This is a genomic window from Streptomyces sp. GL_148, assembly GCF_057834205.1.
The window spans coordinates 1701361-1814324 of the sequence record NZ_CM174396.1 but is presented as its reverse complement, the minus strand read 5'-3'; the positions used below and the strand labels follow the sequence as shown (position 1 = coordinate 1814324).

Below are 112964 nucleotides of genomic sequence, written 5' to 3'. Positions count from 1 at the left end.
CGCCCTCCTCGGAGAGGCCCGCGATCCGCGCCAGGTGCGCGGTGGAGGTCTTGGAGTTCTGCGGGGTGAAGGCGGGCGCCGCGAGGGTGCCGCGCGGCCCGACGGCGGCGAGCAGGGCGTCGCGCAGCTCCTCGGCGCGCAGGCCCGTGCCGCCGAGCGAGGCGTGCACCAGCAGGCGCATGCCGGGGCGGACGCCGAGCGCGTGGAGGGGGCCGGCGGGACCGGCCGGGCCGCCGGCGGCGGGGCGGGGGAGCCGGCCGGCTTCCCCGGGGCCCGGCGGGCCGGTCATGCGTCGACCGCCTTCAGTTCCCAGCGGAGCTGCTCCACGAGCCGCTTTCCGGTGATCGTCAGCTCCGCCGCCCCCGACAGCCGGTCCAGGGCCCGGTTGATGCGGTCCAGCCCGCCCGGCTCCGCGGCGTCGGTCGCCCGCCGGTAGGCCTCCACGGCCACCCGCTCGTGGACGTCGGCCAGCAGCCGGGACACCGGGACCGGGCGCTCCCGCCAGGGCGAGGGGTGCTGCCACTCCCCGTCCAGCGCGTACAGGTCGGCCACCTCGGTCAGCGCTTGGAGCCCGGCCCGCCGCCGCCCGGTCAGCAGCGCGAGCGCGGTCTGTGCCACCCCGGCCGCGTACGGCACTCCGAGCGCGCCCGGACCGTGCCGCCCGGCCTCGCCCCAGCCGCCGGCCCGGGGACCGCCCGCGAGCGGGGTCAGCGTGGTCAGCCCGGTGGCGGCCGCCCGCGCGAACTCGGGCACCGAGGCGTGCAGCAGCGCCCACGCCGCGTCGAGGCGCTCCCGCCACTCCTCGGCCTCCCCGGCGCCGAGCCGCAGCCGGGGCGGGCGGGCGAAGCAGTTGCGGTGCGGATCCAGGTCCTCCAGCGCCACCGGGGCCTCGCCCGGCCCCGGCGACCAGGTGCGTACGGGCTGCCAGCGCGCGTCACCCGCCGCGGGGCCGAAGCGGTGCTCGGGGCGGCCCTCCTCGCGGACGGCGTACCCCCCGTCGGTGGCGTGCAGCGTGGCCCGGCCGTCCGTGCCGGGATCGCCCAGGCGCAGCAGGCCGAGCGTCGGCAGGTACACCTCGCCGTCCCGGTAGACGACCTCGGCGGGCAGGTCGAGCCCGCCGCGCAGGACGGCGGCCGCGGCCAGCGCGGTCAGCCGGCGGGCCGCCTGCGGGGCATCGGGGCGCTCCTGCGCCGTGGGGTCGAGGCAGGCCATGACCCAGGTCCGGGTGAAGGGGTGGGCCAGTACGGCGTCCAGCGCGTCCGCGCCGGCCTGCCCGGCCCGCTCCACGGCGCCCAGCACCCGCCAGGCCCGCTCCCAGTCGGAATCACCCGTCCGGCGGTCGTTCAAGAGGGCGAGCAGGTCCCGGGTGAGCTGCTCCTGGGAGCCGGCCAGCTCGGTGGGGTCGGACAGTTCCGGCGCGCTCGCGCGGGTGCTCGTACGCCCCTCCACGCCGTCGACCAGCTCGCGCAGGTCGGTGCAGTAGACCGAGGGGTTGTCGAAATCGCCGATGGCTTCCGAGCCGGAGAGGTCCTCGGGACCGGCCTTGTAGCGGTGCGTGTAGAGCCCGCCTCCGCACGAACGTACGACGGGGCAGCGACGGCACGTGTCGCTGACGCCGGCCAGGCCCAATTGCCGGGCGCGGACCCCGGGATGGGACGCGACCAGGTCGAAGGCGTGGTCGAAGACGTTGAACCCGGTGGCGGCGGCCCCCTCGAAGGCGCTCTTCAGGGAGTCGACCTGCTCCAGGTTCCCGTCGGTTTCCACCACGACGAGATCGGTGGGCGCGAGGCCGAGGGACTCGGTGAGGCTTGGGCCGCCGGCCAGGGTGGAGAACAGCGAGTCGAAGAGCCGTACGGGGACCGGACGGCCGAGGCGCTCCCAGTGGTCGAAGACCCGCAGCAGCCAGCGCGCGTAGGTGTCGGGGGCCTCGTCGGGGCGGACCGGGGGGGTCTGCCAGGTGGCGTGCGGGAGGAGGAAGTCCACGCGCGGCGGGGCCAGTTCGACGAGGGCGTCGAGGACGGCCACGGGATCGTTGGCCACGTCGATGGTGCAGAGCAGGCCCTGGTAGAGGTGGCGGTAGGGCTCGGTGCGCAGGAGGTCCACGGCGGCCAGGACCAGGGGGTGGCTGGTGCGTCCGTCGGCGAAGCGGCGGTGGCGGTCGTTGGCCGCGCGGTCCCCGTCGAGGGAGACGCTGACGCTGACGCAGAACTCCGCGAAGAGGTCCAGGTAACGGCGGCTGAGCTGAAGGCCGTTGGTGTGCATGCGCAGGTCGAGGGCGGCGACGCCGTCGAGGGCGCGGGTGAATTCCTCGCACACGAGCCGGAGGCGGGCGGTGCCCGCGAGAAGCGGTTCCCCTCCGTGAAGGATGACCGTGACGGAGGGGAGTGCGTGTGCTCTTGCGTGTTCAGCGAGCCGCGACGCGGTCTGGGAGATCACCTCGGGGGAGATCACCTTCGGCCGCGCGCGCCAGCTCTGATCTGCGTGTTCGTACACATAGCAATGATCACAAGCAAGATCGCATCTGCTGTGAACTTTCAGGACGATCTCGCGAAAAGCGATCAGACCGGTCATTCCACCAGTCTAAGACTTGATCCGTTATTCCTGTGGGGGATGACGGATTGCAGCCGGGGCGGTTCCTGGGCTGTCCGGCGTGGTCGCCCGGGGGCGGCTCATCCGGGGTCGCTCAGGGCGCTGGTCCGGCGTTCGGGGAGCAGAGGCACAGTTCAGCTGTTGTGCTGCCGCGTGATCCGTACCGGCAAGCCGGGGACGGACACGATGCGGTTGACTCCCACAGGGCGTCTTCTCGCCCTATCCCTTGCGGGACTTGCCGATCGTACCGGAAATGCGGGACGCCTCTTAGCGCATAGAGCGCGGACTTCGGGGTCAGAGTGCGGAGTTGAAGATCGGCGCCTGAACCTTCCGGCCGGATTCCGTCGGGAGGACGCGACCCAGGGTCGCGGCCGCGCGCGCACCGCGGACATCGATCCGGTCGAGCGGGACGCGGGTGGCCGTGACGGTGCTGGCCGGGTGGGTTGCGGAGGTGTTCATGACGCCGTCCTCGGGGAGGTCATGGGGAATGGGAGGGGTTGACATTGACGAGAAGCCAGTGTCTGGCGCGGACTTTACCTCCCCGGCCACTGATCGGCGTGCCGAACTGCCCAGGTCGTTGCTACAGAGTGATGTCCTGTGCAGGGCCGATCGGGCGGCTCTGGTAAACATGATCGAATTCCCTCGGACCCGGTATTCGCCCGTTTGCCTTACGGCAAGATCCTTTCCATTTACGGGCCCGCCGCGGCCGTCGAACCCCACCCCGGACCGGGCAGTGATCGCCGGCCAGCGCGCATCGGACTCGCCGCACGCCTGGACGGCGTACGTCGTTTCAGGTGAGCGGAGTTGGGAATCGCAGGGTCAGGCCCCGCACCGGCCGCCTACGCCGGCTGCTGCTCGTTGACGGGAGGTGCGGGCACCTCCCTGAGCAGCCATGTCAGTACGTCGGGCAGGGCGCGCAGCGCCGCGAAGTGCGCGGCGGCCGGGTCGATGTTCGTGGTGGCGCCCGGGATGCGGCCGGCCAGCCAGCGGGAGTGGCCCACGGGGGAGAACACGTCGAGCTCGCCGTGCCAGATCAGCACCGGGCAGCGGATGTCGGCCGGGTCGAAGCCCCAGGGGCTGCTGAAGGAGATGGCGTCGTCGATCCAGCCGTAGGCGGAGGTGCGGACCCCCTCGCGGTAATTGCGCAGCAGCATGGCCCGCAGCCCCGCGTCCGCGACGATCATGCGGTCGCTCTCGGTGAGCTCGCGGCGCAGCTCGTCCAGGAGCCGGCCGGGGTCCTCGGCGATCCCGGCGGCGCGCGGGATCAGCCGGGCGGCGAGCTCCTCTGGGTCCCGGCCCGCGGTGGAATGCTCCCGGACGTTCGAGGGGGACATGCCCTCGAACCAGTCCAGGTTCTCCGCGTCCCGGGGGGCCAGGGAGACCAGCGCGGCGGTCCGGGTGACCCGGTCGGGGAGCAGGGCGGCGCAGGCCAGCGCGCCGGGGGCGCCGCCGGAGCGGCCGGCCACGGCGAAGTTGTCCAGGCCCAGGGAGTCGGCGATCGCGGCCACCTCCGTGGCGACGTCGGCGACGGTGCGGCCCGGATGGCGGTCGGAGCCCCCGTAGCCGGGGCGGTCGTAGGCGATGAGCTGCATCCGGCGCTGGTAGAGGACCATGCCCCGGGGGGCGGGGCCCAGCCGGCTGCCGGGCATTCCGTGAAGCAGGAAAACGGGTTTGCCGTCCGGGTCGCCCCAGCGCTCCACCGTCAGATTCCGTCCGTCCGCGACGCGCACCTGACTGCGCACGCGCTCCCTCCCTCACGGTCGACGCGACTCGTCACGGTGATTGTGCTCGCTGGGGGAGGAGCGCGGTAGGGCGCACTTCGCGCGAAATTCTTGTGAAAGTTTTCACAAGCGCACAGGGGTCTTAGGTCCTTGGATATGTGTGCAGGTCAGATGGGTGATGGAGAGGCTGTGAACGAGTGTGAACGGCCCTTCGGCCCGGTGGATAAGGGCTTTTTCGGCGGCACGGCTTCCGCTTTTGGGTGTCGAATTGAGTCATCAGGAAAGCGGTTCGGGTTGAGTCGAAATGAAGGAGTTCCTGCCATGCAGGCGAACGAGATGGTGGATGGACTGGTCCAGGGGGCGCTCACGGCGCTCGACCAGTTCTCGTCGTTCAACCAGGAGCAGGTCGACCACATCGTCAAGAAGGCCTCGCTGGCCGCGCTGAGCCAGCACGGCGAGCTCGCCCGGCTCGCGGTCGAGGAGACCGGCCGCGGCCTCTTCGAGGACAAGGCCGTCAAGAACCTCTTCGCCTGCGAGCACGTCGTGAACTCGATGCGCGGGCTCAAGACCGCCGGCGTCATCCGCCGCGACGAGCTGAACGGCATCACGGAGATCGCCGAGCCGGTCGGCGTCGTCTGCGCGATGACCCCGGTCACCAACCCGACCTCCACCACGATCTTCAAGGCCCTGATCGCCCTGAAGACCCGCAACCCGATCATCTTCGCCTTCCACCCCTCCGCGCAGAACTGCTCGGCCGAGGCCGCCCGCATCGTCCGCGACGCCGCCGTCGCCGCCGGTGCTCCCGCCGACTGTGTCCAGTGGGTCACCGCCCCCTCGATGGAGGCCACCGGCGCCCTCATGAACCACCCGGGCGTCTCCACGATCCTCGCGACCGGCGGAAACGCCATGGTCAAGGCCGCCTACTCGTGCGGCAAGCCGGCCCTGGGCGTCGGCGCGGGCAACGTCCCGGCGTACGTCCACAAGAGCGCCAAGCTCGGCCGCGCGATCCACGACATCGTGCTGTCCAAGGCCTTCGACAACGGCATGATCTGCGCCTCCGAGCAGGCCGTCATCCTCGACGCCGAGATCTACGAGAAGGGCCTCGCCGAGTTCAAGCGGCTCGGTGCCCACGTCGTCTCCGCCGCCGAGAAGACCAAGCTCGAGCAGTTCGTCTTCGGCACCACCGCCTACGCGGCCGACGTCAACGGCGCCAAGCTGAACCCGGCGGTCGTCGGCAAGTCCCCGCAGTGGATCGCCGAGCAGGCCGGCTTCACCGTCCCCGCCGACGCCTCCATCCTCCTCGCGGAGTGCAACGAGGTCGGCGAGAACGAGCCGCTGACCCGCGAGAAGCTGTCCCCGGTCCTGGCCGCCCTGAAGGCCTCCGACACCGAGCACGGCCTCGAACTGGCCGCCGCGATGGTCGAGTTCCACGGTCTGGGCCACAGCGCCGCCATCCACGCCGAGGACGAGGAGCTCGTCGAGGAGTTCGGCAGGAAGGTCAAGGCGATCCGCGTCATCGCCAACTCGCCCTCCACCTTCGGCGGCATCGGCGACGTCTACAACGCCTTCCTCCCCTCGCTCACCCTCGGCTGCGGCTCGTACGGACACAACTCGGTGTCGAACAACGTCACCGCGGTCAACCTGATCAACGTCAAGCGGATCGGACGGCGCAACACCAACATGCAGTGGTTCAAGGTACCGCCGAAGATCTACTTCGAGCGCAACTCCATCCGCTACCTCGGTGAGATGGACGGCATCAGCCGCGTCTCGATCGTCACCGACAAGACGATGGTCGCCATCGGCTTCGTGCAGAAGGTCGTCGACATCCTGCAGGCCCGCGAGGGCGCCGTGTCGATCCAGATCATCGACGACGTCGAGCCCAACCCGGAGCTCGCCACCGTCCAGGCCGGCGCCGCGATGATGCGCGACTTCAAGCCCGACACGATCATCGGCCTCGGCGGCGGCTCGCCGATGGACGCCGCGAAGATCATGTGGCTGATGTACGAGCGCCCGGAGGTGGAGTTCGCCGACACGAAGGAGAAGTTCTTCGACGTCCGCAAGCGCGCCTACACGTTCCCCTCGCTGGGCGAGAAGGCCAAGATGGTCGCCATCCCGACCACCTCCGGCACGGGCTCCGAGGTCACCCCGTTCGCCGTCATCTCCGACCCGGCCGCGGCCCAGAAGTACCCGCTCGCCGACTACGCGCTGACCCCGAACGTCGCCATCGTCGACCCGATGCTGCCGATGGGCCTCCCGCCCAAGGTGACCGCCGACTCCGGCTTCGACGCCCTGACGCACGCCACCGAGGCCTACGTCTCGGCGTACTCGAACGACTACACCGACGGTCTGTGCCTCCAGGCCATCAAGCTCATCTTCGAAAACCTGCAGCGCTGCGTGGTCGACGGTCCGAACGACCCCGAGGCCCGCGAGAAGATGCACAACGCCTCCACGGTGGCGGGCATGGCCTTCGCCAACGCCTTCCTGGGCATGGTCCACGCCATGGCGCACACCCTGGGCAACACCTTCCACGTCGCCCACGGCCGCACCAACGCCCTGCTCCTGCCGCACGTGATCCGCCACAACGGCACGGTCACCCACAAGGCCACCCCGTGGCCCAAGGCCGAGGTCTACCGGGCGCCGGAGCGCTTCCAGGAGATCGCCAAGATGCTGGGCCTGCCGGCCGCCACGGCCGCCGAGGGCGTCGAGTCCTACGCCAAGGCCGTCGAGGAGCTCCGCAGCAAGTGCGGGATCACCTCCTCCTTCGCCGAGGAGGGCGTGGACGAGCAGGCCTTCATCGAGGCCCTGCCGACCCAGGCCATGAACGCCTACGCCGACCAGTGCGCCCCCGCCAACCCGCGGATGCCGATGATCGACGACCTGAAGCAGCTCATGCGCCAGGCGTACTACGGCAACGCCGAGGGCGCCCCGGCCAAGAAGGCCGCCGCCAAGAAGAAGTAACCGCCAAGGAGAAGTGACCCTTCTTCCTCCGAAGAACCTCCGCTAAGAGCGTCCGCCAGTAGGCGGGTGAAGTGGTGCAGGCACGGTCCCCGATCATGGAGTTCTCACGCTTCATGATCACTCGGGGTGTCCGTGCCTGCTGTCCCATCATGCCTGCTCAAACCGGTTCGCGACCAGTTCCTGGCGCTGCTGCCTGACCGTGAGGAGCGTCATCCGCTGGGCTGTCACAACCCGCGGATAGCCGACGGGATTGTCTTCGACCGCCTGGTCCAGGTCCTCGTCTTCGGCTGCGGATACGAACGCGCGGCCGACGAGTACTGCTCCGCCACGACGCTGCGGCGCCGTCGGGACGAGTGGATCAAGCTGGGAGTCATGGAGGAGCTGCGGCTGCTGGTCCTGAACGCCTACGACCGTGTGATCGGCCTGGATCTGGACCACCTCGTCGCGGACGGCTGCATCACGAAGGCCCCCTCTGGTGGTGAGTGCGCCGGCAGGAGCCCCGTCGACCGCGGTAAACAAGGCCTCAAACGCTCGCAGTTGACCGAAGCCCGCGGCATACCCCTGATCACCGAGCCTGCACCCGCGAACATCCGCGACCACACTCTCCTGCCCGCCACCCTGGACGCGTACAGCCATCTTGAGAAGGCCCTGGGGCCGTTGCCGGAGCGCCCGCGGCTGGGCCTGGACGCCGGCTACGACTACCGCCCCGTCCACGACGATCTGGCCGAACGCGGCATCGACGCACAGATCACCCCACGCGGAGAGAAAGTCCCGATCCAGGCGGGAGGCCGGTGGGTCGTCGAGCGCACGAACTCCTGGATGAACAACTTCGGGAAACTCCGACGCTGCACCGAGCGACGAAAGAGTGCCATCAAGTTCTACATCGCCCTGGCCTGCGTATTCGTCACCGTCCGCCACCTGATCCGCCAGGCATGGACCCGCTACCGCTGGAACACACGACCCCGCACACCCCGCATCCGATGACCTACTGGCGGACGCTCTAAGGAGCGGAAAGCCCTCCCGGGACGCTAAGGCCCGGGCGGGCTTTCCACGTGTCCGGGTGCGGCCGGGCTCAGGTGTGCGGGATCAGCAGGGCCGCGGCCGAGCGGGCGCGCTCCAGGGAGGTGGCCCGGTCCGCGCCCCGCTCGCCCAGCACCACCCGGGTGCTCAGGCCGTCCAGCAGGGCGAGCAGCTCCGAGGCGCGGGCGGGGACGTCCAGGCCGGCGGCGAAGCGGCCCTGTTCCACGCCCTTGGCGAGGAGCGCCTCCAGGTCCCGCTGCCAGTCGTCGTCGATCTCCTGCTGGGCGGCGCGCAGCGGCTCGTTCGAGGGGATGCGGGCCCACAGCTCGATCCAGAGCGTCCAGCGCGGATCGCGGGGGCCGCGGGGCAGGTAGAGCTCCAGGAAGAGCGCGAGCTTGCGGTGTGCGGTGAGCCGGCGGCCCAGCAACGCGGAGCGTTCCCCGGTCAGTTGCTGCTCGCTCCAGCGCAGGGCGGCCAGCAGCAGCCGGTCCTTGCTGCCGAAGTAGTACAGGATGTGGCCGCCGCTGGTGCCGAGCCGTTCGGCGAGCGCGGACATGGTGAGCGTCGCCAGCCCGTCCTCGGCGATCGCCGCCATGGCCTCTTCCAGCATCCGCTCCTGGGCGATCTGCCCGTCGCGCCGCCGTGCCGCTCCCGCCGCTCCTGCCACCCGTACCGCCTTCCCGATCTTCGTGGGCCGACCTTATCCCGGACAGGGTCTTGACGGGGTCCGGGTCGGCAGCGCATCTTGAATGCCATTCAAGAACTTAGAACGCCGTTCAAGGTCTGTTCACGGTTCACGGTTCACCGCCGAAGGTCAGGGGCAGACGCATGGCACACCAGGAGACGACGGCCGCCGTCGACGAGGTCTTCAGAGTCGAGACGCACGGCATCGACCCCATCCCGGACGCCGAGCGCCACGGCGGGGCCAAGGACCTCTTCTGGCTCTGGTTCGGCTCCAACCTGACCTTCACCTACGTGATCAACGGGGCCCTCGCCGTCGCCTTCGGCCTCAGCTTCTGGCAGGCCACCGCGGTGGTCGTGGTCAGCGGGCTGTCCTTCTTCGCGATCAGCGCCGCCGGACTCAGCGGCATCCGCACCGGCACCGCCACCCTGGTCATCTCCCGGGCCGCCTTCGGCGTACGGGGCAACTGGCCGGCGGGCGTACTGAACTGGGTGGTGAGCATCGGCTACACCATCGTCAACACCGTCGTCGGCACCCTGGCGCTGGAGGTCTTCTTCGCCGAGATCGGCCTGGGCGAAGGCACCCTGGTCCGGGCCGCCGCGCTCGGCATCACCCTCGCGCTCACCTTCGCCGTCGCCATGTGGGGCCACGCCACCGTGCAGTTCGCCGAGCGCTGGATGGCCTACGTCCTGGCCGTCGGCTTCGGCGCCCTGCTGGTCTTCGTCCTGCCCGGCGCCGAGACCACCGCCCCGGCCGACGCCCTGGCCCCGGGCCTGTCCGGCTGGAGCCTGGCCTTCGTCGTGATGCTCGCCGGGCCGTTCTCGTACCTGCCGATGCCCGCCGACTACACCCGCTACCTGCCCCGCACGACCTCGCTGAAGTCGATCACCTGGATGGGCGCGCTCGGCGGGTTCCTCTCCTCCGTCGCCCTCGGGATCGCCGGCGTGGCCGCCGCCACCCAGACCGACATGACCGACGCCGTCGCCGGGGCCGAGAGCCTGCTGCCCGGCTGGTTCCAGCCGCTGTTCCTGGCCCTGGTCCTGGGCGGCTCCGTCACCAACTCGATCATCACGCTCTACTCCTCCAGCCTGAACCTCCAGGTCCTCGGCATCCCGTGGAGCCGGGCCCGGGCCATCGTGGTCAGCGCCGCCGTGACCGCCGCCGGATCGCTGGCCGCGCTCTTCCTCACCGACTTCACCACCTCGCTGCTGTCCTTCCTCTCCCTCCTGATCATCGTGTTCGCCCCCTGGGGCGGCGTCTTCCTCGCCGACATGCTGCTGCGCCGCTGCCGCTACGACTCCGACGCGCTGCACGCCGGGAGCGCGGGCGCCTACTGGTACCGCTCCGGCTACCACCCGGCCGGCATGACCGCCCTGCTCGCCGGCATGGCCTTCGCCGCCCTGACCTGCGACTCCGAGCTGTGGACCGGGCCGCTCGTGGCCCCGCTCGGCGGCGCCGACCTCACCCTGCTCGGCTCGGTGGTCTCCGGGCTCACGTACTGGGCCCTCGCCCGCCGGGTGCCCGCGTACGCCCCGGCCGCCTGAGGGGCCCCTCCGGCCCTCCCGGCTCTCCCAGCTCTCCCAGCTCTCCCAGCCCTCCCGGCTCTCCAGCCCACCGGCCGTCTGGGGGGCCTGGGGCCCGGGGGGCCTTCCCGGCCCTCCCGGCCGCCTGGGACCCCCTCCCCGCCGCTCGCCTCCCCGACACCCACTTCCCCGTACGGCCTCTGCACAGGAGCACCACCCCATGTCACACCGCGCCCCCGCCGACCTGCTCCTCACCGGAGCCCGCATCCACACCGTCGACCCCGAGCTGCCCGAGGCCGAAGCCCTGGCCGTGCGCGACGGGCGGATCGTGTGGGTGGGCCCGGACGCGGAGGCCGCCGACTGGGCGGGCCCGGACACCGAGCGGATCGACGCGGGCGGCCGGCTCGTGCTGCCGGGGTTCATCGACGCCCACAACCACGTCCGGCTCGGCTCCGACGACGCGTGCGTGCAGCTCGCCGGGGTGCGCACGCTCGAAGCCATCCTCGACCGGATCGGCGAGTGGCGGGAGGCCAACCCCGACGCCGAGTGGATCGAAGCCGAGGCCTTCGACTACTCCGCGATCCCGGGCGGCCGCATGCCCACCGCCGCCGACCTGGACCCGGTCACCGGGGACACCCCCGCGATCGTGCTCTCGTACGACGTCCACACGGCCTGGCTGAACACGGCGGCCATGCGCCGCCTCGGCGTCGCGAAGGACCGTACCGACCTGCCCTTCGGCACGGCCGCCGTGGACCCGGAGACCGGTGAACCCACCGGATTTGTCAAGGACTTCGCCATCAAGGGACTCTCCCGCGACGGCCATCGCGCCCTGCGCGACCTGGGCGTGCCGTGGGCCTCCCCGGACCGCCAGTACGGACGCCTCGCCAAGAGCCTCGACGACGCGATCGGCTTCGGCATCACCACCGTCGTGGAGCCGCAGAACTCCCTCGACGACCTGGAGCTGTACGACCGGGCGCGCGCCGAGGGCCGGCTGCGCTCGCGGATCGTCGCCGCGCTGTTCCACCCGCGCGGTACGACCGAGGAGGACCTCGACCTCTTCGAGGCGGCGGCCAGGGTGCACGCGGGGGACCGCTTCCGGGTGGGTCCCCTCAAGCTCTACATCGACGACGTGGTGGAGCCGCGCACGGCCGCGCTGCTGGAGCCGTACACCGGCTGCGGGGCGCACCGGGGCGAGACCTTCTACCCGGCGGAGGAGTTCGCCGGTCTCCTCGCCCGGCTGGACGCGCGCGGGTTCCAGTGCTTCGTCCACGCCACGGGCGACCGGGGCATCCGCACCGTCCTGGACGCCGTCGAGCACGCACGGGCGGTGAACGGCCCGCGCGACGCCCGCCACCAGGTGGTGCACGTGGAATGCCTGGATCCGCAGGACGTACCGCGCTTCGAGCAGCTCGGCGTGGTGGCCTGCATGCAGCCCCGGCACTGCGCGCCGGAGATCGCCGGTCCGGGTCAGGACTGGGCGGAGAACGTGGGGGAGGACCGCTGGCACAAGGCGTGGCCGATGCGGAGCCTCTCCGAGGCGGGCGCCGTCCTGGCCTTCTCCAGCGACTGGAACGTCGCCGAGATGGACCCGATGGTCGGCATCTACACGGCGCTGACCCGGCGCCCGCTCGGCGGCGGCGACCCGTGGCAGGAGCAGGAGACGGTGGACGCCCGGACGGCGGTGTACGGCTACACGATGGGTTCCGCGTACGCCAACTTCCTCGAGCACGACCGGGGTTCACTGACGGTCGGCAAGGCGGCCGACTTCGTGGTCCTGTCCCGGGACATCCTCGCCGTGGCCCCGGAACAGATCCCCGGGACGGTGGCCGAAACGGTGGTGGTCGCGGGCGAGGTGGTCCACCGGGCCGGGTAGCTCGACCCGCCCCGGCCCCGCCGCCGCCGCACGTAACGCGATCATGGCGGGCGTACGACAGGTTCGTGGCCGAACGGGCCTGGAGGAAAAGGGCTGTTGTGCGGCCGAGTGATCGATGGCTAGCGTCGGTGCATGGCTACGAAGGCTCCCGTTCTGATCAAGCGGCGCGCGATCGATTTCCTGCGCGTCACCGGTGCAATGTGCCGGTGAGCGGCCCATCGGGCCGCCCGACCCGTCCGTCCCGAAGCCTTTCGCCTGTCAGGAGTGTTCGTGAAGCCGTCCCGCTCTGCCCTGCTCTCCCTCGGGTCCGCCCTGGTGCTGTCCGTCACGGTCGCGCTCCCGTCCGCGGCCCAGGCCGCGCCCGCGCCCGCCGACGGCGGGGCCGTCGTCCGTGAGTGGTACGACCTCACCGCGCAGACCGTCGCCACCGCCGGTGCGGCCACCCAGGTGACCAACAGTCGCACCTGGGCCATCAGTTGGCTCGCGGCCGCCCGGGCCGGCCGGGAAGCCCCCGGCGGCCGCGACCGGGCGGCCTTCCAGGACGCCGCCGTCGCCTCGGCCGTGCACGACGCCCTGGTGGACCTCGCCCCGGGCCGCGCGGCCGTACTGGACGCCGCGCTCGCCGAGAGCCTGCGCCGGATCCCCGACGGCCGCGCCGAGGACCGTGGCGTCGCCGCCGGAGCCCGGCAGGCCAAGCTCGCCCTCGCGGACCGCCGCGGCGACGGCCTCGACCCGGCCTCCGTGAACGCGTCCTTCACCGTCCCCGCCGCCGCCCCCGGCGTCTGGCAGCCCACGCCCGACGGCTACGCCCCCGCCGCGCAGTACGGCAACCGCGTGGCCAGGCCCTTCCTGCTCGACTCCCCGGACCAGTACCGGATCGGCCCGCCGCCCGCGCTGGACTCCCGCCGCTACCGGGCCGACCTGGCCGAGGTGCGCGCGTACGGCGCGGCCGGCTCCACCGCCCGCACCGCACGCCAGACGGAGACCGCCACCTTCTGGTACGGCTCCTCGCTGACCCTGTACACCGAGCCGCTGCGCGTCGCCGTCACCCGCTCGCACGGGTCCGCCGCCGAACGGGCCGCGCTGGTCGGCCTGTTCCACGCGGCGCTGGTCGACACGCAGATCGCCACCTCCGACAGCAAGTACGCGTACACGCGCTGGCGCCCGGTCACCGCGATCCGCACCGGCGCCATCGCCCCCGACCAGACCTGGACCCCGCTCCACCAGACCCCGGCCCACCCGGACTACCCCAGCGGCCACACCACCTACTCCGGCGCCGCCGAGGTGATCCTGGACGCCCTCGCGGGCCCCCGTACCGCTCCCTTCGCCCTCACCAGCCCGACCGCCCCCGGCGTCCGGCGGACGTACACCGGCTGGGGGCAGCTGACCCGCGACAACGTCGACGCGCGGATCTTCTCGGGCATCCACACCCGCTCCGCCGACGAGGCGGGAGTGACCCTCGGCAAGGCGGTCGGCCGCCACGCCCTGCACGACGCGGGCGCCCTGCTCGCCCCGCTGGGCTGAGCCCCGGCGCGGGGGCGGGCCGGCGGGCCGCGCTACCGCTTCGGCCAGTACCAGAGGGGTTCGTCCAGGGGGCGGGCGGGCGCGGGGTCAGCAGGGCGGCCGTCCACAGCAGGTAGCGCAGCGTCCCGTCCGAGAGCTCCGCCGCGCCCAGCGGGCGCAGCAGCCCGTGCTGGTGCAGCTCCAGCTCGAAGCGGCCGTCCCGTTCCGCGACCGCCACGGTGCTGCCCGGGAAAGCCACCTCGACGGCCGTGTCGAGCGCCGCGTGGTCGCCGGTCTCCCGGATCATCTGGAGCGCGGCCGGCAGGTCGGAGCCGTCCGCCGCGAGTACTGGCGTACGGGTTCCGACGCGCGGCGTGCGGGCCGGGGCGTCGGCGTCCGTGCGGACGTGGTCGTAGAACCGCCAGGAGCGGATCAGATCGCGCAGGGCCAGCAGGTCGGGGGCCAGCCTGGGTTTCGTGGGCGGTCCGTTGATCTGTTGATCGCAGCTTCGGCCGTGTCCTGGTGGCTGGGCTCTCGTTGTACGGGCAGAACGGCCTGCGGTATGGAATGCGGGCCCATGAGAATCCGCCCCGTGCCCAGGAAGCGACGCGGGGTCCCCGCCCCGCCCGGGTCCATACCGGGCGGAAAGCGTCCGGCGGGGCGGTTGCTGTAGCCACCGAATCGCCACACCCAGTGGCGGCACAGGCGGCAGGCACCGCACACGATGAGGACCGAGCCGCACCCAGCGGCACCGGCACGCGGCACACCACAGGCGTCCACACCCTGCCCTGCACCACACGCCGCCTTCCACCCGGACCTGAATTCGCAAGGCCCGGCCAGGAAACCTAAGCTCATCAGAGACGCTCACCGGTTCGGAGCGGACCCCGTCCCTCCCGCACGGCCCGCCCGGTCTTCTCCGGTCCGGCCCACAGCGTGGAGGGCAGTCCGGCCTCCCGGGCCAGCGCCGCGAGGGCGCCGCCCCGCGCGGAGTCGGCCAGCAGCCGCAGTCATGGGCCCGTCACGTCTCCGGGTGCTCCTCGGGCGCGAGGAAGCGGCCCATCGGAAGCACCTGGCGGCCCCAGGTGCTCGCCATGATCTGCCCGGCGAGCAGGTACGTGGCTCCGAGCGCGGCCAGCAGCCCGCTCCAGCCGGTGATCTGGTTCCAGATCACCGAGCCCGTGAACCCGCTGATCGTCATGGCCACGAAGACCACCAGCACGCAGGTGAAGGTGGACAGCAGCACCAGGTGGATCCGCCAGCTGCCGATCCACAGCACGAACACCACGAACACCCACGGCAGCGTGAACAGCCCGCTCACGTCCCCGCGCAGCGCCGGATCGGTGGCGGGCAGCACCCACTGGATCAGGAGGGCCTTGGACATCCAGAACAGTCCGAAGCCGCCGAAGACCGTGGCGTGCCAGGTGTCGCCGCGCTGCGCCTGGAAGAGCCCGGCCAGCAGTTGGGCGAGCCCGCCGATGAAGAAGCCGACCAGCGGCAGCACGGAGTGGCCGAGCTTCTCGGGGAAGACGCCCGCGTCGATGCCGGTGGCGATGGTGGTGACGACGATGAACCCGGTGAGGCCGAGGGGGCCCAGCTGCGCCTGCGCGCTGGGCTCCATCCGCTTGACGGAGACGGCCTGTTCGGCCGGTCCCATGCGGTTGCGGAGCTGGACGGGGTTGTTCATCGCACGGCTTCCCGCTCCGGCAGGGCGTCCGGTCCCTCGGGGAGCCCGCTGCCCACCGCAGCTCCGGCCTTGCCCCTGCGGCCCGCCGCGCAGGCCAGCGTGATCGCCGAGCCGAGCACCGCCCAGCCGCTCAGGACCAGCAGCGGCCCGGTGATGTCATTGCCCTTGAAGTACGCGATCGAGCGCGCGGCGTACGTGCCCGCGCCCGGCGGCAGCCACGGGCCGATGGCCTTCCAGAACGGCGGCAGCAGCGGGTAGGGATAGGCGCCGCCGGCGCTCGGGTTGCCGAGCACCACCACCAGCAGGATCGCGAGGCCGATGCCGACCACGCCGGCGAGTCCCTGGAAGGCCAGGGTGATCGCGCCGACGGCGAAGACGACGAGGGTGCCGAGCCCCCACAGGGCCCAGATGCTGCCGGGCAGCGCGCCCAGGACCGGGTCGGCGATCACCGCGCCGAGCAGCCCGGCCGCGATGGAGTACACCAGCAGGGCGCCGAGCCGGATGATCGCACGGTGGACGTTCGCGGGCCGGGCGCCCGCACTGATCGCGAGGATCGCGGCGCACAGGTATCCGCCCACGCACCAGCCCACGACCAGGTAGAAGGAGCTCAGGCCGCGCGCGTCGCCGGCGGCCGCCGGGGCCACGTCCACGACGCGGACGCTGCGTCCCTGGGTCTTCTCGACGACGCCGACGATCTCCTCGACGGCCTGGGACAGGGAGGCCCCGGCGCCGCTCGCGACCAGCAGCTTGTCGGTCGTGCCGGCCGGGTCGATGATCAGCGCGCCGTCCACGTCCCGGTTCTGGATCTGCCGCAGCGCCGTCGCCTCGTCCTGTACGGCGCGGGGATCGAGCGGCTTGCCCGGCAGCGCGGCGAGTTGTTTCGCCGTCTGCTCGGCGATCGGTGCGGCGGGCGCGGCCACCGCGATCGGGATCTCGCTGGGCGCGGGGTGATGGAAGGCCCCGACGTACGAGGTGATGAAGGCGAGCTGGAGCGCCAGTACGCCCAGGACCAGGAGAGCGGCCCGGGTGGTGACGGCGTCCTTGATCTCGGCGAGGAAGCCGCCGGACTGCCCTGGGTCTGTGTGGGTGGGCTGGGTCATGTCTCACACGCTCGGCGTACCGGGCGCGGGGCGCAGCAGGGGAGGGCCGAATGGATGACGGCCGGCGGGGTGGACCGGCGGGGTGGAGCGGTGGGGCGGACCGGCGGGACGACCGCGGATTTTTTACCGCCGCGTAACTTCCCAGTTTTACTACTCGCCCGTAATTTAGCGGCTGCAGCACCCCCTTGTGATCCGGATCACGGGATGCACCCCCACGCACTTCCCGCGCCGTCCCTCGTTACTCCCCTGAACCGCGAGGAGATCACACGATGCTGCCCTGGAGACGCCTGCTCCGCCCGCTGGCCGTCCTCACCCTGACCGCTGCCGCGCTCGTCGCCCCCACCGGAGCGGCCCAGGCCGCCTCGGCGCCGAGCAGCGGCTGGAACAACTGGTCCTGCAAACCGTCCGCCGCCCACCCCCGGCCCGTCGTCCTGGTCCACGGAACCTTCGGGAACTCCGTCGACAACTGGCTCGGCTTCGCGCCGTACCTCGTCCACCGGGGCTACTGCGTCTACTCCCTCGACTACGGGCAGCTGCCCGGCGTCCCCTTCTTCAACGGGCTCGGCCCCATCGACGCGTCCGCCGGACAGCTCGACGTCTTCGTGGACAAGGTGCTCGCCTCCACGGGAGCGGCCGAAACGGACATCGTCGGCCACTCCCAGGGCGGCATGATGCCGCGCTACTACCTGAAGTTCCTCGGCGGCGCCGCCAAGGTCAACGCCCTGGTCGGGCTCGCCCCCGACAACCACGGGACGACCCTGCTCGGCCTCACCAAGCTCCTCCCGTACTTCCCCGGAGCCGGGGACCTGATCAGCGCGGCCACCCCGGGCCTCGCCGACCAGATCGCCGGATCGGCCTTCCAGAACAAGCTGAACGAGGGCGGGGACACCGTCCCCGGAGTCGCGTACACGGTGATCGCCACCCGCTACGACGAGGTGGTCACCCCGTACCGGAGCCAGTTCCTCACCGGGCCGAACGTCCGCAACGTGCTGCTCCAGGACCTGTGCGCGGTGGACCTCTCGGAGCACGTGGCCATCGGGCTCACCGACCGGATCGCCTGGCACGAGGCGGAGAACGCCCTCGACCCGGCGCACGCCGACCGGACCACCTGCGCGTCGGTCTTCTCCTGACGGCGGCGGGCGGCCCGCCCGGCGGGCCGCCCGCACTCGGCCGGCGGTAACCGGCCACCGGTCGGCAGTCGGCCGGTGGCCGTCAGCCGTCACCGGTGGTCCGTAGCAGGTCAGCGGCCGTGGCGGCCCGGGGTCGCCCGGCGGCGGGCCAGCGCGAACAGCACGGCCGCGCCGACGGCCAGGACACCGGCCCCGCCGATCGCGATGGCCGGGGTGGCGCTGCTGCCGCCCGTCTCGGCGAGGTCGCTCCCGCCCTTCGAGGGGACCGGGGACGGGGTGCCGCCGCCGTTCGTCTTCGGGTCGTTGTCCCCGTGCCCGTTGTGCTCCACCGTGGACTTGCCGGCGCCCTCGGAGATCTGCTGGTCGGTGGGGGCCGAAGGCCGCTGCGACGGCTGCTCCGCGGGCGGCTCCGAGGGCGTGGAACTCGGCTTCGCGCTGGGCTTCGAGCTCGGCTTGGCGCTGGGCTTGCCCCCGTTGCCCCCGTTGCCGCCCGTACCGGTCCCGCCGTTGTCCTTCCCGAAGACCACGTCCGAGCAGGTGTAGAAGGCCTCCGGGCTGTCCGAGCGCTGCCAGACGCTGTAGATCAGGTGACGGCCGGTCTTGTTCGGGACGGTGCCCGAGAAGACGTAGTCGCCGTTCTGCATTCCCGGGTCCGTGACCTTCGCGAAGGGCGCCGCCTCCAGGTCGGACCACTTCAGCGGCTTCGACGGGTCGTAGCCGTCCTTGGTCACGTACAGCTCGAAGGAGCCCTTGTGCGGGGCGGTCCCCTTGTAGCGGAAGGTGTGCGCGCCCGCGGCCATCGGGCTCGCCGGCCAGTCGGCGCGCGCCAGGTCCAGCCCCCGGTACTTGTCGTTGCCCGCCGAGCACAGCTGCCCGTCCGGGATCAGCGCCTTGCTCTGACCGGCCGCGTTGGCGATGTTCACCGCGTTCCAGTCGTAGAACGCCTGCGCCCCGCTCGCCGCGACCGCCGCCTTGCAGGCCGCCGACTCGGGGGACTCCGGCCCCTCCGCGTAGCACGCCGCCACCCGGCTGACCGGGTCCGTCATCGAACCGTGGGCCGCCGCGGGAACGGCGGCGTACGCGGCCACCGCGAGCGGGGCGAGGCCGGCGGCGGCGATACGGGCGGCGGTACGGCGTGCGGGCATGGTGGATCTCCTCTGGGCACGGCACAGGGCTGCGCGAGTCGTGGGTGCGCCGGAAGGCCGAGGCTGGGCGGCGCCGCCCCTCACGGGTTCGCGGCGCCGCCTCCGGCCCTCCCTGGCCCAGCCAAACTAACCGCCCGCAGCCGCCGTTCCACCGGCTCGGGGGCCCAGGAGCCGATCCTTAGGCTCTGCTTAAGGCAGGGGTAAGAAGGGCCTCAGGAAGCGGCGTTGCGGACCCCTGGCCCCGCGCCTCACGCGTCCGCCCACTCCCGCAGGAGGGCTTCGCGCTCGGGTGGTGCCGGTGAGGCGCCGAGGTGGTCCCGGCTCCACGTCGTGAGGGTCCGGGGGTCGGACGTGCCCTCCCGGTAGCGCGCCAGCAGGCGCTGGGACAGGGCGATCTCCCGAGCGGTGTAACCCGAGGTCGCCGCCGGCACCCACAGCTCCTCCGTGCCGTCCTCCGTCGCGAGGGCCAGGAGCATCTGCGGTGGGTCCTCGTGTCCGTAGCTCGGTTCCATGGTCAGCACCGCTTCCAGCACCGCGGCCAGGACGCGGCCCGCGCGCTTCGCCGTGGTCCGCACGGGCACGGCCTCCACGACCGCCGATCGCAGGCCCGGCCACGGCCACGACCGGACGCCGTCCGGGCCGTGCGCCCGCACGCCTTCGGAAGTGAGGCAGACGCAGTGGCCCTCCGCGTTCGGCGGAGAACCCACGTACACCGCGTCCTCGGTGATCCAGAACAGCCCTACCATCGCCATGGCCGACCCCTGTCGTACGTGCCCGTCCCCACCGGGCTGCTTCCCTCGGTCCCGGGCGCCCACGGCACCCGGTTCCAGTAGGCCGCGCCCGTGCCGGGCGGCGCACGCCCCTGCATTTCGGGGCTTGACAGTCCGCGGATCAGGCCAGCAGCGCGGCCAGTCCGGCCACCGAGCGGGCTTGGGCGTCCAGGGCGTCGAGGGCCCGTACCGCCTCGGCGGCCGCTTCGGGATCGGTGTCGGCGAGCCCGCTCTCGGCGAACTCGTCCTCGTCGAGCCGCAGGACCGAGCTCCCGTCGGCCGACACCCACAGGTCGAGGTCCAGGTCCTCGATCAGGATCACCCCGTCCTCCACCGATGCCGGGCGGGTGACGTCGCAGTACCAGCCCTTGAGGACGCCCTCGCCCGTCCGCACCTCCTTGACCGCGTACCAGCGGTCGCGCCAGAAGTGCTCGGTGAACACGTCGCCCGGCTCGAAGCGGACGAAGCCGAAGTCCCGGACTCCGGGGGCCGCCCAGGGGGCCCGTACGGTGATCCGGGTGCCCGTGTCGGCCACCAGCTCGGCCGGGTAACGGATCTTCGTACGGCCCGCCTTGGTGAGGGTGACGGTCAACTGCTCGGTCGTCCGGTCGGTCATCAGGGATGTCTCCGCTTCTCTCGGCCTGTCTCGGCCGGTCTCGGTTTCGTTCAATGGTCCGATGTGGGAAGCCGCTTGGCGAAGCGGGTCTCGGTCGCGCACACCTCGTACCCGAACCGGGTGTTGATCGCGAGCATCGGGGCGTTGGCGGTGTCGTTGCCGGTGAACGCCTCCGTGTAGCCCGCCGCGCGGGCCCGCAGCAGCGAATCGGTCTTGGCGGCCCCGGCCAGCCCCAGCCCGCGGAACGGACGCAGGGTGCCGGTCATCGCGGAGGAGTAGCGGGTGGCGCCGTCCGTGTGGACGGCGGTGAAGGCGGCTACCGCGCCGTCGACCAGGACCACGGTGGTGAGGTCCAGGTCGAGGTAGGGGTGGTTCCAGGTGTGCCGCAGCCAGTCCTCGTAGTCGTCGAAGTCCTGCGGTACGTCTCCCGGTTCGTCGGAGCTCGCCGCCGCGTCGGCCTCGAAGAGGGGCCGCGGGTCGGCGGCGAAGTCCGAGCCGGCGCGCAGTTCGGCCCCGGCCGGCAGGTTCCCGGGGAGGGCGGGCAGGGCGGCCGTGGTGAGGTCCAGGCGCAGGAAGTGCGCGGAGCGGGAGGCGTGGTAGCCGTGCCGCTCGGCGAAGGCGCGGTGCGGCGGCTCGTCGAGGACCCAGGCGTACGCGTCCTTCGCGCGCTCGGCCCCCAGGTGCTCCTCGGCCGCGCCCAGCAGGGCGGATCCGGCGCCGAGTCCGCGGTGGGCGGGGTCGACGTAGGCGTTGACGAACCCCTGGCCCGGTTCGGGGCTGTCGTACACGATCCCGACCTGGGCCGTGCCGACGACGAGGCCGTCGGCGTTCTCGGCGACCAGGAGGCGGTAGCGCTTGTCGGGGTGGGCGGAGGCCAGTTCGAAGGCCACCCCGCGAGCGGTGCTGATCATGAAGGGGAGCGCGGCGCGGCGCACCCGCACGACGGACTCGGCGTCGTCGAGGTCGTTCGGGCGCAGGTCCCGGATGGTGGTGATCACCTGTCCGACCGTAGGGGCGGCAGGGGCCGAGCGCCTGCGAATTTCCCGGCGGATGGGGGACAATCGGCCGCGTGACCTCGACTTCTCCGCACCTGAAGATCCGCATCGACGGCGCGGCGGGCGCCGCCGCCCCGTACGAGCAACTGCGCGCCCAGATCGCCTCCGGAGCGCGGGCCGGCCGGCTGCCCGCCGGATTCAAACTGCCGACGGTCCGCGCGCTCGCGGAGGAACTCGGGCTGGCGCCGAACACGGTCGCGAAGGCGTACCGGGCGCTGGAGTCGGACGGCGTGATCGAGACGCGCGGCCGGGCGGGAAGCTTCGTGGCGGCGGCCGGCGACGGGCCCGCCCGCGAGGCGGCCACCGCCGCGCAGGCCTACGCGGAGCGGGCGCGGCGGCTGGGCCTGACCTTCGACGAGGCGACCGCGGCGGCCCTGGACGCGCTGCGCGCGCGGTACGCGGGCTGACAGCCGGGAGGCGCGGCCCGGCCCGCGCCGCGCGTGGGGCCTTGCTCTGCGTGGACAGCCCTGCCCTGCGTGGACGGCCCCGAGCCCTGGACGGCCCTGCCCTGGGTGGCAGCCCCCACCCGGCGGGACCCCGCCGGGCGGCGCCCCCGCCGGTCAGTCCTTGCGCGGGCTCAGCCGGGCCTGGAGGTGGTGCGTCATGGGCTGGCCCACCGCGGCCATCTCCTGCACGATCGTCAGCTCGCCGTCCTGGAGCGCGTACCGGCGCGTCATGCCGGTGACCTCCTTGGCCCGCGGGGTCAGCCCCACCGTGTCGGTGGCCATCTCGATCTCCGTACCGGAGACCTGGCCGACGTACGTCTCGACGATGCCCGTCGGGTGGGCGAGCGTGACCTCGACCGAGGCGTCCGGGAGGATGCGCCACCACCCGGTCTCCCGCCCCGCGGGGCGCAGGGCGGTGCCGGCGTCGTCGATGAGCCACGCGCGGGACTCGTAGCAGAGGAAGGGCCGGCCGTCGTGGCTGAAGGTGATCTCCTGCTCGTACCGGAACCCGTGCTCCAGCGTCGGGTACTCGCCGCTGCCCCGGCCGTGCCAGCGTCCGATGAGGCCGAGCACCGGCTGGAGCTGCGGGTGCGGCTCGGGGCCCTCGCCGAGGACGTGGCTGTCGGGGAAGGGGTTCTCCTGCGCCGGTTCGAGCACGGTGCGTTCTCCTGTTCGTGGGTCCCCCGAGGGTGCGCGCGGCCGGTGGGGGCCTTCGGCCGCGCCCTCATTGTCCCCGCCGTGCGCGCCGGACCCGTGCGCGCCCCGCGCGGTGGGACCCGCAGGCCGGGCCGCCACACGGGCGCGCCCCGCACCTACAAGTACATTCCGGCCTCGGTGTCGTGGCCCTGCGGCGGCAGCAGGGCGGCGGGGCCCGACGCGCCGCGGCGCAGGGCGTAGAGCTCCGCCAGCGTCGCGCCCTCGCGGGAGATGCCCTCGTCGGTGCCGAGCCAGTCCACCGCCTCCCGGTGCGTCAGCCGGCCGATCTCGATGCGGGCGAGGCAGCGCCCCGGGCGGACCACCGCCGGGTGGAGCCGCTCCAGGTCCTCGTTGGTCGTGACGCCCACCAGGACGTTGCGGCCCTGGCCGAGGAGGCCGTCGGTGAGGTTCAGCAGCCGTGACAGCGCCTGCCCGGCGGTGTGCCGGGCCTCGCCGCGGATCAACTCGTCGCAGTCCTCCAGCAGCAGCAGCCGCCAGCGGCTCTTCGCGGTGCCCTCGTCCTCGCCGATCGCGATGTCCATCAGGTAGCCGATGTCGTTGAACAGCCGCTCCGGGTCCAGTACGCAGTCCACCTGGCACCAGTCCCGCCAGGACCGGGCCAGCGTGCGCAGGGCGGAGGTCTTCCCGGTGCCCGGAGGGCCGTGCAGCAGGAGCAGCCGGCCGGCGATGTCGTCCGGGGTGACCTTCATCAGCCGGTCCATCGCCCCGGCCACCGGAGCCGTGTAGTTGGGCCGCACCTCTTCCCAGGTGCCGGCCGCGATCTGCCGGGTCGTGCGGTACGGGCCGCGGCGCGGGGAGACGTACCAGAACCCCATCGCGACGTTTTCCGGCTGCGGTTCGGGCTCGTCCTGCGCGCCTTCCGTGGCCTCGCCGAGCACCCCGGCGGCGAGTTCCTCGCTGACCGCCGTCACCGTGACGTCCGCGCCCCGGCTCCAGCGCGAGACGAGCATGGTCCAGCCCTCGCCCTCGGCGAGCGTGGCGCTGCGGTCGCTGTCGCGGGCGGAGCGCAACACCGTTGCTCCGGACGGCAGCAGGGTCACTCCCGGCTTGACCCGGTCGATCGACACGCTGTGTGAGTGGGGCTGCTCGCCGGACGCGAAGCGGCCGAGGAACAGCGCGTCGACGACGTCCGACGGGGAGTCGCTGTCGTCGACGTTGAGCCGGATCGGCAGTGCGTCTTGAGGGTTGGCTGGCATGGCGCCCATGATCCGGCACGAACTGACCTCCTGCACCCGTGTTTCGCCGGATCGGGTGGCGGGATTCCCTCTTCAAACGCCGTGCGGGTGAAGATTCGCGCCGCGTGTCTGCCCCGAACATTCTTGGCATGGACACTTCCAGCGGACCTCGGTTCCTTGTACCACGGACTCAGGAGTAACTCCGGAGTAACCCCCCACGAGGAGCCGCACACATGAGCATGAGAATGCCTCGTTTCGCCGCCTTGGCCTCGGCCCTGTTACTCGCCGCGGGCGCAGCCCTGTTCGGAGCCGGTCAGGCAACCGCCGCCGCCGACTTCGGCTACGTCGCCCTCGGTGACTCCTATTCCTCCGGCGTCGGCGCCGGCAACTACGACAGCGCCAGCGGGAACTGCAAGCGCACCACCCGCGCCTACCCGGCCCTCTGGGCCGCCGCACACGCCCCCCAGACCTTCTCCTTCGTCGCCTGCTCGGGCGCCCGTACGGGTGATGTGATGAGCGGTCAGCTCACCCCGCTGAACGCCGGCACCGACCTCGTCAGCATCACCATCGGCGGCAACGACGCCGGGTTCGCCGACGTCATGACCACCTGTGTCCTCCAGTCCGAATCCACCTGCGTGAGCCGCGTCAACCAGGCCAAGGCCTACGTCGACTCCACCCTCCCCGGCCAGCTCGACCAGGTCTACAACGCCATCCACAGCCGGTCCCCGGGCGCCCGCGTGGTCGTCATCGGCTACCCCCGCTTCTACCAGCTGAACGGCACCTGCGTGGCCGGGCTGTCGGAGGGCGAGCGCACGGCCATCAACGGCGCCTCCGACTACCTCAACGCCGCCATCGCCAAACGCGCCGCCAACCACGGCTTCGCCTTCGCCCCGGTCGCCGGCGCCTTCACCGGGCACGAGATCTGCTCCGGCAGCGCGTGGCTGCACAGCCTCAACTGGCTGAACATCGGCGAGTCCTACCACCCGACCGCCGCCGGACAGTCCGGCGGCTACCTGCCCGTCTTCACCAGCGCGGCCTGACGCGTCACGGACTGGCCGTCGGACCCGGGTTCGGCGACGGGGAGCCGGTCGGTCCGGACGTGCTCGGGGAGGAGGCCCCGCCCGTCGGGGTCTCCTCCTCGCACGTCACCGAGAACTCCAGCCACGCCGAAGCCGCTTCCGACGGCGCCCGGATCTCCAGCCGCACCGCGTCCTCGAAGGCCGCGTCCGGGTCGTGCGTCAGCTCCGTGTGGTCCAGCCGTACGCTCCCCGGTCCGCCCGCCGGGTACGCGAGGGTCCGCCAGCCGGGGCCCGTGGTCCGCCCGCTGCGCGTGGCCCAGCGGTACTCCACCACCGCCGGCGTGCGGTCCACCGCGACGGTGGCGGTGAAGGCGGGCGCCTCGGCGGAGGGCGCCGGGCAGTCGCCGAGATAGGTGTCCCGGACGGCCCGGACGGCGGACAGGGTGATGCCGGGCGGCGGCGTGGCCGAAGGGGAGGCAGGGGGGCTGGGGGAAGGTGAGGGCGAGGCGCTCGGCGAGGGGGTCGGGGAGGGCGAAGGGCTCTGAGTGACGGTCGGGGTGGGCGTCGCCCCGTCCGCGCCGTCGCCGCCCGTACCGCGGTCCTTCAGCAGCAGCCACCCCAGCAGGACCACCACCGCGAGCAGCGCCACGATCCCGACGGTCAGCACCAGCCCGGCCCCGTTGCGCTCGGGCTCCGGGGGATACGTCCGCACCGGCCCGGTCCCGGGTGCGGGCGCGGGCAGCGGCGGGGTGGGGTGGCCGTAGCGGTGCTGCGCCACGGAGGTCGGGCTGTCCGCCCCCGGCGGCGGGCCCGGCACCGGACCCGCGGCGGGACCCGGCACCGGGCCGCGGGAGGCCCGTACGGTGGTCCCGCCCGCGCCGACGATGCGCAGCATCCGGGCCGCCTCCGCCGCGGACAGCCGCTCCTCGGGATCCTTGACCAGCAGCCCCTCCAGGACGGGCGTCAGCGGCCCCGCCCGCAGCGGCGGCGGGAACTCCTCCTCCACCACGGCCCGCAGCGTGGCCACCGGGGACTCCCGGTGGAAGGGTGAGACGCCCTCCACGGCCAGGTACAGCGTCACGCCGAGCGCCCACAGGTCCGACCCGGGGCCCGGCTCGTGCCCCAACGCCCGCTCGGGCGGAAGGAATTCGGGTGAGCCGACCACCTCGCCCGTCATGGTGATGGCGGTGGAGCCCTCCAGGCTCGCGATCCCGAAGTCGCCGAGCACCACCCGGCCGTCGTTGGCGATCAGCACGTTGCCCGGCTTGACGTCGCGGTGCAGTACCCCAGCCTCGTGCGCGGAGCTCAGTGCGGCCAGCACCTGTTCGCCGATGTGTGCGGTCCGCTGCGGGCTGAGCGGCCCGTCGCCCTCCAGGACCTCCGCGAGCGAGAGTCCTCGTACGATCTCCATCACGATCCAGGGCCGGCCGTCCTCGGTGGCCACGTCGTAGACCGTGACCACGCCCCGGTGCGAGACGCGGGCCGCGGCCCAGGCCTCCCGCTCCAGCCGCCGGTACATGCGGGCCACCTCGGCCTCGTCCATCCCGGCCGGTGCGCGCACTTCCTTGATGGCGACCTCGCGCCCCAGGACCTCGTCCCGGGCTCGCCACACCATGCCCATCCCGCCGCGGCCGAGCAGGCCCAGCAGGCGGTAGCGTCCGGCGATGACGCGGTCGCCCCCGCCTCCGTTCGCCGCGGACTCAGTCACCGAAAGCCTCATTCACGCGCGCCCCCAAGAGCGTTACCGGACGATCACTCCAAGTTAGCGCAGAGCGTGCGCCGTGGCTCCGGTCGCGACAGGAGTCACGCACGCGGCGCCGATCCGGTTCCATGTCCCGCACACCCCGCCGGATTTCGCGGAGAGTGACGATCGACTCCGCTGAGTAATCGTCAACTCCCGCTCGCCACACGGGCAATTCACACCACCGGGATACCCGTGCACGACGTGGGGACGATAGGGTTACCCTGCCCGGTGGGCCGGGTGCCCTCGTACGGGTGGGGAGAGACATGGAACAGATAGCAATGCGCAGCAGGCCGCCTCGCGTGCCTGCCATCACTTGCGGGAGCGGTGCGACCAGTTCGCGCCTCGACCGCCACCTCGCCGTGCTGGGCGGTCCCGCCGTCCCGCACCGCGAGACCGCCGAGGCGACGCTGCTCATGCGTGAGCTGACCTCGCGCGACCACACGCACCGGCTGCGGAGCCGGAGCGCGCGCGTATCGCTCTTCGCGCCGCTGCGGAGGCTGCGGCGCACCCTCTTCGGCAGCCGCCGCTCGTAACCGTCCGCTTTCGGGGCGTACCCGCCCCCGCAGCGCCGCCGCTCCGTCCCCGGCCTGATCAACCCTGCCCAGTCAGCGAACCACACCGTCCCGGCGCAGCGCCGTGATCTGTTCGCCCGTCATCCCCAGGGCGTGCAGCAGGGATTCGGTGTGTTCGCCGAGCGCGGGCACCGCACCCATGTGCGGTGCCGCGCCGCCGGGCAGCCCGATCGGCGGCAGCAGGGCCCGCAGCGGGCCCGCAGGCGAGCCCACCTCCCGCCAGCGGGCCCGGGCCTCCAGCTGCGGGTGCACGGCGAGCTGCGCCACCGAGTTCAGTCGTGCGCATGCGATGCCCGCGGCTTCCAGCCGCTCGATCGCCGCGCCCGCGCCGAGCCGGCCCAGTGCTTCGGCGACCACCGCGTCGGTCTTCTCCCGGTTCACGGTGCGCGCGGCGTTCGTGGCGAACCCCGGGTCGTCGGCCAACTCCGGGCGCTCCAAGAGCTGTTCGGCCAGCCGCCGCCACTCCCGGTCGTTCTGCACCGACAGCAGCACCCGGTCCCCGTCCGCCGTCGCGTAGGCGTCGTAGGGCGCGATCACGGCGTGCGCGAGGCCCGTCCGCACCGGCTGCTCGCCGCCGTGCATGGTGTGGTGCAGCGGATGCCCCATCCACTCGGCGAGCGCGTCCAGCATCGACACCTCCACCCTGCCGCCGCGCCCGGTGGTGCCGCGCCGCAGCAGGGCCGCGAGCACGCCCGAGAAGGCGTACATGGCGGCCGCGATGTCCGCCGCCGGGATCCCCGCCTTGACCGGCTGCTCCGGGGTGCCGGTCACCGAGACCAGGCCGGCCTCGCACTGGACGAGCATGTCGTAGGCGCGCTTGTGGGCGTACGGGCCTTCGGGCCCGTAGCCGGAGACGTCCACGGCGACCAGCCGGGGGTAACGGGCGCACAGCGCGGCGGAGTCGAGCCCGAGCCGGGCCGCGGCCCCCTGGGCCAGGTTCTGCACGAACACGTCGGCCCCGTCGAGCAACCCGTGCAGGACCTCCCGGCCGCGCGGGTCCTTGAGGTCGAGCGCGATCGACTCCTTCCCCCGGTTGGCCCACACGAAATGCGAGGCGAGACCGTGCGCGGCCGTGTCGTAGCCGCGCGCGAAGTCACCCCCGTCGGGCCGCTCGACCTTGATCACCCGGGCGCCGAGGTCGGCGAGCTGACGGGTGGCGAAGGGCGCGGAGACGGCCTGCTCGACGGAGACGACGGTGATGCCGTCGAGGGGGAGGGGCTCGGTAGCGTGCGTGTCGCTGTCGTGACTGTCGGGTGTCATGACGGTCTGCCTACCGGCCTGGAGGGGGATCTGTCACCACGCAGGGTGCCGACATCCCACATTCATGCTGGTTTGTCTGCGTATGGTATGGCGCGTCGTTCACCGACTCGCACCGAAGGGTTGCCCATGAGACGCCCGACCGCACTCGATCCGCGCTCCCCGATCAGGCGGTTGGCGGTCGTGGTGATAGCTCTGATTGCCGGGCTCGCGCTGGCGGCCGGTCCTGCGCCCGCCGCGGGCCTAGCCCCGACGCCGCTGAACATGTCCGTCTCCCACACCAACGGGATGGTGACGAGCCTGGCTCCGGACTGCACGAGCGGACCGCTCACCGAGACCCGGCGCATCACCGGCAGCCAGTCGGTGCCCGCCGGGCTGTTGTCCTCGCTGCCCAGCCAGCTCGCCTTCGACCTCCCGGTCAACGTGGGCGGTACCCAGGCGGCGCTGCGGGGCGACGACGGGCGCGTCACGCTGACCAACGCGCGCGGCACCCTGACCCTGGCCCTGAACAGCGGAAACTGTGCCGCGCCGACCCTCGCCTACAACGGGAGCGTGATCTCCGGGTCCGGCACCTGGAGGGTCGTCGGTGACACTGCAGCGGGCAACTCCTATCGCCAGGCCCTCGGTTCGGGCACCTTCAGCATCGTCAACACGGGGATCACCGTCGGCGGCGGCCGGCCGTGGACGCTGAACCTGACGGGCTCGGTGGATCCCCTCCAGCCCACGATCGCTGTGACCCACCGCGCCTTCTGGGGCGGCCCGTTCGCCTACCTCTCCCGGACCCTGAGCGTGGAGTACCGGATCCGGAACACCGGGCCCGGGGACGCCTTCGGCGTGGTCCTGAACGACGCGGCCACGACCTCCCCCGGGGTCACCCGGATCGGCCCGGTGCCGCAGGCGGTCGGCTCGGTGCCCGCCGGTTCCGAGCGGAGCGTCGTGGTCCGCTACCGGGTGTGCGGCATCGCCTCGATCGGCTGTCGCTTCACCGCCAACGTCCAGCTGACCGTGGTGGACGCCCTCGACGCTGGTGGCCCCGCGTCCTTCCAGCGGACCGTCCAGGTGCCGATCTCCCCGGTGCCGTAGAGGCGGGCTCGTGCTTCAGCTGCGGCCACGCGCGAACCGGCGCGTGGCCAGCGGTACGAAGAGGGCCAACAGGAGCAGGGACCACAGCAACGCCCCGGCGACCGGGTGCGCGACCGGCCAGGCGGCGCCGGCGGCTGCCTCACCGCCCGCGTTCCCGCAGAGCGAGCGCACAGCCGTGGCGACCGCGCTGATCGGGTTCCACTCGGCGGCCGTGCGCAGCCAGCCGGGCAGCCCGGCCGTCGGCAGGTACGCGCTGGAGAGCAGCGGCAGGATGAAGGTGGCGCCCCCGAGCTGACCCGCCGCCTCCTCGCTCCTGCTCAGCAGGCCTAGGTACGTCCCCACCCACGCGGTGGCGAAGCGGAACAGCAGCAGGACGCCGAAGGCTCCGAGCACCCCCGGGAGCCCGTTCTCCGCCCGCCAGCCCATGGCCAGCCCCACCAGGATCAGCGGCACCATCGAGACGCCGGTCGTCAACAGATCCGCGGCCGTCTGCCCGAGCGGCACCGCGCTCCGGCTCATCGGCAGGGTCCGGAAGCGGTCCGTCACCCCGCGGTGCGCGTCCTGCGCGGCCGTGAACATGCCGGCCATCAGGCCGTTCGCGGCGGTGGCGGCGAGCAGCCCCGGGACCAGGAACTGCCGGTACTCGGAAGCGGGCATGGCGAGCGCGCTGCCGAAGACGTAGCCGAAGAACAGCAGCATGGTGACCGGCATGGTCTGCGTGAGGATCAGCAGGCCCGGGGCGTGCCGGGCCTTCTGCAGCTGGCGGGTGAGGACGGCGCCGCCGTCGGACAGCAGGGTGCTCATGCGGCGTTCTCCTTGGGTGCGGGTGCGGGTGCGGGTGCGGGTGCGGGTGCGGGTCCGGGTCCGGGTTCGGGTGTGCGTGCGGGTGCAGTGGCGGGTGCGCGTGTGGGTGCGGTGGCGGGACGGGCTCCGGTGAGGCGCAGGAACACCTCGTCGAGGGTGGGCGGGCGCAGGCTCGCGTCGGTAACGGCGATGCCGGCCGCGTCGAGCGCCCGGACGATCTGCGGCAGCGTGAGGGTGGGGTCGAGGACGGTCGCGCCGACGGTGAGGCGCTCCCGGTCCAGGGCGGGCAGGCCCCCCGTCAGGTGGTCGAGTACGGCGGCCGCACCCTCGAGGGCCCCGGCCCCGCCGACGCATACCTCGGCGTAGGCGCCGATCCGGGCCTTGAGCTCGGCCGGGGTTCCGGTGGCGGCTGCCCGGCCGTGGTCCACGACCACGATGTCGTCGGCGATCCGGTCGGCCTCCTCCAGGTACTGGGTGGTGAGCAGCACGGCGGTCCCCTCGCGTGCGAGGTCTCGAACGGCCCTCCAGATCTGCTCGCGGGCCGCTGGGTCGAGGCCGGTGGTGGGCTCGTCGAGGAACAGCACGCGGGGCCGGGTGACCAGCCCGGCGGCCAGGTCGAGACGCCGGCGCATCCCGCCGGACCAGGTACCCGCCACCCGGTCGGCGGCCTCGGCGAGGCCGAAGCCGTCCAGCAGTTCGTCGGCGCGGGCGCGGACGGCCCGGCCGCGCAGTCCGGCGAGCCGGGCGAAGAGCCGGAGGTTCTCGGCTCCGGTCAAATCCCCGTCGACCGAGGCGAATTGGCCGGTGGCCCCGATGGCGCGACGGACGGCGGCCGGGTCCCGGGTGACGTCGTGGCCCGCGACGAGGGCGCGGCCGGCCGTGGGCGTGGTGAGGGTGCTGAGGATCCGGACGGCGGTGGTCTTGCCCGCGCCGTTGGGGCCGAGGAGGCCGCACACCGTGCCCGGCGGGACGGCGAGGTCGAGGCCGCGCAGGGCGTGGACCTTGCCGTAGTTCTTCTCCAGACCCTCACTAAGTACAGCGTACGTAGTCGTCATGCGGTGCACCTTATCTGACTACGTACGCCGTACGTAACTAAGATGGCGAGGATGGACGAGGTGATGAGCGATGACACCCAGCGGCCGCTCCGCTGAACCCGAAGTGATCTGGGCCCGCCCGCCGCGGGCGGGCCGCGGCCCCCGGCCCGCCCACAGCCGCGACTCGATCGCCGCCGAGGCGGTGCGGATCGCCGACGAGGAGGGGATCGACGCCGTCTCGATGCGGCGCGTGGCGGCCGGGATCGGCGCCGGGACCATGTCCCTCTACAACTACGTGCCGCGCAAGGAGGACCTGTACGAGCTGATGGTCGACGCGGTCAGCGGGGAGTACGCCCTCGCGCCGCCGGCCGGCGACTGGCGGGCCGACCAGCTCGCGCTGGCCCGCCAGACCCGGGCCATCATGCACCGGCACCCCTGGCTGCCCCGGCTGCTGAGTCCGGTCCACGGATTCGGCCCGAACGCCCTGCGGTACCTGGAGCACAGCCTGGCCTGCCTGGCGCCGCTCGACGCTCCGGGCGGGGAGAAGCTGGAACTGATCGCGGCGGTCAACGGCACGGTCGCAGCCTTCGTGGCGGGCGAGCTGGCCCTGGCGGAGCGGGCCCGCCAGCTCCCCTGGAGCGAGGCCGAAGAACAGGCCGTACGGGCGGCCTGGCTCGGCTCCCGGCTGGCGACGGGGGAGTACCCGCTGCTGGCGGGCGTGCTCGCGGCTGCGCCGGGGGTGCCGGGTGAACTGGCTGACCCCGCCGAGGTGTTCGACCGCTCGGTGTCACGGCTGCTGGGGGCGTGGGTGCCACGGGGGGCCTGACGGGCCGCGGCACCGTTGCCGGGGACCAGCCCCCGGACCCCCGCGCCTCAAACGCCGGCGGGGCTGGTTTTTGGCTGGCGTCGGCTTGTACGTGGCCGTGGCTGGGTGGGGGCTGCGGGTGGGCCGGTGCCGGGGACGGGGTGGGGTGTCGGCCTGGACTGCATGATTTAGGCGCCCTCTGCTTTGCTGCGACAGGGGGCGGGGTGTACCTGCGCCACAAATCACGCTTTACGTCCCGGCCAACACCCCACCCCGCCCCCGTCCCCGGCCCGGCGGCCCCCCCCGTCCCCGGCCGGGTGAGCTTGTCCCCGGCCCGGTGGGTCTGTCCCCGGCCCGGCGGCCCCCGTCCCCGGCCCGGGGGGCCTGCCCCCGGCGGGCAGATTTCAGTCCCACCGGGGTTTGATCTTTCAGCCGTCCGGCGTTTGAGGACCGGGGTCTGGGGCGGAGCCCCAGGGGTCCGGGCGCAGCCCGGGACCCTTCCAGCCGGTCCGGCGTTTGAGGACCGGGTCTGGGGTGCGGACCCCAGCCCCGCCGGTGTTTGAGGTGGTCCGGGCGGAGCCTGGGGTGCGGACCCCAGCTCCGTCGGTGTTTGAGGTGGTCCGGGCGGAGCCTGGGGTGCGGACCCCAGCTCCGTCGGTGTTTGAGGTGGTCCGGGCGGAGCCTGGGGTGCGGACCCCAGCTCCGTCGGTGTTTGAGGCGGTCCGGGCGGAGCCTGGGGTGCGGACCCCAGGCTCCGCCGGCGTTTGAGGTGCGGGTCCGGGCGGGGCCCGGGGAACGGTGGAAGGGTGGGTAGGGGACTTCGCCCCGCAGGGCCGAACAGGCCGCACCGCCGCGCCCGCGTCCGCCAGGGTGCGGCACGCCGCAGGACGGGCCCCGCCCAGGTGGGCTCTGTTCCGTGGCGGCCCCCGCCCGGGCAGGCACCGCGGAGCAGGCCCCGCCCGGGCAGGCTCCGGGGGGCAGCCCCCGCCCAGGCGGGCCCCGCAACACACAGGGCCCCGCCCACGCAGGCCGCCCCCGCGAGGCCCCGTCGCTCAGAGCAGGGCGAACTGTCCGCCCGGTCCCTCCTCCTGGTGGTCCAGGACCGAGGCCGGCCGCCGGGCCCAGCCGGGGGGCGGCAGGACCCCCGCCGCGCGCAGCTCGGCGGCGTCCAGCACCGGTCCCGGCTCGAAAGCGGTCCGCTCCGGCTCCAGTTCGGCCAGCAGGGCCAGGGTCGTCACCAGGGCGAGCAGTTCCGAGGTCCAGCCCTGCGGCCACTCGGCCGGGCCCACCGCGTCCAGCCCCTCGGCCTGCGGGTCCCGGTGGGCGAGCCGTGCGGCGAACCAGGACTCCAGGACGCGGACGCCCTGGACCTCGTACTCCCACGCCCCGGCCGGTACGGGCGACACGGTGCCCATGCCGGTGTCCCCGCCGTCCCCGACGGTCAGGGTCTCGCTCCCCGGGTCGTACGAGAGCTCGCGCGGCCACGCCGGCAGCGCCGAGCGGACGTACGGCCGGCGCCCGCCGGGCAGCCGGGGCGCCTCGCCGCCGCGGGCCCCGCGCAGCCGGACGGAGAGCAGCCGGTGGCCCAGCTCCAGCCCGGCCCGCCAGCGCGTGGCGTCGGAGGTGAGGGGGACCTCGTACCCCCGGGGGCCGGGGCGGCCGGCGGCGAGGATCCAGCAGAGCACGTCCTCGGGGGTGACCCAGGTGCCGTAGCGCTCGCCGAGCAGGTGCTGCAGCCCGGGGGCGAGATTGGGCTCGGCGCCGCCCGGGCGGCGGTGCAGCGGGCGGATCCGGCCGAGCCGCCCGGCCGGCAGGTGCGCGGTGACCAGGAGCGCCGCCGGCTGCGCGGGCTCCACGACGAACAGCTGGTGCTCGTCCAGCACCCGCCACAGCTCCGGGCGGGCCAGGTCGATGAGCCGCTGGTCGGGCAGCAGCCACTGCTCGTCGAAGGGCTCGCGCAGGATCCGTACGGGGTCGGGTCGGGGCCCGGGCACGTCCGCGAAGCGGGCCGTGGAACCCGCGCGCTGGCCCGGCAGCGCCGCCGCCCCGGCGCCCGTGGTCCGCGCCCGGGTCGGGCGGAACAACCGTTCCCGCTCGGGGCCCTCGGCGGCGGCCAGGGCGGCCCACCGGGCGCGCAGGGTGGCCGGATCGGGGGCCGCGACCCAGGCCCGGCCCAGGCGCAGGGAGCTCACGGCCCAGGGCATCAGATCGTCCAGCAGCGGGTCCCGCGGGGATGCGTCAGCGCTCACCCGGCCGATGGTAGCGACGCCACCCGGTGACCGGGCCGCGTCCAGGCCGGAGAGTTAGGCTCGCTATGTAGGGATCTGCCCGGATCCGGACGGAGCCGGGCCGAACCAGGCGACCCGACCAGGGAGGCGGACATGAGTCAGTACGACGAGTACTCGACCCCGTCGCAGGCCGAGGGGGAACGGCTCGACGAGGACCTGGACGAGAAGCAGAAGAAGCTCCGCCACGCCCAGACGCAGCGGACCACGCCGTCCCAGGCCGAAGGCGAGCGCGGAACGGAGGACGACGACCAGAAGTAGTCGCACCAGTGTGCGTCGACGTCAGTGTGCGTCGACGGTCACGGTGAAGGAGAACCGGTCCCCGCGGTACCGGATCCGCGCCACGTCGACCACCCGGCCGGAGCTGTCGTACGTGACGCCCGTGTAGTGCAGGATCGGGCTCAGCAAGGGCACTTGGAGCAGACCGGCCGTGAGCGGGTCGGCGAGCCGCGCCTCCACGGTGTCGGTGATTCGGCTGATGTCCACCTTCACGATGTCCCGCAGGACCTTCGTCATCGGCCAACGCTCCAGATCCGCCAGGTCGATGGAGTCGGCGAGCTCCGGACGCACCGCGTTCTCCGCCCAGTTGGTCGGCTCGCCGCTCTCGCTGTCGTGGCGGAGCCTGCGGTACGTGACCACCTCGGCGGTGTCCGGGAAGTGCTCCAGCAGCTCCCCGGACACCGCCGTCCGCTCGTGCCCGAGGATCGTCGTACGGTCGCCCGACTGCTGCGCCACGATCGCGTCGACCGAGCCGAGCAGCCGGACCGGGGCCCCGCGCAGCGCCGCCGGCTCGATGAAGGTCCCGCGCCGCCGGTGGCGGCTGATGAGGCCCTCGGTCTCCAGTTCCTTGAGCGCCTGCCGCATGGTCAGCACGCTGACCCCGTAGTGCTCGGCGAGCTGCTCCTCGGTGGGCAGGCGCAGCGAGGCGTCCGCGGTGCGCCCGAGTATGGAGGCGCGCAGCGACTGGGAGACCTGGTACCAGAGCGGCAGCTTCCGGTTCAGTACCAGCGAGTCGGGGGCGAAGGCGGTCACGGGTGGTTCTCCGTAGGACGGGGTGGGCGCGGCGGCGGCGCCGCGCGGCGTGCTCGTGATGTTAGGCGCGGAAGTGGCGCTGGAGCCCCTGCCAGACGTCGTCGTATCCGCCCTGGAGGTGGTCCGCGCCGGCCGCCTGGGCGGTGGCGGTGATCGGCCAGCGGGTCTCGAACATGAAGGCCAGGCCGTCGTCGATCTTCTGCGGCTTCAGTTCGGCGGCGCTCGCCCGGTCGAAGGTCTCCCGGTCGGGACCGTGCGCGGACATCATGTTGTGCAGGGAGCCGCCGCCGGGCACGAAACCCTCCGCCTTGGCGTCGTAGGCGCCGTCGATGAGCCCCATGTACTCGCTCATCACGTTCCGGTGGAAGTACGGCGGGCGGAAGGTGTCCTCGCCGACCAGCCAGCGCGGCGCGAAGACCACGAAGTCCACGCCCGCCAGGCCAGCCGTGTCGGAGGGCGAGGTCAGCACCGTGAAGATGGACGGGTCGGGGTGGTCGTAGCTGATGGAGCCCAGGACGTTGAAACTGCGCAGGTCGTAGACGTACGGGACGTGCGTGCCGTGCCAGGCGACCACGTCGAGCGGGGAGTGGTCGTAGGTGGCCGTCCAGAGGTTGCCGCAGAACTTGTTGACGACTTCGGTCGGACGCTCGGCGTCCTCGTACGAGGCCACCGGCGCCCGGAAATCGCGGGCGGCGGCGAGCCCGTTGGCGCCGATGGGGCCCAGGTCGGGGAGCTCGAAGGGCCGGCCGTAGTTCTCGCAGACGTACCCGCGGGCGGTCTCGTCCTGGAGCTCCACGCGGAAGCGGACCCCGCGCGGGATCAGCGCCATCTCGCCCGGGCGGGCGCTCAGCAGGCCGAACTCGGTGCGCAGGAGCAGGCCGCCGCGCTCGGGGACGATCAGCAGCTCGCCGTCGGAGTCGCTGAACACCCGGTCCGTCATGGAGGCGTTCGCGGAGTAGAGGTGGATGGCCATGCCGGAGCGCTGGGTGGCGTCGCCGTTGCCGCCGAGGGTCCACAGGCCCGCCAGGAAGTCGGTACCCGGGGCCGGGTCGGGCAGCGGGTTCCAGCGGAGCCGGTTGGGGTCGGCCGGGGCCTCCGTGAAGGGCGCGCTGCGCAGGGCGCCGTTGCCGGTCCGGGTGAAGGGAGGGTGCGCGGCCGAGGGGCGGATCCGGTAGAGCCAGGAGCGGCGGTTGTGGGAGCGCGGCTCGGTGAACGCGCTGCCGCTGAGCTGCTCCGGGTAGAGGCCGAGGGGGGAGCGCTGGGGCGAGTTCCGCCCGATCGGCAGCGCACCGGGGACCGCCTCCGAGCTGTGCTCATTGCCGAAGCCGGTGAGGTACTCGAGCGCCTCCGCCGTCTTCCTGGCCTGCTCGCTGCCGCCGCTCATTGCACGCTCCCGGTCTGCCGAAGGAATCCTATGCCTGACAGTAGGATTCCTGGGCCCGTGCGTCAACGGGAGATTCCTGTCAGTCGACCGACAGGTGAGGGCGTGGCGCGGGTGGGGCGAGGGGGTGGCGCGCGCGGGGCGGCGCGCGGGGCGGGTGCCCGGTTACGAATTGGCCTGTCAGAGGTCTATTCCTGCGCGAGGGGATCCCAAAAGATGAACATTCCTCTACTCTCACGCGCATGTCGTGGACCCGCAGGTTTCCTGCCGTGCCGGCGGCGCTCCTCGCCGCCCTCCTAGCGCTTCTGTCACTCCTCGTCGCCGCGCCCGCCGCGAGCGCGCACGAGGAGCGCCCCGTCGAGCTCCCCGACGGCACCGGCTCCGTACCCGCCTACCGCGCGGGCGAGCCGGACCTGATCGTCTGCAAGACCGACCGGCCCGCCTTCGAACGCCGGATATCCGCCTTCCCCGACACCCTCGAGCAGCGCAACCTCGTCCTCTACGAACGCTGCGAGAAGAACGGCTTCCGCGACCTCCAGGCGGCCGTCGACGCCGTGGACCGCCCGGGCATGAACATCGCGATCCTCCCCGGCCTCTACGAGGAGGAGCCCTCGCTCACCAAGCCCACCGGGGAGTGCGCCTCGCTCAAAGCGCCCAACTCCTCGCTCGGCTACCAGATCCTGACCTACGAACAGCAGATGGCCTGCCGCCACAACCAGAACCTGGTCGCCATCCTCGGCAAGACCGACCTTCAGATCGAAGGCACCGGAGCCTCCCGCCAGGACGTCGTCATCGACGCCAAGTACCAGAAGCTGAACGCGATCCGCGCGGACAAGTCCAACGGCATCTACTTCCGCAACTTCACCGCCCAGCGCACCACCTTCAACTCGCTGTACGTCCTGGCGGGTGACGGATTCGTCATCGACGACGTGCTGACCCGCTGGAACGACGAGTACGGCTTCCTGACCTTCGCCAGCGACCACGGGCTGTACAAGAACTGCGAGTCGTACGGCAACGGCGACTCCGGCATCTACCCCGGCAGCGCCTCCGACATCAACGAGGGCCGCGGCTACGACGTCCGCCGCTACTCCATCGAGATCACCGGCTGCCGCAGCCACCACAACATGGTCGGCTACTCCGGCACCGCGGGCGACTCCGTGTACGTGCACGACAACGAGTTCGACCAGAACATGGGCGGCGCCTCGATGGACAGCGCCTTCCCCGGCCACCCCGGCCTCCCGCAGAACCACGCCCGCTTCGAACGCAACCTGATCCACGACAACAACGCCGACTACTACCACTACGTGGCGGACGGCACCTGCGCCAAACCGCCCGTCGAGCGCGGCTACGAGCAGGGCGTGGTCTGCCCGCAGATCTCCATGCCCCCCGGCACCGGCATCATCACCGCCGGCGGCAACTGGAACCTCTACGAGAACAACTGGGTGTACGGGCACCAGCGCGCGGGCTTCTTCCTCTCGGCCGTGCCCGCCTTCATCCGCGGCGAGGAGGCGCTCTCCAAGCAGACCGACACCTCCCACCACAACCGCTACGCCGGCAACATCCTGGGCAAGGACAAGTCCGGCGCCTCCCGCCCCAACGGCATGGACGTGTGGTGGGACGGCCAGGGCCGGGGCAACTGCTGGCAGCAGGGCCCGGACGGCTCCACCCCGGGAACGCTCCCGCAGTGCGGCGAGCGGCGCGGCGCGGTCTCCGGCGCCTCGGCCCGGCTGGCCGGCGAACCGGTGAAGCTGGCCCAGCTCCTCGTCTGCGCCGACTACAGCGTCCAGGCGCGCAAACTTCCGGCCGGCTGCGACTGGTACGGCTCCCGGGGCCTCCAGCGGGTGGAGACCCAGCTCGCCCTCGCCGTCGCGGCGGTCCTCCTCCTGGTCGGCGGCCTCCTGTGGTGGCGCCGCCTGCGCGACTCACGCCTGGCCGGCGTGGCCGCCGTGCTCGGCCTCGCGGGCCTGGCCCTGGACGTGGCCGGCTCCACGATGGGCCTGATCGGCACCTTCGTCCCGGCACTGGCCCTGCTCTGCCTCGGCCTGTGGTGGACCGGCACCGGCCTCGCCCTGCGCCCCGGCCGGCCCTGGCTGGCCCGCCTGACCCTGCTGCTGGGTGCGCTCACCCTCCTCGACGCCTTCGACAAGGCCGTCCTGATGATCCCCTGGGTCCCGCTCAGCCCCGCCTGGATCCGGTCCCTCGTCGCGGTGGTCTGGATCCTCTGGGCCGTCATCGCCGCCGCCCGCCCGGGCGGTGCCCCGGCCCGCCCGGCAGGCCCGGGCGGCGACCCGGCAGGCGACCGGGTCCGCGTCCCCGCAGGCCCGGCCCTGATCCGCAGCGCCGAAGCCGAAGCCGTTGCCGAGGGCGGTCCTGGCCACGGCTCCGGCGCCCGTCCCGGCGCCGGAACGGAGCGGGGCGCTGCCGGGGGAGACCGGCCGTGACGGGGCACCCTGGCGGCGACCGCACCGCACGGCGGACCTGGTGCGACGTCTGCGGCACGCCGCCCCGCAGGTCCCGCCGGACGGGCCGCGCGGCGGCGCTGCTCGCCCTGGCCCTGCTCCTGGCCGGCGGCGCGGCGACGGGCTGCGGGGGGCGGGCCACCACCCACCACAAGCCCGGCACCACCCACGAGCAGGCCTCCGGCAAGGCCGGCACCCTGCTCACCGCCGACGACGGCGCGGGCCACCGGCTCCGCGAGGTCCCGGCCGAGGGCGCGCCGGAGGTCCGGCTCGCCTCCCGGCCGGACTCCGAGGACGGCTGGAACCTCCAGCTGACGGTGACGAACTTCCACTTCACCCCCGACAGCACCGGCGGCGCCGCCCTCCCGGGTGCCGGGCACGCGCACCTGGAGCTGGACGGCCGCAAACTGGCCCGCCTGTACGGCCCTTGGTTCCACCTGCCCGCCACGCAGGTGCCCGAGGGCGGCACGCACACCCTGACCGTCCGCCTCTACGCGGACGACCACACGGCCTGGGCGGTGGCGGGAAAGCCGGTCGAAGCAACCCTCCAACTCGCCGCGGAATCCGGCCAGTCCACCCACTCCCATTCCCCGGCCGCACCGTCTCCCACGCCCCCGGAGGCGGCGCAGGCCGACCGTACGGTGACCATCACCGTGCGGGACGGCAAGGTCAGCCCGGCCCCGGGCCGGGTGGAGGTGACGCGCGGCGAACGCGTGGCTCTACGGGTCACCAGCGACCGCGCGGACACCCTGCACGTGCACGGCATCGACAAGGAACTCGCCCTGCCGGCAGGTCAGGAGGCCACCCTGATCCTGAATGCCGACCGCACGGGCCTCTTCGAGGTCGAGACCCACGAGTCCAACCTCGTCCTGACCCAACTCGTCGTCCGATGACCCCAGCACCCCGGCTCACGGAATCGACCCGGATCCCGGCCGGAGCCCCGGCTCCGACCGGCGCGCCGGCCCTGACACCGACCTGTGCCCCGGCCTGCGCCCCGGCCCTGACCCACATCCTGCCCCTGCCCCTGGCTCTGCCCCTGCCCCTGGCCACGGCCCCGGCGGTCCGGCGGTGACCGGGTCCGGGCCGGAGATGGTCCCGTACGGGGTGTCCGGTGGCGGGTCCGGCCAGGGCGTGGTCCTTCACCCGGCCGATCCGCTCACCGTGTTCGCGCACGGCATCGGCTCGCAGCACGATCTGCCGATCTCTCCCTTCTATGCCTTCGCCGGTGCCTTCACCGCACTCTTCGTCTCCTTCCTCGCACTGGGTCTCCTCTGGTCCGCCTCCCGCTTCCGCGGCGACCGCTCCGGCCTCGCGCTGCCCGCCGGGTTCCAGCGGGTGGCCGACGCGCCGGCCACCCGCACCGCCCTGCGTGGGCTCGGCCTCGCGGCCGCGCTCGCCGTTCTCCTGTACCTCCTCCTCGGTCCCGACGACCCCGCCCGCAACCCCGCTCCCGGCGCCGTCTACGTCCTGCTCTGGGTCGGCCTCGTCCCCGCCTCCCTCCTCTTCGGTCCCGTCTGGCGCCTCCTCAGCCCGCTCCGTGCCCTGCACCGCCTGCTCGCCCGGCTGTCGGGGAAGCTCCGTACGGCCGGCCCCTCAGCCCCAGTTGCCGCCGGAGCCGCCGCCGCGCGCTCCTCCCGGAGCCCACGCCTCCCGGCACCACACCTCGCCGTGGTGCCAAAGGCCCCTGACCCGGGGCCCCCGGGCCCGTCGTCCCCGCGTCCGGAGCCCCGGACGTACCGCCGGCTCCCCGCCCGGCTGGGGCAGTGGCCGGCCGCCGCAGGGCTCTTCGCCTTCACCTGGCTCGAACTCGTCTCTCCCGATCCCGCCTCCACCACCACCCTCCTGATCGCCCTGACCGGCTACGCCGCCGTCCAGCTCCTGCTCGCCGCCCGCTACGGCGAGCGCTGGTTCGCCGACGGAGACGCCTTCGAGGTGTACTCCGCCCTCCTGGCCCGGCTCTCCCCCCTCGGCCGTCGCAGCGACGGCCGCCTCGTTCTCCGTAACCCCTTCCACGGACTCGACGCGACACCCGAGCAGCCCGGACTCGTCGCCACCGTCTGCGTCCTGCTCGGATCCACCGCCTACGACGGCTTCTCCGACAACCCCTCGTGGATCAATGCGATCCAGACCTCCCCCCTCGGCCGCACGGCTGCGGCCACCCTCGGACTCATCGGAGCCGTCGCCCTCGTCGCCGCCCTCTACTGCCTCTGCGCGGCGGTCACCCGCCTCGTCTGCGGCCCGCACCCCGGCCCGCTGACCGCCTTCGCGCACTCACTCGTACCGATCGCCCTCGGCTATCTCGTCGCCCACTACTTCTCCCTCCTGGTAGTCGAAGGACCACGCACAGTCATCATGGCATTGGGCACTGACAACGTCCCCGAACCCTTGTCTCCCTTGGGTCCCGGCGGCCTCGCCGCACTCCAGGTGATCGCCGTCGTCACCGGCCACGTCCTCGGCGTGATCGCCGCGCACGACCGCTCCGTACGCCTCTTTCCGCCCGCCAAAGCCGTCGCCGGGCAACTGCCGCTGCTCGCGCTGATGATCACGTACACGGTGGGCGGCCTCAGCCTGCTGCTGAACTGAGGCGGCCGAACCGGTACCGCCGCCGACCCGTGAACCCAGGAGCGGCATGATGGACCCCGTGCCCCCAGCCCACCCCCTGCGCCGGACGCCGATCCAGCAGCGCAGCGCCGACCGCCTCGCCCGGATCCTCGACGCCTGCGCGGAGCTCCTCGACGAGACCGGGTACGAGAACCTCAGCACCCGCGCCGTGGCCCTGCGGGCCGGCGTGCCGATCGGTTCGGTCTACCGGTTCTTCGGCAACAAACGGGCCATGGCCATCGCCCTGGCCCACCGCAACCTCGACCGCTACGCCGACGGCATCGAGCAGCGGCTCGCGGACCTCCCGGACACCGACTGGCGCCCGGTCGTCGACGCGGTGCTGGACGAGTACCTCGTCATGAAGCGCAGCGTGCCCGGCTTCGCCCTCGTCGACTTCGGGGTGCCGGCGCCGCCGTCCGAGGGGCCCGCCTCCGACCCCAACCACCTGGTCGCCGTCCGCCTCACCGAACTCCTCGGCGCCCACCTCACCCTCACTCCGGACGCCGCCTTGGAGCGGGCCGTCCTGGTCGCGGTCGAGGCCACCGACGCCCTGATCCAGCTGGCCTTCCGCAACGACCCGGCAGGCGACCCCGACATCGTCGCCGAAACCCGCGCGATGATGCACGCCTACCTCGCGCGCGTCCTGGACTGACCGGGCGGAGCACGCGCGTCGGATGGTGATGGCGGCCCCCGCGCCGGGAGACCGCCACCGCCTTACGCGCCGCCGGGCCGGCGCCACACCTCCCCGCCCGTCACCGACCGGACGGGTCAGCCGCCCGGTCCGGCGGTCTGGCCCAGCGGCCGCGCGACGCCTTGGAGGCGGCCGGTCACCACCAGGTTGCCGTCCGGCGTGCGTCGCGCCAGGGCACCGGTGCGCACGTAGCCGTCGGGGGTGAAGGAGCGTGCGTTGAGGCCGGGCGAACGGTAGTAGCCGCGGGCGGTGTAGGGGCCGCGGGCCAGGAGTTCGCCCGGCTCCCCGTCGGGGACTTCCGTGCCGTCGGCGTCGACGACGCGGATCTGGTCGTCGGGGGAGAGCGGACGGCCCTGCGTCGTGAGCACCGTCTCGTCGGGATCGTCGGTCCGCGTGAGGGTGAGCAGCCCTTCGTCCGTACCGAAGACCTGCTGGAGGCGGCAGCCCCCTTCGGAGCTCACCCGTTCGGCGGTCGCGCGGTCCAAGGGCGGGGTGCGGCCACCGATCTGCACGAGGCGCAGGCTGCTCACATCGGCCCGGACGGCGGGACGCGCGTCGAGCCAGAGCCGGGCGGTGTCCGGCGTCAGCGAGGCGACGGTGACCCGCTCGCGCTCGATGGCAGCCAGGAACGCGGCGGGTTCCGGGTCCTCGACCAGGACGACGGTGCCGCCGACGGTGAGCGTGCCGATGATGCCGGGGCCGCCGAAGGCGATATTGAGGTCGGCGGGCAGCGCGGCGAGGTACACGTCGTCCTGGGTGAGCGACACCAGCTCGGCAGCGGCCCGCGCCTGGTACGCGTAGTCGTTGTGGGTGCGCGGAACCAGGCGGCGGTCGGCGCGGCTTGGTGGTCCTGGCGGCAGGGATGCTTTTCGGCATCATCTGACCCCGTACGCCCCTGGCGCACACAAAACTACCGGCGCTAGTTTGTAGGGTGTTGGCGACGTCGGGTCAGATACGGCGACCGCACGTCACGCGTCATCGTTCACAGGTCCAGACGTCCAGACGTCCACAGGTCCACGCGCCCGCGCGCGCTCGGGAGGATTGCCATGAAGGCCCACGACGGGATGTACATCGGCGGCGAGTGGCGGGCCGCCCTCGGCCACGGCCGCATCGAGGTCCTCAACCCGGCCGACGAGCGGCCCATCGCCTCGGTCCCGGCCGGAACGCCCGAGGACGTGGACGAGGCCGTACGCGCGGCCCGCGCGGCCTTCCCGGCCTGGGCGGCCACTGCTCCGGCCGAGCGGGCCGCCCTCATCGGGTCCCTGCGTGACGTGCTGGTCGCCCGCAAGGGGGAGATAGCCGAGACGATCACCGCCGAGCTGGGCTCGCCGCTGGGGTTCTCGGAGATGGTCCACGTCGGGGCGCCGATCGCCGTGGCCTCCTCCTACGCCGAGCTCGGGGCCTCGTACGCCTTCGAGGAGCGGATCGGGAACTCGACCGTACTGCTGGAGCCGGTCGGCGTCGTCGGGGCGATCACCCCCTGGAACTACCCGCTGCACCAGATCGTTGCCAAGGTGGCACCCGCTCTCGCCGCAGGCTGCACCCTCGTCCTCAAGCCCGCCGAGGACACCCCGCTGACCGCACAGCTCTTCGCCGAAGCCGTGCACGAGGCGGGGATCCCCGCCGGGGTCTTCAACCTGGTGACCGGCACCGGCCCGGTCGCCGGCCAGGCCCTGGCCGCGCACGAGGGAGTCGACCTCGTCTCCTTCACCGGATCCACCGCCGTCGGCAAGCAGATCGGCGCCACGGCCGGCGCCGCTGTCAAGCGGGTCGCCCTGGAACTGGGCGGAAAATCGGCCAATGTCATCCTGCCCGGCGCCGACCTCGCCAAGGCCGTCGCCGCGGGCGTCGGCCACGTCATGAACAACTCCGGCCAGAGCTGCAACGCGCTCACCCGCATGCTCGTCCACCGGGACGACTACGAGGAGGCGGTCTCCCTCGCGGCCGCCGCCGCGGGCAAGTACACCTCCGGCGACCCCCTCGACCCGGGCACCCGCCTCGGCCCGGTCGTCAGCGCCAAGCAGCGCGACCGCGTCCGCGGCTTCATCACCAAGGGCGTGGAGGAGGGCGCGCGCCTCGTCGCGGGCGGGCCCGAGGCGCCGCACGCGCAGGGGTACTTCATCGCCCCGACCGTGTTCGCCGACGTCACGCCCGACATGACCATCGCCCAGGAGGAGATCTTCGGCCCGGTGCTGTCGATCCTTCCCTACGGAGACCAGGACGAGGCCCTGGCCATCGCGAACGGCACCGACTACGGGCTGGGCGGGGCGGTCTGGGCGGCGGACGAGGCGACGGCCGTGGCCTTCGCACGCCTGATGGACACCGGCCAGGTGGACATCAACGGCGGTCGCTTCAACCCGCTCGCGCCCTTCGGCGGGTACAAGAAGTCGGGCGTGGGCCGCGAGCTGGGCCCGCACGGCCTCGCCGAGTACCTGCAGACCAAGTCCCTGCAGTTCTAGCCTCGCGGCCTCGCGGCCTCGCGGCCTCGCGGCCTCGCGGCCTCGCGGCCTCGCAGGCCGGCAGCCCCGCGGGCCGGCAGCCCAGAGGCCCGCCGGCCCGCCCGTAGCGCCACGGCCCACAGCCTCGCGCCCTCACAGCCCCACGACCCCGCACACACGGAGACGACGATCATGGTCCGCGCCGCCATCCTGCCCGCCGTCGGAGCCCCCCTTGAGATACGGGACATCGTGCTGCCCGAACCCGGGCCCGGCCAGGTCCGGGTGCGGCTCGCCGCCGCCGGGGTCTGCCACTCCGACCTCTCCCTCACCAACGGCACCATGCGGGTCCCCGTACCCGCCGTCCTCGGCCACGAGGGCGCGGGCACGGTCCTGGCCGTCGGCGAAGGGGTCACCCACGTCGCGCCCGGCGACGGGGTGGTGCTCAACTGGGCCCCGTCCTGCGGGCAGTGCCACCACTGCGCGATCGGCGAGGTCTGGCTCTGCGCCAAGGCGCTCACCGGGGTCGGAGCGGTGTACGCCCACGATGCCCGGGGCGTCGAGCTGCACCCCGGGCTGAACGTGGCCGCCTTCGCCGAGGAGACGGTCGTCGCGGCCAACTGCGTCCTGCCCGCCCCCGCCGGGATCCCGCTCCCCGAGGCCGCACTGCTCGGCTGCGCGGTCCTCACCGGCTACGGAGCCGTCCACCACAGCGCCCAGGTCCGCCCCGGCGAGTCGGTGGCCGTCTTCGGAGTCGGCGGCGTGGGTCTGGCCGCCCTCCAGGCGGCCCGGATCGCGACGGCCGGCCCGATCGTGGCCGTGGACGTCTCCCCGGACAAGGAGGAACTGGCCCGGGCGGCCGGCGCCACGGAGTTCCTGCTCGCCTCCGAGACCACCGCCAAGGACATCCGCGCCCTCACCGGCGGTCACGGCGCGGACGTGGCCGTCGAGTGCGCCGGCCGGGCCGCGAGCATCCGCGGCGCCTGGGAGTCCACCCGGCGCGGCGGCCGTACGACGGTCGTCGGCATCGGGGGCAAGGAGCAGCAGGTCACCTTCAACGCCCTGGAGATCTTCCACTTCGCCCGCACCCTCACCGGCTGCGTCTACGGCAACAGCGACCCCGCCCGCGACCTCCCGGTGATCGCCGCCCACGTCCGCGCGGGCCGGCTCGACCTCGGAGCCCTGGTCACCGACCGGATTACGCTCGACGGCATCCCGGCGGCCTTCGACGCGATGCTGGCGGGCAAGGGCGGCCGCTCACTGGTGATCTTCTAGCGGCCCGCCCCTCCACCTGCCTGCCCGCCTGTCCGCCCGCTCGTCCGTCCGTCCGGGAGGCCCGCTCTCTGCGGGCCTCCCCTCAGGCCGAGTCAGGCCGAGTCAGGCCGAGTCCGGCAGAATCCGGCGGCGCCGGACGGCGTCAGGCCGTCTCCCGCAGGGCCGCGTACTGGAGGGCCAGGCCGTCCAGCAGCGCCGCCAGGCCCGTCTCGAAGGCGCCCTCGTCGACCTCGTGCTGGCGCTCCGCCAGCAGGTGGGCCTGGCCCAGGTGCGGGTAGTCCGACGGGTCGTATGCCGTCTCGTCGTCCACGAAACCCCGGGCGAAGGAACCCACCGCCGAGCCGAGGATGAAGTACCGCATCAGCGCCCCGATCCGGGTCGCCTGCGCGGGCGGCCAGCCGGCCGCGGTCATCGCGCCGAAGACGGCGTCGGCCACCCGCAGCCCGGCGGGCCTGCGGCCCGGTCCGCGCGCCAGCACCGGCACGATGTTCGGATGGTCGGACAGCGCGGCCCGGTAGGAGTGTGCCCAGTCGCGCAGCGCGACCTGCCACTCCCGGCCGTCCCCCGCCTCGAACATCGACAAGTCGACCCGCGCGCTCACCGCGTCCGCAACCGCGTCCAGGATCTCGTCCTTCGTGCGGAAGTGGTTGTACAGCGAGGGCCCACTGACCCCCAGCGCCGCCGCCAGCCGCCGCGTCGAGACGGCCTCCAGCCCCTCGCCGTCCACCAGCGCGCCCGCCGCCTCGACGATGAGCGATCTGCTGAGGAGGGGCTTGCGCGGTCTGGCCATGCGTCACATAGTAAGGCCTGCCGCATTTAAACTAGCGGTGGTAATTAACGCGCCGTCGTGCCTGCTCACGCCCCGTCCGCTCGTGCCCCGACCGATCCCCGCCCCGTCCGATCCCGTCCGATCCCGCCCCGCCCGGAGGTGCCCGGTGAATCTGGAACTCAGCGAGGAACAGTCCGCCGTCCGTGATCTCGCCCGCGCGTTCACCGAGCGCGAGATCGCTCCGTACGCCGCCGAGTGGGACCGCGCCGAGAGCGTGGACCGGGCCGTCGTGAAGAAGCTCGGCTCCGTCGGCTTCCTCGGCCTGACCGTCCCCGAGGAGTACGGCGGTTCCGGCGGAGACCACCTCTCCTACGTCCTGGTCACCGAGGAACTCGGCCGCGGGGACTCCGCCGTGCGCGGCATCGTCTCCGTCTCCCTGGGCCTGGTCGCCAAGACCGTCGCCGCCTGGGGGAGCGAGGAGCAGAAGCGCGCCTGGCTGCCCCGCCTGTGCTCCGGCGAAGCCCTCGGCTGCTTCGGGCTCACCGAGCCGGGCACCGGCTCCGACGCCGCCGCCCTCACCACCCGCGCCCGGCGCGAGGGCGACTCGTACGTGATCAGCGGCAGCAAGATGTTCATCACCAACGGCACCTGGGCCGACGTGGTCCTGCTCTTCGCCCGCACGAACGAGGAGCCCGGCCACCGCGGAATCTCCGCGTTCCTCGTGCCCGCCGACGCCCCGGGCCTGACCCGCCGCGAGATCCACGGCAAGCTGGGCCTGCGCGGCCAGGCCACCGCCGAACTCGCCCTCGACGGCGTGCGCGTGCCCGCCTCCGCGATGCTCGGCCCCGAGGGGAAGGGCTTCTCCGTCGCCATGTCGGCCCTCGCCAAGGGCCGGATGTCCGTCGCCGCGGGCTGTGTCGGCATCGCCCAGGCCGCGCTGGACGCGGCCGTCTCCTACGCGGCCGAGCGCGAGCAGTTCGGCAAGCCGATCGCCCACCACCAGCTGGTCCAGGAGCTGATCGCCGACATCTCCGTCGACGTGGACGCGGCGCGGCTGCTGACCTGGCGGGTCGCCGATCTGATCGACCGCGGACTGCCCTTCGCCACCGAGTCCTCCACCGCCAAGCTCTTCGCCTCCGAGGCCGCAGTCCGCGCCGCGAGCAACGCCCTGCAGGTGCACGGCGGTTACGGCTACATCGACGAGTACCCGGCCGGCAAGCTGCTGCGCGACGCCCGCGTGATGACCCTGTACGAGGGCACCAGCCAGATCCAGAAGCTCCTCATCGGCCGTGCCCGTACAGGGGTTTCGGCATTCTGAGGCCCCGAAGTTTCTAAGTACGTACGTGAGTACGCGCACGGATGTGCCGGTGCCCGGCCCGCCCGAAGCTGGACCCATGAACGAGACACAGGTCAAGCAGCAGAACACGGGGGCCTACTACGGCCAGGCCGTCGCCTCCTTCGGCGTCGCCATCGGTGCGGTCTCCCTGGGGATCTACAACATGGAGGCCGACGGCTGGGTCCGCGCCTTCCTCGGCATCGCGGTCCTCTACCTCACCACCTCGGCCTTCACCCTCGCCAAGGTGATCCGTGACCGCCAGGAGGTCACCCAGATAGTCAGCCGGGTCGACCAGGCCCGGATGGAGAAGATCATGACGAGCTACGACCCCTTCGCCACCCCGAATCAGCCCGCTCCCCAGGATCGCTAAGCGCTTGCTCACCCTCCGGTAGGCTGTTCATTCCGAGGTGTTCATTCCTACGGGCCGAAGAGGGGAGCGAGCGATGGACAGCGCGGAGGAGATCGGCGGCTACCGGCCGTGGTCGGAGGTCACTCCCGACGCCGCGCGGCGGCTGCTCGTCGCCGCCGTGGAGGCCTTCGCGGAGCGCGGGTACCACGCCACCACCACGCGGGACATCGCGGGGCGGGCCGGCATGAGCCCGGCCGCGCTCTACATCCACTACAAGACCAAGGAAGAGCTGCTCCACCGGATCAGCAGGATCGGCCACGACAAGGCCCTGGAGATCCTGGACACCGCCGCCTCCGGCCCCGGCAGCGCCGCCGAGCGGCTCGACGCGGCCGTACGGTCCTTCGTGCGGTGGCACGCGGCGCATCACACCACCGCGCGCGTGGTCCAGTACGAGCTCGATGCTCTCGCTCCGGAGCACCGCTCCGACATCGTGGCCCTGCGCCGGCAGAGTGACGCGGCCATCCGCCGCATCCTCGCCGACGGCGTCGCGGCCGGGGAGTTCTTCGTCCCGGACGTCCCCGGTACCACGCTCGCCGTGCTGTCGCTCTGCATCGACGTGGCCCGCTGGTTCAGCGCGGACGGCCGCCGCACCCCCGACGAGGTCGGCGCGCTCTACGCCGGCCTCGTGCTCCGCATGGTGGGCGCGGGCCCCGACGAGGCCGCCGCCGCGCGTGCGTCGGGCGGCGGCACGCCTCGGACGTAGGTCAGAAGTAGTAGCGGGACACCGACTCCGCCACGCACACGGGCTTCTCGCCGCCCTCGCGCTCGACGGTCACGGTGGCGGACACCTGGACGCCGCCGCCCGCCTCCACGACCTCGGTGATCAGTGCGGTCGCGCGCAGCCGCGACCCGACCGGCACCGGCGCCGGGAAACGCACCTTGTCGACCCCGTAGTTGATGCCCATCCGCATGCCCTCGACCCGCATGATCTGCGGCACCAAACTCGGCAGCAGCGACAGCGTGAGGTATCCGTGCGCGATCGTGGAACCGAAGGGCCCGGACGCCGCCCGCTCCGGGTCCACGTGGATCCACTGGTGGTCCCCGGTGGCGTCCGCGAAGAGGTCGATCCGCTTCTGGTCCACCTCCAGCCAGTCGCTCGGGCCGAGCGGTGCGCCGATTCCGGCGGTGAGCTCCTCGGCGGACGTGAAGATCCTCGGCTCGGACATACCCGTACCTCTCCCTGGCGAATAAGCGCTTGCTCAGCATGCTGGGGCCGTCATGGATCTGTCAACGACTGTCAATGGCTGCCAGCGACTGCCGGCGGCTGCCGATGACTGCCAACGACCGTCGACGACGTGCCCGGCTCCGAATCCCGGCCCCGCCGATTACCCTCGGCGGTGTGCCGCAGATTCCCGAGAAGGTCCATGAGCTCACCGTCGGCCAGCTGTCCGCCCGCAGTGGCGCGGCCGTCTCCGCACTCCACTTCTACGAGGCCAAGGGCCTGATCAGCAGCCGCCGCACCTCCGGCAACCAGCGCCGCTACACCCGCGACGCACTGCGCCGCGTGGCGTTCGTACGGGCCGCCCAGCGCGTCGGCATCCCCCTCGCCAGCATCCGCGACGCACTCGCCCAGTTGCCCGAGGGCCGCACCCCCAACCGCGAGGACTGGGCCCGGCTTTCCGAGAGCTGGCGCGCCGAGCTCGATCACCGCATAGCCCAACTCGGCCGCCTGCGCGATCATTTGACCGACTGCATCGGCTGCGGATGCCTCTCCCTGGAGAACTGCGCGCTCTCCAACCCGGACGACGTCTTCGGCGAACGCCTCACCGGTTCCCGTTTGTGACCTCCCGCGCGCGGGCCGCCGCCGCGACCAGTTCGGCGTTCGACCGCGCGGCCCGCCCGTCCGGCAGGTGCAGCACGTCCCCTACGCCGATCCGCGCCCCGGCGCCGTACCGCGCGGCCAGCCGCAGCGCCGGCCAGGCCGCCGCCTCCCGCCCGAACAGCAGCACCGGCACCGGCGGCAGCCGGCGCAGCAGCTCGGCGACCGGCCCCGGGTCGGCGGAGCCCAGCTCGGCCACGAGCCGGACCCGCGAGGGGTCCCGCACCGGCCAGGCGAGGAACCGCGCGAGCGGGCCCGCCGCCCCGCCGACCGGGACCGCCCCGCCGACCGGGACCTCCGCGTCCACCGGGACAGCCCCGTCCACCGGGACAGCCCCGCCCACCGGGACAGCCCCGCCCACCGGGACAGCCCCGCCCACCGGGACCTCCGCGTCCACCGCCGGCCCGCGCTCCAGCAGCGCCTCGGCGAGCTCCCGCGCGCCCGGCTCCGCGAACCGCACCAACGCCCGGTCGGGCAGCACCGTCCAGCTCCGCACCCGCGCCAGCCGACCCGCGTGATCCGGCTCGGCCCCCACGCCCACGGCCACGGCCACGGAGGCCGCCACCCCGCCGCCGGGTCCGGGACCGCCCCGGACCCCGCCACCGCCCCCGAGGCCCGCGTCGCGCAGAGCCTCCAGCAGCGGCCCGACCACCCGGGGCGAGAGGCTCTCGCGCCCGCACGGGGTGCGTGGATGGACCAGCACCTCCCGGGCCCCGGCGGCCACCGCCGCCAGCGCGGCGTCCACCAGGTCCTCGGGGCTCATCGGGACGGCCGCGCCGTCGGCGGCGCCCCGGGAACCGTTCAGCGACACCACCAGAGTGGGCTCCCCTCCCGCCCCCACCCGGCTCGCGCCGCCCGCCACCCCGCTCACGCCGCCCCCGCCAAATCGGCCCCCTGCAATGCCGTGTCCGCGAGCGCCGGTCTCGGCACCACGATTCCGCAGCCCGCGCACACCGGCCCGTCCCACGCCCACCCGGCGCCGGCCGAGGCCCCGGCGGTCCCGCCGCCGATCCCACCGGTCCCACCGGTCCCACCGATCCCACTGGTCCCGCCAGTCCCACCGGTCCCGGCGCCGGTCCCACCGATCCCGCCAGTCCCACCGGCCCCAGCCGCCCGGCCGCCCGGCCCCACGGTCGAATCCCGGGCCGCCGCCGCCGCAGCAGCAGCAGCCGCAGCCGCAGCGGCAGCCCCAGCATCCGCCCGCACCGGCCAGTGCAGCTCCCGGGCCCCGCACACCGGACACCCCGTCCCCGGCTCCGACTCCAGCGCCTCCACCAGCCGTCTGAGCACCTCGCCCAGTGCTCCCTGCGGCCGCACGCCCGGATCGGCGCACCGCACGACCGCGTCCCCGCTGCCGCTCCACGCCCACTCGGGCCGGCGCAGCCCGTCGTGCTTCTCGCGCCGCCGGCGCTCCGCGAACTGCCGCTCGTACTCCAGCCAGACCGCCCGCGCCTCCTCCAGCTCCTCCAGCGCGGCCACCAGCCGCGACGGGTCCGCCGCCCGGTCCTCGGGGCCGATGCCGTGCCGGTCGCACAGGTGCCACCAGGTCGCGCGGTGCCCGTACGGGGCGAACCGCTCCAGGCAGCGGCGCAGAGAATGGCGCCGCAGGGCCCCGTCGTTGCGTGCGTCGCGCACCTGATGGGCCAGACTCCGGAATCCCGCCATCACACCTTCACCTCCGCCGAGCGCCCAGCACCGGGCGCCGTGCCCGCCGCGCTGTGTTCCCCACAGGACCGGCGCCGTGTGCCCAACATGCCCGGCCCGGTGCGGGCGCATGCGGGGGCGGTCGAGGCGTGCGGGTGGCACATGGCCGGAACTCAGCGCCCCATGCGCCCCGCGACCACCACCAGCCGGGCCAGCTCCTCGTGGCAGATGTCGCTGTGCGCCCCCGAGGGGGCCCCGCCGCGCCGGACCACGGAGCCCGCGTCCACGCTCACGCAGCCCGCGGCGGGCAGGCCGCCCCGCAGCGCCGCGTCCAGGGTCAGCCGCGGGGTTCCCGGTACGCCCCGCACCCCGTCGTGCCCGATCGCGCCCCACCGCTCGTCGAAACCCAGCAGACCGGCCGAATCACCGGCCATCCGGGAGGCCAGCGGATAGAACACCTTGAGGGAGGAGTCGTAGGGGGAGTGGCAGGCCGTCAGCGGCCCGTCGATCCTGCCCTGCAGTCCGCGCAGGGCGCCCCCGCGCCCTCGGTCGTGCGGCAGGCTGTCGGCGAACGCGTAGTGGGAGAAGGCCCCTTGGAGGATGGTCAGGGACTTCACGTTCCGCGCCCCGGACGGCAGCCCGCGCAGTGCGAAGGAGACCACCCGGCCGCCGAAGCTGTGCCCGACCAGGTGCACCCGCAGGGCCGGGCGGCGGCCGGCCAGCTCCGCCAGCAGCGGCCCGAGGCCGTGCTCGCCGACCACCCCGGCCCGCGCCTTCATCTGGTAGTACGTGGCCTGGCGCAGCACCTCCTTGGCGCCGTTCCACAGCGTCCGCATCCCCCCGCCGGCCGAGAAGCCGGGGGAGCCCCCGGCGCCCGGAGGTTCCCCGGGGAACGTGGCGCCCGCCTCGGCCAGGGCGTCGGTGAACTCCCGGCACACCCGCAGCACGTCCCCGCTGAGGAAGTCCGGCACCTCGCGCGGGGCGAAGGCCGCCGCCAGGTCGTCGCCGGTGCCCACCCCGTCCACCCCGGCCAGCTCCCGTACGAGCGCGCCGAACTCGGTGAAGTCCCCCTCCCGCGTGGGCCGTTCCTCCAGCAGCTCGGCGATCCGGTCCAGCTCCGCCGCCCGGCCCGGCCAGAAGGCGCCGAGGGCCTGCCGGGTGGCCGGGTCCAGGGCCGTTCCGTGGCCCGGCTCCGCGGCACCGCCTCCGGCACCCTCCACAGCGCCCCGGGGCTCGAAGTCGGGTATCGGCTCGTCCGCGAACCGGATCGAGGGCCACACCACCCCCACGTACCCCAGCCGTACCCCGGTCCCCACCAGATCCGCGAAGGGGGCGTAGAACCGGTCGAAGAGCCGGATCGCAGTGGACCGGTCGGAGTTCCATCCGTGGGCGAAGACCAGCAGGTCCGTGGCCTCGATCCCGAAGACCGTCTCCCGCACCCCCGGGCCCGCGTCGCCCTGCGCGTCGTAGGTCAGCTCCACGTACGGCCGGGCCCCGATCCCCACCGCCGTCCCCGTCGCTCCCGCAGGCACCGCCCCGCCGATGTGCACCATGACGCCCCCCTCCACGCCGTGTCCCTGTTCCGCAGCATCCTGCGGAACAGGCCGCCCGGCCAGCCCCTGCGCACCGGCCGGTTCACGGGTACAGCAGGTACTCCTCCCGAACCGCCGCGAACTCCGCCAGCCCCGCCGCCCAGTCGCCCGCGATCTCCTCCACACCCGCCCCCGCGTCGACCATCCGCCGGACCCGGTCCGAGCCCGTCAGCCGGTCGATCCACTGGTCGGAGCGCCAGGCGAAGCCGCTCCACACCCGCCGCGCGGTGACCAGCAGCCCGATCCCGGCCCGTACCGGATCGAAGGCCTCCCGGTCGTGGACGAGCAGCCGGACCCCGCCGCAGGTCTTCCCGGCGTGCTTGGAGAAGGACGGCGTGAAATAGGCCTCCCGGAACCACACCCCGGGCAGCTCCAGCGCGTTCGCGGCCTGTGCCCACCGCCGGTCCACGCCCTCCGCGCCGACCAGCTCGAAGGGGGTGGTGGTGCCGCGCCCCTCCGACAGGTTCGTCCCCTCGAACAGGCAGGTCCCGGCGTACGCCAGGGCCGTGCCCGGCGTCGGCATGTTCGGGCTCGGCGGCACCCAGGGCAGCCCGGTCTCCTCGAAGAAGGACTCCCGCCGCCACCCGGCCATCCGCACCACCTCCAGCCGCGGGGCGGCGCGGCTTCCCCGCAAGAACTCGCCCGCGAAGAGCCCGGCCAGCTCGCCCGCCGTCATCCCGTGCGCCAGCGCGATCGGCTCCCGGCCCACGAAGCTCGCGTACGGGCGCTGCAGGACGGGCCCGGCCGCCCGCCGGGCACCGACCGGGTTGGGGCGGTCCAGCACCACCACCGCCTTGCCGGCGAGCGCGGCCGCGCGCATGCAGTCGTAGAGGGTCCAGATGTAGGTGTAGAAGCGGGCGCCGACGTCCTGGATGTCGAAGACGACGGTGTCGACGCCGGCCGCCGTGAAGACGTCCGCGAGCCGCTGCCCGCTCTTGTCGTACGTGTCGTACACGGGCAGCCCGGTCGCCGGATCCCGCCCGGCCCCCTCCGAACCGCCCGCCTGGGCCGTACCCCGGAAGCCGTGCTCGGGGCCGAACACCGCGACCAGGTCCACGCGCGGGTCCGCGTGCAGTACGTCGACCAGGTGGCGGGCGTCAGCGGTGATCCCCGTCGGGTTGGTGACCACCCCGACCCGCTGCCCGGCCACTACGGCGTACCCGTCCGCGGCGAGCCGCTCGAACCCGGTCCGCACCCGGCCGACGGGCGCGACCGTCGCCTGCGCCCCCGCGGCTCCCGCCTCTGGGGCTCCCACTCCCGGGGCCCCCGCCCCCAGGGCGCCCGCGGCGCCCGCCGCCCCGGCCAGACCCAGCAACCCGCGTCGCGACAGCGTCATCGCGCCAAAGTAGGGCTCCGCACCCTTCCACCCGGACATACCGACTGGTTAGTCTGCCCGTGATCCGGCAGGCGGCTCAGGCACCCGGGACGCCAGGCACCCAGGGCGCCAGGGCGCCAGGGCAACCAAGGCACCACCACACGAAGGGCGGACCCGTGAACGTGTTCCAGGACCAGCGAGTCGTCGTCACCGGCGCGGGCGGCGGCATCGGAGCCGCCCTCGCCCACCGCTTCGCCGCCGAGGGGGCGACCGTCGCGGTCAACGACCTCGACCCCGCCAAGGCCGCCTCCGTCGCGGACGCGATCGGCGCCCGCGCCGTCGCGGTGCCCGGCGACGCCTCGGCCGTGGTCGCGGAGGCCCGCGAGGCGCTCGGCGGCACCGTGGACGTCTACTGCGCCAACGCGGGCCTCGCCTCCGGCGGCGACGCCTTCGCCGACGAGGCCGTCTGGGAGGCGGCCTGGGACACCAACGTCATGGCCCACGTCCGCGCCGCCCGGCTGCTGCTGCCCGACTGGCTGGAGCGCGGGAGCGGCCGCTTCGTGTCCACCGTCTCGGCCGCAGGGCTGCTGACCATGATCGGAGCGGCCCCGTACAGTGTCACCAAGCACGGCGCGCTCGCCTTCGCGGAATGGCTCTCGCTGACCTACCGCCACCGCGGGCTCCAGGTCCACGCCATCTGCCCGCAGGGGGTCCGGACCGACATGCTCACCGCCGCCGGATCGGCGGGCGAGCTGGTCCTCGCACCGACCGCGATCACACCGGAAGCGGTCGCGGACGCACTGTTCGACGGCATGGAGAAGGGCCGGTTCTTGATCCTCCCGCACCCCGAGGTCGCGGACTTCTACGCGTCCCGCGCCACCGACCCGGACCGCTGGCTGAGCGGCATGAACCACCTCCAGCGCAAGTGGGAGACCCGGTGACCGCAGACACGACGCCCCCGGCCCCGCCGCAGTCCCCGGCCCCGCAGCAGCCCGCGCCCCCGCCCTCCCGCTACGCCGCCAAGCCCTGGCTCGGCCTGCTCAGCCCGGTCCAGCGGGCCCCGATCGCGCCCCCGCCCAGCGTGCTGCACGCCTTCCGCGCCGCCGTCGCCCGCGCCCCCGGACGCACCGCGCTCGCCTACTTCGACGGCCGCCTCACCTACGCCGAGGCCGACGCGCTCTCCGACTCCCTCGCCGGCCACCTCGCCGCCCACGGCACCCGCCGCGGGGACCGGGTCGCGGTCATGCTCCAGAACACGCCGCACTTCGTGCTCGCCGTCCTGGCCGCCTGGAAGGCCGGGGCGGTCGTGGTCCCGCTCAACCCCATGTACAAGTCCGGCGAGGTCGGCCACATCCTGCGCGACTCCGGGGCCACCGCCCTGGTCTGCGAGGCCCGCGCCTGGTCCGCGTACCTGCGCGGGGCCGCGCAGGGGACCGCCGTACGCACCGTCCTGACCGCCTGCGACCTGGACTTCCAGACCCGCGACGACATACGGGTCCTCGCGCCGGGCCGCCCGGAGCAGGCGGCCGACGCCGCCGATCTCCACGCCGTGGCCCGCCGGGGCCACCCCGCCCCGCCCGACCCGGAGCTCACGGCCGCCGACACCGCCCTCATCAGCTACACCTCGGGCACCAGCGGCACCCCCAAGGGCGCCATGAACCCGCACGGCGCGCTCACCCACAACGCCGTGCGCCAGGTGACCGGCCACCCCCTCCCCGAAGGCGCCGGCTACTTCGCGCTCGCCCCGCTCTTCCACATCACCGGCATGGTGTGCGAGCTCGCCGCCTGCGTCACCAACGCCGGCACCCTGGTCCTCGCCCACCGCTTCGAGGCCGGAGCCGTCCTCGACGCCTTCCTCGAACACCGCCCCGCCTACACCGTGGGCCCGGCCACCGCCTTCATGGCGCTCGCCGCCCACCCCGGGGCCACCCCGGACCACTTCGCCTCCTTCCAGGTGGTCTCCTCCGGCGGCGCCCCGCTGCCGCCCGCCCTGGTCGAACGCCTGCGCGCCGCCTACGGCTTCTACCTGCGCAACGGCTACGGCCTCACCGAATGCACCGCCCCCTGCGCCTCCGTGCCCGTGCACCGCGAAGCCCCCGTCGACCCGGCCTCGGGCACCCTCTCCGTGGGCGTGCCCGGCGCCGACACCCTCGTACGGATCCTCGACGAGAGCGGCGCCGAGGTCCCCTTCGGGGAGACCGGGGAGATAGCCGTACGCGGACCCCAGGTCGTACCCGGCTACTGGGGCCTGCCCGCCGACACGGCCAAGGCCTTCCCGGACGGCGAACTGCGCACCGGAGACGTCGGGTTCATGGATCCCGAGGGCTGGCTCTACGTGGTCGACCGCAAGAAGGACATGATCAACGCCTCCGGCTTCAAGGTCTGGCCGCGCGAGGTGGAGGACGTGCTCTACACCCACCCCGCCGTGCGCGAGGCGGCCGTCGTCGGCATCCCCGACCCCTACCGCGGGGAGAGCGTGAAGGCCTACGTCAGCCTGCGCCCCGGGGCCGAGGCCGACCCGGCGGAACTGTCCGCGTACTGCGCCGAGCGCCTCGCCGCGTACAAATACCCGCGCCGGGTGGAGATCCTGCCTGTCCTTCCGAAGACGACCAGTGGCAAGATCCTGCGACGGGAACTGCGGACACGCGACCACGGCTGAAAACGGCCGGACCGCGTCCGCACGGAGCCGCACACGCCAGGAACACGAAAGGGAGGCGACAGCCATGGCCGCCAGGACCACGACGGAGACCGTCGGGGCGCACGAGGCCCCGGTACCGCGCCGGCTGCTCGCCGTCGCGACCAGGCTGTTCGCCGAGCGGGGCTTCGAGCGGACCTCGGTCCAGGAGATCGTCGAGGCGGCCGGGGTCACCAAGGGCGCGCTCTACCACTACTTCGGTTCCAAGGACGATCTGCTGCACGAGGTGTACGCGCGCATGCTGCGGCTCCAGCAGCAGCGGCTCGACGCGGTGGCCGATTCCGACGCCCCGGTGGAGGAGCGGCTGCGCGCCGCGGCCGCCGACGTGGTGGTCACCACGATCGAGAACTTGGACGACGCGGCGATCTTCTTCCGCTCCATGCACCAGCTGAGCCCGGAGAAGTACAAGCAGGTCAGGGCGGAGCGCCGGCGCTACCACGAGCGCTTCCGCGCCCTGGTCGAGGAGGGGCAGGCCGCCGGGGTCTTCTCCGACGCCACCCCGGCCGACCTGGTGGTGGACTACCACTTCGGCTCCGTCCACCACCTGTCGACCTGGTACCGCGAGGACGGCCCGCTCACGCCGCAGCAGGTAGCCGACCACCTCGCGGACCTGCTGATGCGGGCGCTGCGTCCCTAGGGGCCGGGAGCGCGGGGTAGTCGGTGTAGCCCTCCGGCCCGGACACGTACATCAGGAACTCCGGCCGGAGCGCGTTGAGCGGGGCGCCGGTGCGCAGCCGCTCCACGAAGTCGGGGTTGGCGAGGAAGCCCCGCCCGAGCGCGACCAGGTCGGCGCCGCCGGCCAGGAGCGCCTCGCCCCGCGGCCTGCCGCCGTCGGAGGCGACCTCCTCGTGGGACAGCCGGGGGTTGGCGATCAGGGTGCCGGGCCAGGCCGCGCGGATCTTCCGGAAGAGGGGCTGGTCCGGGTCGGCGTGGACCAGGTGCAGATAGACCGGCCCGATCTGCGCCAGGGCCTCGACCAGCGCCGGGTAGATCTCCTCGGTGTCGCCCTCCTCGACGCCGTTGACGTTGACTCCGGGGGAGATCCGTACGCCGACCCGCTCGGGGCCGATCGCCTCGGCGACGGCCCGTACCACCTCGGTGGTGAACCGGATCCGGCCCGCCACCGGCCCGCCCCACCCATCCGTGCGCCGGTTGGTGTTCCGCGCCAGGAACTGGTGGAGCAGGTGGCCGTTCGCGGAGTGCACCTCCACCCCGGCGAAGCCCGCCTCGACGGCATTGCGGGCGGCGTTCGCGAAGTCCGCGACGGTCGCCTCGATGTCCTCGGGCGTCATCTCCCGCGGGTCGACGGCCTCCTGGAGCCCGCCGGGGGTCTGCAGCGGTTCAAGGAAGCGCACCGCCGAGGGGGCGAGCGGGACGTGCCCGCTGGTGTCGGGGTGACCGACCCGGCCGCCGTGCTGAAGCTGGAGGAACATCCGCCCGCCGGCGGCGTGCACGGCGTCGGTGACGCGGCGCCAGCCGGCGATCTGCGCCGGACTGTGGATGCCGGGGATGTTCGGGTAGGTCTGCCCGACGGCGCTCGGGGTGGTGCCCTCGGCGATGATCAGACCGGCCGAGGCGCGCTGGGCGTAGTAGGTGGCCATGAGGGACCCGGGGACCCCGTCGGCCCCGGCCCGGTTGCGGGTCAGGGGCGCCATGACCAGGCGGCTGGGGAGCTCCAGGCCGCCGAGGCGGGCGGATTCGAAGAGCGGGGATGCGGTGGGGACCTGCTGTGTCTGCGTCATGCCGGTACCGTAAAACCTGACGTTGATGTCAGATTCAAGTCGGGACGCGGGGCGGAGTGCACATGCGGATCGGGGAGTTGGCGGCGCGCACCGGGGTCAGCGAGCGTTCGCTGCGGTACTACGAGACGCAGGGACTGCTGGTCTCCGACCGGACGCCGGGCGGCCACCGCGACTACACGGAGCGGGCGGTGGACCGGGTCATCCGGATCCAGGAGCTCTACGCGGCCGGACTGCACAGCGCGAAGATCGGGCAGATCCTGCCCTGCATGCGCGATACGGACGGCGGGCCGAACGTACGGGCCACGCCCGCGCTCGTCGCCGAGCTGACAGCGGAACGGGACCGGATCGACCGGCTGATCGCCGATCTGCTCCGGTCCCGTGAGGTGCTGGACGAGGTCATCGAGACGGCGGCGGGCCACCCCGCCACCACCACCGTCGTCACCGCCACCGTCGCCGCTGCCAGCATCGCTGCCGCGCCGACGGCCGTGGAGACGTCCTAACCCAGCGGTGCGACCTCGCGGCCCCAGGTCTCCTTGGCGACGACCGCGAAGGAGATGTACCAGGCGACGCCCGCGGTGAAGAGGCCGAGGAAGCCGCCGGTGTGGCCCAGTGCCGTGCTCTGCGCCAGGTCGCCGAGGGCGAGGAACAGGAAGGTCAGCGCCAGCGAGACGAACAGCACCCGGTGTGCGAGGTCCAGCTTCATGGCGGCGATCGACATGTACGCGGTGAAGAGGAACCAGGCCACGAGGAACCAGCCGGTCGCCACGTGCGCCTGGTCGGCCGGCAGCGTCGGGACGACGAACTTCACGTAGCCCGCGAAGGACATCCAGAACGCGCCGTACGAGACGAACGCCGTGGTCCCGAAGGTGTTGCCGCGGCGGAACTCCATCACGCCCGCGACGAACTGCGCGAGGCCGCCGTAGAACAGCGCCAGCGGCAGGACGACGGCGCTGAGCGTGGCGTTCGAGATCAGCCCCGAGTTGAAGAGGCTGAGCACGAAGGTGGTGAGGGCGAACGCCGCCAGGCCGAGCGGGCCGGGGTTGGCCATGGCCTGCGGCGCGGTGACGGGGGAGGCCGTGGCGTGCGGCGCGGAGGCGGGGGCCAGGGTGGAGCTGGGCATGGCGAAGGGCACTTTCAGTGGGGGACATCCCGAATATATCGGACTTCCCCCGGTGGTCTGGACCATTAAAGGTCCACTCCCGCGGGACCGAAGTCCCCCGCCACGCCCGCCGGAGGCTACCGGTACCGCTTCAGCTCCCGGTGCGCCAGCGAGCGCTGGTGCACCTCGTCCGGCCCGTCCGCCAGCCGCAGCGTCCGCGCCGCCGCCCACAGCTCGGCCAGCGGGAAGTCCTGGCTCACCCCGCCCGCGCCGTGCAACTGCACCGCGTCGTCCAGGATCCGCACCACCGCCCGCGGGGTCGCGATCTTGATGGCCTGGATCTCGGTGTGCGCCCCCCGGTTGCCGGCCGTGTCCATCAGCCAGGCCGTCTTGAGCACCAGCAGCCGCAGCTGCTCCACGCTCACCCGGGCGTCCGCGATCCAGTTCTGTACGACGCCCTGCGCGGCCAGCTCCTTGCCGAAGGCGGTACGTCCCACCGCGCGCCGGCACATCAGCTCGATGGCCCGCTCCGCCATGCCGATGAGCCGCATGCAGTGGTGGATCCGCCCCGGCCCGAGGCGGGCCTGGGCGATGGCGAAGCCGCCGCCCTCCTCGCCGATCAGGTTCCCCGCCGGGACCCGGGCTCCGTCGAAGACGACCTCGGCGTGACCGCCGTGGTCGTGGTCCTCGTACCCGTACACCGTCATCGCACGCCGGATCTCGACCCCCGGAGTGTCCCGGGGGACCAGGACCATCGACTGCTGGCGGCGCGGGTCGGCGCTCCCGGGGTCGGTCTTGCCCATGACGATGAAGACCTTGCAGTCCGGGTTCATGGCCCCGGAGATGAACCACTTGCGGCCGGTGATCACATACTCGTCGCCGCTCGCGGACCGCTCGATCCGGGTCTCGATGTTCGTGGCGTCCGAGGAGGCCACCTCCGGCTCGGTCATCGCGAACGCGGACCGGATCTCCCCGGCCAGCAGCGGCTCCAGCCACTGCTTCTTCTGCTCCTCGTTCCCGAACTGCGCGAGCAGCTCCATGTTCCCGGTGTCCGGAGCCGCGCAGTTCGTCGCCGTCGGCGCCAGGTGCGGGCTGCGGCCGGTGATCTCGGCGAGCGGGGCGTACTGGAGGTTGGTCAGCCCGGCGCCGTGCTCCGCGTTCGGAAGGAAGAGGTTCCAGAGTCCCTGACGGCGCGCCTCGGCCTTCAGTTCACCGAACACGGCCGGGGTGTCCCAGGGCGAGGCCAGCCGCGCGCGCTGCTCGGCGGCGACGGGTTCCGCCGGGTAGACGTACTCCTCCATGAACGTGAGGAGCCGTCCGCGGAGTTCCTCGGTGCGGGCGTCGAATGCGAAATCCATGGGGGTTCCTCAGCCTTCCTGGAGGGTGGTCAGACCGTGCTCGATGAACACCGGGACGAGCTCGCCGATCCGGTCGAAGCCCGAGCCGACGGTCTGCCCGAGCGTGAAGCGGTAGTGGATGCCCTCGAGGATCACCGCGAGCTTGAACCAGGCGAAGGCCGTGTACCAGGCCACCTGCGAGGTGTCCCGGCCCGAGCGGGCCGCGTACCGCTCGATCAGCTCGGCGGGCGCCGGATGACCGGGAGCGCCGCTGGTCGTGCTGACCGGGGAATCGGTCAGGCCCAGGTCGGAGCTGTACATCACCAGCAGCCCGAGGTCCGTCAGCGGATCGCCGAGCGTGGACATCTCCCAGTCCAGCACCGCCCGGATCCGGTCCGTGCCGTCGTCGCCGTCCCCGGAGCCGCCGATCAGCACGTTGTCCAGCCGGAAGTCACCGTGCACCACCGTGGGCGCGGGGGAGTCGGGCAGGGCGCGCCCGAGGGAGCCGTGCAGCTCGTCGATCCCGGCGAGCTCCCGCCCCCGGGAGGCCGCGAGCTGCTTGCCCCAGCGGCGCAGCTGCCGGTCCAGGAAGCCCTCGGGCCGGCCGAAATCGCCCAGGCCCACGGCCTCCGGGTCCACCGCGTGCAGGTCGACCAGGGTGTCCACCAGGCCCAGCACCGCCCGCCGGGTCCGCTCGGGGCCGAGCGCCGCGAGCTGGCCGGCCGTCCGGTACGGCACCCCGTCCACGTACTCCATCACGTAGAACGGCGCCCCCAGCACGGCCTCGTCCTCGCACAGCAGCAGCGGCTCGGGCACCGGTACCGCGGTGCCGTGCAGCGCCGCGATGACCCGGTGCTCGCGCCGCATGTCGTGCGCGGTGGCCAGTACGTGTCCCAGCGGCGGCCGGCGCACCACCCACCGGGAGGTCCCGTCGCCCACCTCGTACGTGAGGTTCGAGCGGCCGCCTTCGATCAGCCGGCCGGTCAGCGGCCCGGCCACGAGGCCCGGCCGCGCCCGGTCGAGATGACTCCGCAGCCGCTCCAGATCGAGGCCCCGCGGGCCGGAGGGGGCCGCGGAGGGGCCGGGGGAGGGATCCGGGGAGGGGGCCGGGCCCGGGGCTGAGGTCATGGTGCGCGCCTCCGTACGGAGTTGACGACGACGGAACGATCGCGACCCATGATGCCGACCAGTCGGTATGTCGTCCAGTGCCCGAGCCGAAGAGACCTCCGCCCTGCCTCGCCCCGCCGCCCCGTCCCGCCCCGCCGCCCCGCCGCCCCGTCCGGTCAGGCGTGGCAGAGGATCGGCGTCCCGCCGTTCATCACCGTCATGTCCCGCAGCACCGCGAGGATGTCCAGCGGGACCCCCTCGGGCTCCCCGGCCAGTTCCGCGTAGGCCCGGTGCAGGTTGGCCACCAGCCGCTCGCTCTCCCGCCAGGCCGCGAACTCCCCGAGGTCGGCCTGCCGGGCCGCCTCCAGCGGGGTCAGCCCCTTCGTGCGGCCCTCCCGGGCCAGCTCGGCCACGTACCGCAGATAGCGCTCGGTGGCCTCGTACGCGCCGGGATCCGTCAGCGGCCCGTGTCCCGGGACCACCTTCTCCGCGCCGAGCGAGCGCAGCAGCTCCAGGGCCCGCAGCGAACCGGCCAGCGAGCCCATCGCCAGGAAGGGCGTGCCCTCCGCGAAGACCAGGTCGCCGGTGAAGACGATCCGCTGCTCGGGCAGCCACACGAGGGAATCGCCCGTCGTGTGCGCGACGCCCGGGTGGAGGACCCGCACCTCGGTCTCCCCGACGTACAGCGTCATCCGGTCGCCGTACGTCAGATCGGGCGCGGTGATCTCCAGCGCCCCGAAGTCGTTCACCGGCCAGATCAGCTCCAGCTGGTGCCCGGCGGCGAGCTGCTCGGAGCGCGCGTTCTCGTGCCCCAGGATCAGCGCCTCCGGGGCGAACACGCCGTTGCCGTAGGTGTGGTCGCCGTGGTGGTGGGTGTTGACCACCGTGCGGGGGAGCGGCGCCCCGGCGGCCAGTACCGCCGCGCGCAGGGCCAGGGCCCGCCGCTCGGTGGCCGCCGTATCGACGAGGAGCGTCCGGCCGCCGCCGGTCACGAAGCCGGCGTTGTTGAGGCACCAGCCGCCGTCCGGCTGCACGTAGGCGTACACCCCTGGCGCGGGCTGGACGAGGTACGGGTCTTCGGCGGGCATCCGTGCTCTCCCCGGGTCGCTGTGACGGGCCTTCGGCATCCTGCCAGTCGCGGCGGCCCGGGGGAGAGAGAACTCCGTCAACGGCCGTCAGCGGCCGTCAGCAACCTCGGCGGCCCTCAGTGGCCCCGAGGGGCCGTCAGTGGTCGTCGTAGTGGCCGTCGTGCGCCGCGTGCCGGTGCCCGTCGTGCAGGTAGTCGACGTGGTCCCCGTGCGGGACCGAGTCGTGACCGCAGTCCGTGCCGTGGGCGTGCTCGTGGGCGGTGTGCGGGGCGTGCCCGGCGGGCTCGCATTCGTCCCAGTGGCCGGCGTGCTCGCGGTGCAGATGGCCGTCGTGGGCGTAGTCGACGTGGTCGCCGTGTTCGACCACCCGGTGGCCGCAGTCGGGACCGTGGGCGTGGGCGTGCTCCTGCGCGGGGTGTTCCTGGTGCAGAGTCGTCATGAGGCCGACGCTAGTGCGGATCGTCCCGGATCGCCCTTTGTGCCGCTTGCGCGCCGGAGTGGCACCACAAGGCGGACCATCGGTTCGTAGCCTCACACGATGAGCGCCATCGCGAACACGGCCAGGCCCACCGTGCACGCCGTCACGGCCAGCGCCGCACCCGCCGAGAGCCCGGCCGGCCGCGCCGCCTCCATCTCCTTCACCCGCCGGTGCGCCGCCCACAGGAACGCCAGCCAGAACAGCACGATCACCGCCGCCCCGGCGACGCCCGCCGGGGTGCCGCCGTTTCCGTGCAGCGCCTGGCGCACCGCCAGTACCGCCACCACCGCGCACGACAGCGTCGTACGCCGCCACGCGAGCCGGGTCCGCTCGGGCTGCAGCCCCGGGTCGCGGCCGCCGGGGTCCTCGCGGTCGGCGGCGCCGGCCGGGGTGCTCACCGCCCCTTCGTCCAGCCCAGCAGGACCACCACCATCATCGCCACCGCGACCAGCCCCACCCCCAGACTCAGCACCACCGGGAACCGGGACACCGGCAGGTCCTCGCCGCGCCGCATGGCCCGGTCGCACTGCACCCAGTGGTTCACCGCGCGCAGCGCACAGGCCGCGCCCACCGCGAGCAGCGCGATGGCCATCCCCACGCGCACCGCCCACCGCAGGTCGGGCAGGAACTGGTCCACGGCGAACCCGCCGCCGATCAGGGCCAGGGCGGTCCTGATCCAGGCCAGGAAGGTCCGCTCGTTGGCCAGCGAGAAGCGGTAGTCGGGGGTCACGCCCTCGTCTCTCACCCGAGCCGGCGCGAACCACAGCCGCACGTCCTTGACGAAGTCGATCACCCGCCCAATCTACTGGCGACCCGTCCTAGGGAGTGTCTTCAAAGGGGTTTTAGCCAGAGGAACAGGGACGCGATGGTGACGGCTGCCTGGTAGGACTCGCGGGTTTTGTCATAGCGAGTGGCGATCGCGCGGAACTGCTTAAGGCGATTGAAGCAGCGCTCGACCACGTTGCGCTTCTTGTAAAGCAGCCTGTCGAAGGCACACGGTCTGCCTCCGGCACGGCCTCGACGGGATCGGTTGGCGCGCTGGTCACGGCGTTCCGGGATCGTGTGGCCGATGCCGCGTTTACGCAGGTAGGCGCGTATTTTGCGGGAGCTGTAGCCCTTGTCGCCCAGAACATGGTCAGGGCGGGTTCGAGGTCGGCCGGGCCCGGCCCGGCCGACCTTGATGGTGCGCATGACTTCCTCGAAGCGCGTGCAGTCGGCGGCGTTGCCGCCGGTGAGGACGAAGCCGAGCGGACGGCCGCGACCGTCGCAGGCGAGGTGGATCTTCGTGGTCAGTCCGCCTCGGGATCGACCGAGGGCGTGATCACACACTTCGTCCCCCCGCCCTGCCCCTTTTTGCGGGCACCGGCGGCATGCTGATGGGCCCGCGCGACCGTGGAGTCGACCGATACCAGCCAGTCGATGTCACCGGCCGCATCTCTCTCTGCCTGGACCGCGGCCAGCATCCGCGTGAACGTTCCGTCCAGCGCCCACCTGCGGAAACGTGTGTACAGAGTCTGCCAAGACCCATACCGTGCCGGCACATCACGCCACGCCGTACCCGTCCGAAGCTTCCACACGATCCCGTTCAGCACCCGCCGGTCATCCAGCCGCGGCCGCCCCGACGACGACCGCGGCAACAGCGCGGACAACGCTTCCCACTCCAGATCCGACAGCTCATGACGACGCACCATGCAACACATGATCCCCCATCAGAACCCTTTGAAGACAGTCCCTAGTGCTGTGACCGGAAAGGTTCACCGTGTCGCGGCGCCCGGCACGGCACCTCGCCGCGTTGTCGGACCGTGCAAGTACGTCCAGTACGAGGCACGGCCCTCCGCCTTGCGAGGCACCGCACCGAACACCGCGACCCGGCAAACCTTTCCGGCCACAGCACTAGGGCCTGTCGTCAAACTCCCGTCTGCCGCGCGACGCCTGGCACGCGCTCTCGCCGCACCGGGCGAAAGCCCGAGTACGTCCAGTACGCGGACTTTCGCCCGGCGCGCCGAGAGCACGCACCAGACGCCGCGCGGCCGCCCTTCGGGCGACGACGGGAGTTTGACGACAGGCCCTAGCGGCTCCCCGAGCGGAACTCCAGCAGCCTGCGGTACGCCTCCAGCCCGTCCGGCACCCACGGCCAGGATCCGTCCCCGACCCGCCGCTCCACCTCCTCCCCGGGCAGCCACGCGTACCAGGCAACCTCCGAGGCCTGCGGCCGGACGGGCAGCTCGCAGCGGACCTCGTGCACGTAGCTCCACCAGGCACCGCCCGGGCCCTCGTACAGGAACTTGAACAGCGGCTCGGGCTGCCCCAGCCCCGCCACCCCCAGCTCCTCCTCGGCCTCCCGCAGGGCGGCCTCCGCGTAGCTCTCGCCGGCGCCGACCACCCCGCCCACGAACATGTCGTAGAACGAGGGGAAGACCAGCTTCGAATCCGTCCGCCGGTGCGTGAAGATCCGCCCCTGCCCGTCCGTGGCCAGCACGAACACGCAGCGGTGGATCAGCCCGGCCGCGTACACCTCGCCCCGCGGGGCGCGCCCCGTCACCCGGTCCTCCCGGTCCACCACGTCCAGTACCTCGTCGGCCGCGCTCATGCCGTGATCCCTCCGCTCCTGTTGACTGGTTACCGCTCCGTAGCAAAGGATCGCCCCACCACCGACGGAGGACGGGTTCCACATGACGTACGACGCAGACGTGATCGTGATCGGGGCCGGGCTCGCGGGCCTCGTGGCCACCGCCGAGCTCGTCGACGCCGGCCGCAAGGTCATCCTGCTCGACCAGGAGCCCGAACAGTCCATGGGAGGCCAGGCCCACTGGTCCTTCGGCGGCCTGTTCTTCGTCGACTCGCCCGAGCAGCGCCGCATGCGGATCAAGGACACCCGCGAGCTGGCCCTCCAGGACTGGTCCGGCACCGCCGGCTTCGACCGCGAGGAGGACGCCTGGCCGCGCCGCTGGGCCGAGGCCTACGTGGACTTCGCCGCCGGCGAGAAGCGCCCCTGGCTGCACGCCCAGGGCGTCCGCTTCTTCCCCGTCGTCGGCTGGGCGGAACGCGGCGGCTACGACGCCAACGGCCACGGCAACTCCGTCCCCCGCTTCCACATCACCTGGGGCACCGGCCCCGGCCTCGTGGAACCCTTCGAGCGCCGCGTACGGGCCGGGGTGGCCCGCGGACTGGTCCAGCTGAAGTTCCGCCACCGGGTCACCGGGCTCTCCCGTACGGCGGGCACCCTCGACACCGTGACCGGCGAGGTCCTGGCCCCCTCCGGCGCCGTACGCGGCACCGCGAGCAGCCGCGAGGCCACCGGCGAGTTCTCCCTGCGCGCCCAGGCCGTGATCGTGACCAGCGGCGGCATCGGCGGCAACCACGACCTCGTACGGGCCCAGTGGCCGGCCCGCCTGGGCACGCCGCCCGCACGGATGCTCTCCGGGGTCCCGGCCCACGTGGACGGCCTGATGCTGGGCATCGCGGAAGGGGCCGGCGCCAGCCACATCAACAAGGACCGGATGTGGCACTACACCGAGGGCATAGAGAACTGGAACCCGATCTGGTCCCGGCACGGCATCCGCATCCTGCCCGGCCCGTCCTCGCTCTGGCTGGACGCCACCGGCAAGCGACTGCCCGTACCGCTCTTCCCGGGCTTCGACACCCTCGGCACGCTCGACCACATCATGAAGACCGGCCACGACCACACGTGGTTCGTCCTCAACCAGCGCATCATCGGCAAGGAGTTCGGGCTCTCCGGGTCCGAGCAGAACCCGGACCTCACGGGCAAGTCCGTCCGCGGGGTCATCGACCGGGCCCGCCAGGCGGTCCCCGGACCGGTGCAGGCCTTCATGGACAACGGCGCCGACTTCGTGGTCGAGAAGGACCTCTCCGCGCTGGTGCGCGGCATGAACGCGATCACCAAGGACGGACTCCTCGACGAGGAGACCGTCCGGCGCGAGGTCGTCTCCCGCGACCGCGAGATCGCCAACCCCTTCACCAAGGACCTCCAGGTCACGGCGATCCACGGCGCCCGCAAGTACCTCGGTGACAAGCTGATCCGCACCGCCGCCCCGCACCGGATCCTGGATCCCGCGGCGGGCCCGCTGATCGCCGTCCGGCTCTCGATCCTGACCCGCAAGTCCCTGGGCGGCCTGGAGACCGACCTCTCCTCCCGCGTCCTGACCGCCACGGGAGAACCCCTCCCGGGTCTCTACGCGGCGGGCGAGGCGGCCGGCTTCGGCGGCGGCGGCGTCCACGGCTACCGGGCCCTGGAGGGCACCTTCCTCGGCGGCTGCATCTTCTCGGGCCGGGCGGCGGGCCGCGCGGCGTCCGCGGCCGTCTCCTGAACCCGTCTCCTGCAATCCGTCTCCTGGACGCGTCTCCTGACCGCGTCTCCTGACCCCGGCTGCTTAGGGCAGCCGGGTTACCAGGCGGAACCGCTCCGCCACGACCGGGGTGTCGTCGTCGACCGTGAAGTCCGGGTCGCCGACGGCCTCCCGCATCTGCGGCCCGTGCCAGAACTCCTCGTGCCCGGCGCGCCATTCGGCCACGGACGTGAACCCCTCGCCCTCGTCCAGCGCGTGCCGCAGGTCCACGTCCGCCAGCCGCAGCACCCGTACGTCCGTCACCTCCAGGACACCCACCGGACGCTCGGCGGAGTCCACGATCACCATCATCTCGCCCGCCACGGGCAGCGGGTCCCCCGCTGCCTCGTAGTCCGCCAGGACGCCCGTGGTCGTGGTCTTGGCGCCGCTCAGGACGGCCGCCACCAGCTTGTCGCGCAGCGGCCCCGGGAAGGCGAACTCGACAGGCGGGAGATCTTCGTAGGCAGTCATGGACCCACCCTACGATCCTGCGGGCGACCCCGCCCGGGTAGGTGTGCGCCCTGTCGGCAACGTGCCGACAACCTGCCGACAACCTGCCACGAACCGGAACAACCGCATCAACTCGTCGTTTCGAACGACCAGTTGAAACGAGCCAGGCGGTGGACTGGACCTTGACGCGGAGCTGTGCGTACCGCTTTGCTGTGCGTGATCTTCCAGCCACACCGTCCAACCGCCCGCGTCCTGGAGGGAATCCCGCGGATGTCGCCGCCTCCGCCGCCCCTCGGCCGCGCCCGCAAGCGGGACGCCCAGCTCTTCGACCCCGCGCTCTGCGACAGCGAACTCGTCGACGTCCGCGCGCAGTTCACCCAGGGCCGCTGGGTCAAGGCCCGCACCCTCCTCGTCGCCACCGGCGACGACTGGGACCGCCGCGGGCACCGCCTCGTCGTCCTCGCCGAAACCCCGGCCGCCACCGCCTGGGCTCGCGAGTGGCTCCTCGCCGAACCGGAGAGCGCCGACGCCGTCACCCTCCTCGCCTGCGCGGCCGTCTTCGGCGCCCTGCGCCGCAAGGGCACCCCCGAGGCCGCCGAGGAGGCCTGCCGCCGCGCCGCGGCCCTGCTCCCGGCCGACCCCACCCCCTGGCTCGGCCTGCTGCTCCTCACCCGCGCCTTCGGCACCGAAGAGGAGTTCAGCCGCCACTTCGACCAGGTCCGGGCCCGCCACCGCGAACACCACCACGCCCACCACCTGATGGTCTCCCGACTGGCCGAACGGGCCCCCGCCGCCGGCCGCGACCCGCTCCACGAGGTCTACGACTTCGCCGCCTGGGCCGCCGAGGAATCCCCTGCCGACTCCCCGCTCGCCGTCCTCCCCGTCATCGCCCACGCAGAGCGCTACCGCGTCCTCGCCGCCGCGCAGGGCCATGGCCCGGACGCCGGAGTCGAGCACTGGTCCGGCCGCCGCGCCCGCCAGGTGCTGCGCTCCGCCTTCGACTGGTGGCTGGAGTGGGAGCGCGAGGACCACCCCCGCAACCGGGTGGACCTCAACTTCCTCGCCCACGCCAAGCTCTGCGAGGGCCGCCCCGCCGAGGCCGCCGCCCTCTTCCAGCGCATCGGCAGCCACGCCACCCAGGCCCCGTGGTCCTACCCGGACCTCGACCCGCACAAGGCCTTCCTCGCCGCACGCAGCGCCGCGCTCGGCACCGCCTGACCCAGACCGGCCGGCACCACCCGGCCGGCACCGCTCAGCAAGTACCGCCCAGCAAGTACCCGCTCAGCCGCTCAGCCAGAAACGCCAGCCAGTACCGCTCAGCCAGACCGCTCAGTCCCCACGCCGAAAGGACACCCCGCCATGCCGACGGGCAGATCCACCACGCTCACCGACCCGGCCGGCCAGGCCGAGATCCGTACGTACAAGGGCCAGGACCGCGCCCTGCGCGCCGACCGCCTCGGCACCGCCGGTCTGCTGCTCTCCGTGCTCGCCGCGAGCGCGCCCCTGATGGTCGTCGCGGGTGTCATGCCCACCACCTTCGGGGTCATGGGCATCGTCGGACAGCCCCTGCTGTTCGTGATCCTCGGCGCCGTCCTCGCCCTCTTCAGCGTCGGCTACGCCGAGATGAGCCGGCACGTCCACAACGCCGGCGCCTTCTACGCCTACATCGCGCGCGGACTCGGCCCCACCGCCGGCGCCGGCGCCTCGCTCGTCGCCCTCGTCGCCTACAGCGCCATGCAGGTCGGCGTCTACGGCATCCTCGGCTTCGAGATCTCCGGCCTCTTCGCGACCTACCTCGACACCGAACTCGCCTGGTGGATACCGGCCCTGGCCGCCGTCGCCCTCACCGGCGCCCTCGGCTGGCTCAAGATCGACCTCAACGCCAAGGTCCTCGGCGTCCTCCTGCTCATCGAGGTCCTCCTCGTCGTCGTCTTCGACGTCGCCGCCCTCGGCGAGCCCGGCCCTGAAGGCCTCTCCCTGCACGCCTTCAACCCTGAGACCCTCACCGGCGCGGGCCTCGGCACCGCCCTGTGCTTCTGCATCGCCGCCTTCGTCGGCTTCGAGCAGTCCCCGGTGTACGCCGAGGAGACCAGCAAGCCGCACATCGTCGTCTCCCGGGTGATGTTCCTCGCCGTCGGGTTCGTCGCCCTCTTCTTCGCCCTCAGCGCCTGGGCCCTCAGCGTCGCCACCGGCCCCGGCGAGGTGGTCAAGGCCTCCGCCGAGGCCGGCCCCGGCCTGCTCTTCCAGCTCACCGAGAGCCGCCTGGGCGCCACCTTCACCGACGTCCTGCACATCCTGTTCGTGACCGGCATGTTCGCGGCGATGCTCAGCTTCCACAACGTCGTCTCCCGCTACGCCTTCGCCATGGGCCGCGAGGGCCTGCTCCCGGTCGCCTTCGGCCGCACCAACGCCGGCACCGGCGCGCCCGCCACCGGCTCGCTCCTGCAGACCGTGATCTCCGTCGTGGTCGTCCTGGCCTTCGCCTTCACCGACGACACGCCGACCGGCGACCCCACCGTGCCCGTCCTGCACCTGTTCACCTGGATGGGCAGCGTCGGCGCCCTCGGCGTGACCCTCCTCATGGCCACCGCCTCCTTCGCGGTCATCGCCTTCTTCGTCCGCCGCGGCACCGCCGGCGCCCAGCTCTGGCGGCTCGGCGCGGCGGGCCTCGCAGGCCTCGCGCTGCTCGCCATCGCCGTCTACACGGTCAAGGACTTCGGCGTCCTGGTCGGCGCCGAGGAGGGCTCCGCGCTGAGCTGGGCCCTGCCCGGCATCATCGCCGCCGCCGCCCTCGTGGGCCTGGCGTACGGGCTCTTCCTGCGCTCCGCCCGCCCCGTGGTGCACGCCCGCATCGGCCTGGGCAACGAGGCCTTCCGTCTCGACCAGGCGGCGGAGTCGGAGTCGGCCGGGACCGCGATCCCGGGCCCGCGCGCCTGATCCGCACCGGACACACGAAGAGGGGCCCCGCCGTGGCGGGGCCCCTCTTCGTACGCGGAGCGGAGCTCAGGCCTTCTTGACCACGCTGGACTTCAGCTGCATGGCCCCGAAGCCGTCGATCTTGCAGTCGATGTCGTGCCCGTCGACCCCGTCGATGAGGCGGATGTTGCGCACCTTGGTACCGGCCTTGATCCCCGAGGGGCTGCCCTTGACCTTGAGCGCCTTGACGACGGTCACGGTGTCGCCGTCGCTCAGCACGTTCCCGACGGCGTCCTTCACGACCTGCTCCCCGGCGTTCGCGCCGGTCTCGGCGTCGTTCTCGGCGGGCACCCACTCGTGCCCGCACTCGGGGCACACCACGAGGGCGTTCATCTCGTAGGTGTACTCGCAGGAGCATTTCGGACAGGGGGGAAGGTTCTCGTTCACCGGCCCAGAATATCCCGAACCCGCCCTGCACGGCTCGCCGCGCGATGCCCGCCCCAAACGCAGAAAACCCCACGTGAAGTGGGGTTTTCGCTTGGTGTCCGAGGGGGGACTTGAACCCCCACGCCCGATAAAGGGCACTAGCACCTCAAGCTAGCGCGTCTGCCATTCCGCCACCCGGACAAGGTGTCTGTCTCGCGTCCCTCGCGGGCCGTTCCGACGTGGAAAACATTACCAAACATTCCGGGGTCCTCGATCACACCCCCCGACGGCCGGGGATCGCCCTTGGGGGAAGCGGCCCGGGGCGCGAGGATGGAGTCAGTTCGGTACTGATCAGTGGGAGGAAGCAGCGTGAGCGAATCGGGCGCGGGCAGGACCGTCTCCGGCGAGGACGAGGTCGTCGACCTCTGCCGGGACCTCATCCGGATCGACACCAGCAACTACGGGGACCACTCCGGGCCCGGCGAGCGCAAGGCGGCCGAGTGGGTCGCCGAGCAGCTCGCCGAGGTCGGGCTGGAGCCGAAGATCTTCGAATCGCACAAGGGGCGGGCCTCGACCGTGGCGCGGATCGAGGGCGAGGACCCCTCGCGGCCGGCGCTGCTCATCCACGGGCACACCGACGTGGTCCCGGCCAACGCCGCCGACTGGACCTACGACCCCTTCGCCGGCGAGATCGCCGACGGCTGCGTGTGGGGCCGCGGAGCGGTCGACATGAAGGACATGGACGCGATGACGCTGGCCGTCGTACGCGACCGCATGCGCAGCGGCCGCAAGCCCCCGCGCGACATCGTGCTGGCCTTCCTCGCCGACGAGGAGGCGGGCGGCACCTACGGCGCCCGGTACCTCGTCGACAAGCACCCCGACCTCTTCGAGGGGGTCACGGAGGCGATCGGCGAGGTCGGCGGCTTCTCCTTCACCGTGAACGAGAACCTGCGGCTGTACCTGGTGGAGACCGCCCAGAAGGGCATGCACTGGATGCGCCTGACGGTGGAGGGCACCGCCGGCCACGGGTCCATGACCAACAACGACAACGCCATCACGGAGCTCTGCGAGGCCGTAGGCCGCCTGGGCCGCCACACGTGGCCCGTACGCGTCACCAAGACCGTCCGGCACTTCCTGGACGAGCTCTCGGACGCGCTGGGCACCCCGCTCGACCCGGACGACATGGACGCCACGCTCGCCAAGCTCGGCGGCATCGCCAAGATGGTCGGCGCGACCCTGCGCAACTCCGCCGCCCCGACCATGCTCGGCGCCGGCTACAAGGTCAACGTCATCCCCGGCCAGGCCACCGCCCACGTGGACGGCCGCTTCCTGCCGGGCTACGAGGACGAGTTCTTCGCCGACCTCGACCGGATCCTCGGGCCGCGCGTGAAGCGCGAGGACGTCCACGCGGACAAGGCGCTGGAGACGGGCTTCGACGGCAAGCTCGTGGACGCCATGCAGACCGCCCTGAAGGCGCACGACCCGATCGCCCGCGCGGTCCCGTACATGCTCTCCGGCGGTACGGACGCCAAGTCCTTCGACGACCTCGGCATCCGCTGCTTCGGCTTCGCCCCGCTCCAGCTTCCGCCGGAGCTGGACTTCGCCGGGATGTTCCACGGCGTGGACGAGCGGGTGCCGGTGGAGGGCCTGAAGTTCGGCGTACGGGTGCTCGACCGGTTCATCGACGAGTCCTGAGACGGGCGTTGGACGGTTGCGGGACGGGCGGAGACCGAACGGGGCGTAGCTAACGCCCGGGAATCGGGAAGGTGTGCGAAATCCACTGAGAAGAGTGAATGCGCTCATACGCTCGTAGCCCCGGTGATCCCTCCTCGTTACAGGTGGTGCGGTCCGCGGCTGGGACCGCGCTTGCCTACTAGGAGGAACAATGCTCAAGAAGGTTGCCGCCGCTGCGGCTGTCACCGGTGGTCTGGTTCTCGCGGGTGCGGGTCTGGCTGTCGCCGACGCGGGTGCCCAGGGTGCGGCCATCGGTTCGCCCGGTGTCCTGTCCGGCAACGTCGTCCAGGTTCCGGTCCACGTTCCCGTGAACGTCTGCGGTAACACGGTCTCCGTGATCGGCCTGCTGAACCCGGCTTTCGGCAACACCTGCGTCAACGCCTGACGTATCTGAAGTTCTCGGCCCCGGAGCGCATTCCAGCGCTCCGGGGCTGCCGGGCTTTACGGGCCCGATGACGATCTTTTCGGCGCACCAGGCGGGGGAGCCTGTGCGGCCTGTGCGCCGACCGGGCGTGCACGTGTGTGAGCGTGCACGACGCACACACCAGGGGACGAAGTACAGATGCGACGACAGGTACAGGTCACCGGCAGGAAGACCTTGATCACCATGGCGGCCGCGGGGGGTCTGCTCGCGCTCGGAGGGGGTTACGCACACGCGGACTCCGGCGCTTCCGGCCGCGCCGCGCACTCACCGGGACTGCTGTCCGGGAACGCCCTCGAGGCACCCGTGGACGCGCCGCTGAACGCCTGCGGGAACACGGTGACGGTGGTGGGGGCCCTGAACCCGGCCTTCGGAAACCACTGCGCGAACCTCCCGGGCCGGACCGGACACCCGCAGCACCCGAGCCACCCCGAACACCCGGGCGAGCCGCACCAACCGCACGAACCGTGCGACGAGGACACGGGCCCGGGGCACCCGGAACACCCGGGCGGTCCCGGGGGCGACGGCAACCCGGGCGGCCCCGGGGGCCCTGAGAACCCCGGCGGTCCGGGCGGCCACGGGAACCCGGGCGGTCCCGGCGGTGATGGCAACCCCGGTGGTCCCGGCGGCCACGGCGCTCCCGGCGGTCCGGGTGCCGGGCAGCAGCAGCCCGGGACTCCCGCCGGACCCGGCGCGGGTACCGGTACGGGGCCCGGCACCGGATCGGTGACGCCGGTGACGCACCCCGCCCAGGGGAGCGGCGCCGGTGGCAGTGCCGGGTCGACCCCGGCCGGGGTACTCGCCGCCACGGGCTCCGGTGACGTCCTCACCGCCGGAGTGCCCCTGGCCGCGGGCATGCTGCTGGCGGGCGCCGTGCTCTACCGCCGGGCGCGCAGCGCGGCCTGACGGTCCCTCAGGACGCGGGTCCCGCCCCGGGGGCCCGCGTCACCAGGTCGCGCGGACCTGGCGGATGATCCGGCGGCGCAGTCGCACGCGGCGACTGCCGTCCCGAAGCAGGGTCAGCCGGTCGAGCTCCCAGTGCCCGTACTCGGCGTGTTCTGTCAGCAGGCGGGTCGTTTCCTGACGTGGAACCCCGCGGGGCACGTACAAGTCGACAAATTCGTATTCCGGCATCGCATCTATTGTGCCGTGAGAGCCCCTCTACGGATAGCGTCTGCACTATGTCTGATGCCGCTCTGCCCACTGTTGCCGAGGTACGCGCCGCCGCCGAGGCGGTCAAGGCCGCGCTCGACCGTCACCTCGCCGCGGTCGAGAGCAGGATCGGGGACGATGATCCGGACGTATACGCCGCGTTCAACGAACTCGCCGCCGCCGCCGAGGAGTACGACGAGCTCCTCTACGACCGCTACGACGAGGTCACCCCGTTCGAGATCCCCACTCCCGAGGACGGGCTCCCGTACACCGGCCCCGCCGAACCCGCCGCCTTCAGCGTGCTCATCCGCCGCGACTACGCCGTCGTCGAGCCGGCGCGCCTGCTCGCCCAGGCCGAACGCGTCGTCGCACACGACCGCGAGGCCGAACTCGACCACGACGGCGGCACCGCCGACGCGCTCGGCGTGCTCTTCGGCGAGTACGAGCCGGACGAAATCGCCTCCCGCGCCAAGGACTTCGGGCTCGAGGAGGGCGATTCCACGCTGTGGATCGCCGCTGCGGAGGAGATCGCGGAACCGGGGGAGTGGCTCGGCTCGCCCTTCGCGCACATCGATCCGCAGGACGTGATGCACCGGTTCGACGTCAGCTCGGTCTTCGACGAGGAAGACGACGACGGTGAGGACGCCGAGGGCGGCGAAGCGGCCGAAGACGGCGAGCCGGCCGAGCGGGGTCTGACCCCGGCCTGACCCCGGCCCGGCCCCGCCCCGCGCGACACCTCGTACGGAACGCACCGCGGCCCCCGTCCCACCCGGGACGGGGGCCGCGGTGCGTTCCATCAGCGGGGCTCCGCCGCCGCCGACGCCACGAGCGCCCGCAGCAGACCCGTCAGCCGGGTCGTGCGGGGCTTCGCCGGTACTTCCGCGACCGCGCGCGGCAGCGCCTGGTCGACCCCGTGCACCACCGACAGGTGCCGCTCGGCCCGGCCGAACGCCGTGTACACCCAGTCCCGCGACAGGGCCTGAGCCGCGTCCCCGGGCAGGACGACGACCGCCGCGGGCCAGCGCGAGCCGACGGCCTGGTGCGCCGTCACGGCCCAGCCGTGCCGCACCTGCGACTCCACCCGCTCCTTCGGTACGACGATCCGCGCGCCCGCGGCTCCGGCCAGGTGCAGCCCCTGTGCGTCGGCCGACACCACGCGGGCCGGCAGCGCCCGCCCGGCGGAGGGCACGTGGACCACCCGGTCGCCGGGGTCGAAGCCGCCGAACCGGCCGGGGCCCGGGTTCAGCCGCTCCTTGAGGGCCGCGTTGAGCGCGCGGGTGCCCGCCGGGCCGCCGTGGCCCGGGGTGATCACCTGGACGGCGTCCGCCGGGATCCCGAAGGCGCGGGGCACCGACTCGGCGACCAGCTGCACGGTGCGGTGCACCGCCTCCCCGGCGTCGCGGACCGGGACGATGACGACCTCCTTGCCGGGGGCCTCGACCTGGTTGAGCTCCCCGACGCCGACCCCCGAGACCAGCTCGCCGATCGGGCCCGGGTCCGGGATCCGGGAGACGAGCTGCGGGCAGGCGCGGGCCGCGAGCACATCGGCGAAGACCCGGCCGGGACCGGCCGAGCCGAGCACCGCGGGGTCGCCGGACAGCACCAGGCGGGCCCCGTCGGGGACCGACTCCACCAGCGCGGCGGCCGTCTCCACGTCCAGCTGCGGGGCGTCCAGGACGATGAGCAGGTCCAGCGCGAACTGCCCGTCCGCGTCCCGCCCCGGGCCCTCGGCGCCGGCCAGCAGGCCCGCCACGGTGACTGCCTCCCCGGCCGGGGCGTGCGCGGCCAGGCAGACCCGCAGACCGAACTCCCGGGCGGCCGCGAGCAGGGCGCGGGGTTCGGCGCGGGCGGCCTCGCCGCCGGTGTGGGTGACCAGGCCGTGCCCGGCGGCGGCGCGGATCAGCTCGGCGCCGGTGCCGGTGGCGGCCTTGTCCCAGTCGGCGGGGTCCGTGAAGGTGTTGGCGAGCCGGGCCAGGCCCTCGGCGAGGCTCTCCTCGGCCATGGCGGAGCCCTCCAGGCCCACCAGGATGCGTACGGGCTGCTCCTCGTCCTCGGCTACGGGAGGCCCGACCGGCTCCTCGAAAGCCAGCGCGGTGCCCTCGCCGACGGCCGCCTCCAGGGCCTCCGCCGGGTCCGGTACGCCGTACTGGGCGAGGGCCGACTCCAGGGTGGGGGCCTCCAGCACGGTGTGGCCCTTGGCGGCGGCCTGCGCCAGCAGCCAGCCCACCAGGGCGGCGGCCCGCCGCTCGTCCCCGGGACCGGTCGCCTCGGCGCCGAGCAGGGCGCGGGCGAAGCCGTCGGCCTGCGTCGGGCGGACCCCGGCGACGGCCAGCAGCCGCCAGGGGGATTCGGCGAGCTGCTCGGCGGCGTCCTCGCCGAGCGCGGCGGCGGTCTGCGGGGCGAGGGCCTCGGGGGCTCCGCCCCTGGCCAGGACGGCACGGATCGCCTGGACGGCGTCGGGGGAGGGGGCGTCCGCCTGCGGCGCGGGGGCGGGTGCGGGAGTGCGCGCCGGGGCGGGCGCTGGAGCGGGCTCCGGCCGGCGGGGCGCCGGGGGCGCCTCGAACCGGGCCGGGGGCTTGCCGCCGCCCTCGACGGCCCGTACGGCGGCCAGCAGGTCGGCGGCGGTGCCGCTGAGCTTGGCGCCGGCTTCGATGGGGGCTTCGCGCTCCGCCTTGCGGCGGGCGATGCGCTCCCGCTCGATCTTCTGCGCGGCCAGCTCCGCCGCGGCTTCGCTGAGCTGGGGCTTGGCCTCGGCGGTTCCGTCCGCGGCGGCGTCTCCGTCCGGGTCGGCGGCTTCGCCGGACCCGTCCGTGACGGCCGCGTCTCCGTCCAGGTCCGCGGCCTCGCCCTCGTCGGAGGCGTCCGCGGCTGCGCCCTCGCCGGGGGCGTCGTCTGCGGTCTCCGGGTCGGTCGGGTCCGGTTCCGCGGCGGGGGTGGCCGGGGCTTCCGGGGCGGTGGCTGCGGCGGGCGCCGGGGCCTCCGCGGCAGCGGCGTCGGCGTCGGCGGTGTCGCTCACAAGGTGCTCCAGTCGTGATCGGGGTAGCGGTGGACGGGCGCCGAGACGTCGTCCAGTGCTTGGCGGATCTCCTCCGGAAGACTAAGGGCCTCCACCGACAGGGCCGCCCCGAGCTGCGCCGACGTGCGCGCGCCGACGATCGGCGCGGCCACCCCGGGGCGGTCCCGGACCCAGGCCAGGGCCACTTGGAGCGGGGTCACCGCCAGGCCGTGCGCGGCCGTCGCCACCGCGTCCACGATCCGGCTCGCCGGCTCGTCCAGGTACGGGTCCACGAAGGCCGCCAGGGTTTCCGACGCGCCCCGGGAGTCCGCCGGGGTGCCGGACCGGTACTTGCCCGTCAGGACGCCCCGGCCCAGCGGGGAGGAGGGGAGGAGGGAGACCCCCAGATCCAGCGCGGCCGGGACCACCTCCCGTTCCACGCCGCGCTGGAGCAGTGAGTACTCCATCTGTGTCGACGCCAGCCGGGTCCGTACCCCCGGCGCCGCGACCTGCCAGGTCGCCGCCTTCGCGAGCTGCCAGCCGCTGAAGTTCGACACGCCCGCATACCGCGCCCGGCCGCTGCTCACCGCGATGTCCAGCGCCTGGAGGGTCTCCTCCAGCGGGGTCCAGGGGTCGAAGGCGTGCACCTGCCAGAGGTCGACGTAGTCCGTGTCCAGGCGGGACAGGGAGTCGTCCAGTGCGGCGAGGAGGTGGCCGCGCGAGGCGTCGAAGCGGCGGTCCGGGTCCGCGACCCCGCCCGCCTTCGTCGCGATCACCAGATCGCGCCGCGGGACGACGGAACCGATCAACTGCCCGAGGAGGTACTCCGCTTCCCCGCCCCCGTACACGTCGGCCGTGTCCACGAGCGTGCCGCCCGCGTTCCAGAACGTCTTCAACTGCGCGGCTGCTTCCGCCTCGTCCGGTCCGTCCGCCGACCGGCCCCAGGTCAGTGTGCCGAGACCGATCCGGGAGACGCGCAGTCCGGTGCGGCCGAGATGCCTCTGCTCCATGAGGGCTGAGACTACTGCGGCGCTGACGCGGGGCACCCGGGCGCGCTACAGTCCCCGCAGACCCACGTTACTGATCGGTAAACAGGCAAGGGGACCACACATGCGGCTCGGCATCAATCTCGGCTACTGGGGCGCTGGCATGGACGCCGACAACCTGGCCGTCGCGCAGGAGGCCGACCGCCTCGGCTACGACGTCTGCTGGGCCGCGGAGGCCTACGGCTCCGACGCGCCGACCGTGCTCGCCTGGGTCGCCGCCCAGACCGAGCGCATCGACGTCGGGTCCGCGATCCTCCAGATCCCGGCCCGCCAGCCCGCCATGACGGCCATGACCGCCGCCACCCTCGACTCCCTCACCAAGGGCCGCTTCCGGCTCGGGCTCGGCGTCTCCGGCCCCCAGGTCTCCGAGGGCTGGTACGGGGTGAAGTTCGACAAGCCGCTCGCGCGGACCCGCGAGTACGTGGAGATCGTCCGCAAGGCGATGACCCGCGAGCGGCTGTCCTACGAGGGCGAGCACTGGACGCTGCCGCTGCCCGGGGGGCCGGGCAAGCCGCTCAAGCTGACCGTGCACCCCGAGCGCGAGCACATCCCGCTCTACATCGCCGCGATCGGGCCGAAGAACCTGGAGCAGACCGGCGAGATCGCCGACGGCGCCCTGCTGATCTTCCCGGCCGCCGAGCACCTGGAGGCCACCGCCCTCACCCACATCCGGGCGGGCCGCGAGAAGGCCGGGCTGACGATGGACGGCTTCGACGTCTGCCCGACCGTGCCGCTGGCCCTCGGCGAGGACGTGGCCGGGCTCGCGGACATGTTCCGCCCGTACACCGCCCTGTACGTGGGCGGCATGGGCAGCCGCAAGCAGAACTTCTACAACCAGCTGGCCCAGCGCATGGGCTACGAGAAGGAAGCCGCCGAGATCCAGGACAAGTACCTGGCGGGCGACAAGCAGGGCGCGGCCGCCGCGGTCCCGCACTCGCTGATCGACTCCACCACCCTGCTCGGCTCCGTCGAGCGCATCGCCGACGGGATGCGGGCCTACGCGGAGGCCGGGGTCACCACCCTCACGCTCGCCCCCGCCGGCTTCACCCTCGACGAGCGGATCGCCGCCCTGCGGGCCGGCACCGAGGCCATGGAGCTGGCCGGCCTGGCCTGAGCCGCCGCCGGACGGAGTCCGGCGCAGCCGCCCGAAGCCTGCGGAGCAGTGCGAGGGCGGCGTGGAAAAGGCGTGGTCTGCGGCCGTGGTGGGGGCTCGGGGGGTCTTCCCCGCCACGGCCGACACAGCCAACAACGCGCCGGGCGGCCCGCGGGTTACGCGGCGCGGGCCATCTCGGGACTTCGTTCATTCGGACGAGTAGCGCGCCCCGCGGGTTGCCCGCCCGGGCGCGCGGAGTTTGACTCGGTGCATGCTCTCTGCCCGCAGCCTGTTCCAGGAGATCGTCGAGAATGACGACTCCTTCCAGCTGTTCTGCTCCATCGCCGCCAGCGGGGAGTCCCAGGGCGGCTGGGAGAACGCCCGGATCGCGGCCCTGGTCCCCGACGGCATGCGCGACCTCGCGCCCAAGATCACCCGGCACGGCGCCGACGAGGACAAACACGGCCGGATCTTCAACGCCCTGCTGCGCAAGCGCGGCCTGCCGCCGGTCCCGGTCCCGCCCGAGACCGACTACACGATGCTGCTGGAGCGGCGCGGCATCGGCCTCGCGCACGACAAGCTCCGCCGCGACGAACCCCTGACCGAGCGCGACATCGTCGTCTACCTGGCGCACAGCCGGGTCACCGAACAGCGCGCCGCCGACCAGATGGTCATGCTGGTCACGTACTTCGGCGACCACCCCGAGGTCGGCAGGGCCATCCGCATGATCAGCCACGACGAGGACAACCACCTCTCCTACTGCCACGAGGAGTTGCTGCGCCTCGCCCGCGAGGGCTACGGGCCGGTCATCCACCGGGTCCTGCGCGAGAGCGCCCTCGCCGAGATCGCCGTCTACCGCGACGTCAGCCTCGCCGTCATGGACCACATGGGCCGGCTGCTGCGCTGGCCCGCCCCGAAGGCGGCCGCGCTCGCCGCCGGGATCCGCGGGATGTACGCGTACGAGCGGTTCAGCGGCTGGCACCGGATGATCGACCTGCGCATGCCGGAGCGGCGCGATGCCCTCGGCGGCGCCCCGACGCCCGAATTCGCCTGAGCCCGGGGCCGGGCGAGCCATCCGCCGGCCGGCCCGCCCGACCGGCCCCCCGGTCACGGCCTAGAGCCAGCCGCGGCGCTTGAACATCCGGTGCAGGCCCACGCAGATGACCGCCATCACCAGCAGCACCATCGGATAGCCCCAGCGGTGCTTGAGCTCCGGCATGTGCTCGAAGTTCATCCCGTAGATCCCCGCCACCATCGTCGGGACCGCCGCCATGGCCGCCCAGGCGGAGATCTTGCGCATGTCGTCGTTCTGCCGGACGCCCATCTGCGCCAGGTGCGCGGCCAGCGCGTCCGACAGCAGCCGGTCCAGGCCCTCGATGTACTCGTTCGCCTTCGTCAGGTGGTCGGCGACGTCGCGGAAGAACGGCTGGGCGCGCTCGTGCACGAAGGGCACGTTCCCGAAGGCGAGCCGGTCCATCGGCTGCAGCAGCGGACTCGTGGCCCGGCGGAACTCCAGGACCTGCCGCTTGAACCCGTAGATCCGGGCGGCGGTGTTCTTGCTGTCCGCGGGATTCGGCGAGAACACCTCCGCCTCCAGCTCCTCCAGATCCGCCTGGAGCTCGGCGGCCACCTCGATGTAGTGGTCCACCACCGCGTCCGAGACCGCGTACAGCACCGCCGTCGGGCCGTGCCCCAGCACCTCGGGATCCTGCTCCAGACGGTGGCGCACGGCGGCCAGCGCGGCCCCTTCGCCGTGCCGGACCGTGACGACGAAGGAGTCGCCGATGAACACCATCAGCTCGCCCGTGCTCACCGTGTCCGAGGCATCGTCGTACATCACCGGCTTGAGGACCACGAACAGCGAATCGTCGTAGACCTCCATCTTCGGCCGCTGGTGCGCGGTCAGCGCGTCCTCCACCGCCAGCGGGTGCAGCCCGAACTCCTGGCTGACGTGCTCGAACTCCTTCTCCGTCGGCTCGTACATGCCCACCCAGAGGAAGGCGTCGCCGGTGGCCCGCGCCTCGTCGAGGGCATCGGAGAAGTCGTCGGGCGCCTCGGAGCGGCGGCCTTCGCGGTACATGGCGCAGTCCACAATCACTCGCGCATTGTTCCCTGCCCGGGCCCCGACCGCACGCCGGCGTCACCGCTTACCCTTCTGCCATGGCCACGCTGATCCTCGTACGACACGGGCGGTCCACCGCCAACACCGCAGGGCTGCTCGCCGGATGGACCCCGGGGGTGACCCTCGACGAGCACGGAGCCGCACAGGCCGCCGCGCTGCCCGGGCGGCTCGCCGCCGTGCCCCTCGCCGCCGCCGTCACCAGCCCGCTGGAGCGGTGCGCCGAGACCCTGGCCCCGCTCCTGGCGGCCCGGCCCGGTCTCGCGCTCCACACCGACGAGCGGATCGGCGAGTGCCACTACGGCGACTGGTCGGGCCGCAAACTCTCCGAATTGTCCGAAGAACCGCTGATGCGCATCGTCCAGCAGCACCCCTCGGCCGCCGCCTTCCCCGGCGGCGAGTCCATGCGGGCCATGCAGGCCCGCGCCGTGGACGCCGTCCGCGACTGGAACGCGCGGATCGAGGAGGAACACGGCACGGACGCCGTGTTCCTGATGTGCTCGCACGGCGACATCATCAAGTCCCTTGTCGCGGACGCCCTCGGCATGCACCTGGACCTCTTCCAGCGGATCCACGTCGACCCCTGCTCCGTCACCGCCATCCGCTACACGCCGACCCGGCCCTTCCTCCTCCGGCTCGGCGACACCGGCGACTTCGCCTCCTTCGCGCCCCGCGAAAGCGCCTCCCCGGACGCGGCGACGGCCCAGGACGCCGCGGAAGCGGGCGGCGAGGCCGTCGTAGGAGGTGGTGCGGGCGCGGTGTGATCGAACGGCGCAGTAGGGTGGACGGGCCAACCCATGGGCGCAGCCCTGCCCCTGCCTCCCCCAGACTCCGTCTGGGGGCACCCCCGGACGCTTGGAGACTGGACGTGCCCCGTCAGGTGTTCCTCTACGACCCACCGGACCGTTTCGTGGCCGGCACGGTCGGCCTGCCTGGACGCCGTACGTTCTTCCTGCAGGCCTCCACCGGCCCCCGCGTCACCTCCGTCTCCCTGGAGAAGACCCAGGTGGCGGCGCTGGCGGAGCGGATGGAAGAACTGCTGGACGAGGTCGTACGGCGCACCGGGGGCAATGCCCCCGTCCCGGCCGTGGCCCCCGCCGAAGCGACCGACACCGCACCCCTGGACGTCCCCGTCGAGGAGGAGTTCCGCGTCGGCACCATGGCCCTGGCCTGGGACGGCGAGGACCAGCGCATGATCGTCGAGGCGCAGGCCCTGGTGGAGCTCGACGCCGACTCGGAGGAGGACCTCGCCGAGGCGGAGGAGCGGCTGCTCCAGGACGAGGAGAACGGGCCGCCGATGCTGCGCGTCCGCCTCACAGGCGCCCAGGCCCGGGCCTTCACCAAGCGGGCCCTGGACGTGGTCAACGCGGGCCGGCCGCCCTGCCCGCTGTGCAGCCTCCCGCTGGACCCCGAAGGGCACGTCTGCCCGCGCCAGAACGGCTACCGGCGCCAGGCGTGAACGCCACGGGGGAGCTGGAGGAGCTGCTGGCCCACGGGGAACTCACCGTCGTCGGCCGGATCCGGGAGGCGTCCAACGCCGTCCTGCTGTGCCGTGTCACGCACGGGGGCGCGAGCACCGACTGCGTGTACAAACCGGTCAAGGGCGAGCGCCCGCTGTGGGACTTCCCCGACGGGAACCTCGCCCAGCGGGAGGTCGCCGCGTACCTGGTCTCCGAGGCCACCGGCTGGGGGCTGGTGCCCCCGACCGTGCTGCGCGACGGACCGTACGGCGAGGGCATGGTCCAGCAGTGGATCGAGACGGGGGAGTCCCCGGAAGCGGAACTGCTCGCGCTCGTGGACGGCGAGGAGGCGGGGGAGGGCTGGAAACCCGTCGCCTTCGCCGAGGTCGGCGAGGGCCGCACCGCGCTCCTCGTGCACGCCGACGACGAACGGCTGCGCCGGATGTCCGTCCTCGACGCGGTGATCAACAACGGCGACCGCAAGGGCGGCCACCTGCTGCCCGCCCCCGACGGACGGCTCTACGGCATCGACCACGGAGTGACCTTCCACACCGAGGACAAACTGCGCACCCTGCTGTGGGGCTGGGCGGGGGAGCCGCTGACGGAGGAAGCCGGGTCCGTGCTGACCGCCCTGGAGGCCGGCCTGGCCACCGGACAGCCCCTGGCCACCCGACTGGCCGAACTGCTCACCACCGCCGAGCTGGCCGCCGTACGGGCCCGCGTGGCCCTGCTGCTGCGCACCGGGAGGCATCCCCAGCCCTCGGGCCAGTGGCCGGCGATCCCGTGGCCGCCGGTCTGACCTCGCCGAGGGCCGCAGCGGAACGCAACGCATAGATCCGGCCATGGCGCAAGAGTGCCGATCCGGACAACAGTGCAGGTCCGGTTCGTTTGAGGAACACCCGTCCGGTTAGTCTCGAGTCATGCATGCCTGGCCCGCTTCTGAGGTCCCCGCCCTGCCTGGCAAGGGCCGCGACCTCCAGATCCACGACACCGCGACCCAAGGGACGATCACCCTCGCCCCCGGTCCCGTCGCCCGTATCTACGTCTGCGGGATCACCCCGTACGACGCGACGCACATCGGTCACGCGGCGACCTACAACGCGTTCGACCTCGTGCAGCGCGTGTGGCTCGACACCAAGCGGCAGGTCATCTACGTCCAGAACGTCACGGACGTCGACGATCCACTGCTGGAGCGTGCCCTGCGTGACAACAAGGACTGGACCGAGCTCGCCGAAAGCGAGACCGCTCTCTTCCGCGAGGACATGACCGCCCTGCGGATGCTGCCGCCGCAGCACTACATCGGCGCCGTCGAGGCCATACCCGGCATCGTGCCGCTGGTCGAGCGGCTGCGGGACGCGGGCGCCGCCTACGAGCTGGACGGCGACGTCTACTTCTCGGTGGAGTCCGACCCGAACTTCGGCAAGGTGTCCAACCTGGACGCCGAGGCGATGCGGCTGCTGTCGGCCGAGCGGGGCGGCGACCCGGACCGGGCGGGCAAGAAGAACCCGCTCGACCCGATGCTGTGGATGGCGGCCCGCCCGGGCGAGCCGAGCTGGGACGGCGGCTCGCTGGGCCGCGGCCGGCCCGGCTGGCACATCGAATGCGTGGCCATCGCCCTGGACCACCTGGGGATGACCTTCGACATCCAGGGCGGCGGCTCCGACCTGGCCTTCCCGCACCACGAGATGGGCGCCTCGCACGCCCAGGTGCTGACGGGCGAGTTCCCGATGGCCAAGGCGTACGTACACGCCGGGATGGTCGCGCTGCACGGCGAGAAGATGTCGAAGTCCAAGGGCAACCTGGTCTTCGTATCGGCCCTGCGGCGGGCCGGAGTGGACCCGGCGGCGATCCGCCTGGCCCTGCTCTCGCACCACTACCGCGCGGACTGGGAGTGGACCGACGCGGTCCTCGCGGAGGCGGTGGCCCGCCTGGAGCGCTGGCGCGCGGCCGTCTCCCGCCCGGACGGCATCGCGGCGGATGCCCTGGTCGAGGAGGTCCGCGAGGCCCTCTCCAACGACCTCAACGCCCCTGCGGCACTGGCGGCCGTGGACCGCTGGGTCGATCGTCAGCTCGTCTCCGACGGCGACGACGAGTCGGCGCCGGGTCTCGTGTCCCGCACGGTCGACGCGCTCCTGGGCGTAGCCCTGTAAGCAACCTGCGGCGCCGTTTCCGGGGGCGCTGCCCCCGGACCCCCGCGCCTAAAACGCCGGCGAGGCTGGATTTTGCCCGGCGGGGCTGGATTGCCGTCAGGCAATTCCAGCCCCGCCGGCGTTTGAGGAGCGGGGTCCGGGGCGGAGCCCCGGGAAACGGCGAAAGGGCGGGGCGGGGAGAAATCTCCCCGCCCCAGCACCGGGCTACGCCTCCGGAGGCGTCTCGTCCTCGTCCGGCGAGGCCGCCGGAGAGGCCGGGGGCTCCTCGGAACCGGACGGATCCGGCTTCCGCTTAGGGGGCCGCGTCAGCCCACTGGACGTGTCCCGCAAATAGGACCCGTCACCCGGCTCCGCACCCGCGGAAGGATCCCGCCGCCGCAGGTACCGCTCGAACTCCCGGGCAATGGCATCGCCCGAAGCCTCCGGCAGATCCGCGGTGTCCCGCGCCTCCTCCAGCGTCTGGACGTACTCCGCCACCTCGCTGTCCTCGGCGGCCAGTTGGTCCACGCCCAGCTGCCACGCCCGCGCGTCCTCGGGGAGTTCGCCCAGCGGGATCCGGATGTCGATCAGATCCTCCAGCCGGTTGAGCAGCGCGAGGGTCGCCTTCGGGTTCGGCGGCTGGGACACGTAGTGCGGCACCGCCGCCCACAGGGACACTGCCGGCACCCCGGCATGGGTGCAGGCCTCCTGGAGGATGCCCACGATCCCGGTCGGGCCCTCGTACTTGGTCTCCTCCAGGTCCATCGTCCGCGCCAGATCCGCGTCCGAGGTCACCCCGCTGACCGGCACCGGGCGGGTGTGCGGGGTGTCGCCCAGCAGCGCCCCCAGGATGACGACCATCTCCACGCCGAGCTCGTGGGCGAAGCCCAGGATCTCGTTGCAGAACGAACGCCACCGCATGGACGGTTCGATGCCCCGCACCAGCACCAGGTCGCGCGGTTTGGTCCCGCCGATCCGGACCACCGACAACCGGGTCGTCGGCCACGTGATCTTCCGTACCCCGTTGTCCAGCCACACCGTCGGCCGGTTGACCTGGAAGTCGTAGTAGTCCTCGGCGTCCAGAGCCGCGAAGACCTCGCCCTTCCACTCCCGGTCCAGGTGTGCGACCGCACCGGAGGCCGCGTCACCCGCGTCGTTCCAGCCCTCGAACGCGGCCACCATGACCGGGTCGATCAGCTCGGGCACGCCCTCAAGCTCGATCACCCAGGTCTCCTTCCGAAGTTCCCTTGTGTACGTGGGTCAGCCTAAGCCTTGATGAGGCACCGGCCACAGCCCACGACAGAGGGGCGGTTCCCCCTGGAACCGCCCCTCTGCCCGTTCACGCCACCGCTTATGCCTTGTCGGCCAGCATCTCCTCGACCCGGCCGCGCACTTCGGCGGTGTCCAGACCGCGGACCGTCACCGTCGTACGGCGGCGCAGCACGTCGTCGGCCGTCTCGGCCCACTCGTTGTCGCGGGCGTAGGCGACCTGCGCCCAGATCTCCGGACCGTCCGGGTGGATGCGCTCGGCCAGCGCCGGGTCCTCGTTGGCGAGCCGCGCGATGTCGAAGGCCAGCGAGCCGTAGTGCGAGGCCAGGTGCCGCGCGGTCAGCGGGTCCATCCGGGAGCCCGGCTCGCGGTCCACGAGCAGCCGGTGCGCCACCGCGTTCGGGTTGGCGACACCGGGCAGCGCGATCCGTCGTACGAGGGACTTCACCGGCTCCATGTCCTCGGTCAGCGGGCTGCCAGGAAGCTTGGCCAGCTTGTTCATGACCACGCGGCCGATGTGCCGGTACGTGGTCCACTTGCCGCCGGCCACCGACAGCATGCCGCCCGCGCCCTCGGAGACGACCGTCTCGCGCTTGGCCTTCTCCACCCCGCCCGGGCCGCCGGGCAGCACGCGCAGGCCCGCGAAGGCGTACGTCATCAGCGAGCGGTCCAGATCGGCGTCCTTCACCGAGAAGGCCGCCTCGTCCAGGATCTGCTGGATGTCGCCCTCGGTGGCCCGCACGTCCGCCGGGTCGCCCTCGTACACCTCGTCGGTGGTGCCCAGCAGGAGCTGGTCCTCCCACGGCAGGGCGAAGGTGATGCGGTACTTGTCGATCGGGGTGGCCATGGCGGCCTTCCACGGCGACTTGCGCTTCATCACGATGTGCGCGCCCTTGGAAAGGCGGATCGACGGCATGGAGTGCTTGTCCTCCATGCGCCGCAGGTGGTCCACCCACGGGCCGGTGGCGTTCAGCACGACGCGGGCGTCCACACCGAACTCGGTGCCGTCCAGGCGGTCCTTGAGCTCGGCGCCCGAGACCCGGCCGCGCGTCATGCGCAGACCGGTGACCTCGGCGTGGTTCAGGACGACCGCACCCGACTCGACGGCCGCGCGGACCGTCATGACGGCGACGCGCGAATCGTTCATCTGGTGGTCGTAGTAGACCGCGACGGCCTTGAGGTTGTCCGTCTTCAGACCCGGGTTGTCGGCGGCGGCACGGGCCGGAGAAATGATCTTGCCCATGCCGTCGCCGAAACCGGAGAGCGCCGAGTACGCGAACACGCCCGCGCCCAGCTTCGCCGCGCCCACCGGACCGCCCTTGTACACCGGGAGGTAGAAGGTGAGCGGGTTGACCAGGTGCGGGGCCACGTCCTTGGCCAGCACCCGGCGCTCGTGGTGGTTCTCGGCGACCAGCTTGACCGAACCGGTCTGCAGGTAGCGCAGGCCGCCGTGGACGAGCTTGGAGGAGGCCGAGGAGGTGGCGCCGGCGAAGTCGCCGGCGTCCACCATGGCGACCCGCAGACCCGACTGCGCGGCGTGCCAGGCCACCGAGGTGCCCAGGATCCCACCGCCGATGACCAGCAGGTCGTACGTGGCCTTCGCCAGCTGCTCACGGGTCTCGGCGCGGCTCGCGTTCGAACCGGCGGTCGGGTGCGTACCCAGGGTGGGAACGCTCTGCAGGGTGCTCATGTCCGTTGACTCCTACTTGCTCGTCGATTGCGCCGCTGTGCGGTCAGCTGGCGTCTTCGTCGTCGACCCAGCCCATGGACCGCTCCACGGCCTTGAGCCAGCTCTTGTACTCGCGCTCCCGCTGCTCGGCGGGCATCCGCGGGGTCCACTCCGCCGCGCGGCGCCAGTTGGCGCGCAGGGCGTCGGTGTCGGGCCAGAAGCCGACGGCCAGGCCGGCGGCGTAGGCGGCGCCGAGGCAGGTGGTCTCGGCGACCATCGGGCGCACCACGGGGGCGTCCACGAAGTCGGAGAGGGTCTGCATCAGCAGGTTGTTGGAGGTCATGCCGCCGTCGACCTTGAGGGCGGCGAGCTCGACGCCCGAGTCCTTGGTCATGGCGTCGGTGATCTCGCGGGTCTGCCAGGCGGTGGCCTCCAGGACGGCACGGGCGATGTGCGCCTTGGTGACGTACCGGGTGAGGCCGGCGATCACACCGCGGGCGTCGGAGCGCCAGTACGGGGCGAACAGGCCGGAGAAGGCGGGCACGAAGTACGCGCCGCCGTTGTCCTCGACGGACGAGGCCAGGGTCTCGATCTCGGCCGCGGTCTTGATCATGCCCATCTGGTCGCGCATCCACTGGACGAGCGAGCCGGTGACGGCGATGGAGCCTTCCAGCGCGTAGACCGGCTGCTGGTCGCCGATCTGGTAGCCGACGGTGGTCAGCAGGCCGCTGTAAGAGTTGATGATCTTGTCGCCGGTGTTCATCAGCATGAACGTTCCGGTGCCGTACGTGGACTTCGCCTCGCCCTCGGCGAAACAGGTCTGGCCGAACAGCGCGGCCTGCTGGTCGCCGAGCGCCGAGGCGACCGGGACGCCCGCGAGGACGCCCTCCTTGACGTGGCCGTAGACCTCGGCGGAGGACTTGATCTCCGGGAGGACGTTGAGGGGCACGTCCATGGACTCGGCGATCTTCTCGTCCCAGGCCAGGGTGTGCAGGTTCATCAGCATGGTGCGCGAGGCGTTGGTGACGTCGGTGACGTGCACACCGCCCTGGGCGCCGCCGGTGAGGTTCCAGATGACCCAGGAGTCCATGGTGCCGAAGAGGATGTCCCCGGCCGCGGCGCGCTCGCGCAGGCCCTCGACGTTGTCGAGCAGCCAGCGCACCTTGGGGCCGGCGAAGTAGCTCGCCAGCGGCAGGCCGGTCTCGCGGCGGAAGCGGTCCTGGCCGACGTTGCGGCCGAGCTCCTTGCACAGGGCGTCGGTGCGGGTGTCCTGCCAGACCAGCGCGTTGTGGACCGGCTCGCCGGTGTGGCGGTCCCACAGCAGGGTGGTCTCGCGCTGGTTGGTGATGCCGACGGCCTTGACGTCGGCGGAGGTGAAGCCCGGAATGCCTTGGGCGGCCTTGGCCATGGCCCCGGCGACGACCTCCTGGACGTTGGTCCAGATCTCGGCGGCGTCGTGCTCGACCCAGCCCGGCTTCGGGAAGATCTGCTCGTGCTCCTTCTGGTCGACGGCGACGATGCGCCCGTCACGGTCGAAGACGATGCAGCGGGAGGAGGTGGTGCCCTGGTCGATCGCGGCGATGAAGGGGCCGGTGCTGGTGGTCATGGTGGCTGCTCCTGGCAGGTGTCGAAGTAGGCGGAATCAGAATGGCGGTGCGGATGGTGCCGTGGTGCCGATTGCTGATCAGGCGAACGCGATGTTGTACAGACCGCCGGCGAGCGCGGCACCCGCGAGGGGGCCGAGGACCGGGATCCAGGAGTAGCTCCAGTCCGAGCCGCCCTTGTTGGGCAGCGGCAGCAGGGAGTGGACGATGCGCGGGCCGAGGTCGCGGACCGGGTTGATGGCGTAGCCGGTGGGGCCGCCCAGCGAGAGGCCGATGCCGACGACGACGAACGAGGTGATCAGGACGCCGATGACGCCGAGGCCCTTGCCGTCGTCCTGGAGGCCCTGGGTCAGGATGGCCAGGACCAGGACGGCGGTGCCGATGATCTCGGTCGTCAGGTTCTGGACGACGTTGCGGATCTCGGGGCCCGTGGAGAAGATCCCGAGCACCGGGCCGGCCACGTCGTGCGGGTGCGGGTCCTCGGGGCCGAGCTTGGCGTCACGGATGTGCTCCGGGTCGGACAGGTGCGCCCGGAACTGGCCGTAGTAGGCGAGCCACATCAGGACCGAGCCGATCATGGCGCCGAGCAGCTGGCCGGCGACGTAGACCGGGACGTCGCCCCAGGCGCCGTCCTTGATCGCGATGCCGACGGTGACGGCCGGGTTGAGGTGCGCACCGGAGAGCGGCGCGGAGACGTAGGCGGCGATCAGGACGGCGAAACCCCAGCCGAAGGTGATCGCGAGCCAGCCGGCGCCGCGGGCCTTGGAGCTCTTGAGTGTCAGCGCGGCGCACACGCCGCCGCCGAGCAGGGTGAGCAGGGCGGTACCGATGGTCTCGCCGATGAAGATGTCGGAGCTGGACACCCGCGACTCCTTTGTCGTTCAGGGGTGGTGGCCGCCGGGTCCCTCCGGCGGTCCACGCACTCGGTGAGTGCTGCACCGGTCCTTGGCCTTGCCACACCCTAACGCGTATTGCCGGTAGGTGTTCGGCAATGCCGACCGATGAACGGCAGTTTTCCGCCCAGGTGAAGCGGGCGTCAAGGGTTGACCAGGCCAATGAGCCGGATCGTTACCGGTCGGTGTGATCGAACGAATCGCGCCAATAAGTGATCATCAAACGCCAAAAACCACCCAAATGCCACTTTGACGTGGCTCTTGGGTGGTCAGGGCAGAGTGATGGGCCTCAGGCCAAGGTCAGAACCGGCCCGCCCCGAGATCGCGCGAAACCGCCCGCGCGCAGTCCCGTACGGACGCCACGAGGGACGGCAGGGGCTCCCCGGACTCCCCGCACACCCGCTCCACGGCGCCCGCGACGGCGACCGCGCCGACCGGCATCCTGCGCCGGTCGTGGATGGGGGCCGCCACCGAGGCGAGCCCGTCCCACGTCTCCTCGACGTCACTGGCCCAGCCGCGCGCCCGGGTCAGCTCCAAGATGCCCTCGAAGGCGGTGCCGTCGGTGACGGTGCGGGGGGTGAACGCCTCCCGCTCCACCTCGTGGGCCTGCGTGTGCGCCACCGGGTCGTACGCCGACAGGACCTTGCCCAGGGCCGTGGAGTGCAGCGGCTGCATGGCCCCCACCTCCAGCACCTGACGGCTGTCGTCGGGCCGGAACACGTGGTGCATGATCAGCACCCCGCTCTTGTGCAGCACCCCCACGTACACGCTCTCCCCGCTCGCGCGGGCCAGATCGTCCGTCCACACCAGAGCGCGCGCCCGCAGCTCGTGGACGTCCAGATAGCTGTTGCCCAGGCGCAGCAGCTCCGCACCGAGCTGGTAGCGGCCCGAGGCCGGGTCCTGCTCCACGAAGCCCTCGGCCTGCAGCGTGCGCAGGATCCCGTGGGCCGTGCCCTTGGCCAGGCCCAGGGAAGAGGCCACGTCCGAGAGCCCCAGCCGGCGCTCGCCGCCCGCCAGGAGCCGCAGCATCGCAGCGGCTCGTTCGAGCGACTGGATGTTCCGTGCCATCGCGCAGCCTCCTGCTGACGTAGTTCGACAATGCTGAACAGTATCGGTCGATGTCGACTTCGTGCATGACGAGGACGACACTCCGGGGCCGAGTCGTCCAGCGCGTCATCCAGGAGGGCCCGGCCGAAAGCCGCCACCATCCCCCGGGCACAGAATGCAGTCCGCCACGTGGGACGCCCTCACCGGGGCCGGGTGTCCACCGTTACCCTGGCCGCGTGCACCCTTGACACAGAGGGGGTGCAAAGCCGACAGCCGTCGCATCCCAGGGAGCTCAACCATGGCCTCGTTGCCGAACCCGCCCGCTGACACCCAGACCCGGGCCGATGCCCTCCGCCGGGCACTGGCGACCCGCGTGGTCGTCGCCGACGGAGCCATGGGAACCATGCTCCAGGCCCAGGACCCCACCCTGGACGACTTCGAACAGCTCGAAGGCTGCAACGAGGTCCTCAACGTCACCCGCCCCGACATCGTGGCCAACGTGCACCGCGAGTACTTCGAGGCCGGCGTCGACTGCGTCGAGACCAACACCTTCGGCACCAACTACGCCGCCCTCGCCGAGTACGACATCGCCGACCGCAACCACGAGCTGTCGGTCGCCGGCGCCCGGATCGCCCGCGAGATCGCCGACGAGTTCACCGCCTCCACCGGACAGCAGCGCTGGGTCCTCGGCTCGATGGGCCCCGGCACCAAGCTGCCCACCCTGGGCCACATCGACTACGGCACCATCCGCGACGCCTACCAGATCAACGCCGAGGGCCTGATCACCGGCGGCGCCGACGCGCTCCTCGTGGAAACCACCCAGGACCTCCTGCAGACCAAGTCCTCCATCGTCGGCGCCCGCCGCGCCATGGAGGCCCTCGGCGTCTCCATCCCGCTGATCTGCTCCGTGACCGTGGAGACCACCGGCACGATGCTGCTGGGCTCGGAGATCGGCGCCGCGCTCACCGCGCTGGAGCCCCTGGGCATCGACATGATCGGCCTGAACTGCGCCACCGGCCCCGCCGAGATGAGCGAGCACCTGCGCTACCTCGCGCGCAACTCCCGCATCCCGCTCTCCTGCATGCCCAACGCGGGCCTGCCGGTCCTCGGCAAGAACGGTGCCCACTACCCGCTGTCCGCGAGCGAGCTCGCCGACGCCCAGGAGACCTTCGTCCGCGAGTACGGCCTCTCCCTCGTCGGCGGCTGCTGCGGCACCACCCCCGAGCACCTGCGCCAGGTCGTGGAGCGGGTCCGCGGCCTGAACCCGGCCGTCCGCGACCCGCGCCCCGAGCCCGGCGCGTCCTCGCTCTACCAGACCGTCCCGTTCCGCCAGGACATCTCGTACATGGCGATCGGCGAGCGCACGAACGCGAACGGGTCGAAGAAGTTCCGCGACGCCATGCTCGAAGCCCGCTGGGACGACTGCGTGGAGATGGTCCGCGACCAGATCCGCGAAGGCGCCCACATGCTCGACCTGTGCGTCGACTACGTCGGCCGCGACGGCGTCGCCGACATGCGGGAGCTCGCCGGACGCTTCGCGACCGCCTCCACCCTGCCCATCGTCCTGGACTCCACCGAGGTCCCCGTCCTCCAGGCCGGCCTGGAGAAGCTCGGCGGCCGCGCCGTCATCAACTCCGTGAACTACGAGGACGGCGACGGCCCCGAGTCCCGCTTCGCGAAGGTCACCCGCCTCGCCCGCGAACACGGCGCCGCGCTCATCGCGCTGACCATCGACGAGGAGGGCCAGGCCCGCACCGTCGAGCACAAGGTCGCCATCGCCGAGCGCCTCATCGAGGACCTCACCGGGAACTGGGGGATCCTCGAGTCGGACATCCTCATCGACACCCTGACCTTCACCATCTGCACCGGCCAGGAAGAGTCCCGCAAGGACGGCATCGCCACGATCGAGTCGATCCGCGAGCTCAAGCGCCGCCACCCCGACGTCCAGACCACGCTCGGCCTCTCCAACATCTCCTTCGGCCTCAACCCGGCCGCCCGCGTCCTGCTGAACTCCGTCTTCCTCGACGAGTGCGTCAAGGCCGGCCTGGACTCCGCGATCGTCCACGCGTCCAAGATCCTGCCGATCGCCCGGTTCGACGACGAGCAGGTCACCACCGCCCTCGACCTGATCTACGACCGGCGCGCGGAGGGCTACGACCCCCTGCAGAAGCTGATGGCCCTCTTCGAAGGCGTCAACACCAAGTCGATGAAGGCCGGCCGCGCCGAGGAGCTCCTCGCCCTGCCGCTCGACGAGCGCCTGCAGCGCCGCATCATCGACGGCGAGAAGAACGGCCTGGACGCCGACCTCGACGAGGCCCTCCAGACCCGCCCCGCCCTGGACATCGTCAACGACACCCTCCTGGAGGGCATGAAGGTCGTCGGCGAACTCTTCGGCTCCGGCCAGATGCAGCTCCCCTTCGTGCTCCAGTCCGCCGAGGTCATGAAGACCGCGGTGGCCCACCTGGAACCCCACATGGAGAAGACCGACGACGAGGGCAAGGGCACCATCGTCCTGGCCACCGTCCGCGGCGACGTCCACGACATCGGCAAGAACCTCGTCGACATCATCCTGACCAACAACGGCTACACCGTCGTCAACATCGGCATCAAGCAGCCGGTCTCCGCGATCCTCGAAGCCGCACAGGAACACAAGGCCGACGTCATCGGCATGTCCGGCCTGCTGGTCAAGTCCACGGTGATCATGAAGGAGAACCTGGAGGAGCTCAACCAGCGCAAGCTGGCCGCCGACTTCCCGGTCATCCTCGGCGGCGCCGCCCTCACCCGCGCCTACGTCGAACAGGACCTCCACGAGATCTACGAGGGCGAAGTCCGCTACGCCCGCGACGCCTTCGAGGGCCTGCGCCTGATGGACGCCCTCATCGCCGTCAAGCGCGGCGTCCCCGGCGCCAGCCTCCCCGAACTCAAGCAGCGCCGCGTCGCCAAGCGCACGGGAACATCAGCGGCTGGCGCCGCGGGTGCGGCCCTCGTCGAGGAGACCGAAGAGCCCGGCGGCCGCTCCGACACCTCCACCGACAACCCCGTGCCCACCCCGCCGTTCTGGGGCACCCGCGTCGTCAAGGGCATCCCGCTCAAGGACTACGCCTCCTGGCTCGACGAAGGCGCCCTCTTCAAGGGCCAGTGGGGCCTCAAGCAGGCCCGCGCCGGCGGAGCCACCTACGAGGAACTCGTCGAGAGCGAAGGCCGCCCGCGCCTGCGCGGCCTCCTCGACAAGCTGCACACCGAGAACCTCCTCGAAGCCGCAGTCGTCTACGGCTACTTCCCCTGCGTCTCCAAGGGCGAGGACCTGATCATCCTCGACGACGCCGGCAACGAGCGGACCCGCTTCACCTTCCCGCGCCAGCGCCGCGGCCGCCGCCTGTGCCTCGCCGACTTCTTCCGCCCCGAAGAATCCGGCGAAACCGACGTCGTCGGCCTCCAGGTCGTCACCGTCGGCTCCAAGATCGGCGAAGCCACCGCCAAGCTGTTCGAGTCCGACTCCTACCGCGACTACCTGGAGCTCCACGGCCTCTCCGTCCAGCTCGCCGAGGCCATGGCCGAGTACTGGCACGCCCGCGTCCGCGCCGAGCTCGGCTTCGGCGGCGAGGACCCCGCCAAGGTCGAGGACATGTTCGACCTGAAGTACCGCGGAGCCCGCTTCTCCCTCGGCTACGGCGCCTGCCCCGACCTCGAGGACCGCGCCAAGATCGCCGACCTCCTCCAGCCCGAGCGCATCGGCGTCCACCTCTCGGAGGAGTTCCAGCTCCACCCCGAGCAGTCCACCGACGCCATCGTCATCCACCACCCCGAAGCCAAGTACTTCAACGCACGCTGAGACGTAATTCAACGCACGCCGCCACGGACCGGCGTACACTAGTCGGTCCCATACAGGCCGGTCACCTGTTCCCCCGGGCACACCCCCGGGGGTGAGGTGACCGGCCTTCTCGTCCCCAACGGACCCCCGGAAAGGTGCGCGCATGACGAGCACAGTCCCCGCCCCCGTCGCCCGTACGGCCGACGGACACGCCCTGCAGGCGGTGCTGCTCGACATGGACGGCACCCTCGTCGACACCGAAGGCTTCTGGTGGGAGATCGAAGTCGGCGTCTTCGGCGAACTCGGCCACCGCCTCGACGAATCCTGGCGGGACATCGTCGTCGGCGGCCCCATGACCCGCAGCGCCGGCTTCCTCATCGAATCCACCGGCGCCGACATCGGCCTCGCCGAGCTCACCGTCCTGCTCAACGAGCGCTTCGAAGCCCGCATCGCCGACCGCGTACCCCTCATGCCCGGCGCCGAACGCCTCCTCAGCGAACTGGCCCGGCACAACGTCCCCACCGCCCTGGTCTCCGCCTCCCACCGACGCGTCATCGACCAGGTCCTGCTCACCCTCGGCCGCGACCGCTTCACCATGACCGTCGCCGGCGACGAGGTCACGCGCACCAAGCCCCACCCCGACCCCTACCTCCTCGCCGCCCACACCCTCGGCGCCCACCCCTCCCGCTGCGCCGTCATCGAGGACACCGCCACCGGCGTCGCCGCCGCCGAAGCCGCCGGATGCAGGGTCGTCGCCATCCCCTCCGTAGGCCTGATCGCACCCGCCCCGGGCCGCACCATCGTCGGCTCCCTCGAAGACGTCGACCTGCCCTTCCTGCGCTCCCTCATCACTCCGCTGAACTGACCGCGCACGCTCTGTACGGGACGATCCGCCCCAGGACCAAAGTCCCGCGGGCAGATCTCCCGCGCACTTCCCCGGGGGCCGAAATTCCATCCCTACCGGGTGAGTTGTCCCGGGTGACCTTTGTCACCCGCAAAGCCCCCTTCGCACCACTGCGCGCCCTCCCACACCATCCCTTGTGTCCCCATTGATCAGCACCTGACCGACTCTGCGCACCACCCCGCGTACACCCCCGGTCAACTCCCGCAACGGAGCGACAACACCCCCGCTCCACACCGTTCAAGCCACCCCTCCGCAGGCCACTAATGTCGATCCGGGCACTGCGCCGCACCTCAGCCGTCCCGGACACACACCCCTGTTTCCGGAACCGCGTGGACCGATCGTCACACCACCGGCCCGATCGTTCCGCCCAGAACGGGCGACCGTCGCGATGCCCTCCACGCCAGCTTTGAACAAGTGCCGGGTCGAGGGAGTACTTCCAGCATGAACCGCAAGACCATGGCGCTGACGGCAGCCGCCGGACTGCTCACCCCCGCGCTGACCGCCTGCGGCAGCACCAGCGGCGCAGGAGCGGGATCCGGAGCGATCGTCGTCGGAACCACCGACCGGTTCGAGGCAGCCGACTACGCCCCCGCCCCGCTCGACCCCGCCTACGCCTACGACGCCGGCACCTGGAACATCCTCCGCCAGACCGTCCAGACCCTGATGCACACCCCGCGCGGCGGCGGCCGGCCCGTCCCCGAAGCAGCCACCGAATGCCGCTTCACCGACACCGGCAACGATGGCTACCGCTGCATCCTGCGCCCCGGCCTCACCTTCGCCGACGGCAGCCCCCTCACCGCGCAGGACGTCAAGTTCTCCATCGAACGCGTCCTCGCCATCAAGGACGAGAACGGCCCCTCCTCGCTGCTCTCCACCATCGACACCGTCGAAACCAAGGGCGCCGACACCGTCGTCTTCCAGCTGAAGACCGCCGACGCCACCTTCCCGTACAAACTCTCCACCCCCGCCGCCGGCATCATCAGCTCCAAGAAGTACGACGCCAAGAAGCTCCGCGCAGGCTTCGCCGTCGACGGCTCCGGCCCCTACACCATGAAGGCCGAAGTCAAGGGGAACCGCCTCGTCCGCGCCGTCTTCAACAAGAACCCGAACTACCGCGGTGATCTGAAGCTTCAGAACGACAAGGCCGAACTGCGCACCTTCGACGACTCCGACGCCATGGGCAAGGCCCTGGAACGCGGCACCGTCCACATGGTCTCCCGCACCCTGTCGCCCGCCCAGATCACCGAACTCTCCGCCAATCCCCCCAAGGGCATCAAGCTCGTCCCCATGCCCGGCCTGGAGATCCGCTACCTCGGCTTCAACACCGACGCCCCCGGAGTCAAGGACAAGGCCGTGCGCCAGGCCCTCGCCGCCGCCGTCGACCGCAACGCCCTCATCGCCAAGGTCTACGGCACGTCCGCGCAGCCCTTGTACTCCCTGGTCCCCACCACCCTGAGCGGACACGTCAACTCCTTCTTCAACAAGTACGGCGAAGCCAACACCGCCAAGGCCGCCGACCTGCTGAAGAGCGCCGGGATCAAAACCCCGGTCAAGCTGACCCTCCACTACACCAACGACCACTACGGCGACGGCACCGCGGCCGAGTTCGAAGCCCTCAAGGCCCAGCTGAACTCCACCCAGCTCTTCGACATCACCGTCCAGGGCGCCGACTGGGCCGACTTCAGGCCCGCGCAGAAGAAGGGCGACTACGCCGCCTACGGGCTCGGCTGGTTCCCCGACTACCCCGACGCCGACAACTTCCTCGCCCCCTTCCTGGAGCAGGACAACTTCCTGGGCACGCCGTACGCCAACACCACGGTGCGCACCAAGCTCATCCCCGAATCCCGCCGCGCCGTCGACCGGGGCGTCGCCGGCCCCGCGATCGCGGAGATGCAGGACATCGTCGCCGAGGACGTACCCGTCCTGCCCCTGTGGCAGGGCAAGCAGTACGTCGCCGCACGCGACGGGATCACCGGAGTGGAGTGGTCGGTCAACGCCATCTCCGACCTCCAGCTGTGGGAACTCGGCCGCGGAGTCAGCGGCTGACACCCCGGCACCAGGCCCCGGCACCAGGCCCCGGCACCGGGCCCCGGCACCAGGCCACAGCCCCACCCCACCCGGCCCGTGACCCCACCACGGGCCGGAGCACCACCCAGACAGAACCAGACGAGCCAGTAAGACTGAGAAGGACGTTCACGTGAAGACACGCAACCAGTGGTTGGCCGCCCCGCTCGGAGCGGCCACCGCCGCCGCGCTGCTGAGCGGTTGCGGTGCGACGGACGGCTCCAACGCCGGCAGCGGCAAGGGCGTCGTCATGGGCATATCCGACGAGGTGAAGGCCACCGACCCCGCCTCGGGCTACGACCCCGGCTCCTGGCTGCTCTTCAACAACGTCTTCCAGTCCCTGCTCAGCTTCCCCAAGGGCGGCACCACCCCCGAACCCGACGCCGCACAGGCCTGCGCGTTCGAGGGCAGCGAGAGCAAGACCTACGTGTGCACCCTGCGCGGCGGCCTGAAGTTCAGCAACGGCAACAGCCTCACCTCCAAGGACGTCAAGTACTCCTTCGAGCGCACGCTCAAGATCAACGACGAGAACGGCCCCGCCGTCATGCTCGCGTCGATCGGCACCATCGACACCCCCGACGACAAGACCGTGGTCTTCCGCCTCAAGACCCCCGACGCGACCTTCCCCAGCAAGATCGCATCCGGCGCCGGCTCCATCGTCGACCACACCGAGTACCCCGCGGACAAACTCCGCACCGACGGCAAGGCCTTCGGCTCCGGCGTCTACAAGCTGGACTCGATCAACGACAAGAGCGCCGCCTTCTCCGTCAACGACAGCTACAGCGGCAAGGCCAAGCCGAAGAACAGCGGCGTCACCATGAAGCTCTTCAACGAGGACCAGGCCGCCCTCAAGAAGGTCCTCGAAAGCGGAGACGTCGACTTCGCCTTCCGCGGCCTCGCCGCCAAGGACATCGCCGGCCTCGCCTCCCAGGCCGGAGACCAGAAGGTCGAGGTCGTCCAGGGCGCCGGCGCCGAAGTCGAACACCTCGTCTTCAACACGAGCGACCCCGTCGCCGGAAAGCTCCCCGTCCGCAAGGCCATCGCCTACCTCGTCGACCGCGAAGCCCTCGTCAAAGAGGTCTACGACGGCACCGCCACCCCGCTCTACTCCATCGTCCCGGCCGGGATCGCCTCCCACACCACCCCCTTCTTCGACCGCTACGGCGGCACCCCCCAGCCCGAGAAGGCCAAGGCCGTCCTCCGCGCAGCCGGCATCAAGGACAAGGTGAAGCTCACCCTGTACTCGACGCCCTCCCGCTACGGCCCCTCGACCGACGAGGAATTCCGCCTCATCGCCAAGCAGCTGAACGACAGCGGCCTGTTCGAAGCCGACGTCAAGTCCGTGGAGTTCGAGCAGTACGAGAAGGACATCCAGGCGGGCAAGTACGGCGTCTACGTCAAGGGATGGGTCCCCGACTACCCCGACGCCGACAACTTCACGCAGCCCTTCTTCGGCCCGGACAACGTCCTGCACAACAACTACGAAAACAAGGAGATCACCGGGACGATCATCCCGTCGACCTCCGCGAAGTCCGACCGCGGCACCGCCAGCAACGACTACGCCCGCCTCCAGGACATCGTCGCCGAGGAGATTCCGCTCCTCCCGCTCTGGCAGGGCAAGCAGTACGCCGTCACCCGCCCGAACGTGACCGGCCTGCAGTGGTCCCTGGACGCCTCCACCGTCTTCCGCTTCTGGGAGATCAGCAAGGGCTGAGCCGCCCCGCTCAGGGCAGCACCCGCAACGGCAACGGGCCCGCCTCCGCACCAAGCGGAAGCGGGCCCGTACGCGTGTACCCGTACCCGTACCCGTACTCGTACCTGCGACCTCAGCGAGAGCGGCCCGAGCCGCCTACTGACCGGCCCCCGGACGCACAAGACCACTCTCGTACGCGTACACCGCCGCCTGCACCCGGTCGCGCAGACCCAGCTTCGTCAGCACATGACCCACGTGCGTCTTCACCGTCGTCTCGCTCACGAACAGATCCGCCGCGATCTCCGCGTTCGACAACCCCCGGGCCACCAGCTTCAGCACCTCGACCTCCCGCTCCGTCAACGAAGCGATCATGTCCGGAACGCTGTCCTCACCCGACGGCAGATGCCCCGCGTACTTGTCCAGCAGCCGCCGCGTGATGCTCGGCGCCAGCATCGCCTCGCCACCCGCCACCACCCGGATCGCCTGGATCAACTCCGCCGCCGGCGCATCCTTCAGCAAGAACCCACTGGCCCCCGCCCGCAGCGCCTCCACCACGTACTCGTCCAGGTCGAACGTCGTCAGCACCAGCACCTTCGCCGGACCGTCCCGCCCCGGACCCGTGATCTGCCGCGTCGCCTCCACCCCGTCCATCCGCGGCATCCGGATGTCCATCAGCACCACATCGGGCTGCAAAGCCCGCACCTGGTCCAACGCCTGCAGACCGTCCCCGGCCTCACCGACCACCGCCACATCCTGTTCGGCCTCAAGGATCATCCGGAAACCGGTACGCAGCAGCGGCTGATCGTCGACCAGCAGTACGCGGATCGCCACGGGGTCTACCTCGTATTCATCGGGTCCGTTCGGACAGCAACGGGGAACCCGGCCCATTCTGCCCTGACCCCAAGATCACGATTCGCCGCGGCCGGCCGACGGCAACGCCAGCGGATACACCGGGGGAGTACCCCCGAACTCCGGACACACCGCCTGATGATCACACCAGCCGCACAGCTTCGACTGCCGCGGCCGCCAGTCACCCGTCTCCGTCGCCTCCCGGATCGCCTCCCACAGCGCCAGCAGCTTGCGCTCCATCCGCTCCAGATCCTCGATCACCGGGTCGTACGTCACCACGTCCCCACTGCCCAGATACACCAGCTGCAGCCGCCGCGGCACCACCCGCTTCAGCCGCCACACCACCAGCGCGTAGAACTTCATCTGGAACAGCGCACCCTCGGCATACTCCGGCCGCGGCGCCTTCCCCGTCTTGTAATCGACGATCCGCACCTCACCCGTCGGCGCCACGTCCACCCGGTCGATGATCCCGCGCAGCCGAAGCCCCGACTCCAGCTCCGTCTCCACGAAGAACTCCCGCTCCACCGGCTCCAGCAGCGTCGGGTCCTCCAACGTGAACCACCGGTCCACCAACGCCTCGGCCTCGCCCAGCCAGCGCGCCAGCCCCGCCCCCTCATCACCCCCCGGGAACAGCTCCAACAACTCCGGCTTCGACTCCACCAGCCGGTCCCACTGCCCCGGAATCAACGCCTTCGCCCGCGGCGCCGTCCGCTCCGGCGCCGGATGATCGAAAAGCCGCTCCAGCACCGCGTGCACCAACGTCCCCCGCGTCGCCGCCGCACTCGGCTTCTCCGGCAACTTGTCGATCACCCGGAACCGGTACAACAACGGACACCGCATGAAATCACTCGCCCGCGAAGGCGACAGCGAGGAAGGCGCCACCGCCACCGCCTGCGCAGGCACCGAAGCGGGCACCGAGCCGGGCACGGAGCCGGGCACGGAACTGGTCACTGCATCGTCCGGACCGCTGCCGGGGCTCGTCGTCATGGACAAAACCCTACGACCCGCCACCGACAGCACGCGCATACCATCGACGCCGACCCCCCTCGCACTGCATGATCGGAGCATCACACCGCGCAACGGCGCACCCCGACACCACGGGAAAAACCACCGGAACACCGGCGCACCACCGCACCGGACAGCAGCGAACGAAGGACAACCGTGGCAGACACCGACGAAACCGGCGAGCGCGCTGGCCGGCGCTCAGGACCGGGCGGCGGACTCCTCATGGGCCGCCCCTTCGGCGTGCCCGTCTACGTCTCGCCCAGCTGGTTCCTCGTCGCCGCCCTCATCACCTGGGTCTTCGGCGACCAGCTCGACCGGATCCTGCCCGACCTCGGCACCCTGCGCTACCTCGTGGCCCTCTTCTTCGCCGTCGCCTTCTACGCCTCGGTCCTCGTCCACGAACTCGCCCACACCATCGCCGCCCTCCGCTTCAAACTCCCCGTACGCCGCATCCAGCTCCAGTTCTTCGGCGGCGTCTCCGAGATCGAGAAGGAATCCGAAACCCCCGGCCGCGAATTCGTCCTCGCCTTCGTCGGCCCCCTCCTCTCCCTCCTCCTCGCCGGCGCCTTCTACCTCGGCATGAAAACCGTCGAACCCGCCAGCGTCCCCGGCGTCCTCCTCGCCGGCCTCATGATCTCCAACCTCCTCGTCGCCGCCTTCAACCTCCTCCCCGGCCTCCCCCTCGACGGCGGCCGCATGCTCCGCGCCGTCATCTGGGGCATCACCGGCAAACCCATGACCGGCACCATCGCCGCCGCCTGGGCCGGCCGCGCCCTCGCCGTCGCCGTCCTCCTCGGCCTGCCCCTCCTGAACTACACCGGGACCCTCGGCAACCCCACCGACGACATCGGCGGCATGGACACCGTCATGGACGCCCTCCTCGCCGCCATCCTCGCCGCCATCATCTGGACCGGCGCCGGCAACAGCCTCCGCGTCGCCCGCCTGCGCGAACACCTCCCGGAACTCCACGCCCGCAAACTCACCCGCCGCGCCATCCCCGTCGAGAACGCCACCCCCCTCTCCGAAGCCCTCCGCCGCGCCAACGAAGCAGGCGCCCGCGCCCTCGTCATCGTCGACGGACTCGGAGACCCCACCGGCATCGTCCGCGAGAGCGCCATCGCCTCCGTCCCCGAACACCGCCGCCCCTGGGTCTCGGCCGGCACCCTCGCCCAAGACCTCACCGACGGCATGAAGGTTTCAGCGGACCTCGGCGGCGAAGAACTCCTCGACCACCTCCGCGCCACCCCCGCCAGCGAATACCTCGTCCTCCAGGCCGACGGCACCATCTACGGCGTCCTCTCCACCCTCGACGTGGAAAAGGCCTTCGTGAAGGCCATGGCGCGGCCCCAGTCCTGAAGCCAATACACTGGTCACATGTCCGAACCGACCGGTGCCGCCCGCCGACGCGGGCCCTTCGAGGTCGGGGACCAGGTACAGCTCACCGACCCCAAGGGCCGCCACTACACGTTCACGCTCGAAGCCGGGAAGAATTTCCACACCCACAAGGGTTCCTTCCCGCACGACGAGCTGATCGGCTCCCCCGAGGGAAGCGTTGTCCGTACCACGGGCAACGTCGCCTACCTCGCGCTGCGACCCCTGCTCCCCGACTATGTCCTGTCCATGCCCCGCGGTGCCGCCGTGGTCTACCCCAAGGACGCAGGCCAGATCCTGGCCTTCGCCGACATCTTCCCCGGCGCCCGCGTCGTCGAAGCAGGCGTCGGCTCCGGCTCCCTGAGCAGCTTCCTGCTGCGCGCCATCGGCGACCAGGGCATGCTCCACAGCTACGAGCGCCGCCCGGACTTCGCCGAGATCGCCACGGCCAACGTCGAGCGCTACTTCGGCGGCCCGCACCCCGCGTGGCAGCTGACCGTGGGCGACCTCCAGGACAACCTGTCCGACACGGACGTCGACCGCGTGATCCTCGACATGCTCGCCCCCTGGGAGTGCCTGGAGGCCGTCTCCAAGGCGCTGGTCCCCGGCGGCATCCTCTGCTGCTACGTGGCCACCACCACCCAGCTCTCCCGGACCGTCGAATCCATCCGCGAGTTCGGCTGCTACGCCGAACCGCAGCCCTGGGAATCGATGATCCGCAACTGGCACGTCGAGGGCCTCGCCGTCCGCCCGGACCACCGGATGATCGGCCACACCGGCTTCCTCGTCACCGCCCGCCGCCTCGCCGACGGCGTCGAAGCCCCCATGCGCCGCCGCCGCCCCTCCAAGGGCGCCTACGGCGAGGACTACGACGGCCCCGGCAGCCAGTCCGCCGCCAAGACCGCGGAGACGGCCGCCACGGCCACGGCCGCAGCCGACACCGGCGACGGCGTCTGAGCAGCCTGAGCCGCTGAGGGCCGCAAGACGACCCCCGCCACCCGGCAGGCGCCCCGCACCACCAACACGAAGACGCTGTGCCGCAGTTCCCCCGCACCATCCGGGAACTGCGCCACAGCGTCTTTTCGTTGTCCCACGGGACGGACCCGCGCGAGCGCCACCGCCGGCCCGGACCCACCCGTTCCACCCCGATGTGAGGTGTGGCACGATGCTGGCTCCCCGTCACCCTTCGCACAGGAGACACCCCGCGTGCCGCACAGCCCCGCCGAGCCGGCGCCGAGCACCCCCACACCGGCGCACCACCAGGCCCGGCCAGTCCACTGGCTCGCCACCGCCTCGGCCCTGGCCGCCGTCATAGCCGGCGCCGGACTCCTGCAGCCCGACCGCGCCACCGGAGCCTCCGCGCAGCCAGTAGGACCGGCGGGCCCCACGCAGTCCACGAGCCCCGCGGGCGGCCCCGAGACGGTCGCTCCCGATGCGCACGCGCTCACGTACCCCCTGGACTGCAAAGGCGCCCCACACGCCGTCACGGCCACCGCCGAAGGCGACCTCGACGGCGACGGCCGCCCCGAAACCGTCGCGGCCGTCCGCTGCGACGCCGGCTCGGGCACCCCGCCGCACGCGATCTACGTCCTCACCCGGGACCCCGCGAACACAGCGAAGCCCCGCGTCGTCGCCACACTCCTCGAAGCCGGCCGCAATCAGACCGCGACCGATCTCACCGTCCGCGACGGGCTCGTCACCGCGACGCTCCTCGGATACTCATCGCCCGAAGTGCCCCGCTACAGCCCCGATACAGAACAGCTCGCCAAGTGGCGGTGGACCGGCGGAAAATTCCGCCAGGAGCTTACGGATCCGACCCCCACAGGAGTTTGAACCGTCACTCCGCGTCGGGACCGAAGACTTCCACCCTGTCCGAAACCCGCCTTACGTGGATGCAATCCCCGGGACATTCCTTCGCGGAATCCACCACGTCCTGAAGCAGCACCAGCGGAACCGGAGTGGTCGCCCCCGCCTCCACGAGCAACTCGTCGGCAGGGCTCTTCACGTACGCCAGACCATCGATGTCCAGCTCGAACACCTCCGGTGCGTACTGCACACAGATGCCGTCGCCAGTGCAGAGGTCCTGGTCGATCCAGACCTCGAGCGGCTCTCCGGCCTCGCCGGAACCCCCCGCGGAAACCTCCTGCTGCACGGTCATATCTCCTGCCGTTCCCTGCCTCGAGTGATCCATCCCGGTCAGATACTCGCGGCAAGTCGCACGAGCTCGGACGGGTGTTGAACAGTTCGACCTTACAACCGGCCGCTTCCCGAGTTTGATGGGTGGGTATTTCCTTGACGGGAGGGAGTACGCAAGGGTGAAGATCGGACACACCCCTACCGTCTTTGTGATCTAGGGGTTTCAATCACCACCAGCCCAGGTAGGGTCAGAAAGCGTCCAGCTCCCCTTGGAGGAGGTGAGGACCGTGGCAGCCCACGACGACGACATCAACCGCGGCATCCGGCCCGGGCGAGGGTCTGAGGACCCCGCCGGCCAGGTTGCCTATCTCGAGCAGGAAATCGCCGTCCTGCGACGTAAGCTCGCCGACTCTCCGCGACACACGAGGATTCTCGAAGAGCGGATCGTCGAGCTCCAGACAAACCTGGCAGGCGTCTCCGCACAGAACGAGCGGCTGGCGAACACCCTGCGCGAGGCCCGCGACCAGATCGTGGCCCTCAAGGAAGAAGTCGACCGGCTCGCACAGCCGCCGGCCGGCTTCGGAGTCTTCCTGCAGTCGAACGAAGACGGAACCGTCGACATCTTCACCGGCGGCCGAAAGCTCCGAGTGAACGTGAGCCCCAGCGTCGAACCGGAAGACCTCCGGCGCGGCCAGGAGGTCATGCTCAACGAGGCCCTCAACGTGGTCGAGGCCATGCAGTACGAGCGGGCCGGGGACATCGTCACCCTCAAGGAAATCCTCGAGGACGGCGAGCGCGCCCTGGTGGTCGGGCACACCGACGAGGAAAGGGTGGTGAGGCTCGCCGAGCCGCTCCTGGACGTCACCATCCGCCCCGGCGACTCCCTGCTGCTCGAACCCCGCTCCGGCTACGTCTACGAGATCGTCCCCAAGAGCGAGGTCGAAGACCTCGTCCTCGAAGAGGTCCCGGACATCGACTACGACAAGATCGGCGGCCTGGGCGACCAGATCGAGCTGATCCGCGACGCCGTCGAGCTCCCCTACCTCTACCCCGACCTCTTCAAGGAACACGAACTGCGGCCCCCGAAGGGCATCCTGCTCTACGGCCCTCCCGGCTGTGGCAAGACGCTCATCGCCAAGGCAGTGGCCAACTCCCTTGCCAAGAAGGTCGCCGAAGTCACCGGCCAGCCCACCGGGAAGTCCTACTTCCTGAACATCAAGGGCCCCGAACTCCTCAACAAGTACGTCGGCGAGACCGAGCGGCACATCCGCCTCGTCTTCCAGCGTGCGAGGGAGAAGGCGAGCGAGGGCACCCCCGTCATCGTCTTCTTCGACGAGATGGAATCCCTCTTCCGCACCCGCGGATCCGGAGTCAGCTCGGACGTGGAGAACACCATCGTCCCCCAGCTGCTCGCCGAGATCGACGGCGTGGAAGGCCTGGAGAACGTCATCGTCATCGGCGCCTCCAACCGCGAGGACATGATCGACCCGGCCATCCTGCGCCCCGGCCGGCTCGACGTGAAGATCAAGATCGAGCGCCCCGGCGCCGAGGCCGCCAAGGACATCTTCGCGAAGTACCTCAAGGCCACCCTGCCCCTGCACACCGACGACCTCGGCGAGCACCAGGGCTCCACCGCCGAAACCGTCCACAGCATGATCCAGACCGTCGTCGAGCAGATGTACGCCGAAACCGAGGAAAACCGCTTCCTCGAGGTCACGTACGCCAACGGCGACAAGGAAGTCCTCTACTTCAAGGACTTCAACTCGGGCGCGATGATCCAGAACATCGTGGACCGTGCGAAGAAGATGGCCATCAAGGCCTTCCTCGAGCACAACCAGAAGGGCCTTCGCGTCGCCCATCTCCTCCAGGCTTGCGTGGACGAGTTCAAGGAGAACGAAGACCTGCCCAACACCACCAACCCCGACGACTGGGCCCGAATCTCCGGAAAGAAGGGCGAGCGGATCGTATTCATCCGAACCCTCGTCACCGGAAAGCAAGGCGCGGACACCGGACGCTCCATCGACACGGTGGCCAACACCGGTCAGTACCTCTGACAAACCGGGCCGGCTGCGGATGCCCGGCAAGGGCATCCGCAGCCGACTGCTTTACCTACTGCTCTTTTCAGCCGGTGACAGGGCAAAGTCAATGACTGAAATGATCTCCCCACCAGCGCGGAGTGGTTCTAGGCTCTTCCATACCGCAGGTCGCGCAGTGCGGGGACGGGCACCGCACACGACGCACCGGAGCACCAGCGGTACTTGAGCGCCGCTCCCGAACGGGAGCGCCGCCGGGCAAGGAGGGCCGCATGACCGTACGGCGAGTAATGGGGATCGAGACGGAGTACGGGATCTCCGTCCCGGGGCACCCGAACGCCAATGCCATGCTCACCTCGTCCCAGATCGTCAACGCCTACGCGGCGGCGATGCACCGGGCGCGACGCGCCCGCTGGGACTTCGAGGAAGAGAACCCGCTGCGGGACGCCCGCGGCTTCGACCTCGCCCGCGAGGCCGCCGACAACAGCCAGCTCACCGACGAGGACATCGGCCTCGCCAACGTCATCCTCACCAACGGCGCACGCCTCTACGTGGACCACGCACACCCCGAATACAGCTCCCCGGAGATCACCAACCCGCTCGACGCCGTCCTCTGGGACAAGGCCGGCGAGCGGATCATGGCCGAGGCGGCCGTCAGGGCCGCCCAGCTCCCCGGGGCCCAGCCCATCCACCTCTACAAGAACAACACCGACAACAAGGGCGCCTCCTACGGCACGCACGAGAACTACCTGATGAAGCGGGAAACCCCCTTCTCGGACATCGTGCGCCACCTCACCCCCTTCTTCGTCTCCCGCCTCGTCTTCACCGGCGCCGGCCGCGTCGGCATCGGCCAGGACGGCCGCGAACACGGCTTCCAGATCAGCCAGCGCGCCGACTACTTCGAAGTCGAGGTCGGCCTGGAGACCACCCTCAAGCGCCCCATCATCAACACCCGGGACGAGCCGCACTCGGACGCCGAGAAGTACCGCCGGCTCCACGTGATCATCGGCGACGCCAACCTCTCCGAGATCTCCACCTACCTCAAGCTCGGCACCACCGCACTGGTCCTGTCCATGATCGAAGACGGCTACATCAACGTCGACCTCGCCGTGGACCAGCCCGTACGCACCCTCCACCAGGTCTCCCACGACCCCGACCTGCAGCACCTGATCACGCTGCGCAGCGGGCGGACGCTGACCGCCGTACAGCTCCAGATGGAGTACTACGAGCTGGCCAGGAAGTACGTGGAGGAGCGTTTCGGCTCCGACGCGGACGAGCAGACCAAGGATGTGCTGGCCCGCTGGGAGGACGTACTGGGCCGGCTGGAAACCGACCCGATGAGCCTGTCGGGGGAGCTCGACTGGATCGCGAAGCGGGAGCTCCTGGAGGGCTACCGGCGCCGGGACGGCCTCGGCTGGGACGCTGCCCGCCTCCACCTCGTGGACCTCCAGTACGCGGACGTACGGCCCGACAAGGGGCTGTACAACCGCCTGGTGGCCCGCGGCAAGATGAAGCGGCTCCTGGACGAGACGGCGGTGGAACGGGCGCAGAGCAAGCCGCCGGAGGACACCCGGGCGTACTTCCGGGGGCGGTGCCTCGAGCAGTACGCGGACGACGTGGCGGCGGCCTCGTGGGACTCGGTGATCTTCGACCTGCCGGGTCACGACTCCCTCCAGCGGGTCCCGACCCTGGAACCCCTGCGGGGCACCCGTGCCCACGTGAAGGAGCTCCTGGACCGCTGCCGCACGGCGGAGGACCTGGTCCGGGTGCTGTCGGGGCGCTGAGGCCTTTCCGGTACCCGGCGCGGGGGCTGAAAGGCCCCCGGCCCGGGAATCATGAACACATCCGGACGTTATGAAAGTACCGGGACGGATGTCGGACCCTCCTTGTAGGGTCCGACGTAGAGTCTGATCTTGAGGGATCCCGAATTCGCGGGGTCTTTCGACGTGAGCGTGCGAACCGAGCGGGGTGAGCTAGACATGGCGACCAAGGACACCGGCGGCGGACAGCAGAAGGCGCAGCGCTCGACCGAGGAGGTCGAGGAGGCCGCGGTCGAAGAATCGACCGACCTCAAGGAGCGACAGGAAAAGCTCTCCGACGACGTCGACTCCGTACTCGACGAAATCGATGACGTCTTGGAGGAGAACGCCGAGGATTTCGTGAGGTCATTCGTGCAAAAGGGTGGCGAGTGAAGGTCCTGGGCTAGCTAAGCCTTCAGATCGAAGGCGCGGGGGGTTGCGTGGCCGAGGCGGCGCCTGAAGGAACGAAGCGTTGCTCGCGCTGTAAGCGTGTTCAACCATTCGAGGCTTTCGCGAGTAATCGCGCGATGCGGGACGGCTTTCAGGCGTACTGCCGTGAGTGCCAGGCTGATCACTACAAACAGCGGCAAGAAGCGAAGGGGCGGACGGTGCGGGAGAAGATTCCCGTGCCGTCGGGCCACAAACGGTGTCCCCAATGCGGGGAGATCAAGTCCCACTCGGAGTGGGAGCGGAACAAGACGAGCTCGGACGGGTGGGCCAGCTACTGCCGCGAGTGCCGCGCGCAACGGAACCGGGCCTCGTACTTCAAGCGGCACTACGGCATTACCGAGGCCGAGCGTGACGAGATGATCGCCGCCCAGGGCGGGGTCTGCGTGATCTGCCAAGAGGCTCCGGCGGAGCATGTTGATCACGATCATCGGACGGGTAAGGTCCGAGGCGTACTTTGCTTCGGCTGCAACGCAGGAATCGGGCAACTCAAGGATCGGCCGGACGTCTTGAGGCGTGCAGCCGCTTACGTGGAAGGAAACCTGTGGAACCCAACACTCGTAGCACAGGGCGTCTACCGGCAGCCTTCCTGACGCCGGGGTCGTCGTCCTTCATGGACTTCTTGGGCGCGCACCAGCCCGAGATGCTTCCGGGCAACCGCAAGCTGCCCGAGGGCGTCATCGAGGCGCCGCACGGGACGACCATCGTGGCCGCCACCTTCCCCGGCGGGGTGGTCCTCGCCGGTGACCGGCGGGCGACCATGGGGAACATGATCGCGCAGCGGGACATCGAGAAGGTGTTCCCTGCGGACGAGTACTCCGCCGTCGGCATCGCCGGCACCGCGGGTCTGGCCGTGGAGATGGTGAAGCTGTTCCAGTTGGAACTGGAGCACTTCGAGAAGGTCGAAGGGGCGACCCTGAGCCTTGAAGGTAAGGCGAACCGGCTCTCCACTATGATCCGGAGCAATCTGGGCATGGCCATGCAGGGTCTGGCCGTCGTTCCGCTCTTCGCGGGGTACGACGAGGCCAAGGAGAGGGGCCGGATCTTCTCCTACGACGTGACCGGCGGCCGCTCCGAGGAGCACGGCTACGCCGCCACCGGGTCCGGCTCGATCTTCGCTCGTGGGTCGATGAAGAAGCTGTACCACTCCAAGCTGACGGAGGAGGAGGCCACGACGCTCGTCGTTCAGGCGTTGTACGACGCCGCCGACGACGACTCGGCGACCGGCGGCCCGGACCTCTACCGCCACATCTACCCCATCGTCACCGTCATGACCGACGAGGGATTCCGCAGGCTGACCGACGAGGAGTCCTCGGAGCTGGCCCGCAAGATCACGAACCGTCGGCTGGAGCAGCCCGACGGTCCGCGCGCCGCCCTGCTCTGACCCTCTGACCTCCTCGTCGTCCAGAAGAAAGGGACGGAAAGCCGGTGTCGACTCCGTTCTATGTGTCACCCCAGCAGGCCATGGC

At 72.0% G+C, this 112964-nt stretch carries 102 protein-coding genes, 1 tRNA gene and 2 pseudogenes (2 of these 105 only partly in view); 53 read left to right on the top strand and 52 right to left on the bottom strand.

What is annotated here, in order from left to right:
- The 4 genes from AC3IYI_RS08320 to AC3IYI_RS08305 all read right to left on the bottom strand — a co-directional run.
- Positions 1–181, bottom strand: the start of a protein-coding gene (locus AC3IYI_RS08320; RefSeq protein ID WP_489409570.1) for an AAC(3) family N-acetyltransferase. The gene continues 566 nt to the left of window position 1, outside the view; 181 of the gene's 747 nt are visible here — the first part of the coding sequence; its start codon is at positions 179–181; the stop codon falls past the left edge of the window.
- Between the two features lie 104 nt (positions 182–285).
- A complete protein-coding gene (fxsBH, locus tag AC3IYI_RS08315) occupies positions 286–2493 on the bottom strand; it encodes a radical SAM/SPASM protein FxsBH, inactivated beta-hydroxylase extension form (RefSeq protein WP_489409569.1) in 2208 nt (735 codons plus the stop codon).
- A 390-nt stretch (positions 2494–2883) separates the two neighbouring features.
- Positions 2884–3048 (bottom strand): FxSxx-COOH cyclophane-containing RiPP peptide, encoded by a 165-nt coding sequence (fxsA, locus tag AC3IYI_RS08310; RefSeq protein ID WP_489409568.1) that lies wholly within the window; start codon positions 3046–3048, stop codon positions 2884–2886.
- A gap of 380 nt (positions 3049–3428) precedes the next feature.
- Positions 3429–4331, bottom strand: a complete 903-nt coding sequence (locus AC3IYI_RS08305; protein ID WP_489409567.1) for an alpha/beta fold hydrolase — start codon at positions 4329–4331, stop codon at positions 3429–3431.
- A 300-nt stretch (positions 4332–4631) separates the two neighbouring features.
- Here AC3IYI_RS08305 and adhE point away from each other — a divergent pair, with 300 nt between their 5' ends.
- Together adhE and AC3IYI_RS08295 are read left to right on the top strand one after the other, a co-directional pair.
- Positions 4632–7268, top strand: coding sequence for a bifunctional acetaldehyde-CoA/alcohol dehydrogenase (gene adhE, locus AC3IYI_RS08300; RefSeq protein WP_489409566.1), 2637 nt, complete (start codon positions 4632–4634; stop codon positions 7266–7268).
- Positions 7269–7400: 132 nt separating this feature from the next.
- Complete coding sequence (locus tag AC3IYI_RS08295; protein WP_489406963.1) at positions 7401–8252, top strand: IS5 family transposase; 852 nt, start codon at positions 7401–7403, stop codon at positions 8250–8252.
- Positions 8253–8340: 88 nt separating this feature from the next.
- On the opposite strand, the gene AC3IYI_RS08290 is transcribed toward AC3IYI_RS08295, so the two are convergent.
- Entirely contained in the window at positions 8341–8898 is a 558-nt protein-coding gene (locus AC3IYI_RS08290) for a TetR/AcrR family transcriptional regulator (protein ID WP_489411471.1), read from the bottom strand.
- A 218-nt stretch (positions 8899–9116) separates the two neighbouring features.
- Between AC3IYI_RS08290 and AC3IYI_RS08285 the strand changes: the two genes are divergently transcribed.
- From AC3IYI_RS08285 to AC3IYI_RS08275, 3 genes are all read left to right on the top strand, one after another.
- A complete protein-coding gene (locus AC3IYI_RS08285; protein ID WP_489409565.1) occupies positions 9117–10514 on the top strand; it encodes a purine-cytosine permease family protein in 1398 nt (465 codons plus the stop codon).
- A gap of 199 nt (positions 10515–10713) precedes the next feature.
- Positions 10714–12366, top strand: a complete 1653-nt coding sequence (locus AC3IYI_RS08280; RefSeq protein ID WP_489409564.1) for an amidohydrolase — start codon at positions 10714–10716, stop codon at positions 12364–12366.
- 270 nt (positions 12367–12636) lie between these two features.
- A complete protein-coding gene (locus tag AC3IYI_RS08275; RefSeq protein WP_489409563.1) occupies positions 12637–13890 on the top strand; it encodes a vanadium-dependent haloperoxidase in 1254 nt (417 codons plus the stop codon).
- A 997-nt stretch (positions 13891–14887) separates the two neighbouring features.
- Here AC3IYI_RS08275 and AC3IYI_RS08270 read toward each other — a convergent pair.
- Positions 14888–15553 carry an acetate uptake transporter gene (locus AC3IYI_RS08270; RefSeq protein WP_489409562.1) on the bottom strand — a complete coding sequence of 222 codons (666 nt, stop codon included), beginning with the start codon at positions 15551–15553 and terminating at the stop codon, positions 14888–14890.
- Positions 15550–16653, bottom strand: a complete 1104-nt coding sequence (locus AC3IYI_RS08265) for an ABC-2 transporter permease (protein ID WP_489409561.1) — start codon at positions 16651–16653, stop codon at positions 15550–15552. Before AC3IYI_RS08265 ends, AC3IYI_RS08270 begins: the two co-directional genes overlap by 4 nt.
- A gap of 269 nt (positions 16654–16922) precedes the next feature.
- Between AC3IYI_RS08265 and AC3IYI_RS08260 the strand changes: the two genes are divergently transcribed.
- Positions 16923–17783, top strand: a complete 861-nt coding sequence (locus AC3IYI_RS08260) for an esterase/lipase family protein (protein ID WP_489409560.1) — start codon at positions 16923–16925, stop codon at positions 17781–17783.
- 110 nt (positions 17784–17893) lie between these two features.
- Here the strand turns inward: AC3IYI_RS08260 and AC3IYI_RS08255 are convergent, their stop codons facing one another.
- From AC3IYI_RS08255 to AC3IYI_RS08240, 4 genes are all read right to left on the bottom strand, one after another.
- On the bottom strand, positions 17894–18928 hold the full coding sequence (locus tag AC3IYI_RS08255) for a lytic polysaccharide monooxygenase auxiliary activity family 9 protein (RefSeq protein ID WP_489409559.1): 1035 nt from the start codon (positions 18926–18928) through the stop codon (positions 17894–17896).
- A 248-nt stretch (positions 18929–19176) separates the two neighbouring features.
- Positions 19177–19680, bottom strand: a complete 504-nt coding sequence (locus AC3IYI_RS08250; RefSeq protein ID WP_489409558.1) for a hypothetical protein — start codon at positions 19678–19680, stop codon at positions 19177–19179.
- A 139-nt stretch (positions 19681–19819) separates the two neighbouring features.
- The gene (locus AC3IYI_RS08245; RefSeq protein ID WP_489409557.1) at positions 19820–20314 is read right to left on the bottom strand and encodes a ribonuclease FAU-1 family protein; all 495 of its coding nucleotides are present in this window, start codon (positions 20312–20314) and stop codon (positions 19820–19822) included.
- A gap of 50 nt (positions 20315–20364) precedes the next feature.
- On the bottom strand, positions 20365–21312 hold the full coding sequence (locus AC3IYI_RS08240; RefSeq protein ID WP_489409556.1) for a GNAT family N-acetyltransferase: 948 nt from the start codon (positions 21310–21312) through the stop codon (positions 20365–20367).
- 71 nt (positions 21313–21383) lie between these two features.
- Between AC3IYI_RS08240 and AC3IYI_RS08235 the strand changes: the two genes are divergently transcribed.
- A complete protein-coding gene (locus AC3IYI_RS08235; RefSeq protein ID WP_489409555.1) occupies positions 21384–21776 on the top strand; it encodes a GntR family transcriptional regulator in 393 nt (130 codons plus the stop codon).
- Between the two features lie 153 nt (positions 21777–21929).
- Here AC3IYI_RS08235 and AC3IYI_RS08230 read toward each other — a convergent pair whose 3' ends face one another.
- Together AC3IYI_RS08230 and AC3IYI_RS08225 are read right to left on the bottom strand one after the other, a co-directional pair.
- Positions 21930–22472: a heme-binding beta-barrel domain-containing protein gene (locus AC3IYI_RS08230; RefSeq protein ID WP_489409554.1), complete on the bottom strand. Its 543-nt coding sequence runs from the start codon at positions 22470–22472 to the stop codon at positions 21930–21932.
- A 155-nt stretch (positions 22473–22627) separates the two neighbouring features.
- Entirely contained in the window at positions 22628–23728 is a 1101-nt protein-coding gene (locus AC3IYI_RS08225; protein ID WP_489366293.1) for a DUF5925 domain-containing protein, read from the bottom strand.
- Between the two features lie 218 nt (positions 23729–23946).
- Here AC3IYI_RS08225 and AC3IYI_RS08220 point away from each other — a divergent pair, with 218 nt between their 5' ends.
- Complete coding sequence (locus AC3IYI_RS08220) at positions 23947–24747, top strand: SGNH/GDSL hydrolase family protein (RefSeq protein ID WP_489411470.1); 801 nt, start codon at positions 23947–23949, stop codon at positions 24745–24747.
- A gap of 4 nt (positions 24748–24751) precedes the next feature.
- On the opposite strand, the gene AC3IYI_RS08215 is transcribed toward AC3IYI_RS08220, so the two are convergent.
- Positions 24752–26446: a serine/threonine-protein kinase gene (locus AC3IYI_RS08215; RefSeq protein WP_489409553.1), complete on the bottom strand. Its 1695-nt coding sequence runs from the start codon at positions 26444–26446 to the stop codon at positions 24752–24754.
- A 287-nt stretch (positions 26447–26733) separates the two neighbouring features.
- On the opposite strand from AC3IYI_RS08215, the gene AC3IYI_RS08210 reads away from it, so the two are divergent.
- Positions 26734–27003, top strand: a complete 270-nt coding sequence (locus tag AC3IYI_RS08210; protein WP_030720225.1) for a hypothetical protein — start codon at positions 26734–26736, stop codon at positions 27001–27003.
- Between the two features lie 72 nt (positions 27004–27075).
- Here AC3IYI_RS08210 and AC3IYI_RS08205 read toward each other — a convergent pair whose 3' ends face one another.
- Positions 27076–28302: a CaiB/BaiF CoA transferase family protein gene (locus AC3IYI_RS08205; RefSeq protein WP_489409552.1), complete on the bottom strand. Its 1227-nt coding sequence runs from the start codon at positions 28300–28302 to the stop codon at positions 27076–27078.
- 126 nt (positions 28303–28428) lie between these two features.
- On the opposite strand from AC3IYI_RS08205, the gene AC3IYI_RS08200 reads away from it, so the two are divergent.
- The gene (locus AC3IYI_RS08200) at positions 28429–29382 is read left to right on the top strand and encodes a hypothetical protein (RefSeq protein WP_489409551.1); all 954 of its coding nucleotides are present in this window, start codon (positions 28429–28431) and stop codon (positions 29380–29382) included.
- A gap of 15 nt (positions 29383–29397) precedes the next feature.
- Here the strand turns inward: AC3IYI_RS08200 and AC3IYI_RS08195 are convergent, their stop codons facing one another.
- Both AC3IYI_RS08195 and AC3IYI_RS08190 read right to left on the bottom strand, forming a co-directional pair.
- Positions 29398–30186, bottom strand: a complete 789-nt coding sequence (locus tag AC3IYI_RS08195; protein ID WP_489409550.1) for an ABC transporter permease — start codon at positions 30184–30186, stop codon at positions 29398–29400.
- The gene (locus tag AC3IYI_RS08190) at positions 30183–31241 is read right to left on the bottom strand and encodes an ATP-binding cassette domain-containing protein (RefSeq protein WP_489409549.1); all 1059 of its coding nucleotides are present in this window, start codon (positions 31239–31241) and stop codon (positions 30183–30185) included. The genes AC3IYI_RS08195 and AC3IYI_RS08190 overlap by 4 nt, the downstream gene beginning before the upstream one ends.
- A 70-nt stretch (positions 31242–31311) precedes the next feature.
- On the opposite strand from AC3IYI_RS08190, the gene AC3IYI_RS08185 reads away from it, so the two are divergent.
- Complete coding sequence (locus AC3IYI_RS08185) at positions 31312–32046, top strand: TetR/AcrR family transcriptional regulator (RefSeq protein WP_489409548.1); 735 nt, start codon at positions 31312–31314, stop codon at positions 32044–32046.
- Between the two features lie 1031 nt (positions 32047–33077).
- Here the strand turns inward: AC3IYI_RS08185 and AC3IYI_RS08180 are convergent.
- Positions 33078–34229 (bottom strand): type ISP restriction/modification enzyme, encoded by a 1152-nt coding sequence (locus tag AC3IYI_RS08180; RefSeq protein ID WP_489411469.1) that lies wholly within the window; start codon positions 34227–34229, stop codon positions 33078–33080.
- A 177-nt stretch (positions 34230–34406) separates the two neighbouring features.
- Between AC3IYI_RS08180 and AC3IYI_RS08175 the strand changes: the two genes are divergently transcribed.
- The gene (locus AC3IYI_RS08175) at positions 34407–34571 is read left to right on the top strand and encodes a hypothetical protein (RefSeq protein WP_489409547.1); all 165 of its coding nucleotides are present in this window, start codon (positions 34407–34409) and stop codon (positions 34569–34571) included.
- Positions 34572–34592: 21 nt separating this feature from the next.
- On the opposite strand, the gene AC3IYI_RS08170 is transcribed toward AC3IYI_RS08175, so the two are convergent.
- Both AC3IYI_RS08170 and hmgA read right to left on the bottom strand, forming a co-directional pair.
- Entirely contained in the window at positions 34593–35342 is a 750-nt protein-coding gene (locus tag AC3IYI_RS08170) for a GntR family transcriptional regulator (protein WP_489409546.1), read from the bottom strand.
- Positions 35343–35403: 61 nt separating this feature from the next.
- Positions 35404–36726, bottom strand: coding sequence for a homogentisate 1,2-dioxygenase (hmgA, locus tag AC3IYI_RS08165; RefSeq protein WP_489409545.1), 1323 nt, complete (start codon positions 36724–36726; stop codon positions 35404–35406).
- A 239-nt stretch (positions 36727–36965) separates the two neighbouring features.
- Here hmgA and AC3IYI_RS08160 point away from each other — a divergent pair, with 239 nt between their 5' ends.
- From AC3IYI_RS08160 to AC3IYI_RS08140, 5 genes are all read left to right on the top strand, one after another.
- Positions 36966–39164 (top strand): right-handed parallel beta-helix repeat-containing protein, encoded by a 2199-nt coding sequence (locus AC3IYI_RS08160; RefSeq protein WP_489409544.1) that lies wholly within the window; start codon positions 36966–36968, stop codon positions 39162–39164.
- Between the two features lie 98 nt (positions 39165–39262).
- The gene (locus AC3IYI_RS08155) at positions 39263–40075 is read left to right on the top strand and encodes a cupredoxin domain-containing protein (protein ID WP_489411468.1); all 813 of its coding nucleotides are present in this window, start codon (positions 39263–39265) and stop codon (positions 40073–40075) included.
- Positions 40072–40254, top strand: a complete 183-nt coding sequence (locus AC3IYI_RS08150) for a hypothetical protein (protein ID WP_489409543.1) — start codon at positions 40072–40074, stop codon at positions 40252–40254. Before AC3IYI_RS08155 ends, AC3IYI_RS08150 begins: the two co-directional genes overlap by 4 nt.
- Before the next feature lie 17 nt (positions 40255–40271).
- Positions 40272–41765 carry a hypothetical protein gene (locus AC3IYI_RS08145; protein WP_489411467.1) on the top strand — a complete coding sequence of 498 codons (1494 nt, stop codon included), beginning with the start codon at positions 40272–40274 and terminating at the stop codon, positions 41763–41765.
- A gap of 49 nt (positions 41766–41814) precedes the next feature.
- The gene (locus tag AC3IYI_RS08140; RefSeq protein WP_243340999.1) at positions 41815–42435 is read left to right on the top strand and encodes a TetR/AcrR family transcriptional regulator; all 621 of its coding nucleotides are present in this window, start codon (positions 41815–41817) and stop codon (positions 42433–42435) included.
- A gap of 116 nt (positions 42436–42551) precedes the next feature.
- Here the strand turns inward: AC3IYI_RS08140 and AC3IYI_RS08135 are convergent, their stop codons facing one another.
- Entirely contained in the window at positions 42552–43241 is a 690-nt protein-coding gene (locus tag AC3IYI_RS08135; protein WP_489409542.1) for an AMP-binding protein, read from the bottom strand.
- Positions 43242–43520: 279 nt separating this feature from the next.
- Between AC3IYI_RS08135 and AC3IYI_RS08130 the strand changes: the two genes are divergently transcribed.
- Positions 43521–44933, top strand: a complete 1413-nt coding sequence (locus AC3IYI_RS08130; RefSeq protein ID WP_489409541.1) for an aldehyde dehydrogenase family protein — start codon at positions 43521–43523, stop codon at positions 44931–44933.
- Positions 44934–45104: 171 nt separating this feature from the next.
- Complete coding sequence (locus tag AC3IYI_RS08125; RefSeq protein ID WP_489409540.1) at positions 45105–46184, top strand: Zn-dependent alcohol dehydrogenase; 1080 nt, start codon at positions 45105–45107, stop codon at positions 46182–46184.
- A 142-nt stretch (positions 46185–46326) separates the two neighbouring features.
- Here the strand turns inward: AC3IYI_RS08125 and AC3IYI_RS08120 are convergent, their stop codons facing one another.
- The gene (locus AC3IYI_RS08120) at positions 46327–46974 is read right to left on the bottom strand and encodes a TetR/AcrR family transcriptional regulator (protein WP_489409539.1); all 648 of its coding nucleotides are present in this window, start codon (positions 46972–46974) and stop codon (positions 46327–46329) included.
- A 145-nt stretch (positions 46975–47119) separates the two neighbouring features.
- On the opposite strand from AC3IYI_RS08120, the gene AC3IYI_RS08115 reads away from it, so the two are divergent.
- From AC3IYI_RS08115 to AC3IYI_RS08105, 3 genes are all read left to right on the top strand, one after another.
- Positions 47120–48271: an acyl-CoA dehydrogenase family protein gene (locus AC3IYI_RS08115; protein ID WP_489409538.1), complete on the top strand. Its 1152-nt coding sequence runs from the start codon at positions 47120–47122 to the stop codon at positions 48269–48271.
- Between the two features lie 76 nt (positions 48272–48347).
- Positions 48348–48659, top strand: a complete 312-nt coding sequence (locus AC3IYI_RS08110; protein ID WP_489409537.1) for a YiaA/YiaB family inner membrane protein — start codon at positions 48348–48350, stop codon at positions 48657–48659.
- Positions 48660–48732: 73 nt separating this feature from the next.
- On the top strand, positions 48733–49401 hold the full coding sequence (locus AC3IYI_RS08105) for a TetR/AcrR family transcriptional regulator (protein WP_489409536.1): 669 nt from the start codon (positions 48733–48735) through the stop codon (positions 49399–49401).
- Position 49402: 1 nt separating this feature from the next.
- Here the strand turns inward: AC3IYI_RS08105 and AC3IYI_RS08100 are convergent, their stop codons facing one another.
- Complete coding sequence (locus AC3IYI_RS08100) at positions 49403–49864, bottom strand: MaoC family dehydratase (protein WP_489409535.1); 462 nt, start codon at positions 49862–49864, stop codon at positions 49403–49405.
- Between the two features lie 173 nt (positions 49865–50037).
- Here AC3IYI_RS08100 and soxR point away from each other — a divergent pair, with 173 nt between their 5' ends.
- The gene (gene soxR, locus AC3IYI_RS08095) at positions 50038–50481 is read left to right on the top strand and encodes a redox-sensitive transcriptional activator SoxR (protein ID WP_243333912.1); all 444 of its coding nucleotides are present in this window, start codon (positions 50038–50040) and stop codon (positions 50479–50481) included.
- On the opposite strand, the gene AC3IYI_RS08090 is transcribed toward soxR, so the two are convergent.
- From AC3IYI_RS08090 to AC3IYI_RS08075, 4 genes and pseudogenes are all read right to left on the bottom strand, one after another.
- Positions 50462–51388, bottom strand: a complete 927-nt coding sequence (locus AC3IYI_RS08090; protein ID WP_489409534.1) for a 3-keto-5-aminohexanoate cleavage protein — start codon at positions 51386–51388, stop codon at positions 50462–50464. The genes soxR and AC3IYI_RS08090 overlap by 20 nt on opposite strands.
- A 317-nt stretch (positions 51389–51705) precedes the next feature.
- A pseudogene (locus AC3IYI_RS08085) lies at positions 51706–52182 on the bottom strand (hypothetical protein); the annotation flags it as partial.
- Between the two features lie 152 nt (positions 52183–52334).
- Positions 52335–53714 (bottom strand): serine-threonine protein kinase, encoded by a 1380-nt coding sequence (locus AC3IYI_RS08080; protein ID WP_489409533.1) that lies wholly within the window; start codon positions 53712–53714, stop codon positions 52335–52337.
- A gap of 82 nt (positions 53715–53796) precedes the next feature.
- Positions 53797–55089, bottom strand: a complete 1293-nt coding sequence (locus AC3IYI_RS08075) for an exo-beta-N-acetylmuramidase NamZ family protein (RefSeq protein WP_489409532.1) — start codon at positions 55087–55089, stop codon at positions 53797–53799.
- A gap of 155 nt (positions 55090–55244) precedes the next feature.
- On the opposite strand from AC3IYI_RS08075, the gene AC3IYI_RS08070 reads away from it, so the two are divergent.
- From AC3IYI_RS08070 to AC3IYI_RS08060, 3 genes are all read left to right on the top strand, one after another.
- Positions 55245–56009, top strand: a complete 765-nt coding sequence (locus AC3IYI_RS08070) for an SDR family oxidoreductase (RefSeq protein ID WP_489409531.1) — start codon at positions 55245–55247, stop codon at positions 56007–56009.
- 95 nt (positions 56010–56104) lie between these two features.
- The gene (locus AC3IYI_RS08065; protein ID WP_489411466.1) at positions 56105–57727 is read left to right on the top strand and encodes a class I adenylate-forming enzyme family protein; all 1623 of its coding nucleotides are present in this window, start codon (positions 56105–56107) and stop codon (positions 57725–57727) included.
- A 64-nt stretch (positions 57728–57791) separates the two neighbouring features.
- Entirely contained in the window at positions 57792–58400 is a 609-nt protein-coding gene (locus AC3IYI_RS08060) for a TetR/AcrR family transcriptional regulator (RefSeq protein WP_489409530.1), read from the top strand.
- Here AC3IYI_RS08060 and AC3IYI_RS08055 read toward each other — a convergent pair.
- Entirely contained in the window at positions 58339–59505 is a 1167-nt protein-coding gene (locus AC3IYI_RS08055; RefSeq protein ID WP_489409529.1) for an alkene reductase, read from the bottom strand. The two genes, AC3IYI_RS08060 and AC3IYI_RS08055, sit on opposite strands and share 62 nt — an antisense overlap.
- Positions 59506–59567: 62 nt before the next feature.
- Between AC3IYI_RS08055 and AC3IYI_RS08050 the strand changes: the two are divergent.
- A pseudogene (locus AC3IYI_RS08050) lies at positions 59568–59915 on the top strand (MerR family transcriptional regulator); the annotation flags it as partial.
- A gap of 86 nt (positions 59916–60001) precedes the next feature.
- Here AC3IYI_RS08050 and AC3IYI_RS08045 read toward each other — a convergent pair.
- The 9 genes from AC3IYI_RS08045 to AC3IYI_RS08005 form a co-directional block, all read right to left on the bottom strand.
- Positions 60002–60625: an acetate uptake transporter gene (locus AC3IYI_RS08045; protein ID WP_489409528.1), complete on the bottom strand. Its 624-nt coding sequence runs from the start codon at positions 60623–60625 to the stop codon at positions 60002–60004.
- Positions 60626–60741: 116 nt separating this feature from the next.
- Positions 60742–61962 carry an acyl-CoA dehydrogenase family protein gene (locus tag AC3IYI_RS08040; RefSeq protein WP_489409527.1) on the bottom strand — a complete coding sequence of 407 codons (1221 nt, stop codon included), beginning with the start codon at positions 61960–61962 and terminating at the stop codon, positions 60742–60744.
- 9 nt (positions 61963–61971) lie between these two features.
- Entirely contained in the window at positions 61972–63069 is a 1098-nt protein-coding gene (locus tag AC3IYI_RS08035; protein ID WP_489409526.1) for a phosphotransferase family protein, read from the bottom strand.
- A gap of 155 nt (positions 63070–63224) precedes the next feature.
- The gene (locus tag AC3IYI_RS08030) at positions 63225–64136 is read right to left on the bottom strand and encodes an MBL fold metallo-hydrolase (protein ID WP_489409525.1); all 912 of its coding nucleotides are present in this window, start codon (positions 64134–64136) and stop codon (positions 63225–63227) included.
- Between the two features lie 136 nt (positions 64137–64272).
- Positions 64273–64575: a hypothetical protein gene (locus AC3IYI_RS08025; RefSeq protein ID WP_489409524.1), complete on the bottom strand. Its 303-nt coding sequence runs from the start codon at positions 64573–64575 to the stop codon at positions 64273–64275.
- A 92-nt stretch (positions 64576–64667) separates the two neighbouring features.
- Complete coding sequence (locus AC3IYI_RS08020; protein WP_489409523.1) at positions 64668–65012, bottom strand: DUF202 domain-containing protein; 345 nt, start codon at positions 65010–65012, stop codon at positions 64668–64670.
- The gene (locus AC3IYI_RS08015) at positions 65009–65407 is read right to left on the bottom strand and encodes a YidH family protein (protein WP_489409522.1); all 399 of its coding nucleotides are present in this window, start codon (positions 65405–65407) and stop codon (positions 65009–65011) included. Before AC3IYI_RS08015 ends, AC3IYI_RS08020 begins: the two co-directional genes overlap by 4 nt.
- A 38-nt stretch (positions 65408–65445) precedes the next feature.
- A protein-coding gene (locus AC3IYI_RS08010; protein ID WP_489409521.1) for an IS5 family transposase occupies positions 65446–66305 on the bottom strand; the annotation gives its coding sequence in 2 pieces (ribosomal slippage) (positions 65446–65957 and positions 65957–66305; 861 coding nt in all).
- Between the two features lie 377 nt (positions 66306–66682).
- Entirely contained in the window at positions 66683–67204 is a 522-nt protein-coding gene (locus tag AC3IYI_RS08005; protein WP_489409520.1) for an NUDIX domain-containing protein, read from the bottom strand.
- An 82-nt stretch (positions 67205–67286) separates the two neighbouring features.
- On the opposite strand from AC3IYI_RS08005, the gene AC3IYI_RS08000 reads away from it, so the two are divergent.
- Positions 67287–68942, top strand: a complete 1656-nt coding sequence (locus tag AC3IYI_RS08000) for an FAD-binding dehydrogenase (protein ID WP_489409519.1) — start codon at positions 67287–67289, stop codon at positions 68940–68942.
- Between the two features lie 63 nt (positions 68943–69005).
- On the opposite strand, the gene AC3IYI_RS07995 is transcribed toward AC3IYI_RS08000, so the two are convergent.
- Entirely contained in the window at positions 69006–69431 is a 426-nt protein-coding gene (locus tag AC3IYI_RS07995; RefSeq protein ID WP_489409518.1) for an ASCH domain-containing protein, read from the bottom strand.
- Positions 69432–69680: 249 nt separating this feature from the next.
- On the opposite strand from AC3IYI_RS07995, the gene AC3IYI_RS07990 reads away from it, so the two are divergent.
- Together AC3IYI_RS07990 and AC3IYI_RS07985 are read left to right on the top strand one after the other, a co-directional pair.
- A complete protein-coding gene (locus AC3IYI_RS07990) occupies positions 69681–70628 on the top strand; it encodes a hypothetical protein (RefSeq protein ID WP_489409517.1) in 948 nt (315 codons plus the stop codon).
- Between the two features lie 141 nt (positions 70629–70769).
- Positions 70770–72347, top strand: coding sequence for an APC family permease (locus AC3IYI_RS07985; protein WP_489409516.1), 1578 nt, complete (start codon positions 70770–70772; stop codon positions 72345–72347).
- Between the two features lie 66 nt (positions 72348–72413).
- Here AC3IYI_RS07985 and AC3IYI_RS07980 read toward each other — a convergent pair whose 3' ends face one another.
- Complete coding sequence (locus AC3IYI_RS07980) at positions 72414–72773, bottom strand: zinc ribbon domain-containing protein YjdM (protein WP_489409515.1); 360 nt, start codon at positions 72771–72773, stop codon at positions 72414–72416.
- A 92-nt stretch (positions 72774–72865) separates the two neighbouring features.
- Positions 72866–72953, bottom strand: a tRNA-Leu gene (locus AC3IYI_RS07975).
- A 168-nt stretch (positions 72954–73121) separates the two neighbouring features.
- Between AC3IYI_RS07975 and AC3IYI_RS07970 the strand changes: the two genes are divergently transcribed.
- The 3 genes from AC3IYI_RS07970 to AC3IYI_RS07960 all read left to right on the top strand — a co-directional run bounded on the left by AC3IYI_RS07970 (position 73122) and on the right by AC3IYI_RS07960 (position 75813).
- Positions 73122–74447, top strand: coding sequence for a M20/M25/M40 family metallo-hydrolase (locus tag AC3IYI_RS07970; protein ID WP_327251929.1), 1326 nt, complete (start codon positions 73122–73124; stop codon positions 74445–74447).
- Between the two features lie 190 nt (positions 74448–74637).
- Positions 74638–74871: a chaplin ChpH gene (gene chpH, locus AC3IYI_RS07965; RefSeq protein WP_489409514.1), complete on the top strand. Its 234-nt coding sequence runs from the start codon at positions 74638–74640 to the stop codon at positions 74869–74871.
- A 177-nt stretch (positions 74872–75048) separates the two neighbouring features.
- Positions 75049–75813 carry a chaplin gene (locus AC3IYI_RS07960; RefSeq protein ID WP_489409513.1) on the top strand — a complete coding sequence of 255 codons (765 nt, stop codon included), beginning with the start codon at positions 75049–75051 and terminating at the stop codon, positions 75811–75813.
- Positions 75814–75852: 39 nt separating this feature from the next.
- Here AC3IYI_RS07960 and AC3IYI_RS07955 read toward each other — a convergent pair whose 3' ends face one another.
- Positions 75853–76041, bottom strand: a complete 189-nt coding sequence (locus tag AC3IYI_RS07955; protein ID WP_243333977.1) for a DUF5703 family protein — start codon at positions 76039–76041, stop codon at positions 75853–75855.
- 47 nt (positions 76042–76088) lie between these two features.
- On the opposite strand from AC3IYI_RS07955, the gene AC3IYI_RS07950 reads away from it, so the two are divergent.
- Positions 76089–76766 (top strand): hypothetical protein, encoded by a 678-nt coding sequence (locus AC3IYI_RS07950; protein WP_489409512.1) that lies wholly within the window; start codon positions 76089–76091, stop codon positions 76764–76766.
- An 89-nt stretch (positions 76767–76855) separates the two neighbouring features.
- Here AC3IYI_RS07950 and AC3IYI_RS07945 read toward each other — a convergent pair whose 3' ends face one another.
- Positions 76856–79075: a helix-hairpin-helix domain-containing protein gene (locus tag AC3IYI_RS07945; RefSeq protein WP_489409511.1), complete on the bottom strand. Its 2220-nt coding sequence runs from the start codon at positions 79073–79075 to the stop codon at positions 76856–76858.
- Positions 79072–80064 (bottom strand): aldo/keto reductase, encoded by a 993-nt coding sequence (locus tag AC3IYI_RS07940; protein WP_489409510.1) that lies wholly within the window; start codon positions 80062–80064, stop codon positions 79072–79074. The genes AC3IYI_RS07945 and AC3IYI_RS07940 overlap by 4 nt, the downstream gene beginning before the upstream one ends.
- Before the next feature lie 100 nt (positions 80065–80164).
- On the opposite strand from AC3IYI_RS07940, the gene AC3IYI_RS07935 reads away from it, so the two are divergent.
- Together AC3IYI_RS07935 and AC3IYI_RS07930 are read left to right on the top strand one after the other, a co-directional pair.
- Positions 80165–81214: an LLM class F420-dependent oxidoreductase gene (locus AC3IYI_RS07935; RefSeq protein ID WP_489409509.1), complete on the top strand. Its 1050-nt coding sequence runs from the start codon at positions 80165–80167 to the stop codon at positions 81212–81214.
- A 250-nt stretch (positions 81215–81464) separates the two neighbouring features.
- A complete protein-coding gene (locus AC3IYI_RS07930; protein WP_489409508.1) occupies positions 81465–82247 on the top strand; it encodes a ferritin-like domain-containing protein in 783 nt (260 codons plus the stop codon).
- Between the two features lie 60 nt (positions 82248–82307).
- On the opposite strand, the gene corA is transcribed toward AC3IYI_RS07930, so the two are convergent.
- On the bottom strand, positions 82308–83291 hold the full coding sequence (corA, locus tag AC3IYI_RS07925; protein WP_489409507.1) for a magnesium/cobalt transporter CorA: 984 nt from the start codon (positions 83289–83291) through the stop codon (positions 82308–82310).
- A gap of 62 nt (positions 83292–83353) precedes the next feature.
- Between corA and AC3IYI_RS07920 the strand changes: the two genes are divergently transcribed.
- From AC3IYI_RS07920 to mshC, 4 genes are all read left to right on the top strand, one after another.
- Entirely contained in the window at positions 83354–84076 is a 723-nt protein-coding gene (locus AC3IYI_RS07920; RefSeq protein ID WP_489409506.1) for a histidine phosphatase family protein, read from the top strand.
- A 104-nt stretch (positions 84077–84180) separates the two neighbouring features.
- A complete protein-coding gene (locus AC3IYI_RS07915) occupies positions 84181–84771 on the top strand; it encodes a DUF3090 domain-containing protein (RefSeq protein ID WP_243333987.1) in 591 nt (196 codons plus the stop codon).
- The gene (locus AC3IYI_RS07910) at positions 84735–85571 is read left to right on the top strand and encodes an SCO1664 family protein (protein WP_489411465.1); all 837 of its coding nucleotides are present in this window, start codon (positions 84735–84737) and stop codon (positions 85569–85571) included. Before AC3IYI_RS07915 ends, AC3IYI_RS07910 begins: the two co-directional genes overlap by 37 nt.
- Before the next feature lie 121 nt (positions 85572–85692).
- Positions 85693–86922: a cysteine--1-D-myo-inosityl 2-amino-2-deoxy-alpha-D-glucopyranoside ligase gene (mshC, locus tag AC3IYI_RS07905; RefSeq protein ID WP_489409505.1), complete on the top strand. Its 1230-nt coding sequence runs from the start codon at positions 85693–85695 to the stop codon at positions 86920–86922.
- A 204-nt stretch (positions 86923–87126) separates the two neighbouring features.
- Here mshC and AC3IYI_RS07900 read toward each other — a convergent pair whose 3' ends face one another.
- The 5 genes from AC3IYI_RS07900 to AC3IYI_RS07880 form a co-directional block, all read right to left on the bottom strand.
- Complete coding sequence (locus AC3IYI_RS07900) at positions 87127–88125, bottom strand: PAC2 family protein (RefSeq protein WP_489409504.1); 999 nt, start codon at positions 88123–88125, stop codon at positions 87127–87129.
- 127 nt (positions 88126–88252) lie between these two features.
- The gene (locus AC3IYI_RS07895; protein ID WP_489409503.1) at positions 88253–89860 is read right to left on the bottom strand and encodes a glycerol-3-phosphate dehydrogenase/oxidase; all 1608 of its coding nucleotides are present in this window, start codon (positions 89858–89860) and stop codon (positions 88253–88255) included.
- 43 nt (positions 89861–89903) lie between these two features.
- Positions 89904–91445: a glycerol kinase GlpK gene (glpK, locus tag AC3IYI_RS07890; RefSeq protein WP_489409502.1), complete on the bottom strand. Its 1542-nt coding sequence runs from the start codon at positions 91443–91445 to the stop codon at positions 89904–89906.
- Between the two features lie 78 nt (positions 91446–91523).
- Positions 91524–92306: an MIP/aquaporin family protein gene (locus AC3IYI_RS07885; RefSeq protein ID WP_489409501.1), complete on the bottom strand. Its 783-nt coding sequence runs from the start codon at positions 92304–92306 to the stop codon at positions 91524–91526.
- A gap of 330 nt (positions 92307–92636) precedes the next feature.
- The gene (locus tag AC3IYI_RS07880; RefSeq protein ID WP_489409500.1) at positions 92637–93404 is read right to left on the bottom strand and encodes an IclR family transcriptional regulator; all 768 of its coding nucleotides are present in this window, start codon (positions 93402–93404) and stop codon (positions 92637–92639) included.
- Positions 93405–93681: 277 nt separating this feature from the next.
- On the opposite strand from AC3IYI_RS07880, the gene metH reads away from it, so the two are divergent.
- From metH to AC3IYI_RS07860, 4 genes are all read left to right on the top strand, one after another.
- Positions 93682–97215: a methionine synthase gene (metH, locus tag AC3IYI_RS07875; protein WP_489409499.1), complete on the top strand. Its 3534-nt coding sequence runs from the start codon at positions 93682–93684 to the stop codon at positions 97213–97215.
- 142 nt (positions 97216–97357) lie between these two features.
- The gene (locus AC3IYI_RS07870) at positions 97358–98059 is read left to right on the top strand and encodes an HAD family hydrolase (protein ID WP_243334006.1); all 702 of its coding nucleotides are present in this window, start codon (positions 97358–97360) and stop codon (positions 98057–98059) included.
- Positions 98060–98539: 480 nt separating this feature from the next.
- Positions 98540–100144 (top strand): ABC transporter substrate-binding protein, encoded by a 1605-nt coding sequence (locus tag AC3IYI_RS07865; protein ID WP_489409498.1) that lies wholly within the window; start codon positions 98540–98542, stop codon positions 100142–100144.
- A gap of 151 nt (positions 100145–100295) precedes the next feature.
- A complete protein-coding gene (locus AC3IYI_RS07860) occupies positions 100296–101876 on the top strand; it encodes an ABC transporter substrate-binding protein (RefSeq protein WP_489409497.1) in 1581 nt (526 codons plus the stop codon).
- Between the two features lie 135 nt (positions 101877–102011).
- On the opposite strand, the gene AC3IYI_RS07855 is transcribed toward AC3IYI_RS07860, so the two are convergent.
- Both AC3IYI_RS07855 and AC3IYI_RS07850 read right to left on the bottom strand, forming a co-directional pair.
- Positions 102012–102686 (bottom strand): response regulator, encoded by a 675-nt coding sequence (locus AC3IYI_RS07855; RefSeq protein ID WP_489409496.1) that lies wholly within the window; start codon positions 102684–102686, stop codon positions 102012–102014.
- A gap of 75 nt (positions 102687–102761) precedes the next feature.
- Positions 102762–103691 (bottom strand): RecB family exonuclease, encoded by a 930-nt coding sequence (locus tag AC3IYI_RS07850; protein WP_489409495.1) that lies wholly within the window; start codon positions 103689–103691, stop codon positions 102762–102764.
- Positions 103692–103865: 174 nt separating this feature from the next.
- On the opposite strand from AC3IYI_RS07850, the gene AC3IYI_RS07845 reads away from it, so the two are divergent.
- The 3 genes from AC3IYI_RS07845 to AC3IYI_RS07835 all read left to right on the top strand — a co-directional run bounded on the left by AC3IYI_RS07845 (position 103866) and on the right by AC3IYI_RS07835 (position 106913).
- Positions 103866–105065, top strand: a complete 1200-nt coding sequence (locus AC3IYI_RS07845; protein ID WP_489409494.1) for a site-2 protease family protein — start codon at positions 103866–103868, stop codon at positions 105063–105065.
- A gap of 18 nt (positions 105066–105083) precedes the next feature.
- Positions 105084–106037: a tRNA (adenine-N1)-methyltransferase gene (locus AC3IYI_RS07840; protein WP_489409493.1), complete on the top strand. Its 954-nt coding sequence runs from the start codon at positions 105084–105086 to the stop codon at positions 106035–106037.
- A gap of 249 nt (positions 106038–106286) precedes the next feature.
- Positions 106287–106913, top strand: coding sequence for a hypothetical protein (locus AC3IYI_RS07835; protein WP_489409492.1), 627 nt, complete (start codon positions 106287–106289; stop codon positions 106911–106913).
- Between the two features lie 4 nt (positions 106914–106917).
- On the opposite strand, the gene AC3IYI_RS07830 is transcribed toward AC3IYI_RS07835, so the two are convergent.
- Positions 106918–107238 carry a ferredoxin gene (locus AC3IYI_RS07830; protein ID WP_489409491.1) on the bottom strand — a complete coding sequence of 107 codons (321 nt, stop codon included), beginning with the start codon at positions 107236–107238 and terminating at the stop codon, positions 106918–106920.
- A 265-nt stretch (positions 107239–107503) separates the two neighbouring features.
- On the opposite strand from AC3IYI_RS07830, the gene arc reads away from it, so the two are divergent.
- From arc to prcA, 6 genes are all read left to right on the top strand, one after another.
- Positions 107504–109270 (top strand): proteasome ATPase, encoded by a 1767-nt coding sequence (arc, locus tag AC3IYI_RS07825; protein ID WP_266910136.1) that lies wholly within the window; start codon positions 107504–107506, stop codon positions 109268–109270.
- A 251-nt stretch (positions 109271–109521) separates the two neighbouring features.
- The gene (gene dop / locus AC3IYI_RS07820) at positions 109522–111033 is read left to right on the top strand and encodes a depupylase/deamidase Dop (RefSeq protein ID WP_489409490.1); all 1512 of its coding nucleotides are present in this window, start codon (positions 109522–109524) and stop codon (positions 111031–111033) included.
- Between the two features lie 195 nt (positions 111034–111228).
- Positions 111229–111441, top strand: coding sequence for a ubiquitin-like protein Pup (locus AC3IYI_RS07815; protein ID WP_030294332.1), 213 nt, complete (start codon positions 111229–111231; stop codon positions 111439–111441).
- Positions 111442–111488: 47 nt separating this feature from the next.
- Positions 111489–112088 (top strand): endonuclease VII domain-containing protein, encoded by a 600-nt coding sequence (locus AC3IYI_RS07810; protein WP_489409489.1) that lies wholly within the window; start codon positions 111489–111491, stop codon positions 112086–112088.
- Positions 112040–112879: a proteasome subunit beta gene (gene prcB, locus AC3IYI_RS07805; protein ID WP_489409488.1), complete on the top strand. Its 840-nt coding sequence runs from the start codon at positions 112040–112042 to the stop codon at positions 112877–112879. Before AC3IYI_RS07810 ends, prcB begins: the two co-directional genes overlap by 49 nt.
- Before the next feature lie 44 nt (positions 112880–112923).
- Positions 112924–112964, top strand: partial view of a proteasome subunit alpha gene (gene prcA / locus AC3IYI_RS07800; RefSeq protein WP_489409487.1) — the beginning only. Its footprint extends 724 nt past the window's final position; 41 of the gene's 765 nt are visible here — the first part of the coding sequence; it begins with the start codon at positions 112924–112926; the stop codon falls past the right edge of the window.

What these genes read in the sequence shown, in the direction of transcription:
- AC3IYI_RS08220 (WP_489411470.1), top strand. Translation starts at nt 23,947, where the DNA reads ATGAGAATGCCTCGTTTCGCCGCCTTGGCCTCGGCCCTGTTACTCGCC.
- AC3IYI_RS07930 (WP_489409508.1), top strand. Translation starts at nt 81,465, where the DNA reads ATGCTCTCTGCCCGCAGCCTGTTCCAGGAGATCGTCGAGAATGACGAC.
- hmgA (WP_489409545.1), bottom strand. Translation starts at nt 36,726, where the DNA reads ATGAGCGGCGGCAGCGAGCAGGCCAGGAAGACGGCGGAGGCGCTCGAG.
- AC3IYI_RS07960 (WP_489409513.1), top strand. Translation starts at nt 75,049, where the DNA reads ATGCGACGACAGGTACAGGTCACCGGCAGGAAGACCTTGATCACCATG.
- AC3IYI_RS07880 (WP_489409500.1), bottom strand. Translation starts at nt 93,404, where the DNA reads ATGGCACGGAACATCCAGTCGCTCGAACGAGCCGCTGCGATGCTGCGG.
- AC3IYI_RS08260 (WP_489409560.1), top strand. Translation starts at nt 16,923, where the DNA reads ATGCTGCCCTGGAGACGCCTGCTCCGCCCGCTGGCCGTCCTCACCCTG.
- AC3IYI_RS08250 (WP_489409558.1), bottom strand. Translation starts at nt 19,680, where the DNA reads ATGGCGATGGTAGGGCTGTTCTGGATCACCGAGGACGCGGTGTACGTG.
- AC3IYI_RS08285 (WP_489409565.1), top strand. Translation starts at nt 9,117, where the DNA reads ATGGCACACCAGGAGACGACGGCCGCCGTCGACGAGGTCTTCAGAGTC.
- AC3IYI_RS07870 (WP_243334006.1), top strand. Translation starts at nt 97,358, where the DNA reads ATGACGAGCACAGTCCCCGCCCCCGTCGCCCGTACGGCCGACGGACAC.
- fxsA (WP_489409568.1), bottom strand. Translation starts at nt 3,048, where the DNA reads ATGAACACCTCCGCAACCCACCCGGCCAGCACCGTCACGGCCACCCGC.
- AC3IYI_RS07985 (WP_489409516.1), top strand. Translation starts at nt 70,770, where the DNA reads ATGCCGACGGGCAGATCCACCACGCTCACCGACCCGGCCGGCCAGGCC.
- AC3IYI_RS08045 (WP_489409528.1), bottom strand. Translation starts at nt 60,625, where the DNA reads ATGCCCAGCTCCACCCTGGCCCCCGCCTCCGCGCCGCACGCCACGGCC.
- AC3IYI_RS08190 (WP_489409549.1), bottom strand. Translation starts at nt 31,241, where the DNA reads ATGACGACTACGTACGCTGTACTTAGTGAGGGTCTGGAGAAGAACTAC.
- AC3IYI_RS08055 (WP_489409529.1), bottom strand. Translation starts at nt 59,505, where the DNA reads ATGACGCAGACACAGCAGGTCCCCACCGCATCCCCGCTCTTCGAATCC.
- AC3IYI_RS08130 (WP_489409541.1), top strand. Translation starts at nt 43,521, where the DNA reads ATGAAGGCCCACGACGGGATGTACATCGGCGGCGAGTGGCGGGCCGCC.
- AC3IYI_RS07865 (WP_489409498.1), top strand. Translation starts at nt 98,540, where the DNA reads ATGAACCGCAAGACCATGGCGCTGACGGCAGCCGCCGGACTGCTCACC.
- AC3IYI_RS08215 (WP_489409553.1), bottom strand. Translation starts at nt 26,446, where the DNA reads ATGAGGCTTTCGGTGACTGAGTCCGCGGCGAACGGAGGCGGGGGCGAC.
- mshC (WP_489409505.1), top strand. Translation starts at nt 85,693, where the DNA reads ATGCATGCCTGGCCCGCTTCTGAGGTCCCCGCCCTGCCTGGCAAGGGC.
- AC3IYI_RS07840 (WP_489409493.1), top strand. Translation starts at nt 105,084, where the DNA reads ATGTCCGAACCGACCGGTGCCGCCCGCCGACGCGGGCCCTTCGAGGTC.
- AC3IYI_RS08120 (WP_489409539.1), bottom strand. Translation starts at nt 46,974, where the DNA reads ATGGCCAGACCGCGCAAGCCCCTCCTCAGCAGATCGCTCATCGTCGAG.
- AC3IYI_RS08110 (WP_489409537.1), top strand. Translation starts at nt 48,348, where the DNA reads ATGAACGAGACACAGGTCAAGCAGCAGAACACGGGGGCCTACTACGGC.
- AC3IYI_RS08030 (WP_489409525.1), bottom strand. Translation starts at nt 64,136, where the DNA reads ATGCCCGCCGAAGACCCGTACCTCGTCCAGCCCGCGCCAGGGGTGTAC.
- AC3IYI_RS08080 (WP_489409533.1), bottom strand. Translation starts at nt 53,714, where the DNA reads ATGGTGCACATCGGCGGGGCGGTGCCTGCGGGAGCGACGGGGACGGCG.
- AC3IYI_RS07920 (WP_489409506.1), top strand. Translation starts at nt 83,354, where the DNA reads ATGGCCACGCTGATCCTCGTACGACACGGGCGGTCCACCGCCAACACC.
- AC3IYI_RS07815 (WP_030294332.1), top strand. Translation starts at nt 111,229, where the DNA reads ATGGCGACCAAGGACACCGGCGGCGGACAGCAGAAGGCGCAGCGCTCG.
- AC3IYI_RS08185 (WP_489409548.1), top strand. Translation starts at nt 31,312, where the DNA reads ATGACACCCAGCGGCCGCTCCGCTGAACCCGAAGTGATCTGGGCCCGC.
- AC3IYI_RS08210 (WP_030720225.1), top strand. Translation starts at nt 26,734, where the DNA reads ATGGAACAGATAGCAATGCGCAGCAGGCCGCCTCGCGTGCCTGCCATC.
- AC3IYI_RS08200 (WP_489409551.1), top strand. Translation starts at nt 28,429, where the DNA reads ATGAGACGCCCGACCGCACTCGATCCGCGCTCCCCGATCAGGCGGTTG.
- AC3IYI_RS07935 (WP_489409509.1), top strand. Translation starts at nt 80,165, where the DNA reads ATGCGGCTCGGCATCAATCTCGGCTACTGGGGCGCTGGCATGGACGCC.
- AC3IYI_RS07895 (WP_489409503.1), bottom strand. Translation starts at nt 89,860, where the DNA reads ATGAGCACCCTGCAGAGCGTTCCCACCCTGGGTACGCACCCGACCGCC.
- AC3IYI_RS08075 (WP_489409532.1), bottom strand. Translation starts at nt 55,089, where the DNA reads ATGACGCTGTCGCGACGCGGGTTGCTGGGTCTGGCCGGGGCGGCGGGC.
- AC3IYI_RS08105 (WP_489409536.1), top strand. Translation starts at nt 48,733, where the DNA reads ATGGACAGCGCGGAGGAGATCGGCGGCTACCGGCCGTGGTCGGAGGTC.
- AC3IYI_RS07950 (WP_489409512.1), top strand. Translation starts at nt 76,089, where the DNA reads ATGTCTGATGCCGCTCTGCCCACTGTTGCCGAGGTACGCGCCGCCGCC.
- glpK (WP_489409502.1), bottom strand. Translation starts at nt 91,445, where the DNA reads ATGACCACCAGCACCGGCCCCTTCATCGCCGCGATCGACCAGGGCACC.
- AC3IYI_RS08290 (WP_489411471.1), bottom strand. Translation starts at nt 8,898, where the DNA reads ATGCTGGAAGAGGCCATGGCGGCGATCGCCGAGGACGGGCTGGCGACG.
- AC3IYI_RS08040 (WP_489409527.1), bottom strand. Translation starts at nt 61,962, where the DNA reads ATGGATTTCGCATTCGACGCCCGCACCGAGGAACTCCGCGGACGGCTC.
- AC3IYI_RS08245 (WP_489409557.1), bottom strand. Translation starts at nt 20,314, where the DNA reads ATGACCGACCGGACGACCGAGCAGTTGACCGTCACCCTCACCAAGGCG.
- adhE (WP_489409566.1), top strand. Translation starts at nt 4,632, where the DNA reads ATGCAGGCGAACGAGATGGTGGATGGACTGGTCCAGGGGGCGCTCACG.
- AC3IYI_RS08005 (WP_489409520.1), bottom strand. Translation starts at nt 67,204, where the DNA reads ATGAGCGCGGCCGACGAGGTACTGGACGTGGTGGACCGGGAGGACCGG.
- chpH (WP_489409514.1), top strand. Translation starts at nt 74,638, where the DNA reads ATGCTCAAGAAGGTTGCCGCCGCTGCGGCTGTCACCGGTGGTCTGGTT.
- AC3IYI_RS08195 (WP_489409550.1), bottom strand. Translation starts at nt 30,186, where the DNA reads ATGAGCACCCTGCTGTCCGACGGCGGCGCCGTCCTCACCCGCCAGCTG.
- AC3IYI_RS08180 (WP_489411469.1), bottom strand. Translation starts at nt 34,229, where the DNA reads ATGCCCTGGGCCGTGAGCTCCCTGCGCCTGGGCCGGGCCTGGGTCGCG.
- AC3IYI_RS07995 (WP_489409518.1), bottom strand. Translation starts at nt 69,431, where the DNA reads ATGACTGCCTACGAAGATCTCCCGCCTGTCGAGTTCGCCTTCCCGGGG.
- AC3IYI_RS08225 (WP_489366293.1), bottom strand. Translation starts at nt 23,728, where the DNA reads ATGCCAGCCAACCCTCAAGACGCACTGCCGATCCGGCTCAACGTCGAC.
- AC3IYI_RS07990 (WP_489409517.1), top strand. Translation starts at nt 69,681, where the DNA reads ATGTCGCCGCCTCCGCCGCCCCTCGGCCGCGCCCGCAAGCGGGACGCC.
- AC3IYI_RS08025 (WP_489409524.1), bottom strand. Translation starts at nt 64,575, where the DNA reads ATGACGACTCTGCACCAGGAACACCCCGCGCAGGAGCACGCCCACGCC.
- AC3IYI_RS08175 (WP_489409547.1), top strand. Translation starts at nt 34,407, where the DNA reads ATGAGTCAGTACGACGAGTACTCGACCCCGTCGCAGGCCGAGGGGGAA.
- dop (WP_489409490.1), top strand. Translation starts at nt 109,522, where the DNA reads ATGACCGTACGGCGAGTAATGGGGATCGAGACGGAGTACGGGATCTCC.
- AC3IYI_RS08160 (WP_489409544.1), top strand. Translation starts at nt 36,966, where the DNA reads ATGTCGTGGACCCGCAGGTTTCCTGCCGTGCCGGCGGCGCTCCTCGCC.
- AC3IYI_RS08150 (WP_489409543.1), top strand. Translation starts at nt 40,072, where the DNA reads ATGACCCCAGCACCCCGGCTCACGGAATCGACCCGGATCCCGGCCGGA.
- AC3IYI_RS07955 (WP_243333977.1), bottom strand. Translation starts at nt 76,041, where the DNA reads ATGCCGGAATACGAATTTGTCGACTTGTACGTGCCCCGCGGGGTTCCA.
- AC3IYI_RS07940 (WP_489409510.1), bottom strand. Translation starts at nt 80,064, where the DNA reads ATGGAGCAGAGGCATCTCGGCCGCACCGGACTGCGCGTCTCCCGGATC.
- AC3IYI_RS08125 (WP_489409540.1), top strand. Translation starts at nt 45,105, where the DNA reads ATGGTCCGCGCCGCCATCCTGCCCGCCGTCGGAGCCCCCCTTGAGATA.
- AC3IYI_RS08145 (WP_489411467.1), top strand. Translation starts at nt 40,272, where the DNA reads ATGGTCCCGTACGGGGTGTCCGGTGGCGGGTCCGGCCAGGGCGTGGTC.
- AC3IYI_RS08270 (WP_489409562.1), bottom strand. Translation starts at nt 15,553, where the DNA reads ATGAACAACCCCGTCCAGCTCCGCAACCGCATGGGACCGGCCGAACAG.
- AC3IYI_RS08100 (WP_489409535.1), bottom strand. Translation starts at nt 49,864, where the DNA reads ATGTCCGAGCCGAGGATCTTCACGTCCGCCGAGGAGCTCACCGCCGGA.
- AC3IYI_RS07830 (WP_489409491.1), bottom strand. Translation starts at nt 107,238, where the DNA reads ATGACCGTGCAGCAGGAGGTTTCCGCGGGGGGTTCCGGCGAGGCCGGA.
- AC3IYI_RS08140 (WP_243340999.1), top strand. Translation starts at nt 41,815, where the DNA reads ATGGACCCCGTGCCCCCAGCCCACCCCCTGCGCCGGACGCCGATCCAG.
- AC3IYI_RS08035 (WP_489409526.1), bottom strand. Translation starts at nt 63,069, where the DNA reads ATGACCTCAGCCCCGGGCCCGGCCCCCTCCCCGGATCCCTCCCCCGGC.
- metH (WP_489409499.1), top strand. Translation starts at nt 93,682, where the DNA reads ATGGCCTCGTTGCCGAACCCGCCCGCTGACACCCAGACCCGGGCCGAT.
- AC3IYI_RS08280 (WP_489409564.1), top strand. Translation starts at nt 10,714, where the DNA reads ATGTCACACCGCGCCCCCGCCGACCTGCTCCTCACCGGAGCCCGCATC.
- AC3IYI_RS08265 (WP_489409561.1), bottom strand. Translation starts at nt 16,653, where the DNA reads ATGACCCAGCCCACCCACACAGACCCAGGGCAGTCCGGCGGCTTCCTC.
- AC3IYI_RS08205 (WP_489409552.1), bottom strand. Translation starts at nt 28,302, where the DNA reads ATGACACCCGACAGTCACGACAGCGACACGCACGCTACCGAGCCCCTC.
- AC3IYI_RS07850 (WP_489409495.1), bottom strand. Translation starts at nt 103,691, where the DNA reads ATGACGACGAGCCCCGGCAGCGGTCCGGACGATGCAGTGACCAGTTCC.
- AC3IYI_RS08255 (WP_489409559.1), bottom strand. Translation starts at nt 18,928, where the DNA reads ATGCCCGCACGCCGTACCGCCGCCCGTATCGCCGCCGCCGGCCTCGCC.
- AC3IYI_RS08060 (WP_489409530.1), top strand. Translation starts at nt 57,792, where the DNA reads ATGGCCGCCAGGACCACGACGGAGACCGTCGGGGCGCACGAGGCCCCG.
- AC3IYI_RS08000 (WP_489409519.1), top strand. Translation starts at nt 67,287, where the DNA reads ATGACGTACGACGCAGACGTGATCGTGATCGGGGCCGGGCTCGCGGGC.